The sequence below is a fragment of the Streptomyces sp. NPDC087428 genome, assembly GCF_044744085.1.
GTDB lineage: Bacteria > Actinomycetota > Actinomycetes > Streptomycetales > Streptomycetaceae > Streptomyces.
Genome location: NZ_JBIUXR010000014.1, coordinates 1 through 113,294, shown reverse-complemented (window position 1 = coordinate 113,294; position 113,294 = coordinate 1). Strand labels below are relative to the sequence as shown.

The 113,294-nt window shown below is 70.9% G+C and carries 108 protein-coding genes, 2 pseudogenes and 1 riboswitch (1 of these 111 running past the window's edge); of the genes and pseudogenes, 67 read left to right on the top strand and 43 right to left on the bottom strand.

The genetic code is table 11. The features are described 5' to 3' along the window. The 4 genes from ACIO3R_RS28525 to ACIO3R_RS28510 form a co-directional block, all read left to right on the top strand. Positions 1-199 carry the 3' portion of an ATP-binding protein gene (locus ACIO3R_RS28525; protein ID WP_385036548.1) on the top strand. 2,345 nt of this gene lie to the left of the window's left edge, so only the last 199 of its 2,544 coding nucleotides appear in the window; its start codon lies off the left edge, out of view; it ends in the stop codon at positions 197-199. A gap of 50 nt (positions 200-249) precedes the next feature. Beyond that, complete coding sequence (locus ACIO3R_RS28520; RefSeq protein WP_385036549.1) at positions 250-942, top strand: response regulator; 693 nt, start codon at positions 250-252, stop codon at positions 940-942. 87 nt (positions 943-1,029) lie between these two features. Next, positions 1,030-1,446 (top strand): OB-fold nucleic acid binding domain-containing protein, encoded by a 417-nt coding sequence (locus tag ACIO3R_RS28515; RefSeq protein ID WP_363025965.1) that lies wholly within the window; start codon positions 1,030-1,032, stop codon positions 1,444-1,446. 3 nt (positions 1,447-1,449) lie between these two features. Then, positions 1,450-2,214: a DUF3159 domain-containing protein gene (locus tag ACIO3R_RS28510; protein WP_363025963.1), complete on the top strand. Its 765-nt coding sequence runs from the start codon at positions 1,450-1,452 to the stop codon at positions 2,212-2,214. Positions 2,215-2,296: 82 nt separating this feature from the next. Here the strand turns inward: ACIO3R_RS28510 and ACIO3R_RS28505 are convergent, their stop codons facing one another. Together ACIO3R_RS28505 and ACIO3R_RS28500 are read right to left on the bottom strand one after the other, a co-directional pair. Continuing rightward, a complete protein-coding gene (locus ACIO3R_RS28505) occupies positions 2,297-2,974 on the bottom strand; it encodes a TrkA family potassium uptake protein (RefSeq protein ID WP_363030636.1) in 678 nt (225 codons plus the stop codon). After that, entirely contained in the window at positions 2,974-3,642 is a 669-nt protein-coding gene (locus ACIO3R_RS28500) for a TrkA family potassium uptake protein (RefSeq protein ID WP_024490560.1), read from the bottom strand. The genes ACIO3R_RS28505 and ACIO3R_RS28500 overlap by 1 nt, the downstream gene beginning before the upstream one ends. A 354-nt stretch (positions 3,643-3,996) precedes the next feature. On the opposite strand from ACIO3R_RS28500, the gene ACIO3R_RS28495 reads away from it, so the two are divergent. After that, the gene (locus ACIO3R_RS28495; RefSeq protein ID WP_385354574.1) at positions 3,997-6,045 is read left to right on the top strand and encodes an APC family permease; all 2,049 of its coding nucleotides are present in this window, start codon (positions 3,997-3,999) and stop codon (positions 6,043-6,045) included. A 151-nt stretch (positions 6,046-6,196) separates the two neighbouring features. Next, positions 6,197-7,612 (top strand): class I SAM-dependent RNA methyltransferase, encoded by a 1,416-nt coding sequence (locus ACIO3R_RS28490; RefSeq protein WP_402109810.1) that lies wholly within the window; start codon positions 6,197-6,199, stop codon positions 7,610-7,612. 242 nt (positions 7,613-7,854) lie between these two features. Here the strand turns inward: ACIO3R_RS28490 and ACIO3R_RS28485 are convergent, their stop codons facing one another. Then, positions 7,855-8,016, bottom strand: a complete 162-nt coding sequence (locus tag ACIO3R_RS28485; protein WP_402109808.1) for a hypothetical protein — start codon at positions 8,014-8,016, stop codon at positions 7,855-7,857. Between the two features lie 829 nt (positions 8,017-8,845). Here ACIO3R_RS28485 and ACIO3R_RS28480 point away from each other — a divergent pair. After that, a complete protein-coding gene (locus ACIO3R_RS28480; protein ID WP_385028424.1) occupies positions 8,846-9,979 on the top strand; it encodes an FAD-dependent monooxygenase in 1,134 nt (377 codons plus the stop codon). 40 nt (positions 9,980-10,019) lie between these two features. Further along, complete coding sequence (locus ACIO3R_RS28475) at positions 10,020-10,496, top strand: MarR family winged helix-turn-helix transcriptional regulator (RefSeq protein ID WP_385028421.1); 477 nt, start codon at positions 10,020-10,022, stop codon at positions 10,494-10,496. 905 nt (positions 10,497-11,401) lie between these two features. Here ACIO3R_RS28475 and ACIO3R_RS28470 read toward each other — a convergent pair. The 6 genes from ACIO3R_RS28470 to ACIO3R_RS28445 are packed head-to-tail and all read right to left on the bottom strand — an operon-like array spanning position 11,402 to position 16,412. Then, complete coding sequence (locus ACIO3R_RS28470) at positions 11,402-12,610, bottom strand: DUF3500 domain-containing protein (protein ID WP_385028418.1); 1,209 nt, start codon at positions 12,608-12,610, stop codon at positions 11,402-11,404. A gap of 10 nt (positions 12,611-12,620) precedes the next feature. Further along, entirely contained in the window at positions 12,621-13,007 is a 387-nt protein-coding gene (locus tag ACIO3R_RS28465) for a RidA family protein (protein WP_402109803.1), read from the bottom strand. Between the two features lie 6 nt (positions 13,008-13,013). Next, positions 13,014-13,865, bottom strand: a complete 852-nt coding sequence (locus tag ACIO3R_RS28460) for a fumarylacetoacetate hydrolase family protein (protein ID WP_402109800.1) — start codon at positions 13,863-13,865, stop codon at positions 13,014-13,016. Continuing rightward, positions 13,862-14,332, bottom strand: coding sequence for a nuclear transport factor 2 family protein (locus ACIO3R_RS28455; RefSeq protein WP_385028409.1), 471 nt, complete (start codon positions 14,330-14,332; stop codon positions 13,862-13,864). Before ACIO3R_RS28455 ends, ACIO3R_RS28460 begins: the two co-directional genes overlap by 4 nt. Next, complete coding sequence (locus ACIO3R_RS28450; protein ID WP_402109798.1) at positions 14,329-15,627, bottom strand: FAD-dependent monooxygenase; 1,299 nt, start codon at positions 15,625-15,627, stop codon at positions 14,329-14,331. Before ACIO3R_RS28450 ends, ACIO3R_RS28455 begins: the two co-directional genes overlap by 4 nt. A 38-nt stretch (positions 15,628-15,665) precedes the next feature. Then, complete coding sequence (locus ACIO3R_RS28445) at positions 15,666-16,412, bottom strand: dienelactone hydrolase family protein (protein WP_402109796.1); 747 nt, start codon at positions 16,410-16,412, stop codon at positions 15,666-15,668. Between the two features lie 204 nt (positions 16,413-16,616). Between ACIO3R_RS28445 and ACIO3R_RS28440 the strand changes: the two genes are divergently transcribed. The 5 genes from ACIO3R_RS28440 (at position 16,617) to ACIO3R_RS28420 (ending at position 22,904) form a co-directional block, all read left to right on the top strand. Beyond that, a complete protein-coding gene (locus tag ACIO3R_RS28440; protein ID WP_402109794.1) occupies positions 16,617-17,660 on the top strand; it encodes an ABC transporter permease in 1,044 nt (347 codons plus the stop codon). A 74-nt stretch (positions 17,661-17,734) separates the two neighbouring features. After that, complete coding sequence (locus ACIO3R_RS28435; protein ID WP_385028397.1) at positions 17,735-18,898, top strand: sugar ABC transporter substrate-binding protein; 1,164 nt, start codon at positions 17,735-17,737, stop codon at positions 18,896-18,898. Next, the gene (locus ACIO3R_RS28430) at positions 18,895-20,511 is read left to right on the top strand and encodes a sugar ABC transporter ATP-binding protein (RefSeq protein ID WP_402109790.1); all 1,617 of its coding nucleotides are present in this window, start codon (positions 18,895-18,897) and stop codon (positions 20,509-20,511) included. Before ACIO3R_RS28435 ends, ACIO3R_RS28430 begins: the two co-directional genes overlap by 4 nt. Then, entirely contained in the window at positions 20,508-21,554 is a 1,047-nt protein-coding gene (locus ACIO3R_RS28425; RefSeq protein WP_385028391.1) for an amidohydrolase family protein, read from the top strand. Before ACIO3R_RS28430 ends, ACIO3R_RS28425 begins: the two co-directional genes overlap by 4 nt. 24 nt (positions 21,555-21,578) lie before the next feature. Continuing rightward, complete coding sequence (locus tag ACIO3R_RS28420) at positions 21,579-22,904, top strand: DUF3500 domain-containing protein (protein ID WP_402109787.1); 1,326 nt, start codon at positions 21,579-21,581, stop codon at positions 22,902-22,904. Positions 22,905-22,916: 12 nt separating this feature from the next. Here the strand turns inward: ACIO3R_RS28420 and ACIO3R_RS28415 are convergent, their stop codons facing one another. Then, a complete protein-coding gene (locus ACIO3R_RS28415) occupies positions 22,917-23,576 on the bottom strand; it encodes a GntR family transcriptional regulator (RefSeq protein WP_385353700.1) in 660 nt (219 codons plus the stop codon). 50 nt (positions 23,577-23,626) lie between these two features. Here ACIO3R_RS28415 and ACIO3R_RS28410 point away from each other — a divergent pair, with 50 nt between their 5' ends. Genes ACIO3R_RS28410 through ACIO3R_RS28390 form a run of 5 tightly spaced genes read left to right on the top strand, consistent with a single transcriptional unit; the run spans position 23,627 to position 27,504 of the window. Continuing rightward, complete coding sequence (locus tag ACIO3R_RS28410; RefSeq protein WP_385353698.1) at positions 23,627-24,382, top strand: ribonuclease activity regulator RraA; 756 nt, start codon at positions 23,627-23,629, stop codon at positions 24,380-24,382. Continuing rightward, on the top strand, positions 24,379-25,089 hold the full coding sequence (locus ACIO3R_RS28405; protein ID WP_385028380.1) for a GntR family transcriptional regulator: 711 nt from the start codon (positions 24,379-24,381) through the stop codon (positions 25,087-25,089). Before ACIO3R_RS28410 ends, ACIO3R_RS28405 begins: the two co-directional genes overlap by 4 nt. A 2-nt stretch (positions 25,090-25,091) precedes the next feature. Continuing rightward, the gene (gene hpaH, locus ACIO3R_RS28400; RefSeq protein WP_385353694.1) at positions 25,092-25,877 is read left to right on the top strand and encodes a 2-oxo-hept-4-ene-1,7-dioate hydratase; all 786 of its coding nucleotides are present in this window, start codon (positions 25,092-25,094) and stop codon (positions 25,875-25,877) included. Then, positions 25,862-26,668, top strand: a complete 807-nt coding sequence (locus ACIO3R_RS28395) for an HpcH/HpaI aldolase/citrate lyase family protein (protein ID WP_402109782.1) — start codon at positions 25,862-25,864, stop codon at positions 26,666-26,668. The genes hpaH and ACIO3R_RS28395 overlap by 16 nt, the downstream gene beginning before the upstream one ends. A gap of 11 nt (positions 26,669-26,679) precedes the next feature. Further along, positions 26,680-27,504, top strand: coding sequence for a siderophore-interacting protein (locus tag ACIO3R_RS28390; protein ID WP_402109778.1), 825 nt, complete (start codon positions 26,680-26,682; stop codon positions 27,502-27,504). 255 nt (positions 27,505-27,759) lie between these two features. Here ACIO3R_RS28390 and ACIO3R_RS28385 read toward each other — a convergent pair whose 3' ends face one another. The 3 genes from ACIO3R_RS28385 to ACIO3R_RS28375 form a co-directional block, all read right to left on the bottom strand. Further along, the gene (locus tag ACIO3R_RS28385) at positions 27,760-28,269 is read right to left on the bottom strand and encodes a hypothetical protein (protein WP_385028368.1); all 510 of its coding nucleotides are present in this window, start codon (positions 28,267-28,269) and stop codon (positions 27,760-27,762) included. Between the two features lie 183 nt (positions 28,270-28,452). Next, positions 28,453-30,087 carry an MFS transporter gene (locus ACIO3R_RS28380; RefSeq protein WP_402109774.1) on the bottom strand — a complete coding sequence of 545 codons (1,635 nt, stop codon included), beginning with the start codon at positions 30,085-30,087 and terminating at the stop codon, positions 28,453-28,455. Positions 30,088-30,336: 249 nt separating this feature from the next. Next, positions 30,337-31,113, bottom strand: coding sequence for an IclR family transcriptional regulator (locus tag ACIO3R_RS28375; protein ID WP_385028362.1), 777 nt, complete (start codon positions 31,111-31,113; stop codon positions 30,337-30,339). A 130-nt stretch (positions 31,114-31,243) separates the two neighbouring features. On the opposite strand from ACIO3R_RS28375, the gene ACIO3R_RS28370 reads away from it, so the two are divergent. The 15 genes from ACIO3R_RS28370 to ACIO3R_RS28300 all read left to right on the top strand — a co-directional run bounded on the left by ACIO3R_RS28370 (position 31,244) and on the right by ACIO3R_RS28300 (position 46,193). Then, on the top strand, positions 31,244-32,413 hold the full coding sequence (locus ACIO3R_RS28370) for a cupin domain-containing protein (protein ID WP_402109769.1): 1,170 nt from the start codon (positions 31,244-31,246) through the stop codon (positions 32,411-32,413). Continuing rightward, a complete protein-coding gene (locus ACIO3R_RS28365; RefSeq protein WP_402109767.1) occupies positions 32,410-33,258 on the top strand; it encodes a fumarylacetoacetate hydrolase family protein in 849 nt (282 codons plus the stop codon). The genes ACIO3R_RS28370 and ACIO3R_RS28365 overlap by 4 nt, the downstream gene beginning before the upstream one ends. Continuing rightward, positions 33,258-33,965: a maleylpyruvate isomerase family mycothiol-dependent enzyme gene (locus tag ACIO3R_RS28360; protein WP_402109764.1), complete on the top strand. Its 708-nt coding sequence runs from the start codon at positions 33,258-33,260 to the stop codon at positions 33,963-33,965. The genes ACIO3R_RS28365 and ACIO3R_RS28360 overlap by 1 nt, the downstream gene beginning before the upstream one ends. Positions 33,966-34,059: 94 nt before the next feature. Beyond that, positions 34,060-35,376, top strand: coding sequence for an FAD-dependent oxidoreductase (locus ACIO3R_RS28355; protein ID WP_385028350.1), 1,317 nt, complete (start codon positions 34,060-34,062; stop codon positions 35,374-35,376). Further along, positions 35,373-36,566: a thiolase family protein gene (locus ACIO3R_RS28350; protein WP_385028347.1), complete on the top strand. Its 1,194-nt coding sequence runs from the start codon at positions 35,373-35,375 to the stop codon at positions 36,564-36,566. Before ACIO3R_RS28355 ends, ACIO3R_RS28350 begins: the two co-directional genes overlap by 4 nt. Then, complete coding sequence (locus tag ACIO3R_RS28345; RefSeq protein ID WP_402109760.1) at positions 36,563-37,258, top strand: 3-oxoacid CoA-transferase subunit A; 696 nt, start codon at positions 36,563-36,565, stop codon at positions 37,256-37,258. Before ACIO3R_RS28350 ends, ACIO3R_RS28345 begins: the two co-directional genes overlap by 4 nt. Continuing rightward, positions 37,258-37,959 carry a 3-oxoacid CoA-transferase subunit B gene (locus ACIO3R_RS28340; protein WP_402109757.1) on the top strand — a complete coding sequence of 234 codons (702 nt, stop codon included), beginning with the start codon at positions 37,258-37,260 and terminating at the stop codon, positions 37,957-37,959. The genes ACIO3R_RS28345 and ACIO3R_RS28340 overlap by 1 nt, the downstream gene beginning before the upstream one ends. Before the next feature lie 95 nt (positions 37,960-38,054). Next, positions 38,055-38,663, top strand: a complete 609-nt coding sequence (locus tag ACIO3R_RS28335; RefSeq protein ID WP_385028338.1) for a TetR/AcrR family transcriptional regulator — start codon at positions 38,055-38,057, stop codon at positions 38,661-38,663. 18 nt (positions 38,664-38,681) lie between these two features. After that, complete coding sequence (locus ACIO3R_RS28330; protein WP_402109754.1) at positions 38,682-38,918, top strand: hypothetical protein; 237 nt, start codon at positions 38,682-38,684, stop codon at positions 38,916-38,918. 504 nt (positions 38,919-39,422) lie between these two features. Continuing rightward, on the top strand, positions 39,423-40,397 hold the full coding sequence (locus tag ACIO3R_RS28325; protein WP_385028335.1) for a phosphotriesterase: 975 nt from the start codon (positions 39,423-39,425) through the stop codon (positions 40,395-40,397). Between the two features lie 50 nt (positions 40,398-40,447). Next, the gene (locus ACIO3R_RS28320) at positions 40,448-41,401 is read left to right on the top strand and encodes a phosphotriesterase (RefSeq protein ID WP_402109751.1); all 954 of its coding nucleotides are present in this window, start codon (positions 40,448-40,450) and stop codon (positions 41,399-41,401) included. Positions 41,402-41,412: 11 nt separating this feature from the next. Next, positions 41,413-42,528, top strand: coding sequence for an FAD-dependent oxidoreductase (locus ACIO3R_RS28315; RefSeq protein ID WP_402109748.1), 1,116 nt, complete (start codon positions 41,413-41,415; stop codon positions 42,526-42,528). Positions 42,529-42,532: 4 nt separating this feature from the next. Beyond that, complete coding sequence (locus ACIO3R_RS28310) at positions 42,533-43,456, top strand: alpha/beta hydrolase (protein ID WP_402109746.1); 924 nt, start codon at positions 42,533-42,535, stop codon at positions 43,454-43,456. A 41-nt stretch (positions 43,457-43,497) separates the two neighbouring features. Next, the gene (locus ACIO3R_RS28305; RefSeq protein ID WP_402109743.1) at positions 43,498-44,439 is read left to right on the top strand and encodes an MBL fold metallo-hydrolase; all 942 of its coding nucleotides are present in this window, start codon (positions 43,498-43,500) and stop codon (positions 44,437-44,439) included. Positions 44,440-44,456: 17 nt separating this feature from the next. After that, positions 44,457-46,193: a CocE/NonD family hydrolase gene (locus ACIO3R_RS28300; protein ID WP_402109739.1), complete on the top strand. Its 1,737-nt coding sequence runs from the start codon at positions 44,457-44,459 to the stop codon at positions 46,191-46,193. Positions 46,194-46,647: 454 nt separating this feature from the next. On the opposite strand, the gene ACIO3R_RS28295 is transcribed toward ACIO3R_RS28300, so the two are convergent. Continuing rightward, positions 46,648-47,379 carry an SDR family oxidoreductase gene (locus tag ACIO3R_RS28295; protein WP_402109737.1) on the bottom strand — a complete coding sequence of 244 codons (732 nt, stop codon included), beginning with the start codon at positions 47,377-47,379 and terminating at the stop codon, positions 46,648-46,650. Positions 47,380-47,474: 95 nt separating this feature from the next. Between ACIO3R_RS28295 and ACIO3R_RS28290 the strand changes: the two genes are divergently transcribed. Beyond that, positions 47,475-48,323 carry a LysR family transcriptional regulator gene (locus tag ACIO3R_RS28290; RefSeq protein WP_402109735.1) on the top strand — a complete coding sequence of 283 codons (849 nt, stop codon included), beginning with the start codon at positions 47,475-47,477 and terminating at the stop codon, positions 48,321-48,323. 168 nt (positions 48,324-48,491) lie between these two features. On the opposite strand, the gene ACIO3R_RS28285 is transcribed toward ACIO3R_RS28290, so the two are convergent. The 5 genes and pseudogenes from ACIO3R_RS28285 to ACIO3R_RS28265 all read right to left on the bottom strand — a co-directional run bounded on the left by ACIO3R_RS28285 (position 48,492) and on the right by ACIO3R_RS28265 (position 53,346). Next, the gene (locus tag ACIO3R_RS28285) at positions 48,492-49,457 is read right to left on the bottom strand and encodes a trypsin-like serine protease (RefSeq protein WP_402109733.1); all 966 of its coding nucleotides are present in this window, start codon (positions 49,455-49,457) and stop codon (positions 48,492-48,494) included. A 1,189-nt stretch (positions 49,458-50,646) separates the two neighbouring features. Then, positions 50,647-50,946: pseudogene (locus ACIO3R_RS28280) on the bottom strand (transposase); the annotation flags it as partial. 150 nt (positions 50,947-51,096) lie between these two features. Beyond that, entirely contained in the window at positions 51,097-51,252 is a 156-nt protein-coding gene (locus ACIO3R_RS28275) for a hypothetical protein (protein WP_385028304.1), read from the bottom strand. Between the two features lie 546 nt (positions 51,253-51,798). Continuing rightward, a complete protein-coding gene (locus ACIO3R_RS28270) occupies positions 51,799-52,506 on the bottom strand; it encodes a DUF4232 domain-containing protein (RefSeq protein ID WP_402109730.1) in 708 nt (235 codons plus the stop codon). Positions 52,507-52,764: 258 nt separating this feature from the next. Then, positions 52,765-53,346, bottom strand: a complete 582-nt coding sequence (locus ACIO3R_RS28265) for a TetR/AcrR family transcriptional regulator (RefSeq protein ID WP_385028299.1) — start codon at positions 53,344-53,346, stop codon at positions 52,765-52,767. 136 nt (positions 53,347-53,482) lie between these two features. Here ACIO3R_RS28265 and ACIO3R_RS28260 point away from each other — a divergent pair, with 136 nt between their 5' ends. The 15 genes and pseudogenes from ACIO3R_RS28260 to ACIO3R_RS28190 all read left to right on the top strand — a co-directional run bounded on the left by ACIO3R_RS28260 (position 53,483) and on the right by ACIO3R_RS28190 (position 66,789). Next, positions 53,483-54,301, top strand: coding sequence for an SDR family NAD(P)-dependent oxidoreductase (locus ACIO3R_RS28260; protein WP_402109728.1), 819 nt, complete (start codon positions 53,483-53,485; stop codon positions 54,299-54,301). Further along, positions 54,298-54,624: pseudogene (locus ACIO3R_RS28255) on the top strand (EamA/RhaT family transporter); the annotation flags it as partial. The gene ACIO3R_RS28260 and the pseudogene ACIO3R_RS28255, both read left to right, overlap by 4 nt. A gap of 55 nt (positions 54,625-54,679) precedes the next feature. Next, positions 54,680-55,207, top strand: a complete 528-nt coding sequence (locus ACIO3R_RS28250) for an EamA family transporter (RefSeq protein WP_402109725.1) — start codon at positions 54,680-54,682, stop codon at positions 55,205-55,207. Positions 55,208-55,340: 133 nt separating this feature from the next. Next, positions 55,341-56,459 (top strand): zinc-binding dehydrogenase, encoded by a 1,119-nt coding sequence (locus tag ACIO3R_RS28245; RefSeq protein ID WP_402109723.1) that lies wholly within the window; start codon positions 55,341-55,343, stop codon positions 56,457-56,459. Then, positions 56,456-57,400 carry an ROK family protein gene (locus tag ACIO3R_RS28240; protein WP_385028287.1) on the top strand — a complete coding sequence of 315 codons (945 nt, stop codon included), beginning with the start codon at positions 56,456-56,458 and terminating at the stop codon, positions 57,398-57,400. The genes ACIO3R_RS28245 and ACIO3R_RS28240 overlap by 4 nt, the downstream gene beginning before the upstream one ends. A 31-nt stretch (positions 57,401-57,431) precedes the next feature. Next, a complete protein-coding gene (locus tag ACIO3R_RS28235; RefSeq protein ID WP_402109720.1) occupies positions 57,432-58,433 on the top strand; it encodes a phosphotransferase in 1,002 nt (333 codons plus the stop codon). Positions 58,434-58,651: 218 nt separating this feature from the next. Next, complete coding sequence (locus ACIO3R_RS28230) at positions 58,652-59,179, top strand: hypothetical protein (RefSeq protein WP_402109718.1); 528 nt, start codon at positions 58,652-58,654, stop codon at positions 59,177-59,179. A 103-nt stretch (positions 59,180-59,282) separates the two neighbouring features. Further along, entirely contained in the window at positions 59,283-60,629 is a 1,347-nt protein-coding gene (locus ACIO3R_RS28225) for an aspartate aminotransferase family protein (RefSeq protein WP_402109716.1), read from the top strand. Further along, positions 60,626-61,582: an inositol monophosphatase family protein gene (locus ACIO3R_RS28220; protein ID WP_402109713.1), complete on the top strand. Its 957-nt coding sequence runs from the start codon at positions 60,626-60,628 to the stop codon at positions 61,580-61,582. The genes ACIO3R_RS28225 and ACIO3R_RS28220 overlap by 4 nt, the downstream gene beginning before the upstream one ends. Before the next feature lie 5 nt (positions 61,583-61,587). Further along, entirely contained in the window at positions 61,588-62,502 is a 915-nt protein-coding gene (locus tag ACIO3R_RS28215) for a diiron oxygenase (RefSeq protein WP_402109711.1), read from the top strand. Next, a complete protein-coding gene (locus tag ACIO3R_RS28210) occupies positions 62,489-63,355 on the top strand; it encodes a hypothetical protein (RefSeq protein WP_402109709.1) in 867 nt (288 codons plus the stop codon). Before ACIO3R_RS28215 ends, ACIO3R_RS28210 begins: the two co-directional genes overlap by 14 nt. Then, positions 63,352-64,419, top strand: a complete 1,068-nt coding sequence (locus ACIO3R_RS28205) for an NAD(P)H-dependent flavin oxidoreductase (RefSeq protein ID WP_402109707.1) — start codon at positions 63,352-63,354, stop codon at positions 64,417-64,419. Before ACIO3R_RS28210 ends, ACIO3R_RS28205 begins: the two co-directional genes overlap by 4 nt. Beyond that, positions 64,407-64,640 (top strand): acyl carrier protein, encoded by a 234-nt coding sequence (locus ACIO3R_RS28200; RefSeq protein ID WP_385028264.1) that lies wholly within the window; start codon positions 64,407-64,409, stop codon positions 64,638-64,640. The genes ACIO3R_RS28205 and ACIO3R_RS28200 overlap by 13 nt, the downstream gene beginning before the upstream one ends. Before the next feature lie 7 nt (positions 64,641-64,647). Beyond that, on the top strand, positions 64,648-65,199 hold the full coding sequence (locus tag ACIO3R_RS28195; protein WP_402109704.1) for an MOSC domain-containing protein: 552 nt from the start codon (positions 64,648-64,650) through the stop codon (positions 65,197-65,199). 219 nt (positions 65,200-65,418) lie between these two features. Next, complete coding sequence (locus ACIO3R_RS28190) at positions 65,419-66,789, top strand: hypothetical protein (RefSeq protein ID WP_402109701.1); 1,371 nt, start codon at positions 65,419-65,421, stop codon at positions 66,787-66,789. 216 nt (positions 66,790-67,005) lie between these two features. Here the strand turns inward: ACIO3R_RS28190 and ACIO3R_RS28185 are convergent, their stop codons facing one another. Continuing rightward, positions 67,006-68,184: an esterase-like activity of phytase family protein gene (locus tag ACIO3R_RS28185; protein ID WP_402109699.1), complete on the bottom strand. Its 1,179-nt coding sequence runs from the start codon at positions 68,182-68,184 to the stop codon at positions 67,006-67,008. Positions 68,185-68,244: 60 nt separating this feature from the next. Between ACIO3R_RS28185 and ACIO3R_RS28180 the strand changes: the two genes are divergently transcribed. Next, the gene (locus tag ACIO3R_RS28180; protein WP_402109697.1) at positions 68,245-68,523 is read left to right on the top strand and encodes a PQQ-binding-like beta-propeller repeat protein; all 279 of its coding nucleotides are present in this window, start codon (positions 68,245-68,247) and stop codon (positions 68,521-68,523) included. Positions 68,524-68,655: 132 nt separating this feature from the next. Next, on the top strand, positions 68,656-69,753 hold the full coding sequence (locus tag ACIO3R_RS28175; protein WP_402109695.1) for a hypothetical protein: 1,098 nt from the start codon (positions 68,656-68,658) through the stop codon (positions 69,751-69,753). 78 nt (positions 69,754-69,831) lie between these two features. Here the strand turns inward: ACIO3R_RS28175 and tsaD are convergent, their stop codons facing one another. Beyond that, positions 69,832-70,899 carry a tRNA (adenosine(37)-N6)-threonylcarbamoyltransferase complex transferase subunit TsaD gene (gene tsaD, locus ACIO3R_RS28170; RefSeq protein WP_402109693.1) on the bottom strand — a complete coding sequence of 356 codons (1,068 nt, stop codon included), beginning with the start codon at positions 70,897-70,899 and terminating at the stop codon, positions 69,832-69,834. Positions 70,900-71,077: 178 nt separating this feature from the next. On the opposite strand from tsaD, the gene cbiE reads away from it, so the two are divergent. Then, positions 71,078-72,340: a precorrin-6y C5,15-methyltransferase (decarboxylating) subunit CbiE gene (gene cbiE, locus ACIO3R_RS28165; protein ID WP_402109979.1), complete on the top strand. Its 1,263-nt coding sequence runs from the start codon at positions 71,078-71,080 to the stop codon at positions 72,338-72,340. Next, positions 72,337-73,086: a precorrin-4 C(11)-methyltransferase gene (gene cobM / locus ACIO3R_RS28160; RefSeq protein ID WP_385035760.1), complete on the top strand. Its 750-nt coding sequence runs from the start codon at positions 72,337-72,339 to the stop codon at positions 73,084-73,086. Before cbiE ends, cobM begins: the two co-directional genes overlap by 4 nt. Before the next feature lie 28 nt (positions 73,087-73,114). Here the strand turns inward: cobM and ACIO3R_RS28155 are convergent, their stop codons facing one another. Next, complete coding sequence (locus tag ACIO3R_RS28155) at positions 73,115-74,230, bottom strand: cobalt-precorrin-5B (C(1))-methyltransferase (protein ID WP_402109690.1); 1,116 nt, start codon at positions 74,228-74,230, stop codon at positions 73,115-73,117. A gap of 11 nt (positions 74,231-74,241) precedes the next feature. On the opposite strand from ACIO3R_RS28155, the gene ACIO3R_RS28150 reads away from it, so the two are divergent. Next, positions 74,242-75,003, top strand: a complete 762-nt coding sequence (locus ACIO3R_RS28150; protein WP_402109687.1) for a cobalt-precorrin-6A reductase — start codon at positions 74,242-74,244, stop codon at positions 75,001-75,003. Here ACIO3R_RS28150 and ACIO3R_RS28145 read toward each other — a convergent pair. The 3 genes from ACIO3R_RS28145 to cobG form a co-directional block, all read right to left on the bottom strand. Then, positions 74,988-76,496: a precorrin-2 C(20)-methyltransferase gene (locus ACIO3R_RS28145; protein ID WP_385035757.1), complete on the bottom strand. Its 1,509-nt coding sequence runs from the start codon at positions 76,494-76,496 to the stop codon at positions 74,988-74,990. The two genes, ACIO3R_RS28150 and ACIO3R_RS28145, sit on opposite strands and share 16 nt — an antisense overlap. A gap of 2 nt (positions 76,497-76,498) precedes the next feature. Continuing rightward, complete coding sequence (locus ACIO3R_RS28140) at positions 76,499-77,125, bottom strand: precorrin-8X methylmutase (protein ID WP_385035756.1); 627 nt, start codon at positions 77,123-77,125, stop codon at positions 76,499-76,501. A 113-nt stretch (positions 77,126-77,238) separates the two neighbouring features. Then, on the bottom strand, positions 77,239-78,558 hold the full coding sequence (cobG, locus tag ACIO3R_RS28135; protein ID WP_402109975.1) for a precorrin-3B synthase: 1,320 nt from the start codon (positions 78,556-78,558) through the stop codon (positions 77,239-77,241). A 47-nt stretch (positions 78,559-78,605) separates the two neighbouring features. Further along, a riboswitch (cobalamin riboswitch) is annotated at positions 78,606-78,758 on the top strand. Between the two features lie 71 nt (positions 78,759-78,829). On the opposite strand from cobG, the gene cobN reads away from it, so the two are divergent. From cobN to ACIO3R_RS28115, 4 genes are all read left to right on the top strand, one after another. After that, entirely contained in the window at positions 78,830-82,426 is a 3,597-nt protein-coding gene (gene cobN / locus ACIO3R_RS28130) for a cobaltochelatase subunit CobN (protein ID WP_402109683.1), read from the top strand. 170 nt (positions 82,427-82,596) lie between these two features. Beyond that, entirely contained in the window at positions 82,597-83,655 is a 1,059-nt protein-coding gene (locus ACIO3R_RS28125; protein ID WP_385035754.1) for a VWA domain-containing protein, read from the top strand. A gap of 163 nt (positions 83,656-83,818) precedes the next feature. Continuing rightward, a complete protein-coding gene (locus tag ACIO3R_RS28120; protein ID WP_402109679.1) occupies positions 83,819-85,207 on the top strand; it encodes a rhodanese-like domain-containing protein in 1,389 nt (462 codons plus the stop codon). Further along, the gene (locus ACIO3R_RS28115; protein WP_402109676.1) at positions 85,204-85,953 is read left to right on the top strand and encodes a sulfite exporter TauE/SafE family protein; all 750 of its coding nucleotides are present in this window, start codon (positions 85,204-85,206) and stop codon (positions 85,951-85,953) included. The genes ACIO3R_RS28120 and ACIO3R_RS28115 overlap by 4 nt, the downstream gene beginning before the upstream one ends. Before the next feature lie 116 nt (positions 85,954-86,069). On the opposite strand, the gene ACIO3R_RS28110 is transcribed toward ACIO3R_RS28115, so the two are convergent. Then, positions 86,070-86,348, bottom strand: a complete 279-nt coding sequence (locus tag ACIO3R_RS28110; RefSeq protein ID WP_385035751.1) for a metal-sensitive transcriptional regulator — start codon at positions 86,346-86,348, stop codon at positions 86,070-86,072. Positions 86,349-86,435: 87 nt separating this feature from the next. On the opposite strand from ACIO3R_RS28110, the gene ACIO3R_RS28105 reads away from it, so the two are divergent. Beyond that, complete coding sequence (locus tag ACIO3R_RS28105) at positions 86,436-87,008, top strand: rhodanese-like domain-containing protein (protein WP_402109672.1); 573 nt, start codon at positions 86,436-86,438, stop codon at positions 87,006-87,008. Positions 87,009-87,130: 122 nt separating this feature from the next. Here the strand turns inward: ACIO3R_RS28105 and ACIO3R_RS28100 are convergent, their stop codons facing one another. From ACIO3R_RS28100 to ACIO3R_RS28070, 7 genes are read right to left on the bottom strand one after another with little or no spacing between them, the layout of a single operon-like run. Further along, positions 87,131-88,363 carry a cytochrome P450 gene (locus ACIO3R_RS28100; RefSeq protein WP_402109668.1) on the bottom strand — a complete coding sequence of 411 codons (1,233 nt, stop codon included), beginning with the start codon at positions 88,361-88,363 and terminating at the stop codon, positions 87,131-87,133. Between the two features lie 9 nt (positions 88,364-88,372). Further along, the gene (locus tag ACIO3R_RS28095; RefSeq protein WP_402109665.1) at positions 88,373-89,587 is read right to left on the bottom strand and encodes a cytochrome P450; all 1,215 of its coding nucleotides are present in this window, start codon (positions 89,585-89,587) and stop codon (positions 88,373-88,375) included. Continuing rightward, positions 89,584-90,213 carry an ATP/GTP-binding protein gene (locus tag ACIO3R_RS28090; RefSeq protein ID WP_385035747.1) on the bottom strand — a complete coding sequence of 210 codons (630 nt, stop codon included), beginning with the start codon at positions 90,211-90,213 and terminating at the stop codon, positions 89,584-89,586. The genes ACIO3R_RS28095 and ACIO3R_RS28090 overlap by 4 nt, the downstream gene beginning before the upstream one ends. Then, positions 90,191-90,544 carry a DUF742 domain-containing protein gene (locus ACIO3R_RS28085; protein ID WP_385035746.1) on the bottom strand — a complete coding sequence of 118 codons (354 nt, stop codon included), beginning with the start codon at positions 90,542-90,544 and terminating at the stop codon, positions 90,191-90,193. The genes ACIO3R_RS28090 and ACIO3R_RS28085 overlap by 23 nt, the downstream gene beginning before the upstream one ends. Continuing rightward, on the bottom strand, positions 90,541-90,963 hold the full coding sequence (locus ACIO3R_RS28080; protein ID WP_385035744.1) for a roadblock/LC7 domain-containing protein: 423 nt from the start codon (positions 90,961-90,963) through the stop codon (positions 90,541-90,543). The genes ACIO3R_RS28085 and ACIO3R_RS28080 overlap by 4 nt, the downstream gene beginning before the upstream one ends. Before the next feature lie 2 nt (positions 90,964-90,965). Beyond that, positions 90,966-92,354, bottom strand: a complete 1,389-nt coding sequence (locus ACIO3R_RS28075; protein ID WP_402109662.1) for an ATP-binding protein — start codon at positions 92,352-92,354, stop codon at positions 90,966-90,968. Next, the gene (locus tag ACIO3R_RS28070; protein ID WP_402109661.1) at positions 92,354-92,497 is read right to left on the bottom strand and encodes a hypothetical protein; all 144 of its coding nucleotides are present in this window, start codon (positions 92,495-92,497) and stop codon (positions 92,354-92,356) included. The genes ACIO3R_RS28075 and ACIO3R_RS28070 overlap by 1 nt, the downstream gene beginning before the upstream one ends. A 576-nt stretch (positions 92,498-93,073) precedes the next feature. Here ACIO3R_RS28070 and ACIO3R_RS28065 point away from each other — a divergent pair. From ACIO3R_RS28065 to ACIO3R_RS28050, 4 genes are all read left to right on the top strand, one after another. Beyond that, positions 93,074-93,982 (top strand): helix-turn-helix domain-containing protein, encoded by a 909-nt coding sequence (locus tag ACIO3R_RS28065; RefSeq protein ID WP_402109659.1) that lies wholly within the window; start codon positions 93,074-93,076, stop codon positions 93,980-93,982. 12 nt (positions 93,983-93,994) lie between these two features. After that, on the top strand, positions 93,995-94,198 hold the full coding sequence (locus ACIO3R_RS28060; RefSeq protein ID WP_402109656.1) for a DUF397 domain-containing protein: 204 nt from the start codon (positions 93,995-93,997) through the stop codon (positions 94,196-94,198). A gap of 233 nt (positions 94,199-94,431) precedes the next feature. Further along, positions 94,432-95,733 (top strand): helix-turn-helix domain-containing protein, encoded by a 1,302-nt coding sequence (locus ACIO3R_RS28055; RefSeq protein WP_402109653.1) that lies wholly within the window; start codon positions 94,432-94,434, stop codon positions 95,731-95,733. 181 nt (positions 95,734-95,914) lie between these two features. Then, positions 95,915-97,132 (top strand): FAD-dependent monooxygenase, encoded by a 1,218-nt coding sequence (locus ACIO3R_RS28050; protein WP_402109651.1) that lies wholly within the window; start codon positions 95,915-95,917, stop codon positions 97,130-97,132. Positions 97,133-97,198: 66 nt separating this feature from the next. Here ACIO3R_RS28050 and ACIO3R_RS28045 read toward each other — a convergent pair whose 3' ends face one another. The 7 genes from ACIO3R_RS28045 to ACIO3R_RS28015 form a co-directional block, all read right to left on the bottom strand. Next, the gene (locus ACIO3R_RS28045) at positions 97,199-97,927 is read right to left on the bottom strand and encodes an ABC transporter ATP-binding protein (protein ID WP_385041560.1); all 729 of its coding nucleotides are present in this window, start codon (positions 97,925-97,927) and stop codon (positions 97,199-97,201) included. 11 nt (positions 97,928-97,938) lie between these two features. Further along, the gene (locus tag ACIO3R_RS28040; protein ID WP_402109648.1) at positions 97,939-98,805 is read right to left on the bottom strand and encodes an ABC transporter ATP-binding protein; all 867 of its coding nucleotides are present in this window, start codon (positions 98,803-98,805) and stop codon (positions 97,939-97,941) included. Further along, complete coding sequence (locus ACIO3R_RS28035) at positions 98,802-100,889, bottom strand: branched-chain amino acid ABC transporter permease (RefSeq protein ID WP_402109643.1); 2,088 nt, start codon at positions 100,887-100,889, stop codon at positions 98,802-98,804. Before ACIO3R_RS28035 ends, ACIO3R_RS28040 begins: the two co-directional genes overlap by 4 nt. A gap of 1 nt (position 100,890) precedes the next feature. Next, the gene (locus tag ACIO3R_RS28030; RefSeq protein ID WP_385041551.1) at positions 100,891-102,093 is read right to left on the bottom strand and encodes an ABC transporter substrate-binding protein; all 1,203 of its coding nucleotides are present in this window, start codon (positions 102,091-102,093) and stop codon (positions 100,891-100,893) included. Positions 102,094-102,192: 99 nt separating this feature from the next. After that, positions 102,193-102,597 (bottom strand): roadblock/LC7 domain-containing protein, encoded by a 405-nt coding sequence (locus tag ACIO3R_RS28025; protein WP_385041548.1) that lies wholly within the window; start codon positions 102,595-102,597, stop codon positions 102,193-102,195. Then, complete coding sequence (locus ACIO3R_RS28020; RefSeq protein ID WP_402109639.1) at positions 102,594-105,119, bottom strand: nitrate- and nitrite sensing domain-containing protein; 2,526 nt, start codon at positions 105,117-105,119, stop codon at positions 102,594-102,596. The genes ACIO3R_RS28025 and ACIO3R_RS28020 overlap by 4 nt, the downstream gene beginning before the upstream one ends. A gap of 688 nt (positions 105,120-105,807) precedes the next feature. Then, complete coding sequence (locus ACIO3R_RS28015; RefSeq protein WP_402109638.1) at positions 105,808-106,623, bottom strand: SAM-dependent methyltransferase; 816 nt, start codon at positions 106,621-106,623, stop codon at positions 105,808-105,810. Positions 106,624-106,879: 256 nt separating this feature from the next. On the opposite strand from ACIO3R_RS28015, the gene ACIO3R_RS28010 reads away from it, so the two are divergent. Continuing rightward, positions 106,880-108,286, top strand: coding sequence for a lipase family protein (locus tag ACIO3R_RS28010; protein ID WP_402109635.1), 1,407 nt, complete (start codon positions 106,880-106,882; stop codon positions 108,284-108,286). A 178-nt stretch (positions 108,287-108,464) separates the two neighbouring features. Here the strand turns inward: ACIO3R_RS28010 and ACIO3R_RS28005 are convergent, their stop codons facing one another. Together ACIO3R_RS28005 and ACIO3R_RS28000 are read right to left on the bottom strand one after the other, a co-directional pair. Further along, the gene (locus ACIO3R_RS28005) at positions 108,465-108,818 is read right to left on the bottom strand and encodes an ArsR/SmtB family transcription factor (protein WP_385040351.1); all 354 of its coding nucleotides are present in this window, start codon (positions 108,816-108,818) and stop codon (positions 108,465-108,467) included. Further along, on the bottom strand, positions 108,815-109,261 hold the full coding sequence (locus ACIO3R_RS28000) for an SRPBCC domain-containing protein (RefSeq protein WP_385040348.1): 447 nt from the start codon (positions 109,259-109,261) through the stop codon (positions 108,815-108,817). The genes ACIO3R_RS28005 and ACIO3R_RS28000 overlap by 4 nt, the downstream gene beginning before the upstream one ends. A gap of 270 nt (positions 109,262-109,531) precedes the next feature. Here ACIO3R_RS28000 and ACIO3R_RS27995 point away from each other — a divergent pair, with 270 nt between their 5' ends. Together ACIO3R_RS27995 and ACIO3R_RS27990 are read left to right on the top strand one after the other, a co-directional pair. Beyond that, positions 109,532-110,173 carry a CatB-related O-acetyltransferase gene (locus ACIO3R_RS27995; RefSeq protein ID WP_385040345.1) on the top strand — a complete coding sequence of 214 codons (642 nt, stop codon included), beginning with the start codon at positions 109,532-109,534 and terminating at the stop codon, positions 110,171-110,173. A 241-nt stretch (positions 110,174-110,414) separates the two neighbouring features. Continuing rightward, positions 110,415-111,587, top strand: coding sequence for a macrolide family glycosyltransferase (locus tag ACIO3R_RS27990; protein ID WP_402109632.1), 1,173 nt, complete (start codon positions 110,415-110,417; stop codon positions 111,585-111,587). 63 nt (positions 111,588-111,650) lie between these two features. Here ACIO3R_RS27990 and ACIO3R_RS27985 read toward each other — a convergent pair whose 3' ends face one another. Next, positions 111,651-112,472 (bottom strand): SDR family NAD(P)-dependent oxidoreductase, encoded by an 822-nt coding sequence (locus ACIO3R_RS27985; RefSeq protein ID WP_402109630.1) that lies wholly within the window; start codon positions 112,470-112,472, stop codon positions 111,651-111,653. A 114-nt stretch (positions 112,473-112,586) separates the two neighbouring features. On the opposite strand from ACIO3R_RS27985, the gene ACIO3R_RS27980 reads away from it, so the two are divergent. Next, entirely contained in the window at positions 112,587-113,186 is a 600-nt protein-coding gene (locus ACIO3R_RS27980; RefSeq protein ID WP_402109627.1) for a TetR/AcrR family transcriptional regulator, read from the top strand. Positions 113,187-113,294: the final 108 nt, after the last annotated feature.

Sequence of the window (113,294 nt, the reverse complement as noted above, 5' to 3'; positions counted from 1 at the left end):
CCAGCGCTACGGCGACGCCCCGCGCGGCGCCGGGGTCGGCCTGGGCCTCGCCGTGGCCCGCGGCTTCGTGGAATCCATGGGTGGCACGCTGGACGCCGAGGACACCCCGGGCGGCGGCCTCACCATGGTCCTGACCCTCAGGGCGGCATCGGGACACGTCCCGGTCAGCCCCGACCTGCCCGCGCGGGTCACCTCATGATCCGCGGAGAGCACCGCGGACCCGATGTACAGCAGAAAGGCAGGACCGCGATGACCCGGGTGCTTGTGGTCGACGACGAGCCGCAGATCGTACGCGCCCTCGTGATCAACCTGAAGGCGCGCAAGTACGAGGTGGACGCCGCGCCCGACGGGGCGACCGCCCTCCAGCTCGCCGCCGCCCGCCACCCCGACGTCGTCGTCCTGGACCTCGGGCTGCCCGACATGGACGGCGTCGACGTGATCAGGGGACTGCGCGGCTGGACCAGGGTGCCGATCCTCGTGCTCTCGGCCCGCCACACCTCCGACGAGAAGGTCGAGGCGCTGGACGCGGGCGCCGACGACTACGTCACCAAGCCGTTCGGCATGGACGAGCTGCTGGCCCGGCTGCGCGCCTCGGTACGGCGCGCCGAACCCGTCGGACAGGACGGCGGCGACGAGATCGTGATCGTCGAGACCACGGGCTTCACCGTCGACCTGGCCGCCAAGAAGGTCCAGCGCGAGGGACGGGACGTGCGGCTCACCCCCACCGAGTGGCACCTGCTGGAGGTGCTGGTCCGCAACAGCGGCCGGCTGGTCAGCCAGAAGCAGCTGCTCCAGGAGGTCTGGGGGCCTTCGTACGGCACCGAGACCAACTACCTGCGGGTCTACATGGCCCAGCTGCGGCGCAAGCTGGAGGCCGACCCCTCCCACCCCAGGCACTTCGTCACCGAACCGGGAATGGGATACCGCTTCGAGCGCGGCTGAAGGGCGCCGTGCCGCCTCTCCCCGTAACCCGTTCGAGTGAGACGGCGGTCATCCTCCCGGACCCCCGGGGACCGGTACCCTTCGGTTATGAGTGCTGTTCCTCGATTCGAGAAGGCCGGGAAGGCCGAGCGGCCGTCCGGGCGCTTCCGGCGGATGCTCGACCGCCTCTCCACCTCCCAGGAGGACCTGGAGTGCGAGGAGCTGGCGGAGGACTCGCACGCCTCTGGGTGCACCCGGATCTCTGAGTGCAGCGACCGCCAGATCGTGAAGGTCACTGGTACCTTGCGGACGGTCACCCTGCGACCGCGCGCCGGAGTGCCCGCCCTGGAGGCGGAGCTCTTCGACGGCACCGCTCCGCTGGACGTGGTCTGGCTCGGCCGCCGCTCGATCGTGGGCATCGAACCGGGCCGCAAGCTCATCGCCTCGGGCCGGATCTCCATGAGTCACGGGCGCCGGGTGCTGTTCAACCCCAAATACGAACTCCGACCGCTCGGCAAGGAGTAGCCGGTGACGTCTCTTGACAAGCCGACGTCCGACACGGACCCCACCACCCGCACCGACCAGCAGGAGGCCGACGCGAAGGCGGTCACCGAGGCCGCGCTCTTCGAGGCCTTCGGTGGCATCCGGGGCATGGTGGAGACGGTCCTGCCGGGACTGCTCTTCGTCACGATCTTCACCATCGACAAGAACCTCACGTACTCGGCCATCGCGGCCGTGGCGGTGTCGCTGGTCCTCGTGGCCGTCCGGCTGATCCGCAGGGACACCGTCAAGCACGCCTTCAGCGGTGTCTTCGGTGTGGCCTTCGGCGTCGTCTTCGCGAAGATGACCGGCAACGCCAAGGACTTCTATCTGCCGGGCATGATCTACACGCTCGGACTGGCCCTCGCCTACCTGGTGACCACGGTGGCGGGACTGCCGCTGATCGGCCTGATCCTGGGCCCGGTCTTCAAGGAGAACCTCTCCTGGCGCACCAGGAACCCCGGCCGCAAGAAGGCCTACGCCAAGGCCAGCTACGCCTGGGGACTGATCCTGCTCGCCAAGTGCGCGATCCTCTTCCCGCTGTACTGGTGGGGCGACACCACCCAGTTCGGCTGGGTCCTGGTGGCGCTGAAGATCCCGCCGTTCCTGCTCGCGGTCTACCTCACCTGGGTCTTCCTCGCCAAGGCGCCGCCGCCCATCGACGTCTTCGCCGAGATGGAGGCCGAGGAGCAGGCCGAGAAGGCCCGGAAGGCAGCGGCCGCCGAAGCGACGGCCCGCAGCCAGGACTTCTGAGGTCCTCACACGGAACGTGAAAGGGGCCTCGGGCCGCCACTGGCGGCCCGAGGCCCCTTTCACGTTCCGTGTCTCCCGTGGCTCAGCTCTCCGGATCGCCCCGGCGCACCGACAACAGGTCCTCCAACTGCTCCTCGCGCGCCTGGGCCGCCACGAACAGCAGCTCGTCACCGGCCTCCAGGGTCTCCTCCGTGCTCGGCGTCAGAACCCGCTGTCCACGGATGATCGTCACCAGCGAGGTGTCCTCGGGCCACGCCACCTCACCGACCTGCGTGCCGGCCAGCGCCGACTCTGGGGGCAGCGTCAGCTCGACCAGGTTCGCGTCGCCGTGGCTGAAGCGCAGCAGCCGGACCAGATCGCCGACGCTCACCGCCTCCTCGACCAGGGCCGACATCAGCCGCGGGGTGGACACCGCCACGTCGACGCCCCACGACTCGTTGAACAGCCACTCGTTCTTCGGGTTGTTCACCCGGGCGACGACCCGCGGCACGCCGTACTCCGTCTTGGCGAGCAGCGAGACGACCAGGTTCACCTTGTCGTCGCCGGTCGCGGCGATCACGACGTTGCAGCGCTGCAACGCCGCCTCGTCCAGCGAGGTGATCTCGCAGGCGTCCGCCAGCAGCCACTCGGCCATCGGCACCCGCTCCACCGAGATGGCGGTCGGCGCCTTGTCGACGAGCAGCACCTCGTGCCCGTTCTCCAGCAGCTCGGCCGCGATGGAACGGCCCACCGCACCGGCCCCGGCAATCGCGACACGCATCAGTGACCGCCCTCCTCAGGGCCCTCGGCGAAGGCCGCCTCGACCTTCGCGATCTCGTCCGTACGCATCATCACGTGGACCAGATCACCCTCCTGCAGCACCGTCTGCGACGACGGCAGTATGGCTTCGCCCAACCGGGTGAGGAAGGCCACGCGGACGCCCGTCTCCTCCTGCAACGTGCTGATCTTGTGGCCGATCCAGGACGGTGTGGTGTGCACCTCGGCGAGCTGCACACCGCCGCTCGGGTCCCGCCACAGCGGCTCGGCGCCCGAGGGCAGCAGACGGCGCAGCATCTGGTCCGCGGTCCAGCGCACGGTCGCGACCGTGGGGATGCCGAGACGCTGGTAGACCTCGGCACGCCGCGGGTCGTAGATCCTGGCCGCGACGTTCTCGATGCCGAACATCTCACGCGCCACCCGGGCCGCGATGATGTTCGAGTTGTCGCCGCTGCTCACCGCCGCGAACGCGCCGGCCTCCTCGATCCCCGCCTCGCGGAGGGTGTCCTGGTCGAAACCGACGCCGCTGACGCGGCGACCGCCGAAACCGGAGCCGAGGCGCCGGAATGCGGTGGGGTCCTGGTCGATGACGGCGACCGTGTGCCCCTGCTGCTCCAGGGTCTGCGCGAGAGCGGCTCCTACTCGCCCGCAGCCCATGATGACGATGTGCACCTTGCGCCTACCTCGCACTCCTGGTCGTCCGGCTGACCTGCGAAAACACCCTGCTCACACTCTTTCCTCGGCTGGCCGGGCAAACAATGGGGCAACGGTTCGCCCCGTTGCCCAGGATGAGCTTATGCGGCGCCGGGCGCGTTGCCTCATTCGAGTGTCCTTATCGCCGGGGCCACGATGGCAAAGGGGCGGCAATCCGAAGGGTGCCGGTGCGTGTTCCGGTCCCTTTCGGGGGCCCGCGGTGCAAGGATTCCGTTAAGGATTTCGTGTCCTTTCCCTCCGAGTGCAGGAGATTCAACTGATACGGGGGTGGTGCGTCGGCGGGCTCCATACGGAACCCTTACGATCCTCAGCGTGTCCAAACTGACCGACGTGCCCAAACGGATCCTGATCGGACGGGCCCTGCGCAGCGACAAGCTGGGGGAGACACTCCTCCCCAAACGCATCGCCCTGCCCGTCTTCGCGTCCGATCCGCTGTCCTCGGTGGCCTACGCCCCCGGAGAAGTCCTCCTGGTGCTGTCCATCGCAGGCGTGTCGGCGTACCACTTCAGCCCGTGGATCGCGGTCGCCGTCGTGGTCCTGATGTTCACCGTCGTCGCCTCCTACCGGCAGAACGTGCACGCGTACCCGAGCGGCGGCGGCGACTACGAGGTCGCGACCACCAACCTCGGCCCGAAGGCCGGCCTGACCGTCGCCAGCGCCCTGCTGGTCGACTACGTCCTCACCGTCGCCGTGTCCATCGCCTCCGGCGTGGAGAACCTCGGCTCCGCGATCCCGTTCGTCGTCGAGCACAAGACCGCCTGCGCCGTCGCGGCCATCGTGCTGCTCACGGTGATGAACCTGCGCGGCGTGAAGGAGTCCGGGAAGCTCTTCGCCATCCCCACGTACCTCTTCGTGGCCGGCGTCTTCATCATGATCATCTGGGGTGCCTTCCGGGGACTGGTCCTCGGCGACACCATGCACGCCCCGACCTCGCACTACACAATCAAGGCCGAGCACCAGGGCCTGGCCGGATTCGCCCTGGTCTTCCTGCTGCTGCGGGCGTTCTCCTCCGGCTGCGCGGCCCTCACCGGCGTCGAGGCGATCAGCAACGGCGTCCCCGCCTTCCGCAAGCCGAAGAGCAAGAACGCCGCCACCACCCTCGCGGCGATGGGCCTGCTGGCCGTCACGATGTTCTGCGGCATCATCGGGCTGGCCATGGCCACCGACGTCAAGATGGCCGAGAACCCCGCGACGGACCTGATCAACAACGGCACCCCGGTCGGTTCGGCCTTCGTCCAGGACCCGGTGATCTCCCAGGTCGCGGCCGCCGTCTTCGGCGACGGGACGTTCTTCTTCGTGATCCTCGCCGCGGCCACCGCACTCGTGCTCTTCCTGGCCGCGAACACCGCGTACAACGGCTTCCCGCTGCTCGGCTCGATCCTGGCCCAGGACAGCTACCTGCCGCGCCAGCTGCACACCCGCGGTGACCGGCTCGCCTTCTCCAACGGCATCGTGCTGCTGGCCGGCGCCGCGATCCTGCTGGTCGTCATCTACGGGGCGGACTCGACCCGGCTGATCCAGCTCTACATCGTCGGCGTGTTCGTGTCGTTCACCCTCAGCCAGACCGGCATGGTCCGGCACTGGAACCGCCACCTGCGGGCCGAGAAGGACCCGCTCAAGCGCCGCCACATGATCCGCTCCCGTGCGATCAACACCTTCGGCGCCTTCTTCACCGGCCTGGTGCTCGTCGTCGTCCTCGCCACCAAGTTCACCCACGGTGCCTGGGTCGCGCTGCTCGGCATGGTGATCTTCTACGGCACGATGACCGCGATCCGTAAGCACTACGACCGGGTCGCCGCGGAGATCGCCGCCGACGAGACCCCGTCCGACGAGAGCATCCGCCCCTCCCGGGTCCACTCGATCGTCCTGGTCTCCAAGCTCCATCGCCCCACCCTGCGCGCCCTCGCCTACGCGAAGCTGATCCGTTCCGACCACCTGGAGGCGCTCTCCATCAGCGTCGACCCGGCCGAGACGAAGGCCCTCAGGGAGGACTGGGAGCGGCGCGGCATCAACGTACCGCTGAAGATCCTCGACTCGCCGTACCGCGAAGTGACCCGCCCCGTGATCGAGTACGTCAAGGGCCTGCGCCGGGAGAGCCCGCGCGACGTCGTGAGCGTCTACATCCCGGAGTACGTCGTCGGCCACTGGTACGAGCACCTGCTGCACAACCAGAGCGCCCTGCGCCTCAAGGGCCGGCTGCTCTTCACGCCCGGCGTGATGGTCACCTCCGTCCCGTACCAGCTGGAGTCCTCCGAAGCGGCCAAGAAGCGCGCCAGGAAGCGCGCCGACTGGAGCGCGCCGGGGTCGGTGCGCCGGGGCCCGGTGGAGCGCAGGTCCAAGGAGCCCACGCACAAGAACTGACGTGGGACAGGTGTGCGGGCGTCGGCCCATCCTGGTAAGCGGTCCTGGTAAGCGGCCGGACGACACCCACGTAGACTCGTAGGTTGTTGTCCGGCCGCTTTCTTGTCGCGTTCGTTCCCCCGTTTCCCTTGATCTCTGGAGCCACCCCCTCATGCAGAACGAATCCACTTCGCCGCAGACCGGGGAAACGCAGGCCGGAGACCCGCAGGCGGAAGAATCGCAGGCCGTGGACGGAACGGAATCAGTGGAATCAGCGGAATCACTGGTGGGCCAGGAGTACGAGGTCGAGGTCGGCCCGGTCGCACACGGCGGCCACTGCATCGCGAGGACCTCGGAGGGCCAGGTCCTGTTCGTGCGCCACACGCTCCCCGGCGAGACGGTCGTCGCCCGGGTCACCGACGGCGCGGCCGACTCCCGCTTCCTGCGCGCCGACGCGGTACGGATCATCGAGGCGTCCAAGGACCGCGTGAAGGCGCCCTGCCCGTTCGCGGGCCCCGGCAAGTGCGGCGGCTGCGACTGGCAGCACGCCAAGCCCGGCGCCCAGCGACGGCTCAAGGGCGAAGTGATCGCCGAACAGCTCCAGCACCTCGCGGGCCTCACCCCTGAGGAGGCCGGCTGGGACGGCACGGTCATGCCGGCCGAGGGCGACAAGCTCCCGCCGGGCGAGGTGCCCGCGTGGCGCACCCGGGTTCAGTACGCCATCGACGAGGACGGCCGGGTCGGCCTGCGCAAGCACCGCTCGCACGACATCGAGATCATCGACCAGTGCCTGATCGCCGCCCCCGGCGTCACCGAGCTCGGCATCGAGAAGCAGGACTGGCCCCAGATGGCCACGGTGGAGGCCATCGCGGCCACCGGCTCCAACGACCGCCAGGTCATCCTCACCCCCCGCTCCGGCGGCCGTCTCCCGCTGGTCGAGCTCGACAAGCCCGTCTCGGTCCTGCGTGTGGACGAGCACGACGGCGGAGTGCACCGCGTCCACGGCCGCGGCTTCGTCCGCGAACGCGCCGACGACCGCACCTACCGCGTGGGCTCCGGCGGCTTCTGGCAGGTCCACCCGCAGGCCGCCTACACCCTGGTCAAGGCCGTCATGCAGGGCCTGATGCCACGCAAGGGCGAAATGGCCCTCGACCTCTACTGCGGCGTCGGCCTGTTCGCCGGCTCCCTCGCAGAACGCCTCGGCGACAAGGGCGCGGTCCTCGGCATCGAGTCCGGCAAGCGCGCGGTGGAGGACGCCCGCCACAACCTCAAGGACCTGGAGCGGGTCCGCATCGAACACGGCAAGGTCGACCAGATCCTGCCCCGCACCGGCATCACCGAGGCCGACCTGATCGTCCTCGACCCGCCCCGCGCCGGAGCCGGCAAGCAGACGGTCAAGCGCCTCGCCGCCCTCGGCGCCCGCCGCATCGCGTACGTGGCCTGCGACCCGGCGGCACTGGCGCGGGACCTGGCGTACTTCGCGGAGGGCGGGTACAAGGTGCGGACGCTGCGGGCGTTCGACCTGTTCCCGATGACGCACCATGTGGAGTGCGTGGCGATTCTGGAGCCGGTGAAGAAGGACGACTGACCTGCGATTTTGTGGATCGGGTGGGTCGCTCGACCTGTTTTCCTCCGTACATGACGGGGAGTGCGCGGCATTCAGCTAAGCGGCTCAAGCCGGTCCGGGTGCACCGGTCGTCCGTAAGGGCGAGGAGCAGGTTCTCGGCACTGTCCGGACCGATCTCCTGGAGGCGCCTCGCGATCTGCTCCGGCGGCTGGGCGACGAAGGGATACGTGAGGGACGCCTCGCGCTCCGGGTTCTGAGCCGGGTCATCGAGACCCCCGGCCGCGGGGGTCCGGGACCGGTGCCATCGGAGCGAGGGCGTCGAGGACCCGGTTCTCGTCGCGACGCGGGCCCGTGGCGTCGTGCGGGTATCCGTCCTCGTTCAGGTGGCGTACCGCGGCTTCCCGGAACTTCTGGGCGACGGGCATGTCGTGCCGGCCTCTTTCTGCGGGGCCAGGGCTGGTAGGTCATCGACGTCATTACGGTGAACGGCGGGATACGGCTGCCGTCGTACCGGATTCGCCGGTCGATACCGGTGGCGTCGGGCCCCGTGGCCTTCAGGCCGCCCTGCTTGTCCCCGGACAGCGGGTCGTCCGGGCCCACCGGTTGCCTGCTCACGTTGTGGCCACTGGTCTCACCGCTGGGCGCTGTCGAGTCATGCGCGGAGACCGAGTGCCTGCTGCGTGAGGAACCGCGTATCACTCGGCACACGCTGCACTACGACGTCCTCACCGCGATCGCCGAAGGTGCTCGACGCCCGCGAAGGTCGGTGCGGCCGTGGAGCGTCAACGCAACGCCGTATCTCATCCGTTGGAGGCGGGGCCAAGGCCACCGCTGCTCGCCGCGGAACCGGCGATCTGCAACGCCTGTAGTACATCCGAAGTCCGCTCCCCAGCCAGGGCCACCACACGACGGGCGCCACGCCGGCCCTGTCCTCCCTCCCTGGCTTCTCTCCCGATCTCGTTGACGCAGCGGCTCGCCGGGATGATCTTCTGCTGGTCGACCTGCCGGGTCTCTGCGGGATCGGGTAGGTCAGGCAACTCATGGATGCGGGATCGCGGCATCTGCCACGGACGAGGTCGGGCCGGACGGGTAGCCCCGCTTCGCCCGGCCCGCGCGAGGAGCCCGGGGAGGGATTCGAAACCTGCCGCGTCAAAACCATTGACGAAAATATATATGTCTTCGTATCTTTCCTGTGGCGCGCGCCACAGCAGCACCTGATCGCAGGGCAACACCGCAGAGCCGAAGGGAATTGCTATGAGCCGAGGTTCGATCCTGATTGTCGGTGGAGGTATTGGTGGTCTCGCGACAGCCATCGCCGTCCAGCAGAAGGGCTACGACACGACGGTCGTCGAGCTCCACTCCGACGTCCACTCGTCTGTCCACGGCGTCGGTATCATCCAGCCGATGAACGCTCTGCGGGCGCTCGACATGATCGGCTGCGCCCAGGACTGCATCGCGGCCGGCTACCCGGCCAAGCGCTGGGGCGGTCTCCACTCGACCGACGGCACCTTCATCAAGGAGATGCCGGGCACGCCCGTCCCCGGTGTCGACCTGCCTCCGATGAACGGTCTCACCCGTCCGAAGCTGCACGAGATCCTGACCTCTCATGCCGTCGAGGCGGGCGTGACCATCTGTTACGCGACGACCTTCGCGGAACTCAAGGACGACGGTGCCGGTGTCGACGTCAGCTTCACCGACGGATCCACCGGTCGCTTCGACATCGTCGTCGGTGCCGACGGCGTCTACTCCAAGACCCGCGGCTACGTCGTCGAGGGCGAAGTCGCGCCTTACTACATCGGCCAGTCGGCCTACCGCGTCAACATCCCGCTCCTGCCCGAAATCGACAGCATCATCCTGCAGGCCGGCCCCGAGGGCATGGCCGGTCTCGTGCCGATCGGCAAGGACCTGGCCTACCTTTTCTACAACGCCCACATGGAGAAGCAGTCGCCTGACTCGGGCATGGACAGTGCCGAGAAGCTGCGCGCGTACCTCGCGCCGTTCGGTGGCTTCATGGGCCGCATCCGCGACGAGTTCATCACCGACGACTGCGACATCGTGCTGCGGCCGGAGGAGTCCCTGATCGTGGACGCCCCGTGGCACAAGGGCCGCATCGTCCTGTTGGGCGACGCCGTCCACGCGATCACGCCGCACCTCGGACAGGGAGCTGCCCAGGCGATCGAGGACGGCGTCGTGCTCGCCGACTGCCTCGCCGAGCACGACGACCTCGAGGCGGCCTTCGCGGAGTACACCGACCGCCGCTTCGAGCGCTGCAAGCTCGTCGTCGACACCTCGCTCGACATCGCGGAGTGGGAGATGGGGCGCAAGCCGGACTTCGACAATATCGCCGCCACCGATCACGTCCTCGAGGTCATGGCCCAGCCGCTCTGAGCTGTGCTGCCGGGTGCGGCGGTTCGTTACGATGAGCGGGATGAGCCCTACCTCTCACCAGCGTGAGCTGGCCGACGTCCTGCGCGAGCTCGGGTGGACCGTCCACCGACGGTCGCCCGAGCGCGCGGGCGTCGGTCCGATCCCGACTACCGAACTGGTACTGCTCAAGCAGGTCATCGACGCGCCGGGATCCACCGTCGGCGAGCTGGCGCAGGCGCTGGGACTGCGCCAGCCCAACGTGAGCGCGGCGATCCGGGTTCTGGCCGGTCGCGGCTTCGTGGTCAAGGAGACCAGTCCCAAGGACCGTCGGATCACGCTGGTCAGGCCAACCGAACTCGGGCGTTCGGAGCACGAGGCGATCGCGGACAGCTGGGCCGAGCCGATCCGGGAGGCCCTGGAGGGAATCAGCGCGGATCACCAGGCGGCGATCGAGCAGGCCACGGAGGCGCTGGCGGCCCTCCATGAACGCCTCCAGGCCCTCGAGCCGGGCGGGGCGCAGACCGGGGCCCCGGTCTGAGGCGTGGTGCAGAGGGCTGTGTCCGGGCAGGCAGGGCAGGGCCGCGTTGTGCGGCGGCCCTGATCACGCGACGAGGGCGACGCTGTGCATGTGAGCGAGGGCCTGGACCGCGTGATGGAGGCCGGTGCCGCGCCGCCGGCAGCAGCCGCCGAGGGTCTGTAACGCTTCATGCGGGCAAGGCGTGCTCGACGCCGGCCCGCATCCGTCGGTGCGCCTTCACGCCGGACGGCCGGACCGGAGTCCCGCCATGCCCGTGCTTCCGCAGTGTCGCCGGGAACGGGCCGGCCCGCGGCAACCACGAGTTCCGTGTCCGTGTCGAAGATGACCTGCACGTTCGCCGAGCACCGGTAGGTGTGTGACGAGGCGCCGGTCTTCCGGTCGCGGACCGGGATGAGGTTTCTGCCCACGGGCCACAGCCGTTCGGCCGCGTCGGCCGGACGGGTGGCGGGCTTGATGGCCAGGAGCGGCCGCAGCCGCTGCATGACCCGGCACACCGTTGCCGCCGGGCATCCGGGTAACGGCGCGAGCGGCCGCGCACTCTGGCGCGTCTCGCGCCGCGTCCGCGTGCTGCCGTGGAGAGCCGGCCTCGACAGCCCGGTGTACTGCGTCGGAGGAGCCGCGGGGCGGCGAGGGCCCCGGGGAGCGTGGCCACGCTCGGCGAGGTGACGAATCCGGGGCGCGGTGCGGGAGCGGGGACGTCCGGGCCGTTCGTCGCATCCGTCGGGCACGCTTCTCCCGCGCCGGCCGGGTGGGTACGGCGGCGGCGGCGCCGGCCCGGTGGGTACGGCGGCGGCGCCGGTCGGGGGCGCACGGCGGGGTGAAGCGGCGCTTCAGCGCGTTCGGCTGCCTGATCGCCGGGCGGCCCCTGACCGGCGGCCCGGCGATCGACGTGCTTCACGGCTCGGTCAGTGCTTCACGTAGACCTCCGGGACGTACCACCCTCCGGTTTCGAGTGGGGCGTCCTCGGTCGGCCGGTTCGACACCAGGCGGCGCCGCAGGTGCCGGCCGTCCGGGCCGTGCCGCGCGTAGTGGTCGAGCAGCAGGTCGTGACCGAGGTCGTTGTTGAGGTCACGCCAGATCGCGTGGACATGCTGGCCCGCGGCGACCGCGTTGTCGGCTTCGACGAGCAGGTCACGCGTGGAGATCCGGTAGTAGTGGGCGGTGTTCGCCTCGCGTCCGCCTGCCCAGGCGAATCGGATGTCGCACGGATCGGCCGCGAGAACCTGCTCGCGGTACTGCCGGGACAGCTCGTCGGGACCGGTCTCCACGTAGTAGAGGAGAAGGTCGCGTACGGCATCGAGCTGACCGCCGGTCAGGTCGGGGCCGCTGATGCCCGACGGGTCGGCCTTCACGAAGCGCAGGCGCTCGCGGTCCTCGTCGGTCGTCTCGTAGCCGACGATCCCGAGGTCGACCCAGTCGGGCCATTCCTCGGCGCCGACGCGGGGCACCTGACGGGTGACGAAGTCGGCAGGCGCGACATCGTGGATGACGGCCTGTTCCTGTGCGTCGGGGGACAGCGAATGCAGGATCGTCAGAGCCCGGCGCTCGTTCTCACCGAGCGCGTCCAGCACGCCTGCGCCGACGGGCTGCGCGCCCATCGCGAGCGGCGTGACGGTGAGGTAGCGCTGCCCGACGACCGTGTAGTTGAGGGAGAGATGGTGACCGATGACCCGCCAGCCCCACGTGTCCTCGAAGCCGGGCCGCCCCCAGAAGCTGAACCAGTAGCCCTCGGGGTCGCGGAAGTTGCCGGCGAGGACGCCGAAGCCGCGCTCGATCACCTCGAGTTCGCGCAGCATGTTCTCCGTGGCCATCACGGAAAGCGCCTGACTGTAGCCGCGCATGCTGAGGCCGGCCTTGAGCAGCGAGTGCGCGATGACCTTCTGGTGCCGGTCGAGCGAGTGCATCGGGATGCCGGCTCGGTCGGGCTTGGGGATGAAGTCCCAGTCGAGACGGCCCGGAGCGTCCATGTCGGGCACGATCGCCGCGGCCTTGAGGTCGGGGCGGAGCGAGTCGAGCAGCGCCCAGGTGGCGAAGAGCATCCGCTTGATGGTGACGGGTGCTTCGTAGGTCAGGGGGCCGGGCGAGGAGCCGTCGGGGTCGGGTAGGTGCTTCATGGTTCCTTCCTCAGTCGCTGAGCACTGCGAACAGGTCGCAGTGGACGACGGCGCCGCGGTCGAGCTGAGCCGCGATCGCCTGCCGGGCGGGGCGGTTGGCCGGGTCGGGGAACATCGCCAGCCATTCCCGGTTGAGTGCTTCGCGGTCGTTGGGGTCGGCGAGGTGGAACGTCATCTTGAGGATGTCGTCCGTCGTGCCGCCGAGCTGGGCCATCAGGGTGCGGACGTGGGCGAAGACGTGTGCGAACTGCCGGTCTGTATCGGAGGCCATCTCGCCGGTCACCGGGTCGCGGCCGGTGATCGCGCCGGTCGCGACGAACGGGCCGATCCGGCTGGCGGCCGGGATCGGGTTGGCGTGGCTGAACCCGGGGAGGCCGATGCTGGTGCGGGTGTTCATGGCCGCTCAGCTCTCGGCGATGACGCGGTTCTCGATGTGGCCGAGGCCCTGGATCTCCGCACGGACGACATCGCCGACCTTGAGGAACTTGCCCTGCGTCGCGCCGATGCCCGCGGGCGTGCCGGTGGCGAGGATGTCACCGGGCATGAGGGTGAAGACCTGCGAGAGATAGGCGATCTGCTCGTAGATGTCGTGGACCATGTCGTTCGTCGGCCAGTCCTGGCGGACCTCGCCGTTGACGCTGAGGGTCATCCGCAGGTCGTGCGGGTCGGCGATCTCGTCGTCGGTGGTCAGCCACGGGCCGATCGGGCCGTGGGTGTCGAACGACTTGCCGAGCGTGAACGTCGGTGACTTCTTCTGCAGCCAGTCGCGGACCGACACGTCGTTGGTGACGAGGTATCCGGCGATGACGGAGCGTGCGTCCTCGACGGACACGTGCTTGCAGCGCCGGCCGATCACCACGCCGAGCTCGATCTCGTAGTCGAGGGCTTCGGAGAGGTTGGGCTTCACGATGCCGTCGTAGGGGCCGACGACGCAGGAGACCTGCTTGTTGAACCACATCTGGTTCTCCGGTACGGGGATGCCCGCGGCGCGCGCCTCCTCGGCGTGCTCCTTGTAGTTCATGCCGATGCCGAGGTACTTCTGCGGGTTGTCGATCGGGGCCTCGAGGACCACGTCGGCCAGCGCGTGCGAAAGGCTGCCGGCCGCGAGGATCTCGTGCTTCAGCGAGGGCAGCAGGGGCAGGATCGACCGCAGCGACGTGTCCCCGACGACGTCGGAGATGTCGATGACCCGGTCACCGTCGACACGGCCCAGCCGCGTCGGCCCCTCTGCGGTGTGGAAGCGTGCGATCTTCACTGCTGCTCCTCCTGAGCGATCTTGTCGAGGCCGGCCTTCTCCTCGGCGGTGGGGGCCCAGACGTGCTCGCCGTCCGGGGTCATCTGGAAGCTCACGAAGCGCCAGGCGCCGTCCTCGCAGTGCCGCAGCACCTGGATCACCTGGCCGGCGACCGTGCGCTCGGAGCCGTCCGGACTGCCGAGGCGGTTGATCAGACGGCCCGTCATGATCGCGACACCGCCGATCACCCGGATGGTCAGATCGCCTCGGGAGGCCCCTTTGTAGGGCGCTCGGGTGGCGATGTGCTCCAGGAGCTGGGCCTTCGTGTGGGTCAGGCCGGGCGCGTGGGTGTGGATCAGCGAGTCGTCGTACAGGTCGCGCAGCGTGTCGAGGTCGACCTCCAGCAGCGCCCGCTGACGGCGCTCCTCCACATGGAGGATCGCTGCGCGCGTGGCCCTGTCGGCGAGGACCACCGGGGTGACGGTCATGCCTTGGCTCCGTACTCGTCGCGGTCGTTGGTGCGGTAGCCCGTCGCCTCGCCGGCCTCGAAGCCGGGACGAGGCGAACCGACCAGCGCGTGGTACTTGCTGAAGATCTCGTCGGCCTCCGCGAGCGGGAGAACCTCCTCGACGTCCTCGAAGCGAGTGCCTCCGGTGCGCTCGGCGACCATGCGGCGGATGACCTCGTAGCCCTCGCCACGCATGTTCATCACGATCCGGTTCACGCCCTCGCGGCGGGCCGCGTCGTACGCGACGAAGGCCGCGCGCGGGTCGTCCGGGGTCTCGGCGAGCTTTTCCACGATGACGCGGGCGTCGAGCATCGCCTGGGTGATGCCGTTGCCGCCGCGGGGGTACATCGCGTGGGCGGCGTCGCCGAGCAGGACGACCCGGCCGTCGACCCAGTTGTCGAGCGGGTCGTGGCGGATCAGGGGGAAGAGGTAGACCTCGCGGGCCTCGCGAATCATCCGCCGGACGTCGAGGAAGGGCAGCTCGACGGTGTCGAAGAGCGGGATGACCTCGCTGATGTCGCCGACCTGGTTCCAGTCCTCGACGGTCTCCTCACCGTTGGTCTCGGCGACCCAGTTGACCAGGGTTCTGCCGGTGCCCTCGAAGTCGTCGGCGATGGGGTACACGATCATCGAGGCGGTGTTGGGGTCGCCGATGTGCAGGATCGTGTGGCCGTTGCGGAAGGGCTCCATGACCGTGGTGCCGCGCCACATGGTGATGCCGGAGAAGTGCGGCTCGGAGAGCTCGGGGAACATCTGCTTGCGGATGGCGGACTTGATGCCGTCGGCGGCGATGACCGCCGCATGGCGCACCTGCTCCGTTCGGCCGTCGGCGTGCAGGAGGTGGAGCGTCACGCCGGTCTCGTCCTGCGAGTAGCCGGTGACATCGGTGCCGAGGCGGATCGTGTCCGCGCCCAGCCGCTCGAGCACGACCTTGTGGAGCAGCATCTGGAGGGTGCCGCGGTGCACGAAGCGCTGCTCGTGCCGGTAGCCCATGTGTACGCCGCACTTCTCGGCGTAGATCTCCTGGCCGAAGTGGTTGTAGAAGATCGAGTCCTGGGCGTCGACGGAGATCGCACGGAACTCCTCCAGCAGGCCGAGGTCGTCGAGCTCGGCCGTGCCGACGGTCTTGATGTCGACGCCGACGCCGAGCGGCTTGAGCTCGGGCACGACTTCGTAGACGACCGGACGGAAGCCCTTCTGGTGCATGCGGAGCGCGGTGAGCAGGCCGGCCGGCCCGGCGCCGATGATCGCGATGTCGAGGTCGGTGGTGGTCATGTCGTTGTCCTCGTCGTTTGAGGGGGATGGGTGGGCGGTCAGGAGGCCGGAGCGGAGAGCTCGGCGAGGAAGCCGGTGGTGGCCGCCCAGGCACGCGCGGCGCTGCGCGCGTTGTAGGCGAACACCTCGGGCTCGGGGGAGGCGGCGGCCTTCGGGCTGGTGAAGGCGTGGGTGGTGCCGCTGTAGAGGTGGAACTGGTGGTCCAGCCCGGCCGAGCTCAGGTGTTCCTCGAGCCGGTGCCGCAGGGGAGGCGGCGCCATCGGGTCATCGGCGCCGATCATGAGCAGCACGGAGCCCGATCCCGGAGTGCTCCAGTCCTGGTCGAGCAGGTCGAGCCCGGGATGCACCGCGGCGACGCCGGCGACGACTGCCCCGGTGCGGAGGTACTCGAGGGCCGAGGAGCCGCCGAAGCAGTAACCGAGGAGGGCCAGCGGACGGCCGGTGAACTCCGGCTGCGCGTCGAGCGCCGCGTGGGCGGCGGCGACGCGGCCCAGCCATCGGTCGCGGTCCTGGGCCATGGCACCGATCAGCGGCCCGATCTCGGTGACCGAGGCAGGCGTGGCGCGCTCGCCCCATACGTCGGCCAGAAACACCGGATGCCCGGCCGCGGCGAGCCGCGTCGCGTTGCCGATCATCTCCTCGCTGATCCCGAAGGCGTCGTGGATGAGCAGGACCGCGGCGGCGCGGGAGTCGCCGGCCGCTCGGCCCCGAGGCGCCATGGCCAGACCCAGCATGCGGGTCCCCTCGTGCTGGTACTCGACGTCACGGCCGACTGTCTGGGACACGGTTCCCTGCCTCTCCGAGTACGGGATATGGCCTGCGCCACACGGTGATCCGAAACCGTAGGTGAGATCGTGTACGATTTCAACCACGATTTTGGGTGGCACCAGGCCTTGTGTTGCAGGCGATTCTGTATATGGTTTCGTACACGATTCTGAAAGTGTTCGGCACCACAGCCCGCACGTACCAGTCAGGGAGCGCCCGATCCCATGTCAGAGATGCCCACGGCCGCCGGGCCGACCACCACCGTGACGTCGCCGCCCGCACCGGCCTCCGCCTCGGCCGCCCCTGGGAAGCACAGCAGCGGCGGGGCCTGGTTCGCCTCCCGATTCGCCGTCATCGGCGTCTGGATCGCGCTCGCGGTCCTCTTCTCGGTCCTCCGTCCCGACACATTCATGACGTCGGGCAGCCTCAAGGTGATCTTCGGCAGTCAGAACCAGGCGGCGCTCGTCTTTCTGACCGCCGCCCTGCTCTGCACGATCGTCGTCGGTGAGTTCGTCGACATGTCGGTCGCCTCCAACTTCGGGCTCGCCGCCATCATGCTGACGACCCTCCACGTCAACCACGGGTGGAGTGTGGGTGCGGCGGTCCTCGCCTCGCTCGTCCTGTCCACCGCGGTGGGCGCCGTGAACGGCTGGCTGGTGGTCAAGGTCGGCGTCAATACCATCGTGGTGACGCTCGGCATGGGCACCTTCCTCCTCGGAATCGCGCTATGGGTCTCCGACCTGATGCCGGTCAGCGGCCTCCCCGGCGAATTCAAGGACATCGCGCTCCAGCCGGTCGCCGGCCTTCCGATCAGCTTCTTCTACGGGCTCGCGCTCATGCTCGGGTTCGCCTACGTTCTGCACTTCACGCCGCTGGGCCGCAACATGCGCTTCGTCGGTGAGAGCCGTGAGGTCAGCCGCCTCGCCGGTGTGCGCGTGACCCGGGTCCGCCTCGGGGCCTTCACGACCGCGGGCCTCATCGCCGGCGTGGGAGGGGTGCTCTCCGCCGCGGCCACCGGCGGCTTCGACCCCAACGTGTCGCAGAGCTACCTGCTGCCGATCTTCGCGGCGACCTTCCTCGGCACGGCGATCCTGCAGCCGGGGCGGTTCAATCCGATGGGCACCCTCATCGCTGTCTTCTTCCTGGCGACCGGCGTGCTCGGGCTCCAGCTCCTGGGCGCGACCTCGTGGGTCACGAGCGTCTTCTACGGCGGCGTCCTCGTCGTCGCCGTCACCATCTCGACCGTGCTGCGCAGCCGTTTGCGCTGATCACCCGCCGGTCGCTCTCCTCGATCAGCGGTACCGCGTCACCGCGTCATTCTCAGCAAACAATGGAGTTCGCCATGAGACCCGCACGTCCCACCCCTCGGCGACGCGCCCGTACCTGGGCCACAGCCGCAGGCATCGTCCTCCTCGCCGGTCCCCTCGCCGCCTGTGGCGGTGACACGCAGGACACCGCGTCCGCCGACGCCGACGGCTCGGTCTCCGCAGTCGGCGACAACCTGGTCACGGCGATGAAGCCGCTGGACGCCTACCCCGTCCCGACGGAGAAACTCGACAACGTCGACTCCGTCGCCGGAAAGACGGTCTTCTACGTCCCGATCACCAAGCAGGCACCGCAGTTCACCACCACCGAGAAGACCCTCGCCGCCGCCGCCGAGACCGTGGGCCTCCGCCTCCAGGTCTGCGACGGCAAGGGAACGCCGACCGACATCGGCGGCTGCATAAGCCAGGCGACGGACGCCAAGGCGGCGGCCATCATCACGGACGCCATCCCGTACGCGCTGGCGGCCAACGGCCTCGACGCCGCGCAGAAGGCCGGCATCCCGGTCGTCATCAGCAACCAGGTGCCCGACCCGTCCCACCCGGCCTCCAAGACGCTCACCTGGGTGCAGGTCCCCGGGAGCGAGCAGCAGATCCGCCTCTTCGACTGGGTGGCCTCGGACTCCAAGGGCAAGGCCAACACCCTGGTCAACCAGAGCTCCGACGGCCTGTCGCCCGCCAGCTACGTCGCCGACGGCACGGCCGCGCTGAAGAAGAGCTGCCCCGACTGCAAGCTGACGGTCAACAAGGTCACGTCCTCCAACTTCGCGCTCATCCCCTCCTCGACCAGCGCCATGCTGCTCAAGGACCCGACCATCACCTACGTCGACGCGCAGTTCGAGCAGTACCTGCAGCCGACCCAGGGCGGTGTCCAGCAGACGTCGCGTACGGACATCAAGGTCGTCACCGGCTCCGCCTCCCTCGGCGGCATGAAGGCACTCAAGTCCGGTTCGCTGGCGGCCGTCACCGCCCAGGCCGCGGCCTTCCAGGGCTGGGTCGACACGGACGCGGCGCTGCGCCTGATCCTCGGCAAGCCGGTGCCGGAGTACGACATCCCGACCCGTCTGTTCACCAAGGACAACATCGGCGACGTCAAGCTGACCGAGGAGGCCGAGCTCTCCGGCGAGTGGTTCGGCCCGGCCACCTTCACCGACGACTTCAAGAAGCTGTGGGGCATCGCGTGAGCGGGCTCCATGACCAGGCCCCGGTGGGACGGGCCGGTCTCCCGCCGGCCCACCGGCTCGCTGTCGAGGGGGTCACGATGACCTTCGGCAGCGCCATGGTCCTGCGCGACGTCGCCATGGATGTGCGTCCTGGAGAGATCCACGCCCTCATCGGACAGAACGGGTCGGGCAAGTCCACCCTCGCCAAGATCCTCACCGGCCTCTACCGACCCGACGCAGGCAGCCGTGTCACGGTCGACGGCGTCGGCCTGCAGCTTCCGATCCGGCCCGACGAGTCCCGTGCCGCGGGGGTCGCGGTCGTGCACCAGAACCTCGGCCTGGTGCCGGACGCCACCGTGCTGGAGAACACCCGGCTCGGCCGGTTCAAGGGCTCGCGCTTCCTTCGCCGGATCGACTGGAAGGCCGAGGCCGCAGCGACGCAGGCCGTCTTCGAGCGACTCGGCGCGGGCAGCGTCCCGCTCGACACCAGGGTCGCGGATCTGCATGAGGACGAGAAGGCGGTCGTCGCGATCGCCCGTGCCGTGCAAGACCTTGAGGACGGCCGTGGGGTCATCATCTTCGACGAGTCGACGCGTGCCCTCGGCCGTGAGTCGCTCGAGCGGTTCTACGCCCTGCTCGACCGCATCGTCGCGACCGGCACCTCGGCCCTGCTCATCACGCACCGCCTGGAGGAGGTCGTGGAGGCCGCCGACCGGGTCACCGTGCTCCGCGACGGCGAGATCGTCGTGGCCGGCAAGGAGGTCGAGGGCATGACGAAGTCCGACCTCGCTCACCTCATGCTCGGGCGCGAGGTCGAGGGCCTTGAGCACCGCACGGCGGCCGACGCCGCGACCGACGCCGCCCCCGTCGTGGTCGACCGCCTCACGGGACGTGCCGTGCGCGAGCTGTCCCTGCGTATCCGGCCCGGTGAGGTCGTCGGCCTCACGGGCCTCGGCGGGTCGGGCTACGACGACGTCCCTTACCTGATCAGCGGCGTCAGCAAGGCGAAAGGCGGCACCGTGACCCTGCCCGCCGGGCAGGTCGCGCTCAAGGGCCTGTCGCCGGCCTCGGCGATCAGGAGCGGCATCGCACTCGTCCCGGAGGGCCGTGAGTCGGCCGGTCTCGTCGGCGGGATGACCGTGACGGAGAACATCTCGTTCCCGCAGACCTGCACCGCGAGTGCCTCCGGCAAGGTGCGGCCGCTGCGGAGCGGAGCCGAGAAGCAGCTGGCGGCCGACTGGATCGAGCGTCTCGACGTGCGACCCCCGTGGCCGCACGCGGTGCTCGAGAACATGAGCGGGGGCAACCAGCAGAAGGTGCTCCTGGCCAAGTGGCTCGCGACCGACCCGGCACTGCTGGTGCTCCACGAGCCCACCCAGGCCGTCGACGTGGGCGCGCGCAAGACCATCGTCGAGGCGGTCCGTGGGGCTGCTCGCGAGGGCCGCGCCGTTCTCGTCGCCAGCTCCGACGAGAACGAACTCGCGCTGCTGTGCGATCGCGTACTCGTCTTCAGCGACGGTGTCGTCGGGTGTGAGCTCACGGGTGAGCTCACACCGCATGACATCGTCCGGACCATCTACACCGACAGCTCGCGCACCAAGCTGCGCGAGCACAGCCCGCAAGGAGCGTCATGACCGTCGTCGACATCAACATCCACCACCTGCCCGAGGACCTCTTCACCAACGAGAAGATCCTCAACGGCTTCCTCAACAGTGCTCCGCGCGGCTTCGGCGAGATCGCCGGCGTCATCACCATGGAGGACGGCAAGAAGCAACTGGTCCTGGAGAAGCCGAAGGGCTACCCCAACCTCAACTACGTCGAGGGCGACTACTCGACCGAGGCGAAGCTGAACGCGATGGACGACGCCGGCGTCGACTACGGCATCATGCGAGTCCCGGTCTGGCAGGAGTGGCTCGGCCTGGAGACCTGCAAGGCGGTCAACGACAACGCCGCCAAGATCGTCGCCGAGTCGAACGGGCGTCTCTTCTCCACCGTCTGCGTCCCGCCGTGGGGCGGCAAGGAGAACATCTACGAGCTCGAGCGCTGCCTGGACAACGGCGCCGTGGGCGTCCAGCTCGCCTGCCACTACGGCCGGCTCTACCTCGACGACGAGGCCTTCAAGCCCTATCTCAAGGTGCTCAACGACAAGAAGGTCCCGGTCATCGTCCACCACACGCCGCTCCCGGTGGAGTGGAAGTCGGTCATCGACTACCAGAACTTCCGCCGTGAGTACGGCCGCATCATGGACCAGGGCATCGCGGTCGGGCGCGAGCTCTTCAGCGGCATGTTCGACGAGTTCCCCGACCTCAAGTTCATCCACACGATGCTCGGCGGCAACTGGTTCGCGGCCACGGCTCTGCTCACCCCGCACGCACCCAAGGCCGGCGAGGCGATGCAGCGCCTGTCGACGACCGGTGGCGACAAGATCAAGCAGTACCTCGAGAACAACCTCTTCTTCGACCTCACCCACCCGCACTCCTGGGGCAAGATCCAGGTCGAGGCGGCACTGAAGATCAACGGCGCCGACCACTACATGTTCGGCTCCTCGTTCCCCGTCTTCCGCTCCTGGATGAGCCAGGGCGTCGACTTCGTCAAGAACGAGCTCGACATCAGCGACGCCGATCGCGAGGCCGTGTTCCACGGCAACGCGAAGAAGATGTTCAACCTCCCGATCTGACCGTCACCGAGCAGAGCGAGACCGATGAACGCCACACCTGACGAGGACATCGACGGCTTCTTCACGACCTCCCGCACGACGGGCCGTGAGGAGGCGATCGAGCTCACTGACGAGAGTTATCGCACCTTCCTGCTCGGCCTCGACGACCCCAAGCTCACCGAGGTCCGCGGGATGACCTACGAGGAGTTCGCCCAGGACCGCTACCAGGCACCCTTCCTGCGCGACCTCCTCGTCCACTGGGACGGCCTCTACCGTGAGCCGTTCGTCGGGATCACCTCCGACGGCGCGGTGCGCGAGGGGCTCTACGCCCTGCCGGGCACCGCGCGGTCGGACACCGGGAGCGAGACCTCGGAGGCGGCCGTTCGCTTCCTCGGGATGCTCACTCCCGGTGAGCTGGACGCGGTGCGCCACGACATCGACGCTCCGCAGTGGCGGGCATGGAGCAACCCCGAGTTCATGGTCTACCGCGTGGGACTGAGGATGGAGGTGCTCGCCGACGACACGACCTCGGCGATCCACGACATCCTCCGCGCGTCGCTGAGCCCCGACGGCTATGCGCAGGTCTCGGCTGCGATGGAGCTCAACGGCCACCTCGGCGAGCTGACCGGCCTGCCCACGGTCATGAACCGGCACAGCTACTGGTTCTCAGTCTTCGGCGACCCGTCGACGGGCGCGCGGGGTGAGCCGTGGGGCTGGCAGCTCTTCGGCCACCACGTGGCCCTCAACTTCGTCTCCGTGGGGGGCCGGCACGTCATCGCACCAGTCTTCCTCGGAGGCGAGCCCGCGCTCATGGACGACGAGGCCGGCGTCCAGGAGCCGCTCTTCGGGACGCGAGAGCGGCTCGCCCTGGAACTGGCCGGTTCCCTCACAGCCGCTCAGCGCGCCCGAGCCGTCGTCTTCGAGTCCGTACTCGACCCGGCGATGCCGGAGGGGCGACTGCACCCCGCCGACGAGCGGCACGTCGCGGGCGCGTTCCGTGACAACCGTGTGATCCCGTACGAGGGGGTTGTGGCGGACGAGCTCGACGACGCGCAGCGCGGCCTGCTCCGCCGCGTCGTCGCCGACTTCCTGCACCTGCTGGTCGAAGAACAGCGCGAGCTCGCGCTGGCGGAGTACGACGCGCACGTCGACGAGACCTGGTTCTCCTGGTACGGCGCGACGGACGGCTCCCAGCCGTTCTACTTCCGGGTGCACAGCCCGGTGCTGATCGCCGAGTTCGACGACCACGCCGGGGTCTGGCTGAGCAACAGGCTGCCCGCCCGGTTCCACGTGCACACGACGCTCCGGCACCCCAACGGCAACGACTACGCCAAGGTGCTCATCGCCCGGTGGCGCGAGCGGGGCGAGTGATCCGTGCCCCCTTCAGAGCCGCTGGTCGGGCAGGGCGGCCTCGTACTTCGTGACCGCCTCGATGGTGTTGACTTCGTGCTGCTTCGCGGCCGCCTCGATGGCCTCGGCCGACGCGCCCGACTCGATGAGCTGGAGGATGCCCTCGTGCTCGGCGATGGCGGCCTGGGCGCGGCCGGGGGCGTACCAGAAGGCCGACCTGCGGACGATTTCGAGCCGGGCCCATTCGTTGTCGACCATGTCGACGAGGCGGCGGTCGGGGCAGCGGCACGCGAGCAGCCGGTGGAACTCCCGGTTGAGCCGGCCGAAGCGGGCCGGGTCGAAGTCGGCGAGCGCCTCCTTCATCTGCCGGTCCAGTGTGTGGGCTGCTGTCAGGTCGGCCTTGCTCAGGTGGGGCGCCGACAGCGCCGTCGCGTAACCGCCGAGGCGCGCCACGATCTGCAGGCCCCGCTGCCACGCGTCGGTGTCGAACGTCGCCACCAGCGCACCGACGTTGGGCACGATCTCCACCCAGCCCCCGGCCTCGAGCCGACGCAGCGACTCGCGCCACGGCACCGAGCTGATGCCGTGCTCGCGCACCAGCTGGTCGATGACCAGGCGGTGCCCAGGTCCATAAGTGCCGTTCATGATCCGTTCCTTGAGGATCATGAACGCCTGTTCGGTCTTGGTCGCCATGAAGCGAATCCAACCACAATTCCGTACACGATATTGAAGCGAGCTCTCTCTTGAACAGCACACCCGCCTCCCACCTGCCCCCGGCGCTGCGGGCCAAGCTCGAGTCGGCGCCCGTCGCCGGACTCTCGGCCCAGCTGCGCCGCCGGGGCCTCGAGTGCGTGTTCATCGACGGCGTCCGTCCCCTGGTGGCGGGGCAGAAGTTCGTCGGCACCGCCCGGACGCTGCGTTTCGTCCCCTTCCGCGAAGACCTCTTCATCAGCCATGGCGCCGGTTACAACGCACAGAAGCGTGCCTTCGACTCCGTGGAGGAGGGCGAGGTCCTCGTCATCGAGGCGCGCGGCGAGCAGGGATCGGCCACGCTCGGTGACATCCTCGCGATCCGCGCCCATGCCCGCGGCGCCGCGGCCGTCGTGACCGACGGCGGGGTGCGCGACGCGGAAACCGTCGCCACCGTGGGCATCCCCGTCTTCACGGCGGGGCCGCACCCCGCCGTGCTCGGCCGCAAGCACGTCCCCTGGGACGCCGACCTCACCATCGCGTGCGGCGGTGCCACCGTGCAGCCCGGCGACATCCTCGTCGGCGACGCCGACGGGGTCGTCGTGATCCCGCCGGGGGTCGCGGCGGAGATCGCCGACGCCACCATCGCCCAGGAGGAGGAGGACGGCTGGATCGCCCGGAAGGTCGCCGAGGGACACCCCGTCGAGGGGCTCTTCCCGATGAACGCCGAATGGCGGGCGAGGTACGAGGCCGCACGCGCCGCCCGGCCGGAAACGGCGCCGTCGGACACGGCGCGGGCCGCCTCGTGACCCGGACCCGGCCGGCGCCGGCCGCGAGCAAGTCGCGGGTTGCCCACGAGTGGATCCGTGAGCGGATCACGTCCGGGTCGTTCGGTCCCGGCTACCGCCTCGTCCTGACGGCGCTCGCCGCCCAGCTCGGCATGAGCGTGGTGCCGGTCCGCGAGGCCATCAGCCACCTCACGGCCGAGGGGCTGGTGACCTTCGAGCCCAACGTCGGCGCGAGTGTCTCCATGGTCGACCCGGACCGCTACATCCACACGATGGAGGTCATCACCGTGCTCGAGAGCGCGGCGACGGCACTCTCGACGCCGCACCTCACCCGGCGGGACCTGGCGCACGCCCGCGAACTCAACGCGGCGATGCGCGGCGGGCTCAGTGATTTCGACTTCCGGCACTTCAGCGCCCTCAACCAGGAGTTCCACCGCACCCTCTACTCCGGGTGCCCCAACCCCCGGCTCCTGGAGATGGCCGACGCGGAGTGGTCCCGGCTGGGCCACATGCGCGACTCCATCTTCGGGTTCGTCCCCCACCGGCCCCGAGAGTCCGTGTGCGAGCACGACGACCTGCTCGACCTCATCGAGGGGGGCGGGACGTCCGACCGGATCGAGCAGGCCGTGCGCCGGCACCGCACCGGCTCCCTCGACGCCTTCCGCACCCACAAGACCCACGGCGCCCACGGCCCCCACCGCAGTGACCGCGTCAACCAAGGAGCCTGACCGTGCTTCCCGACCAGACCCTCACCGAGCTCGCCGCCGAGCTCGAGCGGGCACACGGCGACCGTGCCGTGCTGCCGCGCATCACCGCCCGGTACCCAGAGGCGACGGTGGAGGACTCGTACGCCATCCAGGGGTTCTGGCGCGACCGGCGGATCGCGGCCGGACGCCGCGTCGTCGGCCGCAAGATCGGGCTGACGTCCAGGGCCATGCAGGCGGCGACGGGCATCACCGAGCCGGACTACGGCGTGATGTTCGACGACACCGTCTGGGAGAACGGCGCTGTCGTGCCGTTCGACGAGTTCTCCAACGTCCGCATCGAGGTCGAACTCGCCTTCCTGCTCAAAGCGCCGCTGAAGGGTCCCCACTGCACTGTCTTCGACGTGCTCCGTGCGACGGAGTACGTCGTCCCGGCGCTGGAGATCCTCAACTCGCACCTGGAACTCGAGGGACGCACGATCGTCGACACCATCGCCGACAACGCCGGCTACGGCGGCCTGGTGCTCGGTGGGAACCCCGTCGCCCCCGACGCGGTCGACCTGCGCTGGATCTCCGCGCTGCTCTACCGCAACGAGACGATCGAGGAGACCGGCGTCGCCGCCGGTGTGCTCAACCACCCCGCCACGGGCGTCGCGTGGCTCGCCAACAAGCTCCACCAGCACGGCACCGGCCTCGACGCCGGCGAACTGATCCTCGCCGGATCCTTCACCCGGCCGATGTGGGTGTCGCGCGGCGACACGGTGCTCTGCGACTACGGAACGATGGGAACGATCTCGTGCAGCTTCCGGTGAACCTCCCGGCGACCTTTCGCGAGGCGCTCGCCGCCTCCGACCGCCCCCTGATCGGCATGTGGGTGTGCAGCGGCAGCCCGCTCGTCGCCGAGATCTGCGCGGGCGGCGGCCTCGACTGGCTGCTGATCGACATGGAGCACGGGCCCAACCAGCTCGAGTCGGTGCTCGCGCAGCTCCAGGCGGTCGCCGCCCACCCGGTCAGCCCGCTCGTCCGGGCGCCGGGCCTGCTGCCGGTCATGGTCAAGCAGATCCTCGACCTCGGTGCCCAGAACGTCCTGATCCCGATGATCGACACCCCGGAGCAGGCCGAGGCGGCCGTGCGGGCGGTGCGCTACCCACCGCGCGGCAACCGCGGGGTCGGATCGGCCCTCGCGCGCTCGGCCCGGTGGAACCGCGTCGACGACTACCTGGCCAACGGGGACGACCACGTCTCGCTCTTCGTCCAGATCGAGTCGGTCACCGGGGTCGGGAACGCCGCCGAGATCGCCGCGGTCGACGGCGTCGACGGTGTCTTCGTCGGTCCGTCCGACCTCGCCGCGTCGATGGGCCTGATCGGCCGTCAGACCCACCCCGACGTGGTGGTCGCGGTCGAGCGGGCCTTCGAGGCCGTCCGCGGCGTCGGCAAGCCCGTCGGCGTCAACGCCTTCGACCCGGCTGTCGCGTCCGCCTATCTCGACCGGGGCGCGTCGTTCGTCCTCGTCGGCGCCGATGTCTCCATGCTCGCCCGAGGCTCCGAAGCCCTGGCCGAGCGGTTCATCGGCGCGCCCGGCCAGGGCCGCGCCGGCAAGTGAAGGAGCACCTCTTGTCCCTCTCCCCGGACTACGGCCGTCCCCGGCCCCAAGGCCGTCCCGGTGGCCCACGCCGCCGGCCGCCGCGCCACGTCGAGGTCGTCGACGTCCAGCCGCTGAACCCTCGGATGGTGGCGGTGGTGTTCGCCGGCGAGTCCCTCGCCGACTTCGCCGAGCCCGCCCCGACGGCGCACATCAAGCTCTTCCTGCCGGACGCAGAGGGCAACGTCGCGCGGCCGGTTGTCGGCCCGGACGGCCGCCTCGAATGGCCCGACGGCCGACCGACGATGCGGACGTACACACCCCGGCGCTTCGATGCCGAGGCCGGCACCCTCGAGGTCTGGTTCGTGTCGCACGGCGATGGGCCGGCCGCGCGGTGGGCCGCGCGGGCCGAGCCCGGCAGCCGTGCCGCCATCGGCGGACCGGCCGGCCGCTTCTCCGTCGATCCGACGGCGACCTCATGGTGGATCGGCGGCGACGAGAGCGCCCTTCCCGCGATCGCCACTCTGCTCGAAGCGCTGCCGGACGACGTCACCGGTCAGGTGCACCTGGAGGCCGAGGGCCCCGAGGTTCGCGTCGGCCTGCCGGCGCATACGGGTGTCGAGGTGACCTGGCACCAACGGGTGGGCGAGCCGGGCGCCGCCCTCGTCGACGCGCTCCACCGAGATGGCCTCGGGGACGACACGCACGTCTGGATCGCCTGCGAGGCGTCGGCGGTCCGCAAGGCCCGCTCGTACCTCCTCGGCGACCGGGTGTTGCCGCGCACGCGGGCAACGACGCGTGGCTACTGGGCCGTGGGCGAGGCCAACCACCCCGACCACGACTTCGGCGAGGACTGACGGACGTGCCCGTCGTGGGCCGGACGGCGCTCCGGCCCGGGGCATGCCGTTCCGATACCGGGGAAGCAGCCTGCGAACCGCGGAGATCTTGACGTTCGGATCACCGGCGGATCTTGGCCTCCTGCCGCGGGGGCTGGCTTGCCGGCTCGGGCCGGAGTGCCGCGGCCGTCATCGCTCGCCCTCGTTCCCGAAAGGGCGATGTCGGTGCGGACCCCCCTCCCGACCAGCACGACGCTCTCGTGCCGGGTGCGGCTGTCAGGCCGCTGCGAGAGCGGCGCGGGCGTCGACGCGCTGGTGATGGCGGCGCATGACCTGCCGGGCGACCGGCTGGGCGAGCAGCGCCTCGATGAGGAACGCGATGGTGCAGTTCCGCGGCCACAGATGCGCGAACTGCTCAAGGGGCTCGGTCGAGACCTGCCGCGTGCCGATCCACGTGCCGACCACCGTCATCACGAGGGAGATCAGCAGCACGCTGCACAGGGCGTTCAAGATCATATGGGCGCGGAAGCTGTCGTCCGGGCGCACGAGTCGCGAGGTGAGCAACTGGGCGGGCTTCATCGTCAGCAGCACGACGGCCACGACCGCGACCAGCAGGACCGGCATCACCCGCAGCAGATCGGTCCACATGGCCACGGTGAAGCCGGCGGTCAGGCCGCCGATCGCCACCGGGATGGTGTTCACCGAGATCACGGCGATGACCAGCATGAACGTTACGGATTCTTTCGGGTTGCGCGGCAGGTGTGTGTGAAAGGGGTTGTCGCTCACAGTGCGGCTCCTCGTTGCTTGATACGGAGACCGGCAATAAAAAAACAGCGCCCGTCGCCCGAGCTGACTCGGGAGACGGGCGCTGTTTCGAAGTGCTTGTACGCGCCGGACTTCGCAGCAAATAATACAGGCCCGCAGCATCTGTCGCGGACGAGGACGGCGACGTGCGGCCTTTGCTCATTCCTATGGCAGGGCTCGGACCCCGAGGCTTGCGGAGCTGATCGAGGAGTCGGCCGGGGGCTCGGCGTCGGGGGAGCGGAGGGGGCGGACGCCGATCATGCCGACCGCTGTCAGGACCGCTGCCAGGGCAGCGGCGATACCGCAGATGAGGAACGCGTTGCTGAAGCCGGTGCCCAGTGCGTTGAGGGCGAGATCGTGTGCTGCCGAGCCGGGGGCGCCGGGGGGCAGACTGTTCACGGCGATGGGCCCTCCCTCTGCGGCGATGCCGCGCGCGGCCCCCAGCTGGTCCGCCGGGAGGTTCGCGTCCTGCAGGTTCGACGAGAACGCTGTTCCCGCCCGGCTCAGGGCGACCGCGCCGACGACGATGGGGCCGAGGGCGAAGCCGAGGTCGCGGAGCATGTTGGTCGTGGCGCTTGCCATGCCGGCCAGCTGCGGGGGCACGCTGTCCAGCGCCACGGCTGTCACCGAGCTCACGCACAGCGCGAATCCGACGCCGATCATCAGGTGCGGTACGACGAAAGCGGTCAGGTCGAGGTCGGTGACGTCGAGGCGGGTGCTCAGGAGGCAGCCGATACTCATCAGGGCGAAGCCCGAGGTCAGCAGCCACGTCGGTGCGACCCGGTGCAGCAGGCGGGAGACGACCGGGATGAGGACGAACGCGGGCCCTTGCAGGAGCAGGAACGGGATGGCTACGCGCAGCGGGTCCTGGTGCTGTACCGGTCCGAGCCACATGCTCGTCGCGAAGCAGGCGCCGAGGAAGGCGAGCATGCCGATCACGGCGACGACGGACGACACGGTGAAGGCCCGGTTCCTGAACAGGGTCAGGTCGAAGATCGGGGACTTGGCGCCGACCTCGACCAGGATGAAGCCGGCGAGGAAACAGACGCCGATGAGGGCGGACAGGATGACGGGAAGGGTGGTCCACCCCGACTCGGGTCCCTCGACGGCCGCGTACAGCACCAGGACGAGACCGATGGCGAACGTGATCTGGCCAGGTATGTCGAGCTCGCGGCCCGCGGGTGATCTGGACTCCGAGGTCAGCGAGAGTGTGAGCACCACGCTCAGTACGGCGAGCGCGACGAGCACCCAGAAGGAGCCACGCCAGGAGCCGACCTCGGCGAACACTCCGCCGAGAAGGGGTGAGAGGGCCGCGCCGGCGGAGAGGAACCCGCTCCACAGCGCGATGGCGCGGGCCCGTTCCCGCGCGTTGCGCGTGACCGACGCGAGCATGGTGAGCGAGCCGGGGAACAGGGCACCGGCCCCGAGGCCGTTGAGTGCGGCACCGACCCAGAGGACCTGCACGCTGGGCGCGACCGCGGCCACGGCGCTGCCGACGGCGACGAGGGCAGCGCCTGCGGTGATCAGCTTCTTGCGGCCGAACAGGTCGCCGAGCACGCCGAAGGTGAACTCGAAGCAGACCACGGCGATCATGAAGGCCGCGGTGATCCAGGTCAGTTGTGAGCCGTGGGTGTTCAGGTCCTGCTGGAAGAGACCGTTGAGGGAAGCCGGCAGTGCGTTGGCGACCTGCGCCACGAACACCGCACAGCTGGTGGCAGCCAGCGTCCCCGCGTAGCCCGGCATCCGGGCCGCCCCCGCGGTTGGGCCGTGGGACGTCGTCGTCCCGTTGTTGAGCGTCATTGCTTCTCCCTGGCTGGGAAGGTGAAGTGCCCCGCCGCCGGGCGGGGTGGCCCCGGCGACTGCCGGAGCGAGGAGAGGGTGAGCCGCCGCCGTACTCGAGGTGGGGGGAGGGCACAGCTGGAGTCCGGTGCGGTGCCGTGGAGGATGACATTTAGCTTTACGGCATGTCAATGAAATGTTCGTCGCTTACGGAAAATGTTCTTGTCGTAAGGTTCGGTGCGGGTGCGGGCGGTGTCCGAGGGGCGCGGATCAGTGCGCCGCGGTCAGTTCCGCCTCCAGTGCGCGTGCCGCGACGCCGAGGGCGGCGATCAGCGACCGCAGGCCGTGGGGGTCGTAGCGCACGCTGGGCATCGAGACCGACAGGCCCGCCTGGGCCTTCCCGTCCCGGCCGCGCACCGGCACCCCGACGGCGACGAGTCCGCGCTCGGAGCGCTCCTGGTTCACGGCGAATCCGTTGCGGCCGATGAGCCCCAGCTCGCTCCGCAGCTGCGCGAGGTCGGGCCGCTCCGCGGGGCGGTCGGAGAAGCGCGCCGCGGAGTAGACCTCCGCCAGTTCGGCGTCGTCGAGTTCGGAGAGGAGGAGCAGGCCGGCGGTCGTGCGGTGGGCCGGGAACACCATCCCCTCCCGGGAGCCGACCCGCAGTGCCTGCCCGCTCTCGACGCTGGCGATGAACCGGGCCGTGTCCCCCGTGCGGATGGTGAGGTTCGCGGTCTCGTCCAAGAGGTCGACCAGCCGGCGCAGATGGGGGAGCGCGGCGGCCCGCAGCCGGGACACCTGTGACTGCGAGTGCGCTGCCAGTTCGAGTACGGGGCCCGCCCGGTAGCCGCGGTTCTCGTCCTGCACGGCGAAGTCCCGGTAGACGAGCATCGCCAGGAGCCGGTGGGCCGTGGACCGGGCCACCCCAAGCCGCTCGGCGATCTGCGAGACGGTCGCCCCGCCCTCCATCTGCAGCATGGTCGCCACCCTCAGGGCATGGTCGACGCTCGCGATGGGATACGGCGGCGGCGTCTTGAGCGGCTTGTCCACGGGGCCTCCTGGTGCGCCTTCCGGCCGGTGTCCGGTACGGCTTCGCTCTGACGGGCCTCGCGGTCCCATGTGCGGTTCTGCTCTCCAGAATCTACATGTCTTGTGTGCGAAACCAGCGCACTCTGAGCCCGTGACTCAGTCCTCCCTCACTCAAGACATCGCCACGGGCTCCCCCGTCCGGCTGCGGGCCGTTTCCACAGCGGGCCAGCCCGAGGTCACCCCGGCGCTCGAAGAGCTGTACCGGGGCTTCGAACAGGAACTCCTCGTCCCGCTGTGGACCGAGATCGGTGACCTGATGCCGGCGCATCCGCGTTCGCGTGCGGTCCCGCACCTCTGGCGCTGGGAACAGCTACGGGCCCTGGCCGCGCAGGCCGGAGAGATCGTCCCGGTCGGCCGTGGCGGCGAGCGCCGCGCCATCGCGCTGGCCAATCCCTCGCTGGGCGGCCGACCGTTCGCCACGCCCACCCTGTGGGCCGCCATCCAGTACCTCATGCCGGGGGAGGACGCCCCCGAGCACCGCCACACCCAGCACGCGTTCCGGTTCGTTGTCGAGGGCGAGGGCGTGTGGACGGTCGTCGGCGGTGACCCGGTGGCCATGCGGCGCGGCGACTTCCTGCCGCAGGCCGGGTGGAACATGCACGCGCACCACAACGCCACCACCGAGCCGATGGCCTGGATCGACGGTCTCGACATCCCGTTCCAGTACGCCGGCGAGACCCAGTTCTTCGAGTTCGGCCGGGACGGGATCGGCGAGGCCGAGCGCAGCACCCCGGACCGCTCGCGCGCCGAGCGCCTGTGGGGGCACCCCGGCCTGCGCCCGGTCGCGGCCGTGGCATCACTTCCCGGCACGCCCCTGCTGGCGTACCGCTGGGAGCACACCGACCGGGCCCTGAGCGATCAGCTCGCCCTGGAGTCGGAGGGCTTCGCCGGCACCGTCGAGCCCGGCCACGCCGCCATCCGGTTCACTGACCCGGCGACCGCTGCCGACGTGCTGCCCACCATCCGCGCCGAGATGCACCGCGTCGCGCGCGGCACCGAGACCGCACCGGTTCGAGAGACCGGCTCATCGGTCTACCAGGTCTTCGACGGCTCCGGCACCGTCACCGTCGGGGACACGTCCTGGACCGTGACGCGCGGCGATCTGTTCGTCGTCCCCTCCTGGCAGCCGCTGTCCGTGCGCTCCGAGGCGGGCGCCACGGACTCCGACTCCGGAGCCCTGGACCTGTTCCGATTCAGTGACTCCCCGATCTTCGAGGCCCTCCGGCTCGACCGTACCCATGTGGAAGGAACCACCCGATGAAGCTCGCCACCCTCCGTACCGGCACCACCACCAGGGCTGTCCGGCTCGACGGTGACGTCCTGATCGACCTCGGGGTCCCGGACGTGGGCAGCCTGCTGGGACAGGACGGCTGGGCCGAGCGCGCCGCCGTGGCCACCGCCGGGAACGCCGAGACGTACGCGGCCGAAGGCGCCGGGTACGCGCCCGTGGTCCCGCAGCCCTCGAAGGTGATCTGCGTCGGACTCAACTACCGCAACCACATCAAGGAGATGGGCCGGGACCTGCCGGAGCACCCCACCCTGTTCGCGAAGTTCGCCGACGCGCTGATCGGCGCCGGTGACGACATCCAGCGGCCGGAGGAGACAGGCCAGTTCGACTGGGAGGCCGAGCTCGCGGTGGTCGTCGGCAAGCGCGTGCGCCGCGCCCGGGGCGAGGAGGCCGAGCAGGCGATCGCCGGGTTCACCGTCCTGAACGACATCACCTGCCGGGACTGGCAGTTCCGCACCCGCGAGTGGTTGCAGGGCAAGATGTGGGACTCCACCACCCCGGTCGGCCCCTGCCTCGTCACCCCCGACGAACTGCCCGGCGGCGTACGCCCCGCCCTTGACATCCGGCTGACCGTGGACGGTGAGGTCATGCAGTCCGACTCCACCGCCGACCTGCTCTTCGACCCGGTCGCCCTGGTCGAGTACGTCTCGACGATCGTGCGCCTGAACCCGGGCGACATCATCGCCACCGGCACCCCGGGCGGGGTCGGGCACGCCCGCAAGCCGGGGCGCTACCTGCTGGGGGGCGAGACGGTCGTCGCCGAGATCGACGGCATCGGCCGCCTGGAGAACCGTGTCGTCAAGGAGAAGTCCGTCTGATGTCCCGCACGTTCGAGGACACTCGCCGGTGGGCGCAGCTCGGCACCACCCTGTTCGTCCGGGCGGCCGACCTCGGTGACACCGGGCTGGACGCGCCGAGCTCGCTGCCGGGCTGGACCCGCAAGCATCTGGTCGCGCATGTCGCCGCCAATGCCGACGCCCTGGGCAACCTCGTCCATTGGGCCGCCACCGGCGAGCGCACGCCGATGTACGCCTCTCCCGAGGAACGCCTCGCCGGTATCGAACGGGGCACCGGGATGCCGGCCGCCGAACTGACCGCGTGGCTGCGGCGTTCCGCGGAGGAGCTGGCCGCGTCGACGGGCTCGCTCGGTGACGAGCAGTGGCAGTTCCCGGTCGTGACGGCACAGGGCCGCACCGTGCCCGCCACCGAACTGCCCTGGATGCGCTCCCGCGAGGTGTGCGTCCACGCGGTCGACCTGGGCACCGGCCTGACCTTCGCCGACCTGCCCACCGGCTTCCTCGCCGCGCTCTGCGACGACGTCGTCGCCAAGCGCGCCAAGGACCGTGGCCCGGCGGTGGTTTTGCGGGTGACCGGCACCGGTGCCCTCTGGACCCTCCCGGGGGAGGGCGAACCGACCGTGCTCGTCGGCCCGCTCCACGAGATCGCGGCCTGTCTCACCGGGCGGCACCACGTCCTCACCACCTCGGACGGCGGGCCCGCGCCTGCCCTGGCTCCCTGGCTCTGATCACCGGGCACACCCGGACCGGCCGACCACCGGCGACCTCAGCCACCCGCTGACCTCAGCCACCCGACGACTCCTGCGACTCGAGGAAGAGACGATGAACCCTGCGACCCCTCCCACCAGCGACAAACCCGACGTGATCGTCGTCGGAGGAGGCATAGGTGGCCTCAGCGCCGCGTTCGCCCTTGCGCGGCAGGGGATGCGCGTGCGCGTCCTCGAAAGGGCCGCGGAGTTCGGCGAGGTCGGCGCCGGCATCCAGATCGCGCCCAACTGCACCCGCATCCTCGACGAGTACGCACTGCTCGACGAGGCCAAGGAGCTGGGCGTGCTCCCGGAGAACATGGTGATGCGCGACGCCCTCGACTCCCGTGAGCTGACCCGCCTCGACCTGCGGGACCTGGAGCGGCGCTACGGATTCCCGTACATGGTGATCCACCGCAGCGACCTGCACGGCCTTTTCCTGCGCGCCTGTCAGCGGGCCGGGGTGGAGCTGCTGACCGACCGGACGGTCGTCGACTACGAGCACACCGACGGCGGCGCCCGGGTCCGCCTGGAGGACGGCCGGACCGAGGAAGCGCCGGTGATCATCGCCGCCGACGGCCTGCACTCGGTGGCCCGGCGCGAACTGGTCGGAGACGACGTGGTCAGCTCCGGCTACGTCGCCTACCGCGCGGCCGTTCCGATCGACGAGGTGCGCGGCAACGGCATCGCGGAGAAGGACGTCACCGTGTACGTCGGTCCGCGCTGCCACTTCGTGCAGTACGCCCTGCGCGGCGGCGACATGTTCAACCAGGTCGCCGTGTTCGAGTCGCCGAAGGCGCTGGCCGGGAAGGACGACTGGGGCACGCCGGACGAGCTGGACGCGGCTTTCGCGGACACCTGCGACACCGTACGCAAGGGCATCCCGCTGATGTGGCGTGACCGCTGGTGGCAGATGCTCGACCGGGACCCGGTCGAGACCTGGGTGCACGGCCGGATCGCTCTGCTCGGCGACGCCGCCCACCCGCCGCTTCAGTACATGGCGCAGGGCGCGGTCATGGCGATCGAGGACGGCTGGGTCTTCGCCCAGCACGTTGCCCGCCAGGCCGCAGAGTCCACCGGAAGCGCCGGAGCGCCGGACTGGGACGCCGTACTCGCCTCCTACGAGGCGGTCCGTACCGAGCACTGCCGCCGGGTGCAGTCCACCGCCCGTGCCTGGGGCGAGCTGTGGCACCTGGACGGCGAGCAGCGGCTGCGACGTAACGCGATCATGCGCGGCCGGGACGCCCACGACTACGGCTTCACCGACTGGGTGTACGGCCCCACCGCGCTGTCCCCGGACGAGGAACCCGCGATGTTCACCGCGATCCCGCTGTCCTCGGGCCGGCTCGACGAGTCGGACGCCACCGCGTTCGCCGGAGGTGTCTCCCAGTGACCGACGCCTTCTTGTACGCGGCGGCCCGGACACCGTTCGGCCGGTTCAACGGCGCACTGGCCGGCGTGCGCCCCGACGACCTGGCGGCCAACGCGCTTGCGGGCGTACTGGCCAGGGCGCCGGACCTCGACCCGGCCGCCGTCGAGGACGTGGTGTGGGGCAATGCCAACGGCGCCGGCGAGGACAACCGCAACGTCGGCCGCATGGCAGTCCTGCTGGCCGGACTGCCGGCGAGCGTGCCCGCCACCACCGTGAACCGGTTGTGCGGCTCCAGCCTGGACGCGGCGATCATGGCCTCGCGCACCTTGGAGTCCGGTGACGCCGACATCGTCGTCGCCGGCGGTGTGGAATCCATGACCCGCGCGCCCTGGGTGCTGCCCAAACCGGACCGCGCCTACCCCGCCCGCGACGTCACGGCCGTCTCCACGACCTTGGGCTGGCGGCTGGTCAACCCCGCGATGCCGAAGGAGTGGGTCGGCTCACTGGGGGAGTGCAACGAACTGCTCCAGGAGAAGTTCTCGATCTCCCGGGAGCGGCAGGACGCGTTCGCGGCCCGCTCCCACACGCTGGCCGACCGGGCCTGGGACGACGGCTTCTACGGCGACCTGGTCGTTCCCATGGGGGAGCTCACCCGCGACGAGGGCATCCGCCCCGACACCGAGCCAGGCAGGCTGGCGGCCCTGAAGCCGTCGTTCCGCCCGGACGGGACGATCACAGCGGGCAACGCCTCCCCGCTGAGTGACGGGGCGTCGGCCGTACTGCTCGGCACCGCCGCGGCGGCCGACCGCATCGGGCTGCGGCCCCTCGCCCGGATCGCAGGCCGCGGCGCGCACGCCGTCGAGCCGCAGATGTTCGGATACGCACCTGTGGAGGCCGCTGAGAAGGCACTGCGCCGGGCCGGTATCGGCTGGGGCGACATCGGCGTGGTCGAGCTGAACGAGGCGTTCGCGGTGCAGTCGCTCGCCTGCATGGACGCCTGGGGCATCGATCCGGAGATCGTCAACACCCGGGGTGGCGCCATCGCACTCGGGCATCCGCTGGGCGCCTCGGGCGGCCGGCTGCTCGGCACCCTGGCCAAGGTGCTGATCGAGCGACGCGAACGCTGGGGTGTGGCGGCCGTCTGTATCGGCGTGGGCCAGGCCCTCGCCGTGGTCCTGGAGAACGTGACGGATGAGGTGAACCAGGGATGAGCAGGACAGTCATCGCCGCGACGGTCGACGAGGCCGTGGCGGGCATCGAGGACGGCTCGACCGTCCTGGTGGGCGGATTCGGTCTGGCAGGCATGCCGTTCGACCTCATCGACGCCCTGATCCGGCACGGCGCCGGTGACCTGACCGTGGTGTCCAACAACGCCGGCAACGGGGATGTCGGCCTGGCGGCGCTGCTGAAGGCGGGCCGGGTGCGCAAGGTGATCTGCTCCTTCCCCCGGCAGAGCGACTCTCACGTCTTCGACGAGCTGTACCGGGCCGGCCGCGTCGATCTGGAGGTTGTGCCGCAGGGCACACTGGCCGAGCGGATGCGGGCCGCCGGGGCGGGTATCGGCGCGTTCTACAGCCCCGTCGGTGCCGGCACTCCGCTGGCGGAGGGCAAGGAGACCCGCGAGATCGACGGCCGGGCCCACGTGCTGGAGTACCCGATCAAAGGGGACGTCGCCCTGATCTCGGCGCTCCGTGCCGACACCATGGGCAACCTCGTCTACCGCAAGACCGCCCGGAACTTCGGCCCCGTCATGGCCACCGCGGCCACGACGGTAGTCGCCCAGGTCACCGAGATCGTGCCCGTCGGGGAGATCGACCCGGAGACCGTGGTCACGCCGGGCATCTACGTCGACCGTCTCGTACGGGCCGAGGCCCGACGACTCACCGTGCAGGGAGCCCGCTGATGACGGCCACGAACACCACACCCGGCACGGGCCCGGTGGAGCACACTCACCGAGGCCCGCTCACCACCGACGAACTCGCGGCCCGCATCGCCCAGGACATTCCGGCCGGTGCCTATGTCAACCTCGGCATCGGGCAGCCGACCAGGATCGCCGAGTACCTGCCCACGGACGCGGGAATCGTGCTGCACACCGAGAACGGCATGCTCGGCATGGGTCCGGCCGCGGTGGGCGACGAGGTGGACCCCGACCTCACGAACGCCGGAAAGGTACCGGTCACCGAGCTGCCAGGGGCGGCGTACTTTCACCACGCCGACTCGTTCGCGATGATGCGGGGCGGCCACCTCGACGTGTGCGTCCTCGGGGCGTTCCAGGTCTCGCAACACGGCGACCTGGCCAACTGGCACACCGGAGACCCCGACGCCATCCCCGCCGTGGGCGGTGCGATGGATCTCGCCGTCGGAGCGCGCCAGGTCCTGGTGATGATGAAGCTGTTCACCCGGGACGGCGCCGCCAAGCTCGTGCCCGCGTGTACGTACCCGCTCACCGGCCCCGCCTGCGTCGGCCTCGTCTACACCGACTACGGCGTCTTCGTCCCCGGACCGGGCGGGGTCCGAGTCCTGGAGACGTACGGCATCACGGTCGCTGAACTGCGAGAACGACTCTCCGTCGGCCTGCTCCCGCGAGCTACCGGGGGACGCTGACCTATTGGTTTACTTCACGTACGAACTCGATACGTCATGTATTGGATCAATGCGGTATGCATGTTCGACATGCAGGGGCGCGTTAGGATCCAGCCATGGCGAACCTTCGTGAGCAGCAGAAGCAGATGACGCGTCGGCTGCTGCTGGAGGCAGGACTTGAGCTGTTCAAGGCGAAGGGGTACGCCGCCACCACGGTCGACGACATCGCGACCGCGGCGGGCACCACGCGAGTGACCTTCTACGCGTACTTCCCCTCCCGCAGCGAACTCATGAAGGCACTTATCGACGAGCAGCTCAATGAGGCGCTGCAACGCGTCGGCTCTCCCGAGCACGGCTCGACGGCGCAGGACCTTGTCGCCACGGTCGCCGACGGGACGCCGGAGGCGATCATGGCGTGGCTCCGGCGCACCGCCGACAGCTGGCCGGCCATCCACCCCATCATCCGGGTCGGCCGGCATGCCGCGGTGGTCGATCCGGAACTCACCGACCTGGTCGAGCGATGGATGGGGGAGGCCATCAGCGACATCGAGGACGGACTGGCGATGGCTGGGCGCCTGGAGCCGTATCAACGCCACTTCCGGGGTGTTCTTGCGATGGCCCAGCTCGACTTCGTCGCCCAGAACTGGGACGGCTCCGACTGGAAGCTCACGCGTGACCAGATGCTCGATGAGCTCAGCACCAGCTGGGTACGGCTGCTGACCTGAGCGCCGCCGGCGTCGGAGTTGCGCCGCGGCGTCGCACAGCAGCGCCCGGAGCCGTGCGATGAAGTACTGATCGGCGCGTCGGGGATTCCGGACGACGTCGACCCCGAGCCCGGGGAGCGGGAACTCCTCGATCCGCAGGTCGGCGAGCGTCCGCATGGTGGCGGCCACTTGGTGGCGAAGGAGAGCGACGCCGCCCGCGCGTGCGACCAGGAAGGCGCCGGCGGAAAGTCGGAGATCAACAGGCCGACGCGGTAGGTGACGATGTGGGGCGCCTGCCGTAGGGCACTGCGCAGCGGCGCTATCAGTTCCGGAGCGCGCGGGTCGGCGTGACTCCCGTCCCTTGCCGGACGACGAGGCCGTCACCCGGCAGACGCCGCAATGCCGTGCGGGCGCAGCTCATCGCGGGCCGTGGCAGACCGGCCCGCTCCGCGCCTTGGCCACCGAACCCTCCCGAAACCGGAGCTCCGGCGCATCCTCGCCGTGAACAAGTGCCCTTGCGACGGCCTTCGCCCGCTCGATCGCACTGCTCCAGAGGGGAAGCCTGCGCAGGCCCTGCGCGGGCGGCGCATGGTGCCTCGCGCGGAGGCCGGCCCCCGGCCTCCGCGCTCGCCGAGAGGCCGGCCCGGAGTGCTCGCGACACTCTAAGTCCATTGTTTTTTCTGTGTGTTCATTTCGTTGACGCCGTGTAAACCGAATGGCTAATGTGGCTCCAGCCACAGGGGTGCAGTGCTGTACCCCCCCGGACATGTGAGGGCAGGCATGAGCGTCAAGAGCAACACGGTGAACACCGTTCTGGGACCGGTGCCGACCGGGGAACTGGGCGTCGTCTCGGTCCATGAGGCACTGCTGTCGGTGGTGCCTGGCGCTGAGTACGCCTTCGACATCACCTTCGACCGCGTGGAGATCTTCGAGGTCCTCGTCGCGAAGCTGAAGGATTTCCGCGCCCATGGCGGCGGCACGATCGTCGACAGCACCGGCATGTTCCACGGCCGGGACGTCCGGCTGTACGAGGCCCTCTCCCGCACGACCGGCGTACACATCGTCGCCTCGACAGGGCAGGGGCCGGAGGAGCTGCTGGGCGGTTACTTCCTCACGCCGCAGACGAACCCGCCGACGCCGTGGCCGGCCGAGAAGTTCGCCGACCTCTTCACCAAGGAGGTCACGGAGGGGATGGTGGTCCCGCGCGTGGAGCGACGCGGCGCCGCCGGCCTGGTCGCCACCGTCGCCACCCCAGAAGGCATGACCGCGACCGACGAGAGTCTGGTCCGCGGTGCGGCCCGGACCGCCCTCAGCACGGGTGTCGCGGTCTCCGTCCGCTACGGGAGCGACGCCGTCCACGACCTCGACGTCGCCCTGGACGAGAAGCTGCCGGCCGACCGCGTCGTCGTCGCCGGACTCGACCGCAAGAACGCCGTCACCGCCGGTGCGCCCCTGGACATCGCCCGCCGCGGCGCCTACGTCGCACTCGACCACGTCGGCGTGGAGGACGAGGCGCACATCACCGATGCCGAGCGGGCCACCCTGGTCGCCGACCTCGTGAGGGCAGGCTCCGGCAACCGGATCCTGCTGTCGAGCAACGCCACCGGTGTGGCGAAGGGCCACCCCGGCAACGGCCTGCCGTACAGCTACATCCTGACCGCTTTCGTCCCGCTCCTGAAGGCACAGGGCCTCAGCGACGAGGACACGCAGCGGATTCTCGTGGACAACCCGCGCGACCTGCTGTCGGTGCGCTGAGCGCACCGGCGCCCACGACCATCAAGTCTCTTCATTCAAAGGTGAGTGCTGTGTCGAGAGTGAACACGGTCCTGGGGCCGATTCCGGCCGAGGAGTTGGGCCTCGTGGCCATCCACGAGCACATTGGCTACGGCATGCCCGGCTCCGAGCTGGACACGAAGTGGTGGAAGACCCCCGAGCAGCGGTACGAGGAGACCGTCCCGAAGCTGCGCCGGTTCCATGAGCACGGCGGCGGCACGTTCGTCGACGCGACCGGGATCTGCAACGGCCGTGACGTCGACTACTACAAGTCGCTGTCCGCGAAGACCGGCGTCCACATCGTGGCCTGCACCGGCTTCGTGGGCGGCGACACCGCCCTGCCGCACTTCGCTCGGGCCGGTGTGGAGTACCTCACCCGGCAGTTCGTCCACGAGATCACCGTCGGCATCGGCGGCACCGGCAGCCTCGCGGGCGTCATCAAGGTCGGGGTGAGCCGCGGCGGCCGTATGACGGACCTGGACAAGCGCATCTACCGCGCCGCCGCCCGTGCCTCGCTCACCACAGGCGTGCCGATCCTGACCCACCTCGCGATCGATGCCGAGAACGCGATCGCGATCTTCGACGAAGAGGACCTTCCCCTGGACCGCGTCCTGTTCGGGCACGTCGACGACGGCGTGAACGCCGACAAGACGCGCGACATCTGGATCGCGGAGCAGGGCGGCCGCATCGGCTTCGACACCTTCGGCTACGAGACCGAGCTCTCGGACCCGCCGTTCTGGGCCCGCCCCCGCAAGGAGCGGCTGGACCACTTCCTCCGGTTCATCGGCGACGGCCGGCTGCACCAGGTCCTCGCCTCCGCCGACGCCAACTGCAGCCCACTGGGCTGGCCGGGCGTGAAGGGCCACACCGTCAACTACATCTTCGACGACCTGATCCCCGATCTCCGCGCCGCCGGTCTCGACGAGGCCATGATCAAGACGATCTTCGTCGACAACCCGGCCGACTTCCTGACCATCCAGAAGTAGAGAGAACCCCTATGCAGCCCTCAGATCTGAAGAACCTGAAGATCGCCGTCGTCGGAGCCGGGTACGGCGGCGCTGCGGCGGCCAAGGCCCTGAGCCTGCTCGGTGCCGACGTCAACGTCTACGAGCAGGCCAACCAGATCCGGGAGGCCGGCGCCGGCATCGGCCTGCGTCCTTCCACCATGAACCGCTTCCGCGAGTGGGGGATCTTCGACGCGATAGCGAAGGTCAGCTCGCCGAGCGACCGCTTCGAAATCCTCACGCCCTCCGGTGACCCGATCGTGCAGGAGGCGTGGCCGGCCGCCGGCGACCAGGTCCACACCCACCTGATCCACCGTGGTGACTTCATCGACGCTCTCCTGGGAGTGCTCCCCGAGGGCATGGTGCACCTCGGTCACAAGCTGGAGACCGTCCAGGACAAGGGCGACGGCGCCGTTCTCACCTTCGCCAACGGCAAGACCGTCGAGGCCGACGTGGTCATCGGTGCCGACGGCATCAAGTCGGTCGTGCGCAAGGAGCTGTTCAGCGACAAGGACCCGGTGTTCTCCGGTGAGCACGCCTACCGTGCGGTCATCTCCATGGACGACGCCCACGGAATGGTCGTCGACGACAACCTGCGGATGTACATCGGCAGGGGCACGAAGATCTACCTGCTGCCGCTGCGCCACCGGGGCCAGGTGTCGTTCGACATCACCGCCCTGTGCCCGGACGGCACCTGGGCACCGCAGGTCACCAAGAACGACCTCCTGGCGACGGTGGAGGGCTTCGACGAGCGCCTCGTGAACATCACGCGCCACCTCGACCTGGCCACCGTCAACATCCGCGCCGTCTACGACATCGACCCGGTCGACACCTGGCACTCGGACTCCGTCGTCCTCATGGGCGACGCGGCCCACTCGATGCTGCACCACCAGGGCCAGGGCGCGAACTCGGCCATCGAGGACGCCGGCGCGCTCGCCGACGCGCTGAAGCAGGCGGACTCCGTGAAGGAGGCGCTCGCCCTGTTCCAGACGACCCGTAAACCGGTCACCGACGAGCTGCAGCGCATCTCGCGTCAGGGGTGGAGCGAGGGCGAGATCGATGAGGTCTTCCCCGGGCAGAAGCCCGCCGCTCTCGGATCGGAGAAGTGACGCCATGACACTGCATCCCGAGATCGCGAAGTTCGTCGCCGGTCTGCCGGCCCCGGCCGGGGGCCCGCTCGACCCGGCCGCCATGCGCGCCGGGGACGAGGCACATGTCACGCCCCTCGAACAGCGCCTGGCGCTCCGCGCGGTCGAAGACGTGACCGCGCGGACGGAGGCGGGCGAGGTACCGGTGCGGATCTACACGCCGGTCGAGGCCGACAGCTACGGCGTCCTGGTCTATTTTCACGGCGGCGCGTTCTTCCTCGGCAGCCCGGAGACGCACGACCACGTCGCGCGTTCGCTGGCCAAGGAGACCGGGTTCAAGGTCATCTCGGTGGGCTACCGCCTGGCACCCGAGGCCGCCTTCCCCGCCGGTCTCGACGACTGCTACGCGGTCACGCGCTGGGCCGCGGACGAAGGTGAGAGCCTTGCCTGGAACGGCGCGACTCTCGCCGTCGCCGGCGACAGCTCCGGCGGCAACTTCGCCGCCGCGGTCGTCGCCAAGGCCCACGACGAAGGCTTCCACCGGATCACGCACCAGATCCTCTACTACCCCTCGCTCGACCTGGACTTCAATGCCGACCGCCATGCCTCGCTGCGCGAGAACGCCGTGGGCTACGGCCTGGAGACGGCGGGGCTGAAGCCCTTCAACGCCTTCTACATCGACAGCGGCGCCGATCCCGCGGACCCCCTCGTCTCGCCGCTCAAGCGGACGGACCTCACCGGGCTGCCGCCGGCCCTCATCCTCACCGGGGAACACGACCCGCTGCGCGACGAGGGCGAGCTCTACGGCCGCCGGCTGCGCGAGGCCGGCGTGGCGGCGACCGTGACCCGGTACGAGGGCGCGGGCCACGGCTTCGTCCAGCACTTCTCCTGGATCCCGGAGTACCACCAGGTCTTCACGGAGACGCGCGACTTCCTCAACGGAAGCTGACCCGGCCGACCCGACCCACGTACGAGTTCGGAAAGAAGACCATGACGCACACAGCCGACGTCCATCCCTTGGTCTCGCCGTGGGGCCGGTTCGGTCTCTACAGCTTCTTCATCGACGCACCCGAGCCGGCCATCGTCGACACGGGGATCGCCTCCTCGCCCACCGAGGGGATGGCCCCTGCCCTGGAGGCGATCGGCCGGCGCATCGAGGACGTGCGCTGGATTTTGCTGACCCACGGTCACATCGACCACATCGGCGGGGCGCACGCCCTGTGGGAGCTCACCGGGCGACGCGCCCAGGTGGTGATCCACGAGGCCGACGCGCCGATGCTCCGATCGAGGCGGGCCCACGTCGACGAGTACCTCGCGGGAAGGGGCCGGTACCTGGGCGACCCCGAGGGGGAGGCGAAGGTGACGGCCGCCACGAATGCCGTCATCTCCGGCGAGATGGAGCCCTCCCTGCTCGTCAAGGGCGGCGAGACCATCTCCCTCGGCGGCGACGTCACCCTCTCTGTGCACTCGATCCCCGGCCACACGCCCGGATCGGTCGCCTACGCCATCGACGGCCGGCGCTCGGTGTTCGTCGGCGACGCCGTGCAGGTCCACGGGGCCGCCAACGGCTTCCCCGGCTACACGGACCCGGCCGCCTACCGCGCCGGCCTGGAGTACGTGCGTGACGAGATCCGTCCGCAGCACCTGTATCTCGGGCACCCCTACCGCCGCGCCGACGGCACGCCGTACGGCGTCGAGCTCGACGCCGCACAGGCCCAGGAGGCCATCACCCAGAGTCTCGCCATCGAAAGCCGTGTGGGCGCGGCTGCCTGCGGCTGCCTGCGGGCCGGCCTGCAGGAGACGGACTCGCCGTACTCCCCGTTCGCCCCCGCGGCCGAGGAGATCGGCTACCGGGGCGACCCCACGCTCGAGCCTTCGCCGTTCTTCACCTCGATGCACGGTTACCGCACGCAGCACGACCAGAACTCGTAGTGCAGGAGCTTCCCACCATGACTGACTTCCAGATGATCCGGGCGGGCGAGCAGACCATCGCCGTCCGCAAGGACCTCCGAGTGCCGATGCGGGACGGCGTCGAACTCGTCGTGGACACCTACCAGGGCCCGGACGACAAGCCGCGGCCGGCCCTGATCGCGATGAGTGCGTACGGCAAGGAGCTGCAGGCCCTCGCCCTCACCACCCCGCCGCAGCTGCGGCCCAGCCCCATGTGGGACGGCTGCATCGAGGCCGGGGACATCGCACGCGTCGTCAAGGAGGACTACGTACACGTCATCGGCGACATGCGCGGAACCGGTGACTCCGACGGCGTCATGATCGGCAACTACAACTTCGGCGGCGTCTCCCAGGGCCAGGACCTGTACGACCTCATCGAGTGGGTCGCCGCGCAGCCGTGGTGCGACGGCAACGTCGGCATGATCGGCATCTCCTACTTCGGCTCCATGCAGGTGCTCGCCGCCGCCGAGCGGCCCCCGCACCTCAAGGCGATCTTCGTCAGCGGCGGCCACTACGACTTCTACGAGACCACCTACCACGGCGGCGTCATGTGGTTCATGCCGCGCGCCGCCCGCGAGGGACGCGGTGGTGACTCCGGCATCGCGCACACCAACGTCAAGTCCCGCATGCAGGAGGTCCACTCTCCCGAGGAGCTGAGGAAGCTCGTCGACGAGCGGCTGAGCGATCCGGACGTGGCCGCCTGGCCGAATCTCGTCCATGTGCTCAAGTACCCGAAGAACCGCGAGTTCTGGTTCGACATCGTGATGAACCCCCTCGACGGCGACTGGTACAGAGAGCGCAACCCGATCACGCTGGCCGAGAACATCGACATCCCGGTCTACCTGCAGATCGACCAGGGACGCGGCTGGACCCTGGACGGCCACATCGAATTGTTCGACGTCCTGAAGGGTCCCAAGAAGCTGGACATCGGCTCCTATCCGCCGATGCAGTCGCGGCCCTGGGTCGAAGAGCATGACAAGATGTTCCGCTGGTACGAGTACTGGCTCAAGGGCATCGACAACGGCATCATGGACGAACCGGCCGTGAGCACCTTCGTGGAGGGCTCGCGCGAGGTGGTCACCGCGGCGCAGTGGCCGCCGAAGGACGTGGAGTACAAGCCGCTCTACCTGCGCCCGCGCCGCAAGCTCTCCTTCGAACCCGAGCCCATGAGCACCGAGCACGCCGTCCCCGACGGCTTCTACCAGGCACCGCTCACCGTGACCGACAAGGTCGAGATACTGAACTGGTCCACGGAGCCGTTCGAGGATGCCACGGAACTGATCGGCACCGGCGCCGCGCACCTCTTCGCGGAGATCGACCAGGTCGACACCAACTTCATCCTGCGCATGTGGGACGAGGCTCCCGGCGGCGGCCGGCAGCTGATCACCAGCGGTTACCTCAAGGCGTCCCACCGCGAGCTCGACGACGAGCGCACCACTGAGGGAAACCCCTACCACCCGCACACCCGCTCGGTGCCGGTGGAGCCCGGGAAGGTCGAGGAGTACGTGCTGCGGCTCTATCCGTTCGCCGCCACCTTCAAGCCGGGGCACCGCCTGGTGGTGGAGGTGTCGAACAACGAGCCGCTGGCCGACGCGCACAACGCGCTGCTGCCGCCGGACGCCTTCCACCTGCCGGTGGGCCGCCCCGTCACCCACAAGATCTACCGCGACGCCGCGCATCCCTCCCGGCTGGTGCTGCCGTTCACGACATTCACGGCAACAGACGCGACACGGTAGGGCGTGCCGGCAGGAAGGCACTCCCTCCGGGCGCACTACGGCCTCGCGTCCACAGCCCGGCTTCTCGGCCCGACGACCACGGAGCGGTCAGCAATTCGACGGGGAAGGCTGCCGGTGCCGCACACGTTCCGGACGAGGCACCGGTGCACCTCGGGGCATCGTGGCAGCGGACTGCCGCACGGCGGTCCGAGGCGGTCGAGGAACTGGTGGTCGAGGAACTGGTGGAAGACCTGGCTGGTGTGATGCGGCGTGAGCGCAGCTTTGGTTGGCTGTGCGCTCGTTTGACGCTCTGGGCGTCCGCAAGGCTACTCAGATTGCCAAGAATTGGCGCTGACCTGCGGTTGCCCGGGGTCTCACCTCTCGTGCCGATCAGCGAGTCTCTGCCCCGCCACCAGCTGTCGGTCAGGCCCTGCACTTCTGGAACCGGCTCGTAACCTCAGAGGTCCACGCACCCTCACCAGGGCACTACGCCGGCGTCCTCGAAGAACTTGCCGGTCGGGCCGTCGTCGGGCAGGGTCGCGAGTTTGATGGCGATCGCCGCGCCCTGTTCGGGGGTCCGCACGCCGCGGAAGCCGTTGAGGTCGGTCGCGACGTAGCCGGGGCAGCCGGCGTTGATCAGGATGTTCGTGCCGTTCAGCTCCCGGGCGTACTGGAGGGTGACAGCGTTCAGGAACGTCTTCGACGGCGCGTACGCCACGGCCACCGGACCCGTCGTCTGCTCAGCAGCGCTTCCCGACTGCCGGGTGAGGGAGCCGACACTGCTGGACATGTTCACGATCCGTGGCGAGGCCGAGCGGCGCAGCAGTGGCAGCATCGCGTTGGTTACGCGGATGACGCCGATCACGTTGGTCTCCACGACCGTCCGGATGACGGCGGGATCGACCAGGGTGGGCTCCTGCGGCATGCCGCCGGTGATGCCGGCGTTGTTGACGAGCACGTCGAGGTGCCCGGCCTGCTCCTCGATCAGCTGTGCGGCGGCGGTCGCGCTCGCATCGTCGGTCACGTCCAGTGGTACGCCGAACGCGTCGACGCCGGCCGCGCGCAGTCTCTCCACCGCGGCCGTGCGGCGCTCATCGTCGCGGGCGCCGACGCCGACGCTCCAGCCGAGGGCGCCCAGGCCCGCGGCGATCTCGTAACCGATTCCCTTGTTCGCGCCGGTGACCAGCGCAATCGTTCGTTCGTTCATGAGGACCATGCTGCCCTCGGAGCCCGGTGGGAGTCCAAGACCGATCGGATGGAAAACGATACCGTCAGGGTATTGATCCGGGTTACGGTGGCGAGATGGAGACCCGGGAACTGCGCTATTTCGTCGCTGTCGCTGAAGAGTTGCACTTCGGACGCGCCGCACAGAGGCTCGGGATCGCGCAGCCGCCGCTGTCACGGGCGATCCAGCAGCTCGAACGCCGGCTCGGGGCAGCGCTACTGGATCGGACCAGCCGCACGGTCACGCTTACCGAGGCCGGCGGGACGCTGTTGGTCGAGGGCCGGGCGGCCCTCGACGCGGTCGACGCCGCCGAGCGCCGGACCCGCCGGGCTGCCCTTTCTGCGACCGGCCGGCCCGGTCTGGTCCTGGTCACGAAGGCCAGCGCGTCCAGAGAGCTGCTGGCGAAACTGCTCGACGCGTATGCCGCCGAACCCGGTACGGTCGCCGTCGATGTCATCCTGTGCGGTCCGGCCGAGCAGGAACGATTCCTGCGCGAGGGCCGGGCCGACGTGGCGCTGCTGCACCGGCCGTTCGACTCGACGGCCGGGTTCGACGCAGAAGAACTCGGCACGGAGGGCCAGGTTGTGGTCCTGCCGTCCGGACATCCGCTCACCGCGCGGCCCCATGTCCGCATGGCCGATATCACCGGGCTGCCGGGCCTGCCCCTGCCACGCTGGCCCGATTCCGACGGCACCTACCCACCCGGCCCCGGCCCGGAAGTCCGCGACCACGCGCAGTTGTTGCAGCTCGTCGCACTCGGCCGTGCGTGCGCGGTCTCACCGGAGTCATGCCGAGCCGAACTGCACGGTGAGCTTGCGGCCGTGCCCGTGCTGGACGCGCCGACAGTCACCACCGTGATCGCCTGGCCGTCGCACAGCCGGTCCAGAGCCGTCGCCGACCTTGTCCGGACTGCGACACGTCTCTAGTAGTGCGTGGTCATGTCGGTGCGAGACCATCCTCCGCGCCGGTCGACCAGAACGCTCAGTGGCCGGTTGCGGCGCTCGGCCGTGCCGCGCCCATCCATAGCGGCCTGCTGCTCAGGACACGGCGGGCGCATCGCACCCGAGGCCGCCCCTGGGCCGTGCCGGTCTCGTTCAGACGGCGCGGCGGCCCTTGCGTCGGCGTACCGCGACGGCGGTACTGCCACCGGCGACGATCAGCGCGGCGGCCACACCCGTGATCGCCGCGGTGTTGTCGTTCGTACCGGTCTCGGCGAGGTCGGAGCCCCGGGGCGCGGTTGGCCGGGCGCTGTTGGTCTTGATGGTCTTGTCGATCCAGCCCACGTAGGCGGGCGCGCTGGTGTAGAGGCCGGGGCCCTGCGAGCACGGCACGTTCGGGGCACCAGGTCCTGAGGTCACCCCGATCAGCTCCCAGCGACCGTCCCGGCCCCTTTGGACCTGCGGTCCGCCGGAGTCCCCGAAGCACGCCATGGCCTTGGGCACGGTGGTGACGGTGCACAGCCTGCTCCGGTCCGCGTAGCCGGGCGCGCACTCGGACACGGCGCCCCTGCGGGTGTTCAGCTCCTGGAGCCGGTCGGGAAACCTGAACGTGGTGTCGACGGTGGTGCCGAAGCCCAGGAGCCGGGTCGGCGTGCCGGGCCGTCCGGCCTGCTCGGCGATCTTGATGGGTTGCTGGGCGACCGGACGGTCCAGACGTATCAGCGCGATGTCCTTCTTGTTGGCGACCTTGCCGTCGCCGTTCACATAGCCGGGGTGGACGAAGGTCCGGTCCATCTTCCGCACAGTGCCACCGGACTTGCGGTGGTCGCTGCCGACGCGCACGGTGCCATCCAGTTCGAGGCCGTCGCCCTTCACGCAGTGTGCCGCCGTGAGCACCCACTGCTGATCGATCAGAGACGCTCCACACGTCCCGTCGTTCAGGCCCAGCGTGGGGGCCGACTCCGGGATGGTCGCCATGAACGGGTACCTCTCGGTGGAGTCCGATCCATTGACGATGGCGCCTGCGCTGCCGGCCATGACGGTGGCGCAGGCCGCGGCGGCGAGAGTGCCGATGGCGGCGGTGCGGGCGGTACGGCGGCGCAGCGGCTTGAAGCTGAACACAGAGCGTTCCTTTTCTTGCATGGTGGATCCGTATGCATTCAGCCTCGTTGTTCGAGGTCTGCCGGACCATCCGGGCAACGGGCCGGTCGGCCGTGTGGCTAGCCCCCCTTCTGTACTGGGGAAAGCTCGCAGCCCGGAGCGTGACGGCGCGGCAGGGGAGGGCCGGTCCCACTGTGCGGAGCGCCCGCTCCGCACACGGACCGGATTCGGACCGTTGCCCGGTGCGGGAGGAGACTTCGAGGACTCAGCGGCCCGGCTCGACCGCCCGCGTACGGCGCGGGCTCGTATGACGGGGCCACCGCTTGGGTTTCTTGATCACCCTTGGGCGGATTCGGTTCCGGAGGGCTGGGAGCGAGCGGCGGCGTGCTTCGCCTCAGTGGGGGACGAGTGAGCTTGGCCGTTTGGAGTGCCGACCAGCTCGACCACACGTCATCCGTCGCGAAAAGTGCTCAGCCATGGGAGAGACGCCGGAGGTGCCCCCACGGGTCAGGGTGCGGGCGAGACCGCGGTGAGTGACACCCGCTCTCGGACCGTCTCCTGGTGCGAGCCGCTCGCCGTGCTCGTAGCCACTGCCTTCGCGCCCTCGGCAGAGCGCGGCGTTCCTGCTCGGGTGAGTAGGACAAGGGGCCAGCACTGACACGGTCTGGGCGGGATGCGGCAGCCAGACCGTCTCCAACGGAGGATCGTGGTGATCCACGGCCGTCACGTGCGCCAGGGTGGGTGGCACTCCGACCCGGCAGACGTCTCCCGCCTTGAGCTGTTCGGGCGGAGGGTCGGTGCGGAACAGCTCGGTCGCTACATCAGGCGATACGCGCCCGCCGCTGCCCGCACCGAGGGCGACGATCCCGTTCCAGTGCCCGAAATCGCCGGTGGTGTCGATTTCCCACCATGGCCATCGCACCGCCACTTCATCCCACGTGAGACCCCGCTCGACCGTGGTCGTTGTGAAGGGACAGGAAACCGACAGCACATCGCCGACCCGGAAGTCCCCCGCATCCATCATTTGGCCAGGACAAACGGGTCATCTTGGCGGTCTGCACGGGCCTGTCAAACGAGCGCTGTGACTCGGGTTGTTGAGAGCTACTCACGTGCTGTCGTGTTCGTCGTACTGGTGATGCGGCGGTTCTCGGTGTCGAAGCGGAGGAGCGGCGGAGGAGCGGAGGGAACTCCTTCCACGCGCTCTCCCGGAGCCGGACAAGCGCTTCTGTCGCCTCTTGACGATTCTCGGCTCGAAGGAGCCCTCACGGTCGCGCCGACGGGGATGTCCCGACCGCCGGCAAGACTGTCCCGACCGGGCCGACACCGGTCAGGACAGTCTTGCCGCGGGTTCCGTTTGCGACTGCTTCCGCCGTTCTTCCAGGCGGGCACGTGCTTTGTCATAGCTGAGATGGTCGGTAATCCCGCCCTCGGGAGCGGACTGCAACAGCCGCTTGGGCAGCTGCTGGAGCAGCCCTGCCTCACCGGTCAGCCAAAGGCCCTCGGTCATCGATGCATCTTTCATGGTCGGGAGATACACCGAACGTTTTATGGTCCCCCGTGGTCGCAAGAGAAGAGGGTTTCCCCGGCTGCGCGAACTCGGCCGGGGAAACCGCGTCAGTAATGCAGCCATATCGGTGAAGGGTCGTTAAGGGTGCGGATCCTAGAAATAGTGCTTGCGGCTGCCTATCTTGCGGCCGCTTGCGCCCAGGATCCACAGAACCGCACCGACCACGACCAGCACACCGCCGACGGTCGTCAGCAGCGATACACCGGCCAGCATGCCGATGATGAGCAGAATAGCGCCAAGAATAATCATTTCAGCTCCCGATCTTCATGCCTATTCGGTGCATGCGAGCCTTTGGGTCTTGCCCGGCTCGCAGCACCTCTTCCCGCCCGGCGTTACCAGAACCCGAGCGGAATCCTTGTCACCCGCAGTTGGCGGTGACTGGATTCTTGTCGTGCTCTCACCGTGTGCCCCACTCTCGGCTGCCCATGCATCGGCCGGTGCTGTGGGTCATGACGCTGTTGCCGGATTCCGGGCCGATCGCGCCGGCTGCTGTGGTTTTGGGCGGCCGCGAATGGGGCCTCTTTTCTCTGCCGGGCAGAGAGCGTCCTGGACGAACTGCCTACCGCGTGACGGAAGAGCTCCAAGAGCCGCCGGGAAGTACGGCTCCCGCTCCACGTCCCGGCCATGCTGGAACGCTGTGTTCGTCGTGTTCGTCGTGTCCGTCGTGTCCGTCGTGTTCGTCGACCGAGGCCGGGCCGCGTCCCCAGGCCTGCGAGGTCCGGCGCCGGGACGCTTGGCGTCCCCCGTGTCTGGGTGTGGCGAAGCGTTCTGCCGCTGGGCCAGGGACCACCGTGGCTACTTGGTGGTGTGGGTGGGGTAGACCTGGACGTCGGTGTAGGCGCCCTTGATCTGGCCGGCGGCGGTGGGCCACTTCAGGCTGATGGTGTGGGTCTCGTTCGGCGGAGTGACCAGGATGTTGGTCGGGGAGGCGAGGCTGTTGCCGGTGGTGTCGATGGTGTAGGCGAGGTCGAAGATCGCGGCGTCACCGGGCTTCAGGATGGTGATGCGCGGCTGGGCCGGGCCGCGCTCGATGGGGTTCGAGGTGTGGTCGGCGTCCTTGATGTCGACGCCGGCGAAGCCGGTGGCCGAGCAGGTCGTCGAACCTCGGTTGACCATGGTGATGTTGATCCGGCCGGAGGTCTGGTCGGGCGCGGCGTCGGTGGCGTCGATGGCGAGGTCCTCGGTCTTGCAGAACGTGACCTTGGTGCTGGACTTCGCGGCGCTGTTCGTGCTGCCGGTGCCCGCCTGGGTGTCCTGGTTGGCGGAGTCCGGCTTCGCGTTGTTGGCGGTCGAGTTGCCGGAGTTCGCGTTGCTGGAGTTCGCGTCGCCCCCCGACTTCGAGCCGCCGCCCGAGGACGAAGAAGACGACGAAGAAGACGACGAAGAATCGGCCGAGGAAGCGGCCGAGGAGTCCTTGCCGGAGCCGTCGCCGCTGCAGGCGGTGAGGGAGAGGGTGGCGGCGAGGCTGATGGTGGCGAGAGCGGTGATGCGGATGTGCTTCATGGTCTTCCCCCGTGAGAAGTACGGCCTGTGCGGTCGGAACTATTTGTATCTCGCACCGAGTTACAGGCGATTCTTCGTGGCGTCTCCGTTCTGTCACAGGCGTATCGGTCCAATTAGCGACCCGTATGGTCACTGATCTGTACTTTCATCGTTCATGCGCACCTTGTCGTACTGCTGGTGCCGGCGATCGAAGCCCGGTTGCTGGCGTCCGGCCCAAGTCGCGTCACCTACCGCCCCACTCGTGCTGTGGGTGCCGGCTCAGGGGCGCGGTCCGGCGCCGTGCAGCAGGGTGTCGACGATGCGGGCGGCCAGGGTGTCCGGGTCGGCGTCCGCGTCGTCGTTGCCGTGCAGGGATTCCCCGAGGAGCGCGTAGTAGACGCGGCGCACCCAGTCGAGGTCGGCTGTTGCGTCGATGAGCTTGTCCGCCTGGGCGCGTGCCAGTACGGCGGTGCAGCGGCGGGCGATGTCCTGTTGCAGGAGGGCGGCCTCGCTGTCCGGGTCGGCCGGCAACTCGAGGGCGAACGCCCAGGCGCCCTTGACCTGGAGCACGTTGGCCGTGATCCGGTGCATCGCCACCAGTGGCGGCGCGGTGTCCGGTCTGCCGTCGTCCACCGCCTGGGCGAGCTGGCGAGCCGCGGATGTGGCCAGCGCCTCGATCAGCGCCTGGCGACTGGCGAACCGCCGGTGGATCGTCGTGCGGGCCACTCCCGCGGCGGCGGCGATCTGTTCCATGGATGCGCCGGGATCCTCGGCGAGCACCTGCTCGGCTGCTGTCAGGATCGCGCGCGCGCTGCGCTCCGCGTCCGCTCGCAACGTCCGTTCCGTCTGCTTGTTGGTCACATCTCCATCAGACCACTTGCGTAGCGATATGGCACATCCATGAGGTGGTTGATTCTATAACTGCAACAACGCTGTTGCGGTTGTCGTGATTACTGCTACATTCGCTCCCAGTTGCTGCCGACTTGAGGAGGAACCCGTGCACAGCACCGCCCTTATCACCGGAGCGTCGTCCGGCCTCGGCGCGGAGTTCGCCGCGCAGCTCGCCGCAGAGGGACACGATGTGGTCCTGGTGGCACGCTCCGGTGATCGTCTGGCCGCCCTCGCCGAGCGGCTGACCGCCGAGCACGGTGTCCGCGCCGATGTGCTGGTCCAGGACCTCGCCGAGCCGGATGCGGCTGGCCGCATCGCCGACCGGCTGGCCACTCTGGGGCTGACCGTCGACCTGCTGGTCAACAACGCCGGATTCGGCACCTGCGGTCGCTTCGAAGAGATATCCGGGGCCCGCGACCACGACCTGCTGATGGTCAATGTCGTCGCACTCGTCGACCTCACCCATGCGCTGCTGCCCGGGATGCTGGAGCGCGGCCGGGGCTCGGTCGTCAACGTCGCCTCCAACGCCGCCTTCCAGCCTTCCCCCTACTTCGCCGTCTACGGCGCGGCCAAGACGTTCGTGCTGAACTTCGGCCTCGCCCTGCGCCAGGAGTACCGTCGGCGCGGCATCCGCGTGCTCACCTTGTGCCCCGGCCCGGTGGAGACCGCCTTCTTCGACACCATCGGCACCCGCCGCGCGGCCGTCACCGGCACCATGACCACCCCGGAGCCCGTCGTACGCGCCGCGCTGCGCGCGCTGGAGCGTGACCGCGGTTACGCAGCCCCCGGCCTCGGCAACACCCTGGCCGCCCACCTCACGCCCCGTCGCCCCCGAACCCTGGTTGCCGCCGTCGCCGAGCGCGTCACCCGCAAGGTCCTGGCCACCTCGGCCGCCGCCTCGACGCGAGCGGATCACGCCGCATGAAACTCTCCGCCTCCGTCGGCGCGGCCTCGGCCATGGTGCTCGTCGGCACCTCGACCGCGGTCTCCGCCACCGTCGCCGACTACCCGGTCTTCTTGGGGCAGGCCCTGCGCTACGCGCTCGCCGCGGCGATCCTGTTCGCCGTCGTGGGCCGCCGGCCGCAGCCTCGTATCCGCCTGACGTCACGTGACGTTCTGCTCCTGATCGCGCTGGCCGCCACCGGGCTGGCAGGGTTCAACCTCTTCCTCGTCCAGGCCACTCGGCACGCCGGCCCGGCCATGATCGGCACCGTGATCGGAGCCGTTCCCCTCGTGCTCGCCCTCGTCGGACCCTTGATGGAGCACCGGCGCCCGGCCCCCCCGCACCGTCGGAGCCGCGACGGTGGTGGCACTCGGCGCGGCCGTCGCCGCCGGACTCGGCTCGGGCAGTCCGACCGGTCTGCTCCTGTCCCTCGGCGCACTCGCCGGCGAGGTGGCCTTCTCCCTGCTGGCCGTCCCGCTCCTGCCCAGACTCGGCCCCCTGAGGGTCGCGGCCTATCCAGCCGCACTGTCCGTACCCATGCTGCTTGCCGCGGGCCTGGCCCTGGACGGCACCGCCTCCCTGCGGCTGCCCACCCCCGGCCAAGGAGCCGCCTTCGTCTACCTCGGCGCGATCGTCACCGCGGCCGCCTTCTTCCTCTGGTACGACGCACTGCGCCGCCTCGGTGCCGACCGCGCGGGTCTCTTCGCCGGTCTCGTGCCCGTGGGCGCACTGCTCACCACCCTCGTACTCGGCATCGGGCAGGCCGGTCCCGCTGACATCGCCGGTGCACTGCTCGTAGCCGCAGGCGTCGCCGCCGGACTGCGACAGCCCCGCCGCGACGATCCCGCACCGCTCCACCCCCGAACGAGGGCTCCCGAGTTGGCCTGATCGGTGCACCCGCCGCCCCACCCAACTGCCTCCTCTCCCTCGGCGAGGCAGCTCCGAGATGGCTCAGAGGCGTCCTATCCGGGCCCATTCGGCTGCGTTAGCGTCGCCTTCCACACACCGATGGGGAGGTCTCGTGCGCGCTCTCGTCTATCTGGGTCCAGGCTCCGCCGAACTTCAGGACAGGCCCGCCGCACAGCTCGTGCACGATGACGACGTGGTGGTGGAGATCGTTGGTACGGGAGTCTGCGGCACGGACCGCAAAATCCTGCTCGGGCGGTTCCCGGCCCGGCCGGGCGTGGTGCTCGGACACGAGTCGGTGGGTGTGGTGCGGGAGACGGGGCCGCAGGTGCGTTCGCTCGGCGTGGGGGACCGTGTGGTGGTCAACCCGACGCTGTACTGCGGCTGGTGCGCCCCGTGCCGCCGGGGAGCCACCAACTTCTGCCGTCACAAGGCGGGGACCGAGGTCGGAGTCGACCGGGACGGCACGTACGCGGAGACGGTGACCCTGCCGGAACGGTTCGTCGAAAGGGTTCCCGCCGGGCTGTCCTTCCGCAGTGCGGTCCTGATCGAGCCGCTCGCCTGCGTCCTGAGCAACGTCAAGGCCGCGTCCGTCACCTTCGACGACACCGTGGTCGTGCTCGGCGCGGGCCCGATCGGGTTGCTGACCGCGCTGGTCGCCGCCCGCCGGGCCCGGCGGGTCGTCGTCGCCGAACCGGACGGCTACCGGCTGGAGCGGGCCCGCGAACAGTTCGCGCACGTGGTGGACGTGGCCGGAACGGACCCGGCCGAAGCCGTGGTGAAGGCATCGGGCGGCGAGCGCCCCTCCGTCGTCTTCGACACGACGGGCACCGGTCTGGAAGCGGCGCTGCGGCTGATCGACGACGGAGGCCGGGTGGTGGTGATGGGGTTCGACGACACCTACTCCGCGCCGCTGCGCCCGCTCCAGCTCACCAACCGCGGCATCCAGTTGATCGGCGCCGGGGACTACCGGGCCGACATCTTCCCTGTCGCCGTGGACCTGGCCGCCGAACTCGGCGCCCCACAACAACCCGGCACCGGCACCGGACCTGTTCTTGAGTGGCTGGTGACGCACGAGTTCCCGCTCGAACGGTACGCAGAGGCATTCACCGCGCTCGGCGGCCTCACCCGGGGCGACGGAAACGAACGGCCACCGCGCTACGACGCGCTCAAGGTCGTCATCCGCTCGCACACCGGCCCGGCCGGCGCCGACGGCTGGCCGGTGGAGGCATGAGCGCGCCGCGGCTCGGCTCGATCGAGTCCGGCGGGTCCAAGTTCGTCTGCCTGGTCGGCTCGGCCCCCGACCGGATCGAGGCCGAGACCCGGTTCCCGACCGGCCGGCCGGGCCCCACCCTGGACCGGGCCATCGCCTTCTTCCGGGAGACGGCCGCCAGGACCGGACCGCTGGACGCGATCGGCATCGCCTCCTTCGGGCCCCTCGAACTGAGGCCGGACCACGCCAAGTTCGGTCATCTCGCCGCCTCCCCCAAGCCCGGCTGGTCCGGGGTGGACGTCGCCGGTCCGATCGCTGCCGCGCTCGGCGTACCGGTGGGCATCGATACCGACGTCAACGGTGCGGCCCTCGGTGAGGGACGGTGGGGCGCCGCGCGGGGTCTGGACACCTATGTCTACCTCACCGTCGGCACCGGGATCGGCGGCGGTGCGGTGATCGGCGGCAAGGTGGTCAGCGGACTGGTCCACACGGAGATGGGCCACCTCACGGTCCCCCGTATCCCGGGCGACACCTTCCCCGGCTCCTGCCCCTTCCACGGCGACTGCTGGGAGGGGCTGGCAGGCGGCGAGGCCATGGGCGCCCGATGGGGGGCACCGGCCGAAGAGCTGACCGGGGACGCACTGGGTGAGGCGCTGCGGCTGGAGGCGGCCTACCTGGCCGCCGGGCTGCGCAACATCGTCTACACGACCGCACCCCAGCGGATCGTGATCGGCGGCGGTGTCGCGCAGTTCCCCGGGCTCTTCCCGCTGCTCCGTGCCGAACTGACCGTGGCACTGGCCGGATACCCCGGGCTGCCCGAGCACGCGGCCGACGACTTCGTGGTCCCGGCACGGCTCGGCCGACTCGCCGGACCGGCGGGCGGACTGGTCCTGGCAGCCGGGGCGGCCGCCGCCGCACGGCCGTTGCCCGGCACTGGGCCATCGGGAGGAACGGGCGCATGAGGGCGGCCCCGGGCCGGGCAGGCCGGCCGGTGTGACGCACCCCCGTCCGGTGGGTCTTCTGGACCCGGCCACCCGTGCCTGGCTGACCTCGCACGCCCTGCCCGGGGCCCTGCTGCACGCGATGGACCCGCTGCCGGGCGGGTTCACCAACGACATGGCCGTGCTCACCGCCGAGCGCCCCGGTGCGGCCGGAGCGGAGCGCTACGTGCTGCGCCGCTACCGGCCAGGCGGCAGCCGGTTCCCGCGCAACACCTGCGCGGTGGAGATCGCGGTCCTCGGCCAGGCGGCGGCCCGTGCCGTCCCGGTGACCGCGGTGGTCGCAGCCGATCCGCAGGGACGTGCCACCGGCCGCCCCACCCTGCTCTACCGGTTCGTGGACGGGACCCCGCTCAGCCAGGTGCTCGCGGACGGTCCGGCGAGCGATGACGCGCGCGGCCTGGGCCGGGCCGTCGGCGTGGTGCTGGCACGGATCGGCCGGATCAGGCTGCCCCGGCCGGGGGTCTTCTGCGACCCCTCGCTGGTCCCGGCCCCGGACGGCGCCGCTCCGCTGGGTGATCTGCCCGGTTTCGTCGACCGCTGTCTGGCCGCGGCGGCCCCGGACGGGCCGCTGAGCGGGACGGACTCCGCGGCACTGCGCGCCCTCGCCCGCCGAGGGCCTCTGGCACATGCCGCCGTGGCGGGCGAAAGGAGCCTGGTGCACGGTGACTTCAACCCGAAGAACATCCTGGTCCGACAGTGCGCCGGGCAGTGGGCGGTGGCCGCCGTCCTCGACTGGGAGCTCGCCTTCAGCGGTTCCCCGCTCTTCGATGTCGGGAACATGCTGCGCTTCGCCCACGAGTACCCACCCGCCTTCACCACGGGCTTCGTCGACGGCTTCCGGTATGGGAGTGGCCGGCTGCCCGCGGACCGGCTGCGGCTCAGCCGGACGCTGGACCTCTTCGCGCTCGCGGACATCCTCACCGCACCGCCCGACCCGGCCTACTTCGCCCGCGCGCACACCGTGCTGCGGCGGTCCGCCGCCGACCGGTACTGATCTGTACTCACCCACCGGCTGTCCCCGCTTTCCCACCCGGCCCGTACGCCGCTCCATTCTCAGGAGACAACTGCTGTCCGAGCGAATTGCGGAATATCGCCAATAAGTGTCGAAGGAATGGCTGAGAGGCGATATACAGCGTTCTTCTCAGCATCGAAAAATCCGGTTACTCTGCCTGGGTCGAAGTGAAAGATCGTTGATCGAGGGAGAGTTTCGCCGTGGAGATCGGAAGCACGGGAAGTGTCCTGAAGACGCTCACGCCGACCGTTCGCTGCAACGGGACGCCGCCCACGCCCGCGCTGCGCGAAGGGCCGTACTACAAGCCCGACACCCCCCTCAGAACCAGCTTCCGGGGCGATGTGGACGGAGGGACACCGATGGTGCTGCATGGTGCCGTGTGCACCTCGGAAGGGCAGCCGATCGGTGGCACCCTGCTCGACTTCTGGCAGGTCGGGGACGCCGGGGTCTACGACGACGACGGTTTTCGGCTGCGCGGCCACCAGTTCGCGGACGCCGAGGGGCAGTGGCGGCTGGAAACGGTGCTGCCCGCCATGTACCCGGGGCGGACACGGCACGTGCACGTGAAAGTGCAGCCGCCCGGCGGCGCCGTACTGACCACGATGCTGTATTTCCCCGGCGAACGCCGGAACCACCTCGACAAGTATTTCCGGCCAGAATGCCTGATGGACGTGCGCGAGACACCCGAGGGCTGGGACGCGTCGTTCACCTTCGTCCTGGACGTATAAATCCTGCCCCCGGAAATACCGACGGGAGCCTGGCTTTCCCCTGCCCGGAGATATCGCTATTCGCCGTCCGTGGTGTCCGCGGACGGAAGCCGACAGGAGTCACATGGCCGACCTCATGCGCGCCCAGCCCGGTGCCCGGAGTGACGCACGAAGCGATACCCAGGAAGACGTCCGCGGAGATGCCCGGAGCTTCGCGGAGAAGCACCTGTACTACCCCGTCAGCGCGTACGAGATGGATCACGGCGAGGGCATCCACCTGTACGACAAAGACGGCAACGAGTACCTCGACTGCGCTTCCGGCACCTTCAACCTGAGCCTCGGCTACGGGCACCCCGAAGTGGTCAAAGCCATGCGGGACCAAGCCGAACGGCTGGTGCACACCACCTCGACCTTCCAGACCGCGCCCGTCAACGAGCTCGTCCGGCGGCTGGTCGAGGTCACCCCGCCGAACCTGACCAAGGTGCACCTCAAGGTCTCGGGCGGCTCCACCGCGAACGAGGGCGCGGTCAAGATGGCGCAGCTCGCCACCGGCCGCCGCGACGTCATCACTCTGTTCCGCAGCCACCACGGCCAGACCATGATGACGACCACAATGTCGGGGGAGTCCTTCCGCAAGGCCCCCTTCCCGCACCTGATGCCCGGCGTGCTCCAGGTACCCGACCCCTACTGCCTGCGCTGCTTCTACCGTCAGGCGGGCCCCGACAGCTGCGGCATGCTCTGCGTCGAGCGCATCAACGACTTCCTCGACCACGCCAGTTCCGGCAGCGTCGCCTGCGTGGTCGTAGAACCGGTCTCCGGCAGCGGCGGCAACATCGTGCCCCCCGACGGCTACCTGCCCGCCCTGCGCGCCCTGTGTGACGAACGGGGCATCGTCCTCGTCTTCGACGAGATACAGACCGGCATAGGCCGGGTCGGCCGGATGTTCGCCGCCGAGCACTACGGGGTCCGGCCCGACATCCTGACCACCGCCAAGGGCCTCGGCGGCTCCGGCGCCCAGATCGCGGCGATCGTCGCCGACGAGCGGATGTCCGGGCTCAGCAGCGACCACCACTCCTTCACCTACGGCGGCAACATCCTCGCCGCCGCCGCGGCGGCCACCACGCTCGACGTGATCGGCCGCCCCGGCTTCCTGGAGAACGTCCGGGAGGTCGGCGCCCACATCATGGAACGGCTGCGCGCGCTGGCCGCCCTGCACCCCTCCGTCGTGGACGTGCGCGGCCTCGGCCTGATGATCGGGATCGAGATCGGCGACGACCAGGGACGCCCGCACAGCGAACGGGCCCAGTCCCTGGCCCGCCGGGGCATGGCCCACGGCCTGATCCTGCGCACCTCCCGCTACGGCCGGGGCAACGTGATCAAGATCCGCCCGCCGCTGATCCTCACCCGTACCGAGGCCGATCTGCTCTGCGACCGGCTCGAAGCACTCTTCGCCGCGGAGGCCGCCGCATGACCGGATCCGAACCCAGCACCCCCACGGACGCCGCAGCCGTACGGCAGTACGTGATCGGCCTCGCCGGAGCCGTCCGTGACGCCGTACTGGCCGCCCAGCACGAGGCCGGGAGCCGCCTGGTCCGGGGCCATTCGCCGGGCGGGGACGCCCAGTTCGGCCTCGACGAGGTCGCGGAGGCGGCCACCTGGAAGTACGTCGCCGGGCACGACCTGCCCGTCGCCGTCTACTCCGAGGACCGCGGCCTCCAGTACCACGGCACGGACCCGGCCCACCTGCTGGTCGTCGACCCCATCGACGGCACCCGGCCCGCCGTCGCCGGTCTGGAGTCGGCCACGGTCTCCATCGCCGTCGCCCGCATGTCGCAGCGCCCGCGCATCGCCGACGTCGAGCACGCGATGCTGATGGAACTGCGCACGGGCGCCTACCTCTACGGGGACCGGGCGACACCCGGCATCACCGCGTACGGCTACGACCACCCCGTCCCGGCGCTGACCCGCACCACCGACCTCGCGCGGATGTTCTGGTCGCTGGAGTTCAACGGCCACCCCGCCCGCCTGATGACCGAGGCGTACGGCCACCTGATCGACCTCTCCGCCAACACCGGCGGTGTCTTCGTCTTCAACAGCGCCACCTGGTCCATCTCCCGGCTGCTCACCGGCCAGCTCGACGCCTACGTGGACATCGGCAACCGGCTGCTGCGCGACGACCCGGCCCTGCTGCCCGAGTTCGAACGCGTCGGCAACGGCCGGGTCCTGCACCTGTTCCCGTACGACATCGCGGCGGCCGTCTTCCTCGCCGAGCGGGCCGGAGCGGTCATCACCGACGGCTACGGACAACCGCTCGGCGACACCGTCCTGACGGACCTGAGCATCGCCAACCAGCGGTCCTGCGTGGCCGCGTCCACACCCGAACTCCACCGGGCCCTGCTGGCTGCCGTCCGATGGAAGGAGTGATGTCCGTGCGCCCCACGAACACCCCGCCCGCCCGAGCCGTCAGCGCCCCGGCGGGGTACGACACCGAGTTCCGGAACCTGCTCGACCGGCTCTCCGAGAAGGCCACCGCGGACTACTACAACCCCTTCACCACCTTCGACTGGCCGGCCTCGATCCCCACCGACGAACTCTGGATGTCCCCCGAACTGCTCTCCGTCCACGGCACCGAGCTGATGGACGAACTGAGCCCCGCACAGCTCCGGACCCTGAGCAGGTGGGAGAGCGTCAACTTCTACAGCCTCAACGTGCACGGCATCCGCGAACTGCTCATCGAGGTCACCCGGCGCGTCCACACGCCCGGCTTCGAGCTCCCCTCCGAGTTCTTCCACCACTTCATCGGTGAGGAGAACGACCACATGTGGTTCTTCGCCACCTTCTGCCTCAGGTACGCCGGCAAGATCTACCCCGACAAGTCCGTCAAGCTGCCCGGGACGCCACGCGACCCGGACATCGAGAACTTCCTGGTCTTCGCCCGGATCCTGGTCTTCGAGCAGATCGTGGACCACTACAACGTCCGGATGGCCGCCGACCACCGCCTGCACCCGACCGTCCGGCACATCAACCGGCTGCACCACCAGGACGAATCCCGCCACATAGCCTTCGGCTGCCGTCTGGTGCACCTGCTGTGGGAGCGGCTCCTCGACCGCGGCCTGGACGAGGCGGCCCGGCACGACCTGCGCAGCTACCTCGGCCGCTACCTGACCACCAGCATCGAGTCCCTCTACAACCCGGCGGTCTACCGCGACGCGGGACTCCCGGACGGCTTCGCCCTGCGCAAGCGGCTGCTCGTCCACCCCGGCCGGCAGGCCGCCCACACCAAGGTCCTGCACAAGACCACCGGCTTCCTCAACCGGATCGGGGTGCTCGATGCCCGTCACTGACCCCGCGGCCGCCGTGACCGCCTGGTCGGTCCGGGACGGACTGGCCACCCTCGACGAACCCGCCGTCCTGCTGAAGGACGCACTCGACGCGGTGTTCACCGGATGGGGTGTCGAGGCCGGAGCCCGGCAGCGGAGCTACCCACCGCTGTTACGGGCCGAGGAGCTGGGCGACCTCGACTACTTCCGCAACTTCCCGCACCTGGGCAGCCCGGTCACACGCATCCGCCCCGACCGGCTGGCCGCCCGTGCCGCGACCCCGGCCGGAGCCGCCGCACTGCCCGCGGCCGACCTGGCGGACGCCACCCACCTGCTGCCCTCCGCGGCCTGCTACGGCTGCTTCCTGCACCTCTCCGGCACCGGCTCAGACGCCCCCGTTCTCGTCACCACCGTCGCGCAGTGCTTCCGCAACGAGGACCACCACGACGGGCTGCGCCGGCTCTGGGGGTTCACCATGCGGGAGATCGTGTGCGTCGGCTCCGCCGAGACCGTACGGACCCATCTCGACCGGCACCGGGAGCGGATCGCCGCCTTCGGTGAGGCCCTCGGCCTCACCCTCGACCGGCAGCCCGCCACCGACCCGTTCTTCGAGAAGGACGGCGCCCGCACCGTCATGCAGATGCTCGCCCCGGTGAAGGACGAGTACCTGCACTCCGACGGCACCGCCGTGGCCTCCACCAACAACCACCGCAACTTCTTCGGCGAGCGCCTGGCCATCGGCCACACGGGACGCCCGGCCTTCACCGGCTGCGTCGCCTTCGGCCTGGAACGGTGGGTGCACGCCCTGGGTGACCGTTTCGAAGGGGACCTGGCCGCCGCGCACCGCGCGGTACGGCGGGCGGGGGAGCGCTCGTGACCCGGTTGGCCGCCCGGCTCGGCCTCGTACTGCCCCTGCTCCAGGCGGGGATGGGCGCCGTCGCCGGGCCCGAGCTGTGCGCCTCGGTGTCCCGGGCCGGAGCGGGCGGCACCCTCGCGCTGTACAAGGAACCGCCCGCGCGGGCAGCCCGGCTGGTCCGTGAGGTGGCGGCTGCCACCGGCCGGCCCTTCGGGGTGAACGTGGTCCCCGAGGTCACCGGCCCGGCCGGCTGCCTGGACCAGCTCCGGACCGTCCTGCCCGAACTGCCGCGGGGCGCGTTCGTCACCTCCTTCGGGCTGCCCGACGCCGACACGGCCGGGGCCGTCCGGGCCGCCGGGCACCCGCTGGTGGTTCAGGTCGGCACCCTCGTGGACGCGGGCACCGCCCTCGGACAGGGGGCGGACGTCCTGGTCCTCCAAGGCACCGAAGCCGGCGGCCACCTGCTCGGCCGGCTTCCCGCGGACCTCCTGCTGGCAGCCGTCCGGGCCCGCTACCCGGACGCGGTACTGGCCGTCGCGGGCGGGATCGCCACCGGACAGGACCTCGCGGACGCCGTGGCCCGGGGCGCGGACGGGGCCATGGCCGGCACCCTGTTCGTCCCGGCCGCGGAATCCACCGCGCACCCGGAGTTCAAACGCCGGGTGATCGACGCGGTGGCCGACGACACCCTCATCACCTCCCTGTTCGACATCGGCTGGCCGCGCCGCCCGCACCGCGTCCTGCGCAACCCCCTCACCGCCACGACGGGACGCGCCCCGGCCACCTTCATCGCCACCACCCGGGTGGACGGGCGGGCGTACCCGGTACCGCGCTACAGCGCGGCGGCTCCGGGGGACGGCACCACCGGCCGCGTCGAGGAGATGGCCATGTACTGCGGCCGGTCCTGCACCCGCGTCACCGCCCGGCACCCGGCCGCCGTCACCGTCGCCCGGCTCAGCCGGGAGTACGAGAGAGCCCGCAGGTCCCGCGCCGCCTCTCCCGGCCCCGAGAACGCCACGAGCGCGCGCACGAGCGGATCGCACAAGCCTGACCGGACCCAGGAGAGGCAGCCATGGACGACGTGATCAAGCCGGTCGTGGACTGGCTGCGCGAACGCAACCCCACCGTCGACGAGATACCGGAGGACCTCGACCTGATCGAGAACAGGCTGATCGACTCACTCGGCTTCATGGAGTTCATCCTGCTGCTGGAGGACCTGATCGGGCGCGAACTGCAGCTCGACCAGATCGACGTGGACCAGTTCCGCACTCTCCGTTCCCTCCGGGAACACTTCCTGAAAGGGTGAACCGCCCATGGCGCAGGACCCCCCGGTGCCCGGACCCGGACGTGTCACCTCGCTGCATCTCGCCCCGGCCACCGGCGAGCCCACCCTCCGCGTCGCAGAGGCCCGCGCGGTGGCGGGCCGCGGCCTGGCGGGGGACCGCAACTACTGGGCCGGCGAGGGCCCACGGCCCCGGCGCCGGGGAGCCGGCCGGGCGTCCGGGGTCTGCGACGTCACCCTCATCGAGGCCGAGGCCCTCGACGCCCTGGCCGACGAGCACGGCATCACGCTCACCCCCGCCGAATGCCGCCGCAACCTCGTCTGCCGCGACATCCGGCTCAACCCGCTGGTGGACCAGGAGTTCCAGGTGGGTGGGGTGATCCTGCGCGGTCTCGGACTCAGCCAACCGTGCGCCCGCCTCGAGCAACTGGTGCGCCCCGGCCTGATCCGTGGCCTGCTGCACCGCGGCGGACTGCGGGCCGAGGTGGTCCGCGGTGGGACGATCCGGGCGGGCGACCGGATCGTCCCGAGGCCGCACCACGCGTGGCCGCTCCTGCCGGCCGTTCCGGCCCGTTTCCCCTGAGGCCGCCCGGACACACCCGGGCACCGTCCCGCCCTCACGGATTCGAGGCCCCTGAGTACGACCGTCCCGGCCGGCACTCCCTCGCGGAACGGCCCGCAAACCGGCGCACACGCAGCCGGGAACAGACCGTGAGTACCCATGCCCGCGGATCCGGACGACTCGCCCGCGCGCCGCGCGGGACGAACCGCCCGGCCGTGGCCCCGCAGACAGGAAGACAGCATGGCGATCGAAGGCGCCGCCCCCGGGCGGAAGAGCGGCACGGCACCGGAGTCCGGCGCGGACGCACCCTCGGCCGAGGCCGTGGAGCGTGCGGAACGGGCGGTCAAGGAGCTCGCCGCGGCGGGGACGGCCGTCTCGGCCCGCCGGCTGGAGTGGGGCTTCGCCCTCCGCCTCGGCCAAGGGGCCGTCGACCGCCTCGCGGACCCCGGCCCCGCCGGGCCCGCCAACGCCTTTTGCGGCCTGGTGTCGGAGGTGCTCGCCGGATCCCTGCCCGCAGGTACGGCCGAAGCCGTCGACGCGGCGCTGACCGGCCGCGCCGAACAGATCCGGTCGGCCGCCCGGGGCGCCGGCTGCGAGCTGCGCTCGCCATGGTCCGCACCCACCCTCCTCGCCCCCATGGCCCTCGACGCGCCGCCACGCGAGACCGGCCTGTGGTTCAGCGTGTTCACACCGGGCGCGGGCTGGGGAACCGACGCGCAGTTCACCGCCCCCTACGCCTCGGAAACCCCTGCCCTGACCGTCTTCCGCGACGACCTGTACTGCGTCTACCAGGGCCGGGGCGACAATCCCGGCCTGTGGTGGACCGCGCACCGCGCGGACGGCAGCTGGTCGCAGGACCAGTCGTTTCCCTCCCACCACACTCTGGGCAGCCCTGCTCTGGCCGTGTTCCGGGACCGCCTGTACTGCGCGCACCGCGGCGGCTCCGGCGACTGGGGCATCGCGCTGACCTCCTATGACGGCGAGACCTGGAGCCCGGACCGGCCGGTCCCGCACGCCGGGAGTGTCTACGGCCCGGCGCTGGCCGTCTTCCGCGACGTCCTCCATCTCGCCTACGCCGACGCCGCCCAACGGATCATGGTCACCACCAGCCCGGACGGCCACAGCTGGACACCCCCGGAACCCGTCCCCGGCTGCGCCACCACCAGGTCCCCGGCGCTCGCCGTGTACGACGACGCTCTCCACCTGTTGCACGGCAACCCCAAGGACGGGGCCATCCACTGGAGCCGGCTGCGCGACACCGGCTGGGCCTCCGAGGGCGCGTTGCCCGGGCACCGTACGCGGAGCAACATCGGCCTCGCCGTCTTCGACGACAAACTGATGTGCGTCCACCGCGACCCGGCGCGCCAGCAGCTGTGGTGGTCCGCCTTCGACGGCGCCGGATGGAGCACGGACACCGAGCTGCCGGGGCACAACAGCAAGTACGGTGCGGCGCTGGCCGTCCACCGGGACGCGACCGGCACCCGCGACCAACTCCTGTGCGTCCACCGGGGCCATGGTCAGCGTTTCGTCACCGCGGCAGGGGAGGTGCTGACGGACGAGAACCCGGCGGGGCTGCACGAACTCGACGACCCGAGCTCCGTCGCCGACTGAGACCGGCCCCCCACGACGGCAGGAGCACGGTGACGCCGGCCCCGGTCCCGGTGCCCGGCCTCGACCGCCGCCGCGTCCCTGCGCGCCACCCACCAAAATGCGGGCCGCGACCGTGAGGTCGCGGCCCGCATCGGTGGATACCGCAGAGCCGGAGGCGCGTGACTGTTCCGCCGCCGGAGCTGTCGGGCGGTCAGCCCGCTGCCGGCTACCGGCGGCTCAGCGGATGCCGAGTGCGACGAACTGGGTGACCGCGTCGTCGGCGAAGTTGTCGTCGCTGACCAGGACCAGGGTGCGTTCGCCGTTCGGCAGGGTCGGACCCCAGGTCATGCCCTCGGTGTTGTCGACCCGGGACAGACCCACGTCGGCCAGGTCCGCGACCAGCTTCTTGCGCATCGGGACGACCTTTCGTCCCTGGAGGGAATCGATGTGCTGCACGTCGGTGGCGCCGCGGGTGGTGGCGTCGAAGAGGCGGATCTTGTAGCCCGCGCCTGCCACCCAGGTGCGTTCGAGGACGAAGTAGCGGCTGGGGTCGCCGGGGTAGGCCAGGATCGTGGGCACGCCGGTGTCGGGCGGATACGTGCTGGACCCGTCGGGCGCGGTGAAGATCTTTTCGAGCGGGTAGGCGAACTGGCCGAGCACCTCGCCGTCCCGCCGCTGCTGGGTGACGCGGACCAGCGCACCGTGCCGCAGGGTCGGCTCAGGGCCGTCCTGGAGCAGCGGCCCCTCGACAGCGCTGGTGAGCACGCGGCCGCCCGCTCCGAACGTGATCGCCTCCACCGCCTTGTTCCGGCGGATGCCCCAGTCATCCATGGTGATTTTGTAGTTGGGCGGCAGCGGGAGTTGCCCGAGGTACGCACCGGAGCGGCCGGCGAACTGGATCGACGGCTGGATCACCGGCTCGTCCGACGACTTCGGCCGGTCGCCCTCCTGCGCCCACCAGTAGTCGCAGGTCTGCGGATCCACCCGTACTTCCTCCGGGTCCACGGCCTTTCCGTCGCCGTCGCTCACCGGCGGATAGACCGCCCCGTCCGGCTGGAGGAGGGGGTGCGTGCCGGTGAAGTCGACGGAGTGCACTCCGGCGCCGTCCACCGCGATCCGAGCGGTGTAGAAGCGGGCGGGCTGGAGCACCGAACGGTCGTCGCTGATGGCGACGTACTCGCCCGTGCACGGATCCCGGTCGATCCCGGACAGCCCGCCGACCGTCGTGCCCCGGAACGGGAGCTTGTGCGGAACGATCTTCTCGCCCAGCAGACGGGCCTTCGCCCCGATGTCGGACGACGCGGCCGTGCCGCCCCGCGTGCCGTTGTCGTCCGACTGTGCTGCCACGGCCGGAGCCATCGTCGCCGCCAGCACGACGGCCGCGACACACGAGCGGCGGATCAAGGAGAGTTTCATGGAGATGATCTTGGCTCGTCCTGTGTACCGAGCGCAGTCACCCATGAGTGTGATGGGGCGGTGCAACAGAGTGAGAGGGCGAGGCGGTGGGAAGTAGGGGCGTCGGCTGGGACCGCGACGGCAGAGGGGCGGACCACCGGCGCGTACGCCCTGCTCTCCGGGACGGGGCAGGCACGCGTCCTCCAGCACTGGACCGGTGCGAGGATCGTCGGAGCGGTGCACGGACGCACGCTCTGGACGGGCCAGTTCGACAGCACGGCCATGGGCGAGCCTGCCGCGAGCGGCGACTCGGTCGTGTTCCTCGACGGCGGCGGCACGCTGTGGGCGGTACGTGTGTGACCCGCTTCCCCGCACCTGGACCGATGTTGGCGCGATACCGGCCTTGGCCGGACATGCCCCCTATCGGTACCCGCCGTCCCGCGTGACCCTGCGAACAGGACGTTCTCGCGGGGAAGACGGGGGCTGTTCGAGATGGCGGATTCCTTACCGATCTACGTACCCGCCCTGCCGGCGCGAAGCAGCGCGCTCGCGGCGTACGCGCAGCTGAAACCGTGGGTCAGGGCGACCATCGCCCCTTTGTGGACGATCCCCCCGAGGACGGGGCCGGTCCGCCTGCTCGGCCACCGGCCGACGGTTCCGCACGACCGGAACCAGCATGCTCTCGCCGCGCATGTGCGCGGCAGGACGGTCTCGATCATGCGGGCGCAGAAGGCGCTCCCGGCCTGGGTGGACGCCTTTCACGTGGAGGACGAGGAGTGGCCCGTCCGCTCTGGGCTCTGGAGCTGTCTGCCCGCCAGTCCGCTGAGGCCGGTGACCGGGACCGAGCGAGCGGACTGGCAACAGGAGGCGGCCGCGGAGGTTGCCCGTGCGAGCGGCAACGGCCTGGGCATCCGCGTGCGGGTGCCGGAACTGCCCGACGAGCGCCGGTCCGAAGCCGTCCGGGGCATGATCGACCGGATACGCGCCGGTGGCACCGTACCGCTCGATCTCCTGCTCGACCTGGGGGATGTGACTGACGAACACCACCGGGCCGACAAGTGGGCGCTCCGCGCGTGGGATCTGCTCGGCCGTCTCCATCGCTGGCGCACCGTGGTGGTCCTCGCGGGATCGGTCCCGTGCTCGGTGACCGATCTCGCCGTGGGAGCGATGACCGAACCGCACCGCTTCGACTGGGACATCCGGCACATGATGCTGCACGCCGGGGCAGCGGTCGTGCCGCGTCTCACCTACGGCGACTACGGTGCTCAGCACACCCGCGGCGCCGACCATCCCGCTGGCGGGTGGAGCCCGCCGTGGGGGTTTCTGCGGTACACGACGGAACGCACGTTCCTCCTGGCCAAGGCCGCGACGGAAGGGGAGGGCCGGGCGGCGGGGGTCAGGTCGCTCGCGCGGCAGATCGTCGAGACGCCGGAGTTCCGCGGCGCGGGGTTCAGCGACGGCGACCGCTGGCTCGAACAGTGCGCGCGGGGGACCGGCAGGGCAGGGACCGGAGGCGTGGGCAAGTGGATCGAGGCCGGCCACAACGGGCACATGACCTACGTAGCCCGCCAGTTGACGGATACGGGCTGAGCCATGGCACAACCACGCGGCCGTGACCTGGGAGTAACAGCTGTCGGACGGTCGGACGGGCAAGCCCCAGGAGTTCCGTCACGCGGCCCCGGCGGCACGGGCGACGGGGTGCAGGGCGGCGTACTCCAGGGGCGCCGAGGGGTCGATCGACACGTCCAGCGGGGCGGGTTCGGCTCCCGCCCGGACCAGGAGGTCGCCGACTGCCGCGATCATCGCGCCGTTGTCGGTGCACAGCTTCAGCGGCGGCACCCGCAGCGTGAGGCCGGCGGCCCGGCAGCGTTCCTCCGCCAGCTCCCGCACCCGGGAGTTGGCGGCCACCCCGCCGACCACGACCAGCGTTCCCACACCGTGCTCACGGCAGGCGGCGACCGCCTTGCGGGTCAGTACGTCGGCCACGGCCTCCTGGAGCGAGGCCGCCCCATCCTCCAGCGGCAGTTCCGTACCGCGCAGCCGGTGCTGCTCGGCCCAGCGCGCGGCGGAGGTCTTCAGCCCGGAGAAGGAGAAGTCGTGGCGCGAGTCCCGCGGCCCGGTCAGCGGACGCGGAAACGCCACGGCGCGCGGATTGCCGTCCCTCGCGACGCGGTCGATGGCCGGGCCGCCCGGATACGGCAGCCCGAACACCCGGGCCACCTTGTCGAAGCACTCGCCCGCCGCGTCGTCGATGGTGTCGCCCAGGTGCACGAGCGGGTCCCGCGCCAGATCGCGTACGAGCAGCAGCGAGGTGTGGCCGCCGGAGACGATCAGTACCACGCAGGGATCGGGCAGCGGCCCGTGCTCCAGGGTGTCGGCGGCGACATGGCCGGCCAGGTGGTGCACCCCGTACAGCGGCACGCCCAGTGCGAACGCCAGGGTCTTCGCACCGGCCAGGCCCACCTGGAGGGCGCCGGAGAGGCCGGGTCCGGTGGTCACGGCCACGGCCCCGATGTCCGCCATCCGCAGCCCGGCCCGGTCCAGCGCCTCCCGCACGACGGGCGTGAAGGAGTGCACGTGCGCCCGCGCGGCGATCTCCGGGACCACTCCGCCGAACCGCGCGTGCTCGTCCATGCTCGACGCGACCGCGTGCCCGAGCAGCCGGCCGTCTCGTACGAGACCCGCGCCGGTCTCGTCGCACGAGGACTCAATGCCCAGCACCAGTGGAGACTCCACGCCCTTGCCCTTCTGCGTTCCTTTATTAATTGCAAGTCAGTGGCAATAAGGATAGGTGAGTTCCACCTGGCAGGTGTCCGGCCGACGCCGGACAGTAGAGTTCGGGTGCGCCAGCCCCCCGAACACCGAGGTATCGTCCGTGACTCCCGAACCCGCCGCACACCCCGTTCCACCTGCAGTGAGCGTCGTGGGAATCGGAGCCGACGGATGGTCCGGCCTTCCCGACGCGGCACGCGCGGCGCTCATCGGCGCACAGGTCCTGATCGGCGCCGAGCGCCAGTTGGGCCTGCTCCCGCCGGAGTGCGCGGGACGGCGCGTGGCCTGGCCCTCGCCGCTGCGACCCGCGGTACCCGGCCTGCTCGCCGCGCACGCGGGGAACCGGATCGCCGTACTGGCCAGCGGTGACCCGATGTTCTACGGCGTCGGCCGGGCCCTCACCGAAGTGCTCGGCGCCGACGGTCTGCGCGTCCTGCCGCACCCCTCGTCCGTGTCCTATGCCTGCGCCCGTGTCGGCTGGCCCCTTGAGGACACCGAGGTCGTCACTCTGGTCGGGCGGCCCGCCGCCCGGCTGGCCGCCGCCCTGCACGACGGCCGACGGCTGCTGGTCCTCAGCGCTGACGCCGGCACCCCCGCCGTGGTCGCCGCGCTGCTGCGCGAACACGGCTTCGGACCGAGCCACCTCCGCGTCCTGGAACAGCTCGGTGGCGAGAACGAAGCAAGCACCGACGGCACCGCGGACACCTGGGCGCACCCGCCCGGCGATCCGCTGAACGTCATCGCGGTCGAATGCCGCAGCGCCCCCGGCACCCCGCGCCTCGGCGCCGTCCCCGGCCTGCCCGACGAGGCGTACGAACACGACGGCCAGCTCACCAAGCGCCACGTCCGGGCCGCGACCCTCGGCGTCCTCGCCCCGGCCCCGGGCGAGCTGCTGTGGGACGTCGGCGGCGGCTCGGGGTCCATCGCGGTCGAGTGGATGCGCGCCCACCCCTCGTGCCGGGCGATCAGCGTGGAGCGCGACGCCGTACGGGCCGAGCGCATCACACGCAACGCCGAACGCCTCGGTGTGCCCGGCCTGCGCGTGGTCACCGGCCGGGCCCCCGGCAGCCTGGCCGGACTCCCCGCGCCCGACGCCGTGTTCATCGGTGGCGGGCTGACCGTGCCCGGCCTCCTCGACGCGTGCTGGGAGGCGCTCCCGGCCGGCGGCCGCCTGGTCGCCAACACCGTCACGCTGGAGTCCGAGGCACTGCTCACCGAGCAGTACCGCCGGCACGGCGGTGAGCTGGTCCGTCTCGCCGTCGCGCACGCCGTGCCCGTCGGCGGCTTCACCGGCTGGCGGCAGGCGATGCCGGTCACCCAGTGGTCGGTGCGCAAGCCCTCGATCAGCCCGACCGCGGGGCTCTCAGTGGAAGCCCGCGCAGAACAATCAGGAGACAACAGATGACCGTGTACTTCATCGGCGCGGGTCCGGGCGCGGCCGACCTCATCACCGTGCGGGGCGCGCGCCTGCTCGCCGCCTGCGGGGTGTGCCTGTACGCGGGCAGCCTGGTGCCCCCCGAACTCCTCGCCGAATGCCCCCCGGACGCCAGGCTGATCGATACCGCGCAGCTCGACATCGACCGGATCACGGCCGAGCTGACGGACGCCCACCGGGCCGGTCACGACGTCGCGCGGCTGCACTCGGGCGACCCCTCGGTGTTCAGCGCGGTCAACGAACAGATGCGGCGCCTCGACGAGGCGGGCGTGCCCTACGAAGTGGTTCCCGGCGTGCCCGCGTTCGCCGCCGCGGCGGCCGCACTCAAGCGGGAACTGACCGTGCCCACGGTCGGCCAGACCGTCATCCTCACCCGGGTGGCCAACCGCGCCACGGCGATGCCGGAGGGCGAGGACCTGGCGACGCTGGGCCGCAGCGGGGCCCTGATCGTCCTGCACCTCGCCGCCAGGTACGTGGACCGGGTCGTCGAGGAACTGCTGCCGCACTACGGGGCCGACTGCCCGGCCGCCGTCGTCGCACTCGCCTCCCGCCCCGACGAGCTCATCCTGCGCGGATCGCTCGACGGCATCGCCGAGCAGGTGAAGGCGGCGGGCGTGATCCGCACCGCCGTCATCATGGTCGGCCGCACGCTCGGCGCCGATCAGTTCCGCGACAGCCACCTCTACTCGCCCGGACGCGACCGGCACGCCTGCTGACAGCGCCCCGCACCCGGCGGGCGGCCGGTCAGCGGACGCTGCTGCGCCCGACGACCGTCCCCGCCCGGTCGATGCAGATGACGTCGACGGCGACCGGCGCCCCGCGCAGCACGGCCAGCGCCTCGTCCCGCGCGGCCACGGCCACCAGGTCCCCGAGGGGGACATTCCGTGCCTGGCACGCCTGGAGCGCCGCGAGGCCCGTGTTCGCGCCGGCCACCTCGGCGGCCAGGGCCTCGTCCGCGCCGCCCCGCCGGGCCAGTTCGGCCAGGAACGGCTTGTCGACCTGGGAACGGGCCGAGTGCAGGTCGAGGTGGCCCGCGGCGAGCTTCGACAGCTTGGCGAACCCGCCGCAGACGGTCAGCCGTTCCACCGGATGACGGCGTACGTACTTCAGCACGGCGCCCGCGAAGTCACCCATGTCCAGCAGCGCGATCTCCGGCAGCCCGTACTCCGCCACGACGGTCTTCTCCGAGGTGGAACCCGTGCAGCCCGCCACATGGGTGTGGCCGGCCGCACGGGCCACGTCCACGCCGCGCCGGATCGAGTCGATCCACGCCGAGCAGGAGTACGGCACCACGACGCCGGTCGTCCCCAGGATCGACAGGCCGCCCAGGATGCCCAGCCGCGGATTCCAGGTCGAGCGGGCGATCTCCTCGCCGTGGTCGACGGAGACGGTGACCTCGACGTCCCCCGAACCCCGATGTGCCGCGGCGACCCCCGCGAGGTGGTCGCGGATCATCTGGCGGGGCACCGGGTTGATGGCGGGCTCGCCCACGTCGAGCGGCAGGCCGGGCAGGGTGACCGTGCCCACGCCGGGCCCGGCCCTGAACACCACGCCCGAGCCCGGCGGCAGCCTTCTGACGGTGACCCGTACGAGAGCGCCGTGGGTGACGTCCGGGTCGTCCCCGGCGTCCTTGACCACCCCGGCCGTCGCCCGCCCCCCGGCCAGCTCCTCCACCGCCAGCGCGAAGGCCGGGGTCTGGCCCCGGGGCAGGGTGATGGTGACCGGGTCGGGGAAGTCCCCGGTCAGCAGGGCGGTGTACGCGGCCGTGGCCGCCGCCGTCGCACAGGCACCGGTCGTCCAGCCGGGCCGCAGACCGGTGTGTTTGAGTTGGGCGCTGCGCCCGCCCTTCGCCTCACTCACGGATGGACCCCATGCACGTACTCGTACTCGGCGGGACCACGGAGGCCCGCCGCCTCGCCGAGCTCCTGACGGCGGCCCTGCCGGAGGGCGCCCGGGTGACCAGCTCGCTCGCAGGGCGGGTGGCCAGTCCGAGGCTCCCGCCGGGCGAGGTGCGCGTCGGCGGATTCGGCGGAGCCGACGGCCTTGCCGCGTGGCTCCGCACGCACCAGGTGGACGCGCTCATCGATGCCACCCATCCTTTCGCCGGGACGATCAGTTTCAACGCGGCGGCAGCCGCCGCGACTGCCCATGTTCCCCTGCTGGCCCTGCGCCGGCCCGGCTGGATGCCCGGCACCGGCGACGACTGGCACCCGGTCGGCTCCCTGGCCGAGGCGGCGCGGGCGCTGCCCGCGCTGGGGCGGCGCGTGTTCCTCACCACGGGGCGCATGGGACTGGCCGCCTTCGCGGAGCTGGACGGGCTGTGGTTCCTGATGCGGTCGGTGGACGCCCCCGAACCCCCGCACCCCGCCCGGATGGAGGTGCTCCTCGAACGGGGCCCGTTCAGCCTCGACGGGGAGCGCGACCTGATCCGCCGGCACCGTATCGACGTCCTCGTCACGAAGGACAGCGGCGGCGCCGCCACCGCCCCCAAGCTCGCCGCCGCCCGCGAGGCGGGGATTCCGGTGATCGTGGTGCGCCGCCCACCGGTTCCCGAGGGCGTCGCGGTGGCCGCCACCCCCGACCTGGCCCTCGCCTGGCTGCGCGGGGGCCCCGGGGCTCAGGCCTCCGGGTAGCGGCGCGGCGTCCAGACGATCTGCCGCCCGTCACCACGCCGCACCCAGCGCGTCTGCGAGGACCCGACGATCAGGATCGTGCGCATGTCGACCTCGGCCGGGTCGAGATCTGCCAGCCGTACCGTGCGTACGCTCTCGGCCGGTCCGCCGACGTCCCGGCCGAGGACCACGGGCGTGTCCGGCGACCGGTGCTCCAGGAGCAGGTCGCGGGCCTTGCCGACCTGCCAGGTCCGGCTGCGGGAGCCGGGGTTGTACAGCGCGAGCACCAGGTCCGCGGAGGCCGCCGCGCGCAGCCGTTCCGCGATGACCTCCCACGGCTTGAGCCGGTCCGAGAGCGAGAGCGTGGCGTAGTCGTGGCCCAGCGGCGCGCCGGCGCGGGCGGCGGCCGCGTTGGCCGCCGTCACACCCGGCAGCACCCGCACCGGCACGTCCGCGTACTGCTCCTGGGAGGCCGCCTCCAGGACGGCCGTCGCCATGGCGAAGACCCCTGGGTCGCCGCCGGACACCACGGCCACGCGCCGGCCGCGACGCGCCAGGTCCAGGGCGAACTCGGCGCGTTCTGACTCGACCTTGTTGTCCGAGCCGTGCCGCAGCTGCCCGGGGCGGACCGGCACCCGCTCCAGATAGGTGGTGTAGCCGACCACGTCGTCGGCGGCGGCCAGCACCCCGCGGGTCTCGGGCGTGAGCCACAGCGGTCCGGCGGGGCCGGTGCCGACCACCGCGACCTCACCGCCGCCCGGGGCGCGTTCCGGACGGGGGGCGTCGATCCTGCTGGGCAGGACCGCGACCGCGAAGTACGGCACGGACCCGGCGTCGATCCCGGCCAGCTCGCCCGTGCGCTCCCCGGCCATCGTGGCGCGTTCGACGTAGTGGGCCTCCGGCAGCCGCCCCGACGCCTCGAAGGCGCGGCGCACGGCCGGGAAGGTGCGGCCCAGCTTCATCACCACCGCGGCGTCGGTGGCGGCGAGCCGGGCGGTGAGCTCCTCCTCCGGCAGGGTGCCGGGCAGGATGGTCAGCACCTCCTCGCCCTCGGCGAGCGGGGTACCGAGCCGGGCGGCCGCGGCGCTGACCGAGGTGACGCCGGGGATCACCTCGGTGGGGTAGCGGTCGGCGAGGCGCTTGTGCATGTGCATGTACGAGCCGTAGAAGAGCGGGTCGCCCTCGGCGAGCACCGCGACCGTGCGCCCCGCGTCCAGGTGCACCGCCAGGCGGGCCGCCGCCTCGGTGTAGAAGTCCTCCATCGCACCCCGGTAGCCGCCCGGGTGGTCCGTGGTCTCCGTCGTGACGGGGTAGACCAGGGCCTCCTCGATGTGGTCGGCGCGGATGTGGGCGGCCGCGATCGACCGGGCGATGGACCGTCCGTGCCGGGCGCTGTGATAGGCCACGACATCCGCTTCGGCGATGACGGCCACGGCTCGTACGGTCATCAGGGCCGGATCGCCGGGGCCGAGCCCGACCCCGTACAGCCGGCCGTTCCTCTGCTGCTCGCTCACGCTTACTCCTCCTCGCTGGCGATGGCGTTGAGGGCGGCGGCCGCCATGGCGCTGCCGCCGCGCCGGCCGCGCACGATCAGGTGGTCGAGGCCGGACGGGTGCGCGGCCAGGGCGTCCTTGGACTCGGCGGCGCCGATGAAGCCGACCGGGACCCCGATGACGGCGGCGGGGCGCGGCGCGCCCTCCTCGATGAGTTCGAGCAGCCGGAACAGGGCGGTGGGCGCGTTGCCGACGGCGACGACCGCACCGTCCAGCCGGTCGCGCCACAGCTCCAGGGCGGCCGCGCTGCGGGTGGTGCCGAGTTCCGCCGCGAGCGCGGGCACCGACGGGTCGGACAGGGTGCACACCACCTCGTTGTCCGCGGGCAGCCGCTTACGGGTGACACCGCTGGCGACCATGGCCACGTCGCACAGGATGGGGGCGCCCGCCCGCAGCGCCGCGCGGGCACGGGCCACCACGTCCGGGCTGAAGGCGAGGTCGCGTACGAGGTCGACCATCCCGCAGGCGTGGATCATCCGGACCGCGACCTGGCTCACATCGGCGGGCAGGCCGGACAGGTCCGCCTCCGCGCGGATCGTGGCGAAGGACTGGCGATAGATGGCCGGTCCGTCCTTCTCGTACTGGTGCACAGTGCTGTCGCTCTCTTCATCGGGCGGGGAAGGGGCCATGGGGCATGGGGCGGAAGGGCCCCGGGCGTGGAACGTACAGGTGCCGCGGTGTCGCGGTGCGGGGAGGGGCGGTGTCAGCCGACGGTGCCCCGGGCCGCCGTCACGGCGGCCGCGAGTGCCGGGGGACCGGCGGGGACGGTCAGCGGGGAGCCCCGCTCCTCGCCGCGCACCGTGCGCACCCGGTAGCCGTCCGGGGTGGCGACGACGTCGACCCACTCGCCGTGGGGATGGCCGCAGCGGCGTTCGCACCCCGACCAGTACACCGGCAGTGCGCCGGGAGGCCCCACGGTCGCAGCGGCCTCCGCCCGCACATCGGCCAGGGACCTGGCGCAGCCGGGACGCCCGATGCAGGCCCCCACCCCGGTCCAGGGGGAGTGGGGCCCGATGACCAGTCCGGCGGCCCCCAGCCGGTCCAGCGCCTCCGCGGCCCGCCCCCGCTCCAGCCCGGGTACGACGACGCCGCGCCACGGGGTCAGCCGCAGTTCGCCGTTCCCGCGGTGCCTGGCGGTGCCGGTCAGCGCCTGCCACTGGTGGGCGCCGATCCGCCCCAGGGGCACGCCGGCGGACAGGGCGACGGTGCCGTGCGGGCCGGTCACGACGCCGGGATCAGGGGGCGCGGATTTCTCCGGGCGGGCGGGGACTGCGGTGCGCTCGGAGCTGATTCCGGCCTGCCGCAGCCGCCGTACGACCTCGTCGAGGAGCGGCTCGCCGTCCCCGGGCAGATCCGTCACCCGCCAGGCACCGGAGGCGGCCGCGGCGTCGAGGAAGACCTCCGCGGCGATCAGGGCGGCCCGCGGCGCCCCTGCGCCGGGTATCCGTACCGCGCTCTGCGCGGAGCCGACCCGCAGCGTCGCCCCGCCGTCGCTCCGCGCCAGCAGGGTCACGTCGGCGCCCAGCGCGTCCACGTCGCCGCGTCCGTCGTCGAGCGCGAACAGGAACCGCCCCGACAGGCCGGCCGCCGTGTCACTCGCGCACAGCAGCTCGTCCACCGCGGACAGCCACGGCCGGATGTCGCGCTCACCCCGGCCGTCGAGACCGGAGAGCGGGGACGCCACGACGTTGCGGACGCGCTCGTGGCGCTCGGAGGGCAGCAGCCCCGACTCGGCCATCCCGGAGGCCAGTTCGCCACCGCAGTCCGGGCCAAGGCCGCGCAGCTGCACATTGCCGCGCGAAGTGAGATGCAACTCACCGTCGCCCAGCCGCTCCGCCAACTCCCCCAGCACGTCGGCCTGCGCCGCGCTCAGCACGCCGCCGGGGATCCGGATACGGGCCAGCGCACCGTCGTCCGCCCGGTGCAGCCGCAGCGTCCCGGGGCAGGCGTCGCCACGGGCACGGGGAGAAGCGTCTCCTGTGCGCGCGGGAAAGATGGCAGGTGGGGGCATGGCGGCGAGCATACCGACCATCTCATCAGATCCGTATGAGCCCCAGTTGATAGGTGCCCCTTACTATGCCTAGCGACGGGCTGTCCGGCCCGTCGTCGCCACAGACGGCGACAGGGGAGGAAGCCCGGTGCGATTCCGGCGCGGTCCCGCCACTGTGAATCCGGTCGCACCGACCGGGTGAGTCAGGAACTCCCTTCCCCGTCCACCCGGCTCCGGCCGGGCAGGGGAGTCCCATTCCGACACCGCCCGGGGCGTGGATACCCCGAGGAAGGCCAGACGCCGCATGATCCTGCTCCTGTCGACGTCCGACACCGACCTGCTCAGCGCCAGGGCAGCCAACGGCCCGGTCACCTACCGCTACGCGAACCCCTCCCGGCTCCCGCTCCAGGACCTCCCGCAGCTCCTGGACGGCACAGACCTGGTCGTCGTACGCCTCCTCGGCGGCGTCCGTGCCTGGCAGGACGGCCTCGACCACGTCCTCGCCACCGGACGCCCGGTCGTCGTCCTCACCGGGGAACAGGCCCCCGACGCCCAGCTGATGGCCGCCTCCACCGTCCCCATCGGCATCGCCGCCGAGGCCCACGCCTACCTGGCGCACGGTGGCCCCGCCAACCTGGAGCAGCTCGCCCGCTTCCTGTCGGACACCGTGCTGCTCACCGGCCACGGCTTCGAACCGCCCGCCCCCGCGCCCTCCTGGGGCCCGCTGGAGCGCACCCCCCGTGCGACGGACGGCCCCACCATCGCGGTGCTCTACTACCGCGCCCACCACATGAGCGGCAACACCGCGTTCATCGAGACCCTGTGCCGTGCCGTCGAGGACACGGGCGCCCGCGCCCTGCCGCTGTTCGTCGCCTCACTGCGCACGCCCGAGACCGAGCTCATCGACGCGCTGCGGGACGCCGACGCGATCGTGACCACCGTGCTCGCTGCGGGCGGCACCCGGCCCGCGGAGGCGTCGGCCGGCGGTGACGACGAGTCCTGGGACGCCGGGGCCCTCACCGGCCTCGACGTACCCATCCTCCAGGCGCTCTGCCTCACCAGTTCGCGGACCGACTGGGAGGACAACGACGAGGGCGTCTCGCCGCTGGACGCCGCGAGCCAGATCGCGGTCCCCGAGTTCGACGGCCGCCTGATCACCGTCCCGTTCTCGTTCAAGGAGATCGACGAGGACGGCCTCCCGGCGTACGTCGCCGACCCCGAGCGCGCCGCCCGGGTCGCCGGGACCGCCGTACGCCATGCCCGGCTCCGCCACATCCCGAACGCCGAGAAGCGCCTCGCGCTCGTCCTGTCCGCGTACCCGACCAAGCACTCCCGGATCGGCAACGCGGTCGGGCTCGACACCCCCGCGAGCGCCGTCGCCCTGCTGCGCCGCCTGCGCACCGAGGGATACGACTTCGGTGACGAGGAGGTGCCGGGCCTCGCCTCCGGCGACGGCGACGAGCTGATCTACGCGCTGATCGAGGCGGGCGGCCACGACCAGGAGTGGCTCACGGAGGAGCAGCTGGCCCGCAACCCGGTCCGTATCCCGGCGGCCGACTACCGCCGCTGGTACGCGACGCTGCCGGCCGAACTCCGCGAGGCCGTCGAGCAGCACTGGGGCCCGGCTCCGGGCGAGATGTTCCTGGACCGCTCGCGCAACCCCGAGGGCGACATCGTGCTGGCCGCCCTGCGCCGGGGCAATCTGCTCATCCTCATCCAGCCGCCGCGCGGCTTCGGTGAGAACCCGATCGCCATCTACCACGACCCCGACCTGCCGCCCTCGCACCACTACCTGGCGGCCTACCGCTGGATCGCCGCCTCCGCCGACGACAACGGCTTCGGCGCCGACGCGATGGTCCACCTCGGCAAGCACGGCAACCTGGAATGGCTGCCGGGGAAGAACGCCGGCCTGTCCGCCGCGTGCGGCCCCGACGCGGCTCTCGGTGACCTCCCCCTCGTCTACCCGTTCCTGGTCAACGACCCGGGCGAGGGAACCCAGGCCAAACGCCGCGTCCACGCCACCCTGGTCGACCACCTCGTACCGCCGATGGCCCGCGCCGAGAGCTACGGCGACATCGCCCGGCTGGAGCAACTCCTCGACGAGCACGCCCAGATCGCGGCGATGGACCCGGCGAAGCTCCCGGCGATCAGGGCCCAGATCTGGACCCTGATCCAGGCCGCGAAGCTCGACCACGACCTGGGGCTCGAAGACCGCCCGCAGGACGAGGGCTTCGACGAGTTCATCATGCATCTCGACGGCTGGCTCTGTGAGATCAAGGACGCGCAGATCCGCGACGGCCTGCACGTCCTGGGCGGCGCGCCCGGCGGCGCCGCCCGCGTCAACCTCGTCCTGGCGATCCTGCGCGCCCGCCAGATCTGGGGTGGCACCACGTCCCTGCCCGGCCTGCGCGAGGCACTCGGCCTCGACGAGTCGGCGGCCACCCGCACCACCGCCGACGAGGTCGAGGAGCAGGCACGGGCCCTGGTCCAGGCGATGGAGGACGCGCACTGGGCGCCGGCCGCCGTGGCCGGGGTCGCCGCCGGGCATCCGCGGTCCGTCGCGGACATCCTCGAATTCGCCGCCGACGAGGTCGTGCCGCGGCTGGCGGCCACCACCGACGAACTCGACCACACCGTGCACGCGTTGAACGGCGGGTTCGTCCCCGCCGGCCCCTCGGGATCCCCGCTCCGGGGCCTGGTCAACGTCCTGCCGACCGGCCGCAACTTCTACTCCGTCGACCCCAAGGCAGTGCCTTCCCGCCTCGCCTGGGAAACCGGACAGGCCCTGGCCGACTCCCTCCTGGACCGCTACCGCGCGGACAACGGCGACTGGCCCACCTCGGTCGGCCTGTCCCTGTGGGGCACGAGCGCGATGCGTACCGCGGGCGACGATGTCGCGGAGGCCTTCGCCCTGCTGGGCGTCCGCCCGGTCTGGGACGACGCGTCGCGCCGCGTCACGGGCCTGGAGGCGATTCCGACGGCCGAACTCGGCCGTCCGCGCATCGACGTCACCCTCCGCATCAGCGGCTTCTTCCGGGACGCGTTCCCGCACACCATCGGGCTCCTGGACGACGCGGTCCGCCTCGCGGCCTCGCTGGAGGAACCCGACGAGCAGAACTACGTACGCGCCCACACCCAGGCGGACCTGGCCGCCCACGGCGACGAACGCCGCGCCACCACCCGTATCTTCGGCTCCCGGCCCGGTACGTACGGCGCCGGCCTGCTCCAGCTCATCGACTCCAGGGACTGGCGCACGGACGCCGACCTCGCGGAGGTCTACACCGTCTGGGGCGGCTACGCGTACGGACGCGAACTCGACGGGCGCCCGGCCCGCGAGGAGATGGAGACGGCGTACAAGCGCATCGAGGTCGCGGCCAAGAACACCGACACCCGCGAACACGACATCGCCGACTCCGACGACTACTTCCAGTACCACGGCGGCATGGTCGCCACGGTGCGCGCGCTCAAGGGCACTGCCCCGGAGGCGTACATCGGTGACTCCACGCGGCCGGAGACCGTCCGGACACGCACCCTGGTCGAGGAGACCTCGCGCGTCTTCCGCGCCCGGGTCGTCAACCCCAAGTGGATCGAGGCGATGCGCCGCCACGGCTACAAGGGCGCCTTCGAGCTGGCCGCCACCGTCGACTACCTCTTCGGCTACGACGCCACGACCGGTGTGGTCGCCGACTGGATGTACGACAAGCTCACCGAGACGTACGTCCTGGACCCGGAGAACCGCGAGTTCCTCCAGCGGGCCAACCCCTGGGCCCTCCACGGCATCGCGGAACGCCTCCTGGAGGCCGAGTCCCGCGGCATGTGGGAGAAGCCCGACCCGACGGTCCTCGCCGCGCTGCGACAGGTCTTCCTGGAGACGGAAGGCGACCTGGAGGGCGAGGACTGAACCACCGGCCGCCAGGCCGTCGAACGTCGGGAGGGGCCCCATCGCTGCGCGGTTGGGGTCCTTCCCCATGAGGCGGGCAGGCAGGTGGATTCGGCGTCCAACTCCGTTGTCAGTGGCTCCCCATAGAGTTCAGACATCACCCGGGGAGCCTTCGGAGAAGGAGCAGAATCATGTCCGCCAACAAGATCCAGCACAAGGTGAATCACGTCGCGCTGGTAGTGGACTGTTCGGGTTCCATGCGCCCGCATCAGGAACAGCTCATTCGCGTGGTCGATGAGTTCGTGGCGGGTCTGAAGGCCGAGTCGGACAGCCTCGGTCATGAGACCCGGATCAGTCTCTATTCCTTTGACCACAGGGTGGAGAACCTGGTCTGGGACATGGACGTGAAGCATCTGCCGTCCATGCGGGGGCTGTACCGGGTCAACAACGGTGCGACGGCGCTCATAGAGGCCTCGCTGAAGTCCCTGGACGATCTGGGCCATATCTGGGAGGAGTACGGCGAGCACAGCTTCCTTCAGATCGTGGTGACGGACGGCGAGGAGAACGCCTCCGGCGGCGACCGGCGGCACGACGGCGACATGTCGATCCTCGGTCCCTGGCTCGACAGGATCGCGGGGAAGATGGGCGGGCTCCCGGGCCACTGGACGTCCGCGATCCTCGTTCCGAACTCCCTGGCGAAGCGCACCGCCCAGAACTACGGCTTCCCGGCCGGGAACATCGCCATCTGGGACGCGGACTCCCAGGAGGGTGTCGAGGAGGCGATCGGCACCGTGCGCGCCGCCGCCACCAGCTTCCTCCGGGGCCGCGAGCAGGGCGTGCGCGGAACGAAGAATCTCTTCGCCGTCGGCCAGGACATATCGGTTGACGAGGTGCGGGCCAGTCTCGAACCCATTCCGGCCGACAAGTACCGGCTCCTGAAAGTCGACAAGGAAGTCGAGATCCGGCCCTTCGTCGATTCGCATCCGGGTGTCACGTACGAACGCGGCTCTTGTTACTACCAATTGGGCACCCGGGTTCAGGTTCAGCCGGACAAGGAAGTCATCGTGGTCGAGAAGGACACCGATCGCGCGTATACGGGAGACGCGGCGCGCAGCCTTCTGTTCGGCACGGGTGTTCGGGGAACCGTCTCGGTGAAGGCGGGAAACAATCCCAAGCTGGAGGTATATGTGCAGAGCCGTTCGGTGAACAGGAAACTCAAGCCGCAGACACGTCTGCTCATCATGCTCTGAGTGCTCTGAGTGCTCTGAGGTGAGGCTGGTGCACGTGGTGTCTCCGGGGCGGGTCGCCCCGTCGCGAGGGCGGCCCAGGCCCTTGGAAATACCCCGGGGGGTATCACTGTTACAGTGAAGCGAAGATACCCCCCGGGGTACATCACTATGGAGGGAGCCGGTCGTGTTCTTCGTGGACACCCTGGAGACCGAGGGTCTGGGCAACCGCAGCTATCTCGCCGGCGGCACCGCGACGGCGGTGGTCGTCGACCCGCCGCGCGATGTGGAGCGAGTCATGGCGGCGGCGGCCGGGCGCGGGGTGCGGATCGGGTACGTGGTGGAGACGCACATACACAACGACTACGTCACCGGTGGCCTGGAGCTCTCCCGGCTGACCGGCGCACGGTATCTGGTGCCCGCGTCGGCCAGGGTCTCCTTCGACCGGGTCCCGGTCACCGACGGTGACAGCGTCGCCGTCGACACCGGCCTGAGCCTGCGGGCGCTGGCCACTCCCGGTCACACCCCGCACCACACGGCCTACGTGCTCGTCGAGGACGGGCGAGAGGTGGCCGCGTTCACCGGTGGGTCGCTGCTGATCGGCACGGTGGGCCGTCCCGACCTGGTCGAACCGCGGCTCACCGAGCAGCTGGCCCGCTCCCAGCACGCCTCCGCGCACCGGCTGGCCGCCGAGCTCCATGACGACGTGCAGGTGCTGCCCACCCATGGCTTCGGGAGCTTCTGCTCCGCCTCCCGGGCCGAGGGCGATGCCACCACCATCGGCGAGGAGCGGGCCGGCAGCGACGCCCTGACCCAGGACGTCGGCACCTTCGTGGCGCGGATGCTCGCCGGGCTGGAGGACGTGCCCGCCTACTACGCGCACATGGGTCCGATCAACGCGGGCGGCCCCGCGCCGGTGGACCTGACCCCGCCCCGGGCCGCCGACGCCGAGGAGATCGCGCAGCGCCTGGCCGCCGGGGAGTGGGTCGTCGACCTGCGCAGCCGTACCGCGTTCGCGCAGGGGCATGTGGCCGGGACGTTCAACTTCGAGGCCGAGGGCGGCCTCGCCACCTACCTCGCCTGGCTGATCCCGTGGGGCAAGCCCGTGACCCTGCTCGCCGCGACCGCCGGACAGCTCGCCGAGGCCCAGCGGGAGCTGGTCCGGGTCGGCATCGAGCGGCCGGCCGCCGCCGCCACGGGGGAGCCGTCCTCCTGGCTGCGGGCGGGCGAGGACGTGCGTTCCTTCCCCCGCGCCGACTTCGCCGCCCTGAAGCAGGCGCTCGACCGGGGCGACGACGTGGTGGTGCTGGATGTGCGCCGCGACTCCGAGCGCGCCGGCGCGTACGTCCGGGGATCGGTGCACATACCCGTCCACGAACTGCACGAGCGCACCGGCGAGGTCCCGGCCGGAGTGGTGTGGGTGCACTGCGCCGGCGGGATGCGCGCCGCGATCGCCGCGTCCCTGCTCGACGCCGAAGGCCGTGACGTGGTCGCCGTCGACGACGGCTTCGACGCCGCCCGGAGCGCCGGCCTGACGGTCACCCCCTCCGGCGGCAGGGGCGGTTCCGCGGCGTGAGCACGCTGATCCTGGCCCTGCTCGCCGGGGCTGTGGTCGGTCTGGCGCTCGGCGCGCTCGGGGGAGGCGGCAGCGTCCTGGCCGTCCCGGCGCTGATCTACCTGCTCGGCTTCACCCCGGCCGCGGCCACCACCGCGAGCCTGTTCATCGTCACGGCCACCTCCGCGACCGCCCTGTACGCGCGCGCCCGCGCCGGACACGTCCGCTGGAAGGTGGGAGCGGCCTTCGCCGCCGCCGGTATCGTCCCCGCCGCGCTCGCCGGACTGGTGGCGGCCCGACTCCCGCAGCCGGTGCTCACCGCGGCCTTCGCGGCGGTCGCCGCCGTCGCGGCCCTGAAGATGCTGCGCCCCGCCCCGCCGGCCGACGGGCACGCGCAGGCGGCGCGCCCGCTCAGGGCCGGGGGAGCCGGAGCGGGCCTCGGTGCGGTGACGGGACTGCTCGGCGTGGGCGGCGGATTCCTCGCGGTTCCCGCGCTGGTCACGGTCCTCGCCTTCGAGATGCAGGCCGCCGTGGGTACCAGCCTGCTGGTGATCACGGTCAACTCGCTGGCGTCCCTGGTCACCCGCTCCGGCGGCGCGGCGGGACTGGACTGGGCGGTGACAGCGCCGTTCACGGGCGCCGCGATCCTGGGTGCCTGGGACGGCAAGCGGCTGGCGGAGAAGGTGTCCGGGCGCGGGCTGCGGCGGCTGTTCGCCGCCGTGCTCCTCGCGGTCGCCGGGTTCATGCTCGCCGACGCGCTGACCTGACCACCGCCGTCCTCAGGACAGATCGGCGGATCGTGTCATCGGGCCGCAGCGTCGAGCCAGGCTGTCGGGCCGGGGCGTCAGGCCCTGTCATCGGGTCCTGTCATCAGGCACTGTCATCAGGCCAGGGAGAGGAACAGCTTCTCCAGGCGGGCCCGCATCTGGTCCCGGTCCCCGGCTGCCTGCCCGCCATCGGCCATGCAGTGCTGCAGGCCCGTCGCGATGATCGCGAACCCGGCCCGGTCGAGGGCGCGGGAGACCGCGGCCAGCTGCGTGATCACGTCCTCGCAGTCCCGGCCCTCCTCGATCATCCTGATGATCCCGGCGATCTGGCCCTGGGCCCGCTTCAGCCGGTTGAGCACCGACTTCAGCTCATCGGCCGCCATGTCCAGCTCCACGCTTTCCTCCTCCGCTTATACCCCTAGGGGTATCCTACCGTGTTCGGGGCCCCCGGCCCCGGCCCGCACAGAAATGGAACACCACGCATGACAACCCCCATCCCCGTCCTCCCGGCCCAGGCAGCGGCCCGGCTCGGCCACTACACCGTCATCGACGTCCGTACCCCCGGCGAATACGCGTCCGGCCACGTGCCCGGCGCCCACAACATCCCCCTGGGCGACGTGCGTACCGCGCTGCCCGAGCTGCGGGCCGCCGCTGCCCGCGGCGAGGGCCTGCTGATGGTCTGCGCCTCCGGCAACCGCTCCGCCGGCGCGTGCGGTGAACTCGCCGCCGCCGGCGTTCCCGCGGCGAACCTCACCGGCGGAACCACCGCCTGGGCGGAACAGGGCCATCCCCTCGACCGGCCCGCGGACGCCCTCCGCGTCTGGGGCATGGAACGCCAGGTCCGCCTCGCCGCCGGGTCCCTCGTCCTCCTGGGCCTCGCCGTCGGCACCCGCTACCGCCCCGCCCGCGTGCTCTCCGCCGCCGTCGGCGGCGGCCTGGTCCTCTCCGCCCTCACCAACACCTGCGGCATGGCCGCGGTCCTCGCCGTACTGCCGCACAACCGCCCCCGCCCCGCCGACCTCGCCGCCACCCGCACCGCGCTGCGCCGGCGGTAGCCGCGGAGCCGTCGCAGCCGACCGGGGCCGGCCCGCACTCCCCGTTACGCGAGAACGAGCCCGCTCGCGCAACGGAGGGTGCGGACCGGCCCCGGGGACGTTCGGCGCCGACGACAGCGGCGTCAGGCGGTCGACGTCCGCAGCCGCACGGGCAGGGTCTGGTGTCCGTTGCTGATGAGCGAGGGCAGCGGCTTCAGATCGCCCACCGGCACGGCGAGTTCGAGGTCGGGGAAGCGCTCGAACAGCAGCCGTAGCGCCGAGGAGATCTCCAGCCGGGCGAGGGGCGCGCCGAGGCAGAAGTGCACGCCGTGCCCGAAGGCGAGGTGCTCCGACGACGGCCGCGTGACATCGAAGCGGTCGGCGGACTCGCCGTGCCAGTCGGGGTGACGGTTGGCCGCGGCGTAGGAGGCGAGGATCGCCTCTCCGGCCCGGATCGTCTGCCCGTCGGGAAGGGGCAGGTCCGTGAGCGCGTAGCGCAGCGGGAGGTGCTTGACGGCGGGCTCGTGCCGCAGCGTCTCCTCGACGACATCGCTCCAGCCGGCACGCCCGGCGCGGATGTGGGCGAGCTGCTCGGGGTCCGTGAGCAGGGCCGTGATGCCGTGGTCGATCCCGTTGACCGTCGTCTCGTACCCGGCGCTGATCATCAGCAGGAGCGTGTCGCGCAGTTCGTCGGCGGACAGCGCGCTGCCGTCGCCCTCGGTGTCCCGGGCGGCGATGAGGAGGGAGGTCATGTCGTCGCCCGGCCCTGCGCGCTTGGTGTCGATCAGCTCGTCGAGCAGCTTGTACAGGGCGGCCGTGTTGGCGGCGGCCTCGTCGGCGTCGAGCGCGGTGGAGAAGACCCCGTCGACCACGCTGCGGAAGCCCTCGCGCCGGTCGTCGGGGACGCCCATGAGCCGCCCGATCACGGCGATCGGCAGTGGATAGGCGAGTTCCTCGCGCAGATCGACGCTCTCCCCGGCCGGCCGGGAGCCGAGGGCGTCGAGGAGGGACGTGACGATCGCCTCTACGGTCGATGCCATGGTCTGGACGCGGCGCGCGCTGAACGCCGGCGCGATCATGCGCCTGAGCCGACGGTGGTCACCCCCGTAGGCGGTGAACATGTTGTGCACCGCGATCCACAGGGCCAGCGGCCAGGTGGTGACGGTGTCGGCGAAGGCCGGCCAGTGGGCGCGCGCGTCCTTGGAGACCTGCGGGTCCGTCAGGAGGTCCTTGAGGAGGGCGGGGTCGGTGACCGACCACGCGGTGACGCCGAGGATGTCGACGCGGGTGGCCGGTCCCCGGGAGCGCAGGGCCTCGTGCTCGGCGTGGTGGTCCGCCCCGGCGGGATCCAGGACGAGTATCGGCTGTTCGGGCACAGGGGCTCCTCAGCGAGTGGTGGGGAAGACGACAGGGAGGGATTCCAGGGCACGGTGGAAGGGACCGGGCCGCCAGCGCACTTCGTCGGCGGGGACCGCGAGGTCCATCTCCGGGAAGGCGTCCGCGAGGTAGCTGATGGCGGTCTCGGCGATGAGATAGGCGTGAGAGCGGGCCGGACAGGTGTGCGGGCCCGTGCTCCAGGACAGATGGGCCCGGTTGCCGACGAAGGCCTCCGGCGGGAGCCCGCCGGTGAGCGCGGGATCGTTGTTGCACGCGGCCATGGAGATGACGACCGGCTGGTGGGCCGGGAGCAGTGTGCCGTCGACGTCCGAGTCGTAACGCGGATAGCTGATGCAGTAGTTCGCCATCGGCGGGTCCGTGTACAGGACGGTGTCGAGGGCGTCGCGGACCGTGGACTCGGCGGAGTGCAGCGTGGCGGAGAACTCGTCGTCGGTGAGGATCTTCCACCAGGTGTTGACGATGAGGTTGGTCAGCGGTTCGATGCCGGCGCCGTAGAGGGTGACGATCTGGTGGCCCATCTCCTCGTCGGTCAGGCCCGCGGGGTGGGCCATCAGACGGGAGGTCACGTCGTCCGCCGGGTGGGTCCTGCGCAGGCCCACCAGGTCGGCGATGGCCACGGTGAGGATCTCGTTGCCGCGGACGGCGTCCGTGGTCTCGAAGATGCGCGACATGCCGTCGGCGATCCGGGCGCCGATCTCGTCGGGGCAGCCCAGCAGCGAGCTCAGGACACGGAAGGCGATCGGGAAGGCGTACTGCGTGGCCAGATCGGCACGGCCGGTGGAGCCGAAGCCGCTGACGGCGTCGGCGGCGACCTTCTCCACCAGGGCACGCAGCTCGTGCTGGTCGATCGCGTCGATGCCGGCGGTGTTGGCGGAACGGTAGCGGGAGTGCTCGGTGCCACCGCTGCGCAGCGCGTTGGGCCGCCACTCCATCATCGGCCGTACCGGGCACGACGTCGGCACCTGCCGCTCCCACACCCGGGGGTCGGCGGGGAAGCGCAGCGGATCGTTGAGGATGCTGCGCGCCTGCGCGTAGCCGATCACCAGAGTGGCGGGGACACCGGGCGACAGGTCGACGGGCACGAAGGCGCCGTACGTGTGGCGCATCCGCGCGTACGAGGCGTGCGGGTCGGCGGCGAAATCGGGTCCGTACAGGGGGAACCGGGCCTGCCCGGACAGCGGCTCGGTGCTGGTGGGATTCATCGCAGGGGCTCCAGGGGCTCCGTGTGTGCGGCTGGGCGGTGCTCCACCAGGTGGTCCATCAGTGCGACGAGGGCGTGGAGCGAAGAGCTGCGGTCGCGGGCGTCGCAGGTGATGAGCGGGGTGACGGCGTCCAGGGCGAGGGCCTGGCGGACTTCGCCCAGGTCGTAGGCGGGCGCGCCGGGAAAGGTGTTGATCGCGACGGCGTACGGGATGCCCTGCGTCTCCAGCAGGCCCAGGGCGCCGTGGCAGGCGTCGAGGTCGCGGGTGTCGGCCAGGACCAGGCACCCGAGCGCCCCCTCCGCCAGGTCCTCCCAGAGCAGCTGGAAACGCTCCTGTCCGGGCAGCCCGAACAGGTAGAGGACCAGATGACCACCGGCCAGATGGATGCGGCCGAAGTCCATGCCCACGGTCGTCGTGGTCTTCGCCGGCGTCCCGCTCAGGTCGTCGACCTCCGCGCTCTCGACGGTGATGGGCTCCTCCATGCGCAGCGGAGTCACCTCGGACACGCTGCCGATGAAGGTCGTCTTGCCCACACCGAAACCTCCGGCGACCACGATCTTGGCGGACTCGGTCACCGTGGCCGCTACGTAAGTGACGGTCGGGTCAGACCAGGTCTCGGAGGCCATCGCGCACCCTTCGCAGGAGGTCGGATTCGGGTCGGTCGGAGACAGCGGCGACCGGACTGGTCAGATGGCCGCTGTCCATCAGGGTGGAGACGAGGATGCGCACCGTGGACGGCGGCATCTGAAGTGCCGCGGCGATGTCCGCGACGGCGAGACCGCCGTGCCCCCCGGCGAACAGGCCCATCAGCCCCTGGGCATCGGGGCCGAGCGCGCCCGTCGGGCCGGTCGCGGCTATGACCACGCTTTCCAGGCGTACGTCCTGGCGCGGACGGACCCGTCCGCCGGTACGGACGTACGGCCTGACCAGATCCGCGTCACGCCGCGGCCCGCTCATGCCGGGAAGCCGCCGTCCGCCTGGGCCGGGACGCGCTCCGAGGTGCTCAGCCGCCGGCCGACCTTCACCGCGAGCTGCGCCATCTCGCGGCTGATCAGCCCCACGTCCGCGTGCGGGCCCGTGGTGCAGACGGAGAGCATCGTGTTGTCCCCGGCAGCCGTCGTCAGACCGATGTTGGCGATGCACTCGATCATCTGCTGACGGACCCCGCCCCCGCCGGTGAAGTCGTCCCACGCCTTCCCCGCGGCCCGCATGGCGGCGGTCAGCGCGGCGAACTTCTCGCCCTCCTCCTGGCTCATGGTTCTCGTGCGGGCCTTCAGCAGGCCGTCGCTGCTCATGAGCACGGCGAAGCGGACGCCCTCGATCTCACCGAGCTGCTCGTCCAGCAGCCAGCCCAGGGAGTTGCTGGTGGTCGACATGGTCAACGTCCTTCGGTCTCAGGGGGAGTGCCCGGCGTGTCGCGGACGCTGCGGGAACCGTTCAGCCAGGCGGTCGCCACCTCGGGGCGGCCGGGTTCCACAGGTTCCGCGGCGGCGGCGTGGCGCCGGGCGGGCGGCGCGGAACGTCGGCGGACCGTGAGCCCGCTCACCGTGGTGCCGGAGTCCGCCGCCGGCGCGGGTTCGGCAGCGGCAGGCGCGGCAAGGGGGACCGGCGCGGCGGCAGCGGCCGGCGGGGCGACGGGGGCGTGAGCCGCCCGGCGGCGGGCGGCGGGCGCGCCGGCCGGGACGGCCGGCTGCGGGGCCGGGGGCGCGGTGAGCAGGTTCTGCGGCAGGACGATGAACGCGCGCGTCCCGCCGTAGACGTTGGGGGCCGTCACCTCGACGCGGTATCCGTAGGAGGCGGCGAGGGCGCCGGCCACGCGCAGGCCGGTCTGCGGGTAGGCACCCAGCTTCGTGATGTCGTCCCGCTCCGCACCGGACATCACCCGGCGGGCCCACTCCAGCCGTTCGTCCTCCATACGCAGCCCCGCGTCGTCCACGATGAGGAAGACCGCGTCGTTGCCGTGCTCCAGGGAGACGTGCACCCGGGTGTTCGGCGCCGAATAGCGCAGGGCGTTGTCCAGCAGGATCGCCAGGGTGTGGATCACCGCCTCCACCGCCCGGCTCTCCACCGCGAAGGTGTTCATGTCCGCGTGCTGCACCCGCTGGAAGCCCTCGACCCGGCCCATCGCGGAGCGCACGATCTCACCCAGCGCCGTCACCGGATGGCGCCGCGAGAGCCTGTCGCCGGCCAGCACCGCGTACCCGCTGGCCGTCAGCAGCATCTGCTGCGCCAGGTGGTCGATCTCGACCAGCGTCTCGTACGCGTCGTCCGAGACGTGCTGACGCACCCCGGAGCTGACCTTGGTGCCCAGCTTCGACGCCCGGTGGACGGTGCCCGCGGCGAACGAACGCACCGCCGCCCGCGCGACGTCGACGGCCTCCTTGCGCACATGGGCGACCTGCTCGCCGTTCTCGCGGCGGGCCTGTTCCAGCCTCGCCTCGGCCGTCCTCCCGGCCACCGCGAGGGCGACGGAGAACTGTCCGGCCAGCGCCCCGACGGCCTCCGCGACCGGAACGCCCGCCAGCTGCGGCGGAACCGCCACATCGGCACCGTGGGCCTCGGCCCCACCGGCCGGGACCGGCACGGCGGTCGTCGCCAGGTGCCGCACGAAGTACTCGGTCATCTGCATCTGCTGCATGAGGCGCTCGGCGTGCTCGTGCAGTTGACCGGCCCGGCGCTCCGCCCGGCGTGCCGCGCCCCGGAAGCGGACCGCCAGCACCGAGCCGACCACCACCAGCACCCCGAGAACCAGCGTCAGCGCAAGCATCAGACCCCCGCGGACGTGGTGGAGACGGCTGCCCGGCCGCAGCGTGCGGAGCAGTCGGCCGGGACGTCGTCACTGGCGTGCACCCCGGGCAGGATGCCGCCGGTCGGGGTGTACTGCTCGATACGCGGGAGATGGCGTTTCATGATGTCCGTACTCCGTAGTGCCGGGATATCCGGGTCTGTGGGCCGGGCCGCCGAGACGGCCTGCGGGTGGCATGGGAGGGGCGCGCGGCTCGGCAGTCCGCGCGGTGGGCGTGGGCGGCCGCCGAGGACCGGCGCGAGGGCCGCGGTCCCGGCCTCACACCGGACGAACAGCTCTGCGCCGCAAGGGGTGTCCGGCATCAGGCACGGTCGCGCCGAGGCCGCCCGCGGGCATCGGACCGGCCGGCGTACGACAGGCGGCCGGGCGAGCGTTCGAAAACCCACAGCGGCGATCCGCTGCGCGGTTGCTCGGAGTGTGGCCCATCGCGGACGTCCTAGGTGTGGAGACAATTCGACACCGGGCGACTCGGAACGGGTTCGAAGTGCCCTGTGCTTCTAACGAGTTGGAGTATGGCCCTGGATCTCTCCCGGTGTAACGCTCGCAGCGCAAGTGTCCGCATGGGCGTTGCGCGGGCCCACGGGGCGGCAGCGTGATCCTGGGGCCGCACGGTAACTTCCTTGTGGCTGCTACGTGCCGGCGGGGAGACCGGGGCGGCACGCGTCCAAGGGGGTAGTGCCATGACGGAAGGGCTTACGGTGCCTGCCGGGGCTGCGGAACCGCCCGGGGGGACGGGGCCGATCACGCGACGACGGCAGCTCGGTGTCCGGCTGTTCGCCCTGCGCGACACCTGCGGTCTGTCGGCCGAGGAGGCCGGTCAGCGCGCCGGGGTGTCGAAGGCGACCGTCAGCCGGTACGAACGGGCCAAGGGGAACGTGCGGTGGAACCAGGTCGACCAGCTCTGCCGCGCGTACGGTGCCCCGGACGAGGAGCGCCGGGCCCTCGTCGAACTGGCGAAGAACAGCAGGGACACCGAGGTCTGGTGGATCCCGTTCGCGGGGAAGCTTCCCGGCCGGATGCGGACGCTGCTCGCCCTGGAGAACGAGGCGTCGCGCATCAGGCACCACACCGTGGGCGTCGTCCCCGGGCTGCTCCAGACACTGAGCTACGCCCAGGAGATCAAGGCCACCCCGGGAAACACCTTTCCGCCGCAGGACCTGCACGACTACCTGAGGGTGCGCATGCTGCGCCAGCGGATCCTGGACCGTGCGGCCCCGCCCGTCTACCACGTCGTCCTGGACGAAGCGGTCCTCCGGCGCCGGGTCGGGAGCGGTGAGATCATGGCCGCCCAGCTCGACCATCTGCTCGCCCGGGGACAGGAGCCGAGCATCAGCATCCAGGTGCTGCCGTTCTCCGCGGGGGCGTACAGCGCCGGCCTCAGTACCTTCGTCGTCCTCGGCGGCCCCGACCCCTCCCTGGACGTCGTCTTTCTGGAGAACCAGGTCGGCTCGTCGTTCCTGGAGGAGCCCCCGGCCCTGAAGCAGTACACCGAGGCCATGGCCTTCCTGTGCCAGGAGGCACTGGACACGACCGCCTCTGCCGAACTGATCGCCGAGGCCAGCAGGACGCACCTGCGCGGCCGGAAGTAGCGAGGGATACCCGTGGCCCGACAGTTCCAGCCAGATTTCTTCAAGAGCAGCTACAGCGCCAACCCCAACGGCGAGTGCGTGGAGTGCGCCCAGCGGCAGCACACCCTCCTCGTGCGCGACTCGAAGACGGCCGGTGGCGCCGTCCTCGCCTTCACGCACCTGGCATGGGGCCGGTTCACCGCATCCCTGCGCCACGACGGGGCTCCGCCCCGCTGATCCGGCCCCGGCCCGGCCGCCCGTCCGTGCTCGGACGGGCGTCGGCCAACGCCGTTCCGGCGCCTCGCCGGTGCGCCTGATCTTGCCAGAAACAGCCTGTCCGGATCCCTGGTTGCGGTATCCAGTCCGAGGAGGACATGGCCGGGGCGCGGGGAAGCCGCGTCGGCCGATGATGATGCAGACAGTCCGCAGCCGGGACAGCTGTCCGCATCAAGGCGTCGTTGGAAGAGGAAATGCCGCAGAAGCCGAAGCCCCTGGACGACACCAAGTCCGCACGCGCCTGGTGGGGCAAGGAGCTCCGCAACTGGCGGAACGTCAGAGGCCTCTCGTCGAAGGGGCTGGGGGCGGAAGTGCACCTCAGCGGCACGATGATCGAGCGCATCGAGAAGAACGAGCGGCTGTGCGACGCCGAGCTGGCCGGCCGGCTCGACGACACCCTGGACGCCGGCGGAGCGCTGCGGCGGCTGTGGCGGCTGGTCGAGAAGGAATCCGGCGGACCGGGCGCCGATGCGGACAGCTCCGCCCCGGTACGCCCGTGGGCCGGGAGCATCGCCCAGGACGACGGGCTGCTCGACGGGCCTCCGCCCGGCGTCGGCCTGGGGCAGTCCTCACCCCCCACGGTCGTCCGCCCCGAGGACATCGCCCAAGTGCTCGCCGCCGCCGCGACCATCGCCGAGTGGGACAACCTCTACGGGGGCGGTGGCATCGTCCGAAACTCCCTGTACGGCCAACTGTCCTGGGCCAGGGGCCTCCTCGCCGCCGAGTACCCCGCCGGCCTGGAGGCGGATCTCTTCGCCGCGGTCGGGCGCCTGTCCATCGTGATGGGGGCGAGCGCCTTCGACGCGTACGAACACGAGGACGCGACCCGGCTCCTGCGGTTCGGCCGGCTGTGCGCGGAGCGGGCCGACGACTGGCACCTGAGGGCGGCCGCCCTCAACTGGCTCGCCCGGCAGTCCATTTGGTGCGGCACCCCGGACGAAGGGCTCACGCACGCGGAGAACGGGCTGGTGCGCGCGGACCGTCTCACGCCCCGCGAACAGGCCATGCTGCACAACGCCCGTGCCAGGGCGTGGGCGAGGATGGGCCGCACCGGGGAGGCGCTGGCCGCCATCGGCCGGTCCGACGAGGTCTTCGGCCTGGCCGAGGAGGACGAGGACGCCGCCTGGATGAGCTACTACGACCACGCGCAGCACCACGGCGACACCGGGCACGCCGCCTTTGACCTGGCGCTGCTGTCCGGGCAGTCACCCGCCGTCGCATCGGCCCGGCTCGCGAAGGCGATGGACGGATACACCGACGCCTACGTGCGCTCGCGCGCCCTCTCCGGCACGAAGCTCGCCACGCTCATCATGGCGACCGGCGACCCGGAGGAGGCCCTGACGGTGGCTCACCGGGCCCTGGACGCCGTGGGCCGGGTGCGCTCGAACCGGGCCGTCGAGGACGTGCTGACCCTGTCCAGGGAGTGCGGGCGGTACGCCGACGACACGGAAGTCATCGCACTGCGGGAACGGATCGTGTCCGCCGTCCGGTTATGACGGCCCGCGCCCCCGTGTGCGCCGCTCACCGGCCACAAGCCCCTCGATAGGATTCCGTCGGTGCCCTGACCCAGGTCAAAAGGCACAACGAGCCTCAGTGCTTGTGGATTTCAGACCGGTCACGCCGACGCGGCAGCGCCCCGAACGGCGACCGGAACGCCGAATGAGTGGAGAACCAGTCATGCGTGGAGGCAGCATCGCCGTGGTCGGCGGCAGCATAGCGGGGTGTGCCGCGGCCCTGGCCGCGTCACGCGGCGGAGCCGGCAGGATCACCGTCTTCGAGCGCGCCGACGCGGAACTCCGGGACAGGGGAGTGGGAATCGCCCTGCACAGCGACCGCTACGACGAGCTCAGGGACGCCGGCTACGTGGCCCCCGAGATGCCCTGGGCGCCGCTGACCCGGCGGGTGTGGAGCGTGCGCGAGGGCGACGCGGAGCAGGGCCGGGCCGTCGGTGAGCAGCCGTTTCCCTTCCGCGCCTACAACTGGGGTTCCCTGTGGAGCGAGTTGCGCCGCCGGGTGCCCGAGGACGTCACCTACCGGTCCGGCGCCGTGGTCACCGCCGTGGAACCGGGCAGTGACGGGGTGACGATCCGTCTGGCCGACGGCTACCAGGAGCACTTCGACGTCGTGATCGGCGCCGACGGCTACCGCTCCGTCGTCCGCGAGGCCATGTTCCCCGGCGTCGAGGCGGAGTACGCCGGATACATCGGCTGGCGCGGCACCTCGGCGGACGTCGAGGGCCTCCCCCTGGACGGCCTGTCCGCGCACAACATCGTCTTTCCCGGCGGCCACTGCATGATCTACCGGATCCCGGACGGCTCCGGCGGGCACCGGCTCAACTGGGTGCTCTACACCGCGCCCCCGCAGACCGACGCCCTCCAGCCCGACCTGCGGACCCCGACCTCCCTGCCGCCGGGCCGGCTGAACGCCGAGCTCACGGCCCGTCTGCGCGCCCTGGTGGACGAGCACTTCCCGCCGTACTGGGCTGCCCGGGTGCTCCGCACGCCCGCGGAGACCACCTTCATCCAGCCGATCTACGACCTCGAGGTGCCGCACTACACCTTCGGGCGGATGGTGCTCGTCGGCGATGCGGCGAGCGTCGCCCGGCCGCACATCGGCGGCGGCAGCGTGAAGGCGCTCCAGGACGCCACCGCCCTCGAAGCCGCCTGGCTGGCCGGGAACAGCTGGAAAGAGGTCCTGGAGCGGTACGACACCGGCCGTGGCGCCGTCGGGGCGGCCATGGTCGCCCTCGCCCGCAGGATGGGCAGCGCGCAGGTCGAGAACACACCGGACTGGTCCGCCATGGAACAGCCGGGGTTCGACGCGTGGTGGCAGGACCAGAACAGCGGCTCCGACCGGCGCAGCGGCTTCGGCGGCCACAGCCTGAAGGTCCGTTAGGCCGGAGCGCACCCGGGGGCGGTGACCGGCGTCCGGTCACCGCCCCCGAGTGCGCCCGCACGGCCCTCAGGGGGCCGTCGGCGCGAGTTCGAGCGCGGCGTGCAGGGCGCCGGAATCGGCGCGGGCGTCCGCGCCGTCCAGACGGAGCGTGGTCCGTCCCGAGGTGAGGACCGTGAGCGTGTCGGCGCACTCGGCGGCCTGGGCCGGGCTGGGTGACACCAGCAGTACGGCGATGCCCTCGTCGGCCAGCGTGGTGACCAGCTCGTGGACCTGCCGGACCAGGGCGGGCGCGAGGCCCTCGGTCGGCTCGTCGAGCAGCAGCACGCTCGGTGAGCCGAGCAGCGCGCGGGCCAGGGCCAGCATCTGCTGCTCGCCGCCGGACAGATCAGCTCCCCGGTTGCCCCGGCGCTCGCCCAGCCGGGGCAGCAGCTCCAGGACCCGTGCGGGCGTCCACACGCTCGGGCGCGTGGTGTCGCCCCGGCGCGGCGGACGGTAGGACAGTCGCAGGTGCTCGGCGACGGTGAGGCCGGCGAATACCCGGCGGCCCTGCGGAACGAGGCCGATCCCGGCGCGGGCGATCCGGTGGGCGGGCCGGCCCGTCACGTCCCGGCCGTCGAGCCGGACGGTGCCCGCCCCGGGACGCATCAGTCCGGCGACGGTGTGGACGAGGGTGGTCTTGCCCGCGCCGTTGTGGCCGACGACGGCGTGGACCGTGCCGGCGGGCAGCGACAGGTCGACACCGTGCAGGACGGTACCGCCGTGGTAGCCCGCGGTCAGGCCGGTGAGTTCGAGCATCGTGGGCCGGGTCATCCTCTCGCGTCGGTGGTGGACGGGCCGGCGACGTGCGTGGCCGGCTCCGCGGCCACGGTGTCCGCGTCGTCGTCCCGTGCCCGGTCCGCCGTCGTGCCGGTGTTGTGGTAGGCGTCGCGGACCTCCGGGTGGGCGAGCGCCTCCCGCGTCGGGCCCGTGACCAGGACCCGTCCGGCCGCCAGCACGGTGACCGAGGTGGCGAGTTGGGCGACGACCTCGACATGGTGCTCGACCAGGATGATCGCGACGCTGTCCGGCAGACCGCCCAGGATGCCGAGCAGCCTGCCGATGTCACCGTCGGTCAGGCCCGCCGCGGGCTCGTCCAGGAGCAGCAGGCGCGGGTCGCCCGCCAGCGCGGCGGCGAGGTCGAGCATGCGGCGCTGCCCGTGGGAGAGCGTGGAGGCCGGCCGGTGGGCGAGGTCCGCGAGGCCGACGGTCTCCAGATGCCGGCCCGCGGACTCGGTGTGCAGCCGGTAGCGGGACGGGCTGCGCCAGGCTCCGCGGCGCTTGGGGTGGTGCGGCCAGCCGGCCAGTACGACGTTGTCCAGCACCGTCAGTTCGGAGATCACGGCCGGCTGCTGGAAGCTGCGGGCGATGCCGAGACGGCTGCGTCTGGCGGTGGCCGTCCGGGTGATGTCCGTGCCGTTCAGGGCGATGGTGCCGTGGTCGGCCCGGTCGGTGCCCGCGATGAGGTTGAGCAGCGTGGTCTTGCCGGCGCCGTTGGGCCCGATGACGGCGTGCCTGGCGCCCGCGGGGAGCCGCAGGCTCACGTCGTCGACGGCGGTGAGGCTGCCGTACCTGCGGGTGAGATGGGCGAGATCCAGCACCGGGGACGGTGGTGCGGCGGTCTTCGCGGGCGTCATGGGGAGACCTTCCCGGCGGTGGGCGGGGCGGACGGGGTGGATGCGGACGTGCGCGGTCCGTCCGGCGCGCGTCCGCTCCGGCCGGGTCCGCCGAGCAGGCCGGCCAGACCGCGGGGCAGCAGGTACACGGCGGCGATGAACAGCGCCCCCAGCAGCAGCGGCCCGTGGCCGGGCCACGAACCGGCGACCCAGTCCCGGGTGAAGACGATGAGCCCGGCACCCAGCAGGGCGCCGATCACGGACGTCGTGCCGCCGATGACGACCGCCAGCAGCGCGAACGCGGCGATCTCGAAGCCGACGTCGGCGGGGGAGAGGTACTGCTGGACGCTCACCATCAGCGAGCCGCCGACGCCTGCCAGCGCACCGGCGCAGACGTGGGCCACCAGCAGATAGCGCCCCACGGGGTGCCCCGAGGCGCGCATCCGTGCCTCGGCGCCCCGGGTACCGGTCAGCAGCTTCCCGGCCGGGGAGCGCAGCACCAGCAGGGTGACGGCGACGGCGACGACGGCGACGACGAGCGCGTAGTTGTAGAGGTCGCTCTCCTCGGTCATCCCCTCACCGCCCCACAGCGCCTGGGTGGAGGGGAAGCCGACGAGACCGTCGGCGCCTCCGGTGACGGACTTGAACTGGTTGATGACCGCGCTGGTCAGCTCACCGACGGCGAGCGTGATCATCAGCACGGTGGTGCCGCGCGCCCGGATCACGGCGGGTCCCGTCACCGCCGAGAACACCGCCGCGGCGAGCGCCGACAGCACGATCTGGACCGGCCCCACCGTCCACCCGGCGTCCGCGAGATTCGCGGTGGCGTACGCGCCCACGGCGAACGGCGCGGTCTGCCCGAGCGTGGGCAGTCCGGCGTAGCCGGTGAGGATGGTGACACTGACCGCGAGGAGCCCCAGCGCCAGGGCGGAGCCGGCCAGCGAGATGCTGTACGAGTCGAGCATCCCCGGCAGCGCGATCAGCAGGACGAGCAGGACGAGCAGGGGGGCGGCCTGCCGCCACGCGGCCCCGCGCACGAACCCGCCGAGCCTGCCGGTCCCGCCGTACTCCCTGGTCCCGCCGGGACCGGCCGGGGACGTCGCGTCGCCCGTGCCGCTCTCCGTGCCGCCCGCTGTCTCCCGCGCGGGCCCGGTCGCCGCGGCGGCCCGCCGCGTCCCCAGCCGTGCGGCGAGGAAGCGGCGGAGCCGGGCCACCGGGTCCGGGTCCTGCGGGCCGTGCACCGTCGCCGGTTCCGCGAAGCGGGAGCGGAACACCAGCACCGCCGCCATCGCGGCGAAGAGCAGGTACGGCGCCAGTTCCGGCAGCACCGAGACGCCCAGCGTCTGGACCTCGCCCACGGCGATCGCCGCGAAGAACGTCGCCCACAGCGAGCGCAGCCCGCCGAGGACGACCACCACGAGGGAGAGCATGAGCACGTTCTCCGACGTGCCGGGCCCGGGGCCGATGATCGGCGCCCCGAGCACCCCCGCGGCACCGGCCAGCGCCCCCGCCGCGGCGAGGACGCCGGTGTGCACCGCCCGGGGGCTGTGGCCGGTGGCCGCGAGCATCTGCGGATCGTCCGCGGAGGCCCGTACCGCCGCCCCGACGCGGGTCCGGGTCAGCACCCACGTACCGGACACCGCCAGCAGCACGGCCATCACGATGAAGCAGAGCCGGTAGGCGGGATAGCGGTGTCCCAGCAGCCGCACCGAGGTGTCGAGCACCTCGGGGACGCGTACCGGGAGCTCGTCCGCCCCGAAGAGCTGGATGAGCAGATCACCGCCGACCAGGGCGATGCCGAAGGTCAGCAGTGCCTGAGCGAGATGCCCACGCCGGGCGAGCGGAATCGTCGCGGCGGACAGTCCCGCCCCGGCGAGGGCCGCCGCCGCGGTTCCGGCGACCAGCCCGAGGACGAGGCCGCCCCAGGTTCCGTCGCTCAGCTCGGCGCCCGTGTAGGCGCCGATCGCGTACAGCGTGCCGTGCGAGAGGTTCAGCACGCCGGCGGTGCCGAACGCGAGGCTCAGGCCGGCGGCGACCACGAACAGCAGCAGCCCGTAGGCCACTCCGTCCACCGCCGGCATGAGGTGGGCATCAAGAAGCTCCATGTCAGCCGCCGAGTGTCGCCAGGTCCTGGACCATGACGTTGGCGAGCTGGTTGCCGTCCGGCCGTACCTGACGCAGGTACCAGGTCTGCACCGGCGAGTGCGCCTTCTCGCCGAACTCCCAGGCGCCGCGCGGACTGTCGATCTGCCCCAGACCGGCGATGGCCTTGTTGATGGTCTCCGACGTCACGTCACCGTCCTTCGCGGCGTCGGCGATGGCCTTGTCCAGCACGCCGGCCGCGTCGTAGGACGACATCGCGTACGTGGTCGGCTGGGTGTCGTACTCGGCCGTCCAGTCGGCGGCGAACTTGCGGTTGGCAGCGTTGTCGAGGTCGGGCGCGTAGTTCAGGACCGAGTAGATGTCCTTCGCCGCGTTGCCCTGGGCCTGCAGCACACTGCCCTCCGTGACGAAGGCCGTGTACAGCGGCAGATCGGCGACGTCGGACTGCGCGTACTGCTTGGCGAAGTCGATCGCGGCCTTGCCCGCGTAGAAGCAGTACACCGCCTTGGCGTCCGTCTTGGCGATGTCCGCGAAGTACGGCATGAAGTTAGTGGTCTGCGGGAACGGCGTCCAGGTGGTCTTGCCGTCGGGGTTGGCGAGCTTGCCCTTGATCCGCTTGAACTCGTCGGTGAAGCCGCGTAGTTCGTCGTACCCGCCCTGGTAGTCCGGGCCGATCGCGTAGACCGGTCCGTTCACCTTCTCCTTGACGTACGGGGCGATGGCCTTGCCCGGCTCGTCGGACATGAAGCTCGTCGTCCACACGTACTCGAGGTCCTTGACGGGCGGCCGGGCGTTCGACCCCAGGAACGGGATCTTGGCCTTGCTGACCAGCGGCATCACCGCGGCGACCGAGCCACCGCTGACGAGGCCCGTCAGCACGTCGACCTTGTCCTTCTTGACCAGCTTGGTGGCGGCGGGAACGGCGGTCGGCGGACCGTCGCCCTCGTCGGCCACGACGAGCTCGACCTTGCGCCCGCCCAGCTTGTTGCCGTGCGTCTTCAGGTACAGCTCGAAACCGGCCCGCAGGTCCGTGCCGACCGGCTTGTAGGTGCCGGACAGGGAGGCCACCAGGCCGACCTTCACGGTGGTGTCGCCGTCGCCGCTGTCGCTGCTGCACCCGCTGACGGCTGCCAGACCGAGGGCGAGGGCGGCGGCCGTCAGCGGCCGGAATCTGCGGTGACGTGAAAGGGATATGTCGAAGAACATGAGGGCTCTCATCGGGAGGAAGGGGTGGAACGGGCTGACCCGGCCGCCGAGGGGGGGCGGCGGACGGGCCGGGTGCGGCGGTGGGGGAACCGCCGACGGTCAGCGCATGGGTGAGCTGCTCGGGGTCCGGATGTGGGGAGAGAGCGAGTCACCGACCTGGTTGATCAGTTCGGACATCATGTAGCTGACCTCGCCGATGTCCGCGTCCCTGGTGGTGGTCACCAGGAGCGAGGCGCCGCTGGAGACGGCCATCGAGAACATGTAGCCGCCCTCCATCGCGGTGAGGCTGTGCTCGACGGGGTCGGTGTTCGTCAACTGCGCTGCGGCGGAGAGCAGGTTGACGACGCCGGAGGCGATGGCCGCCAGCCGGTCGGCGTCGTCACGCTCCACACCGGTGTATGCCAGCGCGAGTCCGTCCACGGACACGGCTATCGCCTGGGTGACTTCCGGAATGCGTCCGGCGAAGTCGCTCAGGATCCAGCTCAGGTCGGTGGGTGAGGTCATTTCTTGGTCCGTTCGGTGTCGTCGTCGGTGGCGGAACGCCCGCGGGGGTTCGAACTCCGGTTGATCCCCTGGGCGTAGGCCGCGAGGACGTCGGAAACCTGCCGGGAGTCCCGGCGGCGGGGCGACGGCCGCGGTGCGGCGGCGCCGGACCGCTGATCGGTGCCGCCCCGTTTGCCCAGGGTGGGCCACTGCTGGGGCGTGTTGCGCTGCCGCAGGGGCAGGCCGGAGGAACTGACTCCGGCGATGCGCGAGACGGGCTCGTCGTGCACGGGGTGCGGAGCCGGTGCGGTGGCGCGCTCACGCGCGTCGGTGCCGGAGCCCGTGCCGTGGGATCCGCCGCGTCCGTCGGTGCCGGACCCTGCGCCGTACGAGCCGCCGCGTCCGTCGGTGCCGCCGGACGCGGCACCCCCGCTGCCCGGGTGAGAGGACTTCGGCGCGGCAGCGGGAGCACCGCCCGTACGGACGCCGATACCCGCGCCGACGGGCCGGGCCGGACGCCCGCCCACGTCGCCCGGCTGCCGGCGGCCGGCCTGTCCGAGTGCGGTGATCGGGCGAGGTGCCTCGTAGCGGACGCCGTCGCCGCGGCTGTCGCCGCTGTTCCCGCCGGGCGCGCCCGGTGCCGGTGCGGTCTCCTGCGGCATCTCGGACAGCACGTTCGCGGGCAGCGTGACCTCGGCGATGGTGCCGGGCCCGGACGAGTCGCGCAGCTCGACAACGATGCCGTGACGCGCCGAGAGCCGTGCCACCACGTGCAGACCCATGGACCGTACGTCCCCGATGCCCGCCTGCGGCTCGCGCAGCGCGGCGTTGTGGACGGCACGGCGTTCGGCCGTGATCCCCACTCCCTCGTCGACGATCTGCACCACGGCCCGGTCCCACAGCCGCCACACGGCGACCCCGACCTGCATGTCGGGAGGGGAGAACCGGGTCGCGTTGTCGAGGAGTTCCGCCAGGATGTGCGCCACGTCGTGCACGGCACGGGCGGCGATGCCGATTCCCGACTCGATCACGCCGAGGGAGACGCGGTCGAACCGCTCGATCTGCTGGGCCGCCGCCACGATGACGGTGGAGCAGCCGATGTCGGCCGAACGGACCCGGGCGTTGCCGTAACCACCCAGTACCAGAAGGTTGTTGGTATTGCGCTCCATGCGGATGGCGAGGTGGTCGAGGGCGAAGAGCGTCTTCATGCGCTCGGGGTCGGCCTCGTCGCGCTGCACGGTGTCGAGCTCCGACACCATGACACTGGTCAACTGCGCGCCCCTGCGGGCGACACGGACCAGGGTTTCGGCGAACTGCTCGTGCACCCTTGCCTGTTGGGCGGCCAGTCGGACGGCTTCGTGGTGGACGGCGTTGAACGCCTCACCGACCTCGCCGATCTCGTCCCCGCCCGTGGTCCGGACGGGGTTGCCCGACCGCTCCGCGATCTGCTCGGGTGTCGAGCCGCTCAGGCCGCCCGGCCGGGACAGTTCGCTCATCACGGCGGGGAGTCCGGTGTGGGCGACCTCGTGCGCGGCGTTGCGCAGGTCGCGCAGCCGCCGGATCATGACGCGGCCCAGGCGGACGGCGACGATGACGACGCCCACCAGGGTCAGCAGCACCAGGGTGACCTCGGCGCCGGCGGTCCATATGAGCTTGGTGCGCTCCTTGGAGACCGTCGCGTAGACGGACGCGTCGATTCTCTTCTCCACCGAGCGCAGCAGCGTCTGGCGGTCGCCGGACGCTTTCTGCCACGCCTGCGGGGTGACATCGATGCCGTTGCTGGTGCCTGTGCGCCCGATCTGGTCCTCTAGCCGTCGGGCCTCCAGCGCCTTGGGGCCGGAGAGGGTGCGTTCCAGCCAGGTCCGCCACTCGCCGGGGCCGAGGCCGAACATGGCACCGGTCGACTCGGTGTAGCCCAGCCGGCTGGCATCGAACGTCCGCTGCGAGGCGACCGTGAATCCGCCGGCGGCCTGCGCCCTCATGACCGTGACCTGCTGCTGAGCGGTGTGCTCCGCGGCCTCGGACAGCGCGGCGGCGGCGCGGATGCGGTCCGCGATGTCGGCGTCGACACCGTCGGCCTGTGCGATGCCGTCGCGGTAGCCGTTGAGGTCGGCTATGACGATCCGGTAGCCGAAGGCGAGGGCGGAGATGGTGCTGCTGCCCGAGCGCACCTGGGCGCGCAGGGCCGGCAGCTGGTCCATGAAGCGCTTGATGCGGACCAGCGAGGCCTGGGCGCTGCCCGGCACTTCGGACAGCCGGCCCATCTTGCTGTTGAAGGTGGCGATGCTCTTGTCGGTCGCGCTGGAACTCGTCTGGAACGCGTCCGAGGATCCTTGTTTGGAGACCGATGCGGTGGCGGCTGCTCGTTCACGCTGCAGCTGGTGAGTCAAGTCACCGGCGGCTGCGGCGACATCGACCATCTCCGTCAGCCGGTTGGCCTGGAGCGCCTGATTGGTCGCGGGCGCGAGTGCCAGAACCGAGAAGGTGACCGCCACGGTGAGCGGTGCGGTGACGAGCAGGACGAGACGTCGATTGATTTTCACTGCGCGGCTCCATCGCCGGAACCGGTGCTGAGTATCGGTGACACGCAGATACCTGTTAACGGGGTGTGGGGGTAACGGTAGGGACGCTGGTGCATCGTGTGCACAGTTGCTGATGGGACAAGCGGGGCGGGCGGGGCTCCAGTGGCGCGGCCTGATCCTATGCCTTAGCACGGAACTCCCGATGCGTACATCGTCGAAAGTTTGCGCTCACCTAGCGACTTGGAAGCGATCTCACTCGGTCGAGAATGCCCGAACGGTGAACTTCGCAAGGGCAAGTGGAATCTTCGGCGCGTCGCGACGGAAGCGCTCTGAACCCCTGCTCACAGACGTCTTGGCGCACTGTCAGGGGCTGAATCGGAATATCCGCATACCCCACTTTGCCCTGCCTTGACGAATCGCCGCTCTCCGGACCGCCGTTGCGGAAAGGTTAGATCCGATTAGCGATGGTGACGGTTCCGGATGGGTGCTCTTGCGCCAAGATCGGCCGACTGGGCGCATGGCGGCGTGTGAACATCAAGTGCCGTGTGGTGAAGGAATGGTGGCGATGTGGCAGATGCCTGCGCGGTTCGCGCGCAATGCCGCTCCGTTCCTGAACTGACCCTGTTCTGCTGGTATATGCCCTGAAGATTCACCGGCCGCCGCTCCCTGCCGTACGAGGGGGAGTGGCGGCCGATGACGTCAGCGGGTCCTACGGCTTGCGGCCCACCGCCACATATCCCGCGCTGATGATGTCCTCCTGGCCGGGGACCGGTTCGCCGAGCTCGGGGTGCCACGCCTCCGCGGCCACGATGCCGGGCTCGACGATCTCCAGTCCGTCGAAGAACGCGGCGAACTGGGCGCGGTTGCGCGGCGCCAGCGTGAGCGTGTTGGCCTTGTACATCTCGTCGACCTTCTGGGCCTTCTCCGGGTGGAAGTCGGCGGTGAGGTGCGAGATCACCACGTGACTGCCCGGCGCCAGCACGCCGGTCAGCCTGTTCATCAGCTCGTAGGCGCCGTCCTCGTCGCTCACGAAGTGCAGAAGCGCGATCATCGAAAGCGCGACCGGCTCACTGAAGTCCAGTGTCTTGCCCGCGTGTTCGAGGATGGCGTCCACATCGCGCGCGTCGGCCTGCACATAGTCGATCGCGCCCTCCTGGCTGCCCTTCAGCAGGGCCTCGGCGTGGGCCAGCACGATCGGGTCGTTGTCGCAGTAGACGACCCGGGTGGCGGGGGCGGACCGCTGGGCCACCTGGTGGAGGTTGGGCTCGGTGGGTATCCCCGTCCCGATGTCGAGGAACTGCCGAATGCCCTGGCCCGACAGCCAACGGGTGGCGCGGTGCATGAAGGCCCGGTTCACCTTCGCCATCACCGGGATGCCCGGTTCGAGTGCGAGCATCTGCCGGCCCATCGCCTCGTCCACCGGGTAGTTGTCCTTGCCGCCGAGGAACCAGTCGTACATCCGCGCGGGATGCGGCTTGCTGGTGTCTATGTGCAGGGAGGTGGCGTCGTTCGCCGGTCGGGACATCGTGAACTCCAGGGTGCGTAAGGCGTCGGGCGATCAGCTCGCCCCCAGAATAGGGAACGTGCGCGCCCGGGGGCCGCGCAACTGCATCCGATGTTCAACTTCTGGCTCAGGTCGCTCGGTTGCGGTGTCCCGCCTGAACGGTGACCGAGGCTCGGCGAATGGTTACCGCAGCGTAACTTACTGACGGGTTACCTTGGGTAAGTTCCGCTGCTAGCTTGCGCTCACCTGCATTTCGGAGCAGAGCGAGGAGTGAGCTGTGAGCCGCAAGAGCACCCGTTCGCGTTCCACCTTCAACGCCGTACGCCCGTCGAATTCCCCCAGCCGCCCGCAACGGCCGCGCGCGGTAAGCATGTTGGCCGTGGCCGTGACAGCCGCGGCCTGTGCGGTCACGTACGCCGTACCCGCCACTGCCGCCGACGCGGCCGAGCCCGTGGTGTCCCGGGGCGTGACCATCCCCGACTTCTACAGTCCGCCCACCGAACTGCCGGCCACCAATGGCGCGTTGATCCGCCAGGAACCGCTGCCGCTGGGGCTGGGCATTCCGGGACTGGACGGCCGCCCGATGCCCGGAACGGCCACCCGGCTGATGTACAGGTCGACCGACTCCAACGGGCAGCCGGCCGCGGTCACCGGCGCCTACATCGAGCCGTCCGCCGCCTGGAAGGGCGGCGGGGCGCGTCCGCTGGTGGCCGTGGCCGCGGGCACGATGGGCCAGGGCGACCAGTGCGCACCCTCGATGGCGCTCCAGTACCCGCTGACCCTGAACGGCGAGACGCTGTCGGTCGGTTACGAGGCCCTGGCGATCTACCGCCTCCTCTCGACCGGCACCGCGGTCGTCGTCACCGACTACGTGGGACTCGGCGCCACCGACCGGCTCCACACCTACGTCAACCGCGTCGACGAAGGGCACGCCCTGCTGGACGCGGCCCGCGCCGCGCACGCCGTTCCCGGCGCGTCCATCACCCCCGCGTCACGCACGGGGCTGTACGGATACAGCCAGGGTGGCGGGGCCAGTGCCGCGGCCGCCGAACTGCAGCCCTCCTACGCACCCGACGTCGCACTGGCCGGCACGTACTCCGGTGCGCCGCCCGCCGATCTGACCGCGGTCATGAAGGGGATCGACGGCAGCGCCCTCGCCGGCGCACTGGCGTGGTCGATCAACGGCTTCGCCCAGTCCGACCCCGACGTCCGGAGCGTCGTCGAGGCCAACATCAACACCGCGGGCAAGGCCGCACTCAAGGACGCCTCGACCATGTGCGTCGGCGACGCGATCCTCGGCTACGGCTTCGCCAAGAGCAGCAAATGGACCAACAGCGGCAAGTCCATCGGCGACGTCATAGCGGCCGAGCCCCGCGCGCAGGCCGCTCTCGACAAGCAGCGCATCGGCAACCTCAAGCCCGCGGGACCGGTGCGCCTGGCGACCGGCGTCCAGGACGACATCGTTCCCCACGCCCAGGCCCGCCGGCTGGCGGTGGACTGGTGCGCCAAGGGGGCGAACGTCACCTATGACGCGATCATTCTCCCGAACCTCGGCGACAAGATCCTCACCAACCACGTGGTCCCGCTCATCACCGACCAGGGCGACGCGATCTCGTGGCTGACCGACCGCCTCGCGGGCCGGCCGGTCACGTCCAACTGCTGGAGCATGCCGATCCAGCCCTGACCGGGACTTCGGGGCCGGTCAGCTCTGAGCATTGATCGGCCCTGAGCTTGATCGGGCCTGAGCGTTGGCCCGCCCTGGGCTTCCGCCGGTTTGCCGCTCCCACCGGGCTGCCGCACGGGACAGCCGCTCCCACCGGGCTGCCGGCCCGGTGGGAGCGGTGCTGTTCCGGGGCGGGATGTCAGCGCGGCTCCCGCTCGGCCGCCTCGGCGACGCGCTTGATGTTCGCCAGCCGGCTGTCCCAGTCGGCGGCCAGTCCGGCCATCCACCGCGCCGTCGCGTTCAGTGCGGCGGGCCGCACCGAGTACCGCACCTCGCGGCCGACCCGGCCCCCGGAGACCAGCCCGGCGGCGTCCAGCACGGTGAGGTGCTTGACCACCGCCTGACGTGAGACGGGGAGCTGTCCGGCGAGCGACGTCGCGGTGGCCTCGCCCTGGGCCGCGAGCAGATCGAGCAGCCTGCGCCGCGTCGGGTCGGCCAGCGCACCGAGGACGCTGTCGACGGCCTCGGCCGCGTCGGGGTGTTCCTCCGTCACGCGGAAGGCTGTTCGGCGCGCTTCTTGAGTGCGCCGAGCTCCATCGGCCAGCCCTCGGTGTGGTCCTTGAGGTTCTGGCTGCGCAGCTCCTCGGACCCGGCCAGCGCCGTGAACCCGCTCTCGACGACGCGCAGCCGCGTCTTCTCGCCCTCCGGGGTCAGGGTGAACTCCACCAGGGTGCTGTTGTCCTCGCGCAGTTCCTCCCCGGGGAACGCGCTGGTCCAGCGGTACGCCAGATACGTCGGCGGCTCCACCTTCTCCACCCGTACCGGGAAATCGCCGTGCTCGGAGTTCTTCGCCACCAGTGACTCGCCTTCCCTGGCCACGGTGCCGGGCAGGCTCGCCTTGTCGGCCACCCAGAAACCGGGTTGCGCCACCAGTGACCAGACCCGGTCGAGGGACGCCTCGATGAGGGTTTCGCGTTCGATCCGGTCCTCGCTCATGGGATGACTCCTTGAGTTCCGTCGGTGAATGCTGTCGGCGGCCCCTGCCAGTGGTTCCTGTCAGTGGACGCCGCTATTTGGTGCAACTCCAGAGTTGCACGTTACTGATTCGGGTGCAACTGGGGGGTTGCGTGTTGCCCCGGGGCGGCGTGCGAGCGGGGGCCGCGTGGGAACGGCCCCGCCGCCGGGCCGGTAATTCGGTGTCATGGCGGGGACGGCGGCACGATCATGGGACCGGTCCCTGCCCTCCCGCCCCGTAAGGAATCGCCCATGTCAGTGCCGGCCGACCCGACCGTGCTCCACCCGATGCCCGGCCAGTCGCGGGTGGTGCAGCTCAGGCCACTGGTGAAGTCCCCGCTGATCGAGGTGGGGGAGTACTCGTACTACGACGACCCGGACGACGCCACCGCGTTCGAGACGCGCAACGTGCTCTACCACTACGGCCCGGAGAAGCTGGTCATCGGCAGGTTCTGCGCCCTGGGCACGGGGGTGCGGTTCCTCATGAACGGCGCCAACCACCGCATGGACGGCCCCTCCACCTTCCCGTTCCCGACCCTGGGCGGGTCGTGGGCGGACCACTTCGACCTGCTCACCGGACTGCCGAACCGGGGCGACACCGTCGTCGGCCACGACGTCTGGTTCGGCCACGGCGCCACGGTGCTGCCCGGGGTGCGGATCGGGAACGGCGCGATCATCGGCAGCGGCTCCGTGGTCACCAAGGACGTGCCCGACTACGGGATCGTCGGCGGCAACCCGGCCCGTCTCATCCGCACCCGCTACAGCGACCGGGACATCGCCCGGCTGCTCGCGGTGGCCTGGTGGGACTGGCCCGCCGCACACATCACCGAGCACGTGCGGACCCTCATGTCGGGCAGCGTCGACGAGCTGGAGGCCGCGGCCCCGCCCGTGTGACCCCCCTGCGGAGCGGCGTACGGCGGCACACGCCGAAATCCGGGTGCGGAAGGGCCCGGACGCGGGCTACGGTCTCCGGCATGAAGTTCCTCCAGATCTACGGCTGACGCGGACGGGGCAGCGCCCCGCCCTCGTCCGGCATGTCCGTGTGCGCACCCACGACCCGGCACCTCCGCCGGGGTGGCCGACGCGCCGGTCTGCCGTGCCCTTTCCGCCGTAGACCTGAAATGAGTGATCCTCCATGTCCCGTCGCCGCGCACACATCGCGATGGTCGGCATCCCCGCCGTCAGCCACGTCCTGCCGAGCCTTGAGGTCATCCGTGAACTGGTGGCCCGCGGCCACCGGGTGACCTACGCCAACGACCCGGTGGTGGCCGAGCGGATCGAGGCCACCGGTGCCGAGTTCGTCCCGTACGGCTCGGTGCTGCCGGTCGCCGACAACAACTGGCCCGACGACCCCATCGCCGCGATGAGCCTCTTCCTCGACGACGGCGTCCAGGCCCTCCCGCAGGTGCGGGCCGTCTACGACGACGACCCCGCTGACCTCTACCTGTACGACATCGGCGCGTACGCCGCGCGTGCGCTGGCCGAGTCGCAGAACCGCCCGCTCATGCAGCTGTCCCCGACCTTCGTCGGCTGGCGGGGCTACGAGCGGGACGTGGCGGCGCACCTGTGGGCACTGCCGGGCGCCGACGCGTACCGGGCGAGGTTCGGCCGGTGGCTCGCCGAGTGCGGTGCGTCCACCACCGACATGGACGTGTTCTGCGCGCGCCCCGCGCAGACCCTCGCCCTGATCCCGCGGGCGATGCAGCCGCACGCCGAGGACGTCGACACGGACACGGTCACGTTCGTCGGCCCGTGCTTCGGCGGGCGGGGCGGCGAACCCTGGACGCGCCCGGCGGACGCGGCGAACGTCCTGCTGGTCTCACTGGGGTCGGCGTACACCAACCGCCCCGAGTTCTACCGCCGTTGCCTGGCGGCGTACGGCGACCTGCCCGGCTGGCACGTCGTCCTCCAGATCGGCAGGCACACGGATCCACGGGAACTCGGCGACATCCCGTCCAACGTCGAAGTGCACTCCTGGGTACCCCAGTTGGCGATCCTGGAGCAGGCCGACGCCTTCGTGACCCATGCGGGCATGGGCGGCAGTGCCGAAGGGCTGTTCACCGGAGTCCCGATGATCGCCGTCCCGCAGGGTGCGGAGCAGTTCATGAACGCCGACCGGCTCGTGGAACTCGGCGTCGCCCGCCGCATCGACACCGAGCACGCCACGGCCGAGGCGCTGCGGACCGCCCTCACCGAACTCGTCGACGACCCGGCGGTCGCGCGTCGCTCCGAACGACTCCGCGCGGAGGCACGGGCCGAGGGCGGCACGGCGAGGGCCGCCGACCTCGTCGAGGAACTGCTGGGCTGACCCTCCGGGAGTCACACCTGAGGGGCGGTGACGCGGGGATCCGGGCCCGCGTCACCGCTCCGGTCAGCCGGGGGCCTGGCGGCTGAGTGCTTCCCACGCCTGGTAGAGCTCTGTCCTGGCCCGGTTCATTTCCTGGACCTGGTCGTAGGACGTGCCGCCGACGACGAGGCGCCGGGGCGGCTTTGGCAGTGCGGCCAGCTCCATGATGACGGGGGCGGCCGTGCTCGGGGGCGGCCCGGCCTCCTCGCCCCACATCTCGGCGAGTTCGGCGCGCAGGGGACCGTAGTGCGGGAGGGCCTCGGTCGCCGTGGTGCCCTGGGTGAACAGGCCGGTGTCGTAGCCGCCCATCTCCACGACGGTGACCTTGATGCCGAACGGCTCGACCTCCATCGCCAGCGCCTCGCTGACCGAACTGAGCGCGGCCTTGCCCGCACCGTAGAAGCCGACGGACGCCATGCCGCCGCCGGCGCCCATCGAGGTGATCTGCAGGATGCGGCCGGAGCCCTGTGCGCGCAGGTGCGGCAGGACGGCCTGGGCCACCCAGACCGCGCCGAAGAGGTTGACGTCCAGATGCGCCCGGATCTGTTCCTCCGAGGCCTCCTCCACCATCCCGTAGAGCAGTCCTCCGGCGTTGTTGACCACGACGTCGAGCCGGCCGAAGGCGGCGGCCGCGCGGTCCACGCCCTCGAACACGGCCCGGCGGTCGGAGACGTCCAGCGGGAGCGGGACGAGTGTGTCCGGGTACGCGTCGGCCAGGTCCGCGAGGGGTTCGGTGTTGCGGGCCGCGGCCACGACGCGGTCCCCGGCGGCCAGGGCCGCCTCGGTGAACGCCCTGCCCAGGCCTCGTGAAGCGCCGGTGATGAACCAGACTTTCGCGGTCGTCATGTAATCCCATCCGTCGAACCGAGACGGTGCGTCTCGGTTCGCCTTACTGTGCACGGCAGCGGTGGCCTTGTCAAGGCGAACCGGTCCGTCTCGTCGTGGTGCTAGCCTGAACCCATGTCCCAGGTCAGGAAGCCGGATCGCTCCCGGCGCAGCGAACACTCCCGGCAGGCAATCCTTGAGGCGACCCGTGCGCTGGTGTCCGAGGTCGGGTACGGCAAGGTGGCGATCGAGACCATCGCCGCACGGGCCGGCGTCGGCAAGCAGACGATCTACCGCTGGTGGCCCTCCAAGGGCGCGGTGATCTTCGATGCCTTTCTGGCGCTCAGTGAGGGCGCGGAGGGGCAGAGCGCGGTGCTGCCGGACACCGGCGACATCGAGGCCGACCTCAGGACGGTCATGCGCGCGACCGTCGCCGAGTTCGCCGACCCGGAGTTCGAGAAGCCGGTCCGGGCGCTCAACAGCGAGATCAGCAACGATCCCGGCCTTGCCGCGCAGTACCGCGAGAAGCTGGCCGGGCCCGTGGACGAGGCCAAGAAGGAGCGGCTGCGCAGTGCGCAACGGGCCGGCCAGCTGGCCGCCGACGCCGACCTCGATCTGCTCCTCGAGGTGCTCTACGCGCCGCTGTTCCAGCGCTGGTTGCACCGCTCCGGCCCGCTGACCGCCGCGTACGCCGATGCGCTCGTCGGCGTCACGCTCAGGGCTTTCGGGCCCTGAGCCGGGTTCCTGGCCTGCGTCAATGGTGATCGGAAACGGTGCGGGGCCGCACGGTGTGTTCACCGTGCGGCCCCGCAGGCCGTGCTGTGTACCGGTGGGGGTCAGCCC

Excerpts from the sequence above, each read along its gene's own strand:
- ACIO3R_RS28030 (WP_385041551.1), bottom strand. The coding sequence starts at position 102,093 with ATGTTCTTCGACATATCCCTTTCACGTCACCGCAGATTCCGGCCGCTG.
- ACIO3R_RS28175 (WP_402109695.1), top strand. The coding sequence starts at position 68,656 with ATGGCGGATTCCTTACCGATCTACGTACCCGCCCTGCCGGCGCGAAGC.
- ACIO3R_RS27995 (WP_385040345.1), top strand. The coding sequence starts at position 109,532 with ATGTCAGTGCCGGCCGACCCGACCGTGCTCCACCCGATGCCCGGCCAG.
- ACIO3R_RS28355 (WP_385028350.1), top strand. The coding sequence starts at position 34,060 with ATGAACCCTGCGACCCCTCCCACCAGCGACAAACCCGACGTGATCGTC.
- ACIO3R_RS28195 (WP_402109704.1), top strand. The coding sequence starts at position 64,648 with ATGGCGCAGGACCCCCCGGTGCCCGGACCCGGACGTGTCACCTCGCTG.
- ACIO3R_RS28095 (WP_402109665.1), bottom strand. The coding sequence starts at position 89,587 with ATGAATCCCACCAGCACCGAGCCGCTGTCCGGGCAGGCCCGGTTCCCC.
- ACIO3R_RS28420 (WP_402109787.1), top strand. The coding sequence starts at position 21,579 with ATGAACGCCACACCTGACGAGGACATCGACGGCTTCTTCACGACCTCC.
- ACIO3R_RS28125 (WP_385035754.1), top strand. The coding sequence starts at position 82,597 with ATGTCCGCCAACAAGATCCAGCACAAGGTGAATCACGTCGCGCTGGTA.
- ACIO3R_RS28465 (WP_402109803.1), bottom strand. The coding sequence starts at position 13,007 with ATGAACACCCGCACCAGCATCGGCCTCCCCGGGTTCAGCCACGCCAAC.
- ACIO3R_RS28075 (WP_402109662.1), bottom strand. The coding sequence starts at position 92,354 with ATGCTTGCGCTGACGCTGGTTCTCGGGGTGCTGGTGGTGGTCGGCTCG.
- ACIO3R_RS28240 (WP_385028287.1), top strand. The coding sequence starts at position 56,456 with ATGAGCGCGCCGCGGCTCGGCTCGATCGAGTCCGGCGGGTCCAAGTTC.
- ACIO3R_RS28450 (WP_402109798.1), bottom strand. The coding sequence starts at position 15,627 with ATGACCACCACCGACCTCGACATCGCGATCATCGGCGCCGGGCCGGCC.
- ACIO3R_RS28035 (WP_402109643.1), bottom strand. The coding sequence starts at position 100,889 with ATGGAGCTTCTTGATGCCCACCTCATGCCGGCGGTGGACGGAGTGGCC.
- ACIO3R_RS28270 (WP_402109730.1), bottom strand. The coding sequence starts at position 52,506 with ATGAAGCACATCCGCATCACCGCTCTCGCCACCATCAGCCTCGCCGCC.
- ACIO3R_RS28470 (WP_385028418.1), bottom strand. The coding sequence starts at position 12,610 with ATGAAGCACCTACCCGACCCCGACGGCTCCTCGCCCGGCCCCCTGACC.
- ACIO3R_RS28070 (WP_402109661.1), bottom strand. The coding sequence starts at position 92,497 with ATGAAACGCCATCTCCCGCGTATCGAGCAGTACACCCCGACCGGCGGC.
- ACIO3R_RS28455 (WP_385028409.1), bottom strand. The coding sequence starts at position 14,332 with ATGACCGTCACCCCGGTGGTCCTCGCCGACAGGGCCACGCGCGCAGCG.
- ACIO3R_RS28365 (WP_402109767.1), top strand. The coding sequence starts at position 32,410 with ATGAAGCTCGCCACCCTCCGTACCGGCACCACCACCAGGGCTGTCCGG.
- ACIO3R_RS28360 (WP_402109764.1), top strand. The coding sequence starts at position 33,258 with ATGTCCCGCACGTTCGAGGACACTCGCCGGTGGGCGCAGCTCGGCACC.
- ACIO3R_RS28415 (WP_385353700.1), bottom strand. The coding sequence starts at position 23,576 with ATGGCGACCAAGACCGAACAGGCGTTCATGATCCTCAAGGAACGGATC.
- ACIO3R_RS28190 (WP_402109701.1), top strand. The coding sequence starts at position 65,419 with ATGGCGATCGAAGGCGCCGCCCCCGGGCGGAAGAGCGGCACGGCACCG.
- ACIO3R_RS28080 (WP_385035744.1), bottom strand. The coding sequence starts at position 90,963 with ATGTCGACCACCAGCAACTCCCTGGGCTGGCTGCTGGACGAGCAGCTC.
- ACIO3R_RS27985 (WP_402109630.1), bottom strand. The coding sequence starts at position 112,472 with ATGACGACCGCGAAAGTCTGGTTCATCACCGGCGCTTCACGAGGCCTG.
- cobM (WP_385035760.1), top strand. The coding sequence starts at position 72,337 with ATGACCGTGTACTTCATCGGCGCGGGTCCGGGCGCGGCCGACCTCATC.
- cobN (WP_402109683.1), top strand. The coding sequence starts at position 78,830 with ATGATCCTGCTCCTGTCGACGTCCGACACCGACCTGCTCAGCGCCAGG.
- ACIO3R_RS28000 (WP_385040348.1), bottom strand. The coding sequence starts at position 109,261 with ATGAGCGAGGACCGGATCGAACGCGAAACCCTCATCGAGGCGTCCCTC.
- ACIO3R_RS28025 (WP_385041548.1), bottom strand. The coding sequence starts at position 102,597 with ATGACCTCACCCACCGACCTGAGCTGGATCCTGAGCGACTTCGCCGGA.
- ACIO3R_RS28065 (WP_402109659.1), top strand. The coding sequence starts at position 93,074 with ATGACGGAAGGGCTTACGGTGCCTGCCGGGGCTGCGGAACCGCCCGGG.
- ACIO3R_RS28210 (WP_402109709.1), top strand. The coding sequence starts at position 62,489 with ATGCCCGTCACTGACCCCGCGGCCGCCGTGACCGCCTGGTCGGTCCGG.
- ACIO3R_RS28220 (WP_402109713.1), top strand. The coding sequence starts at position 60,626 with ATGACCGGATCCGAACCCAGCACCCCCACGGACGCCGCAGCCGTACGG.
- ACIO3R_RS28480 (WP_385028424.1), top strand. The coding sequence starts at position 8,846 with ATGAGCCGAGGTTCGATCCTGATTGTCGGTGGAGGTATTGGTGGTCTC.
- ACIO3R_RS28150 (WP_402109687.1), top strand. The coding sequence starts at position 74,242 with ATGCACGTACTCGTACTCGGCGGGACCACGGAGGCCCGCCGCCTCGCC.
- ACIO3R_RS28015 (WP_402109638.1), bottom strand. The coding sequence starts at position 106,623 with ATGTCCCGACCGGCGAACGACGCCACCTCCCTGCACATAGACACCAGC.
- ACIO3R_RS28185 (WP_402109699.1), bottom strand. The coding sequence starts at position 68,184 with ATGAAACTCTCCTTGATCCGCCGCTCGTGTGTCGCGGCCGTCGTGCTG.
- ACIO3R_RS27980 (WP_402109627.1), top strand. The coding sequence starts at position 112,587 with ATGTCCCAGGTCAGGAAGCCGGATCGCTCCCGGCGCAGCGAACACTCC.
- ACIO3R_RS28345 (WP_402109760.1), top strand. The coding sequence starts at position 36,563 with ATGAGCAGGACAGTCATCGCCGCGACGGTCGACGAGGCCGTGGCGGGC.
- ACIO3R_RS28340 (WP_402109757.1), top strand. The coding sequence starts at position 37,258 with ATGACGGCCACGAACACCACACCCGGCACGGGCCCGGTGGAGCACACT.
- ACIO3R_RS28325 (WP_385028335.1), top strand. The coding sequence starts at position 39,423 with ATGAGCGTCAAGAGCAACACGGTGAACACCGTTCTGGGACCGGTGCCG.
- ACIO3R_RS28040 (WP_402109648.1), bottom strand. The coding sequence starts at position 98,805 with ATGACGCCCGCGAAGACCGCCGCACCACCGTCCCCGGTGCTGGATCTC.
- ACIO3R_RS28490 (WP_402109810.1), top strand. The coding sequence starts at position 6,197 with ATGCAGAACGAATCCACTTCGCCGCAGACCGGGGAAACGCAGGCCGGA.
- ACIO3R_RS28300 (WP_402109739.1), top strand. The coding sequence starts at position 44,457 with ATGACTGACTTCCAGATGATCCGGGCGGGCGAGCAGACCATCGCCGTC.
- ACIO3R_RS28275 (WP_385028304.1), bottom strand. The coding sequence starts at position 51,252 with ATGATTATTCTTGGCGCTATTCTGCTCATCATCGGCATGCTGGCCGGT.
- ACIO3R_RS28475 (WP_385028421.1), top strand. The coding sequence starts at position 10,020 with ATGAGCCCTACCTCTCACCAGCGTGAGCTGGCCGACGTCCTGCGCGAG.
- ACIO3R_RS28380 (WP_402109774.1), bottom strand. The coding sequence starts at position 30,087 with ATGACGCTCAACAACGGGACGACGACGTCCCACGGCCCAACCGCGGGG.
- ACIO3R_RS28425 (WP_385028391.1), top strand. The coding sequence starts at position 20,508 with ATGACCGTCGTCGACATCAACATCCACCACCTGCCCGAGGACCTCTTC.
- ACIO3R_RS28440 (WP_402109794.1), top strand. The coding sequence starts at position 16,617 with ATGTCAGAGATGCCCACGGCCGCCGGGCCGACCACCACCGTGACGTCG.
- ACIO3R_RS28045 (WP_385041560.1), bottom strand. The coding sequence starts at position 97,927 with ATGCTCGAACTCACCGGCCTGACCGCGGGCTACCACGGCGGTACCGTC.
- cobG (WP_402109975.1), bottom strand. The coding sequence starts at position 78,558 with ATGCTCGCCGCCATGCCCCCACCTGCCATCTTTCCCGCGCGCACAGGA.
- ACIO3R_RS28200 (WP_385028264.1), top strand. The coding sequence starts at position 64,407 with ATGGACGACGTGATCAAGCCGGTCGTGGACTGGCTGCGCGAACGCAAC.
- ACIO3R_RS28310 (WP_402109746.1), top strand. The coding sequence starts at position 42,533 with ATGACACTGCATCCCGAGATCGCGAAGTTCGTCGCCGGTCTGCCGGCC.
- ACIO3R_RS28315 (WP_402109748.1), top strand. The coding sequence starts at position 41,413 with ATGCAGCCCTCAGATCTGAAGAACCTGAAGATCGCCGTCGTCGGAGCC.
- ACIO3R_RS28225 (WP_402109716.1), top strand. The coding sequence starts at position 59,283 with ATGGCCGACCTCATGCGCGCCCAGCCCGGTGCCCGGAGTGACGCACGA.
- ACIO3R_RS28090 (WP_385035747.1), bottom strand. The coding sequence starts at position 90,213 with ATGGCCTCCGAGACCTGGTCTGACCCGACCGTCACTTACGTAGCGGCC.
- ACIO3R_RS28290 (WP_402109735.1), top strand. The coding sequence starts at position 47,475 with ATGGAGACCCGGGAACTGCGCTATTTCGTCGCTGTCGCTGAAGAGTTG.
- ACIO3R_RS28505 (WP_363030636.1), bottom strand. The coding sequence starts at position 2,974 with ATGCGTGTCGCGATTGCCGGGGCCGGTGCGGTGGGCCGTTCCATCGCG.
- ACIO3R_RS28335 (WP_385028338.1), top strand. The coding sequence starts at position 38,055 with ATGGCGAACCTTCGTGAGCAGCAGAAGCAGATGACGCGTCGGCTGCTG.
- ACIO3R_RS28050 (WP_402109651.1), top strand. The coding sequence starts at position 95,915 with ATGCGTGGAGGCAGCATCGCCGTGGTCGGCGGCAGCATAGCGGGGTGT.
- ACIO3R_RS28435 (WP_385028397.1), top strand. The coding sequence starts at position 17,735 with ATGAGACCCGCACGTCCCACCCCTCGGCGACGCGCCCGTACCTGGGCC.
- ACIO3R_RS28085 (WP_385035746.1), bottom strand. The coding sequence starts at position 90,544 with ATGAGCGGGCCGCGGCGTGACGCGGATCTGGTCAGGCCGTACGTCCGT.
- ACIO3R_RS28485 (WP_402109808.1), bottom strand. The coding sequence starts at position 8,016 with ATGCCCGTCGCCCAGAAGTTCCGGGAAGCCGCGGTACGCCACCTGAAC.
- ACIO3R_RS28295 (WP_402109737.1), bottom strand. The coding sequence starts at position 47,379 with ATGAACGAACGAACGATTGCGCTGGTCACCGGCGCGAACAAGGGAATC.
- ACIO3R_RS28520 (WP_385036549.1), top strand. The coding sequence starts at position 250 with ATGACCCGGGTGCTTGTGGTCGACGACGAGCCGCAGATCGTACGCGCC.
- ACIO3R_RS28305 (WP_402109743.1), top strand. The coding sequence starts at position 43,498 with ATGACGCACACAGCCGACGTCCATCCCTTGGTCTCGCCGTGGGGCCGG.
- ACIO3R_RS28515 (WP_363025965.1), top strand. The coding sequence starts at position 1,030 with ATGAGTGCTGTTCCTCGATTCGAGAAGGCCGGGAAGGCCGAGCGGCCG.
- ACIO3R_RS28055 (WP_402109653.1), top strand. The coding sequence starts at position 94,432 with ATGCCGCAGAAGCCGAAGCCCCTGGACGACACCAAGTCCGCACGCGCC.
- ACIO3R_RS27990 (WP_402109632.1), top strand. The coding sequence starts at position 110,415 with ATGTCCCGTCGCCGCGCACACATCGCGATGGTCGGCATCCCCGCCGTC.
- ACIO3R_RS28105 (WP_402109672.1), top strand. The coding sequence starts at position 86,436 with ATGACAACCCCCATCCCCGTCCTCCCGGCCCAGGCAGCGGCCCGGCTC.